The sequence below is a fragment of the Enterobacter sp. MGH 37 genome (assembly GCF_000534515.1).
GTDB lineage: Bacteria > Pseudomonadota > Gammaproteobacteria > Enterobacterales > Enterobacteriaceae > Enterobacter > Enterobacter kobei.
Genome location: NZ_KI973205.1, coordinates 434,733 through 550,075 on the forward strand (window position 1 = coordinate 434,733; position 115,343 = coordinate 550,075).

Here is a 115,343-nt window from a genome sequence, read left to right on the forward strand (position 1 = left end):
GGGTCGTTAGCTCAGTTGGTAGAGCAGTTGACTTTTAATCAATTGGTCGCAGGTTCGAATCCTGCACGACCCACCAATGTAGAAAGGCGCCCTAAAGGCGCCTTTTTGCTATCTGCAATTCTATAAATGCTCCACACCTCTATTCCCGGTGACTTTTCACTCCAGATTCGCTATCTTGTTTAGTATACAAAACACAATTGCCATGCGTTTTGCTATGTCAGGCAAAAGAAAGGCAATATTGTTAAGCCCGTAAAACGAGAAGCCATAATGAGTGTGATGTTTGATCCCGAAGCCGCCATCTATCCGTTTCCGCCAAAACCTGTTCCGCTAAGCCAGGACGAAAAACAGTTCTACCGCGAGAAGATCAAACGTCTTCTGAAAGAGCGAGACGCGGTGATGGTGGCGCATTACTACACCGACCCGGAAATCCAGCAACTGGCGGAAGAGACCGGGGGCTGCATCTCTGACTCTCTGGAGATGGCGCGCTTTGGCGCAAAACATCCTGCTTCCACGCTGCTTGTTGCTGGCGTGCGTTTTATGGGCGAAACGGCGAAAATTCTCAGCCCGGAAAAAACCATTTTGATGCCGACGCTGAATGCCGAGTGTTCGCTCGATCTTGGCTGCCCGATTGACGCGTTCACCGCCTTCTGCGACGCCCATCCTGACCGTACCGTGGTGGTTTATGCCAACACCTCCGCGGCGGTAAAAGCGCGGGCAGACTGGGTCGTGACTTCCAGCATCGCCGTTGAGCTGATTGAGCATCTGGACAGCCTGGGTGAGAAAATTATCTGGGGACCTGACCGACATCTCGGCAATTATGTTCAGAAGCAGACAGGCGCTGACGTCCTCTGCTGGCAGGGGGCCTGTATTGTGCACGACGAATTCAAAACCCAGGCGCTGGCACGCATGAAGGCGCTTTATCCTGACGCCGCCATTCTTGTTCACCCTGAATCACCCCAGTCCATTGTCGACATGGCGGATGCCGTGGGTTCAACCAGCCAGCTTATCAACGCGGCCAGAACGCTGCCGCACAAGCAGCTCATCGTGGCGACCGATCGCGGTATCTTTTATAAGATGCAGCAGGCCGTGCCGGAGAAAGAGCTCCTTGAAGCCCCAACGGCAGGCGAGGGCGCGACGTGTCGCAGCTGCGCGCATTGCCCGTGGATGGCGATGAACGGTCTGAAAGCGATTGCCGAAGGGCTGGAGACGGGCGGCGCCGCGCATGAAATTCATGTCGATGCTGCGCTGCGCGAAGGTGCGTTAATTCCGCTTAACCGCATGCTGGATTTTGCGGCTACACTACGTACTTAATTCAAAACGTTCCGGGGAAAAGATGGATTTTTTTAGCACGCAGAACATTCTGGTTCATATACCGATTGGTGCAGGTGGCTATGACCTGTCATGGATTGAGGCCGTCGGCACGCTGGCGGGTTTACTCTGCATCTGGCTGGCAAGCCTGGAGAAAATCAGCAATTACGCGTTCGGGCTGATTAACGTTACGCTGTTTGCGATTATCTTCTTCCAGATCCAGCTGTACGCCAGCCTGCTTTTGCAGTTGTTCTTCTTCGCCGCCAATATTTACGGCTGGTACGCATGGTCGCGGCAGAACAGCCAGCAGGAGGCTGAGCTACAGATCCGCTGGCTACCCCTGCCGAAAGCCATTGCCTGGTTTGTCGCTTGCGTGGTTGCTATTGGTTTCATGACCGTTTATATCAACCCGGTGTTTGCCTTCCTGACCCGCGTGGCCGTTTCGGCTATGTCCGGTATCGGCCTGAGCGTAACGATGCCAGAACTTCAGCCGGATGCTTTCCCGTTCTGGGATTCCTGCATGATGGTGCTGTCAATTGCGGCGATGATCCTGATGACCCGTAAATACGTTGAGAACTGGCTGCTGTGGGTCATCATCAACGTTATCAGCGTGGTCGTTTTCGCGCTGCAGGGCGTCTATGCGATGTCGCTGGAATATCTGCTGCTGACCTTCATTGCCCTGAATGGCAGCCGTATGTGGATTAAGAGCGCGCGTGAGCGAGGCTCTCACGCGCTTTCCCGCTAATGGTGATGATGGTGTGAATGGTCGGGCTGCGCCTCGTTAAGGTGGCAGTCCGGCCCGTTACAGGCCTGATACTCCATCTGGACGGTGGCGTGGCCAATCTCGTAATGATGTTCCAGGAAGTGATGAATGCGTTCCAGTAATGCATCGTGATCGTGAGGTGGGATCACCTGAACGTGTAGCGTCATCACCGGTTTTTCACCTACCTGCCAGACATGCACATGATGAACATTGCGCACTTCCGGGACAGAACGGCGCAGGTTACGCTTCAGCTCGTCAATGTCCATGGATGCGGGTGCCCCTTCAAGGAGTTCATTGACGCTCTCCTTCAGCAGACTCCAGGCGCTACGTAAAACCAGACACGATACCAGCACGGAGAGAATCGGGTCGACTGGCGTCCAGCCGGTATAGAGGATCACCAGCGCGGCGACTATCGCCCCGACTGAGCCGAGCAAATCCCCCAGCACATGCAGGGCAGCAGCGCGCACGTTGAGGTTCTTTTCCCCGCTGCCGCGATGCAAAATCCAGAATGCCAGAATATTTGCCAGCAGCCCCGCGACGGCAATCACCATCATTGTCGTTCCGGCTATTGGCTGCGGGTGCCTGAAGCGTTGGATGGCTTCCCAGACGATAAGAATAGTAATGACCACCAGCGCGATGGCGTTAACAAACGCGGCAAGCGTAGTCAGCCTCAACCAGCCGAAGGTATGGCGTGCGTTCGGAGGACGACGAGCAAATTGCACTGCTAGCAGAGCGAAGAGTAGCGCTGCGGCATCGGTCAGCATGTGCCCGGCATCAGCCAGCAACGCCAGCGAGCCGGAGACCAGACCGCCAATGACCTCGATAACCATAAACGTGGCCGTAACGCCGAAGGCCAGCATGAGTCGTTTTACGTTGTCATTTCCGGGAGAAGATGCGTGTGAGTGGGTGTGCGCCATGTCTGCTTTCCTGTTTCGTTATTTTTTAGTGTAGCGTTTTTAACAGGTTACTCCAAAAAGAAAGGAGAGCCTGGGCTCTCCTTTCGCATTTAAAGCACTGACGACTTACTGGGTTGTGCCATCGGTTTTGGTATTGGCATCGTTACCCACTTTGTCGTTAGGGTCGGGACATTTGCCGTCCTTACACATTGAGTTCTTATGAACTTCATCTGAACTCATATTGTCGTGATTCATGGTGCCGGAATCACTGCCGTTCGGATGCAGCATGGTGCCGCCGGTATTGGTGTTGCCGGTATTGATCTGGCTGTTATCGACATTATTTGGGGCGATATTTTGTTTCGCATCAGGGGCGACCTGGCCTGCTTCTGCTGCCGCATTGGCATCACCGTTGCTGTCTGAGGTGCCCGTTTCAGCAGCCAGGACGCTGCCGCTTGCCAGGGTGAGAGTGGCGGTCAGGAAGAGGGTTGCCAGTTTTGTCATTTTCATCATGGTGCTCCTGTTCTTGTCGTTACGCTGGATAACTTTCTCCAACAGTGCATCTTTTTAGAGGCGAAAGATTCCGCCTTACGGACTTACGTCAGTAGGGAATCGCGTTTAGGCGTATAAAATTGGTTGTTACAGTTAAAAAGCTTAGGTTAGATCTCATTTTTCGCTATTTTGTGGCGATTTTTAGGCGAATTCCAGGAATTATCTGCGTGAAGTGTAAAACCGTGTTTACACTTCCTGGTCGACAAGATAGATTGAAAGGATTGCTTTCATTACTAAAGATATGGCAGAGCTGGAAAGAAAATGAATTATCAGAACGACGATTTACGCATTAAAGAGATCAATGAGTTATTACCTCCTGTAGCGCTCCTTGAGAAATTCCCCGCCACTGAAAATGCCGCAAACACGGTTTCTCATGCTCGCAAAGCGATCCATAAGATCCTGAAAGGTAATGACGATCGTCTTCTGGTGGTGATTGGTCCATGCTCTATCCACGATCCTGCTGCGGCAAAAGAGTATGCGGCAAGGCTGCTTCAGCTGCGCGAAGAGCTGAAGGATGAGCTGGAAATCGTCATGCGCGTCTATTTTGAAAAACCGCGTACGACCGTTGGCTGGAAAGGGCTCATTAACGATCCGCACATGGATAACAGCTTCCAGATCAACGACGGTCTGCGTATTGCGCGCAAGCTGCTGCTGGAGATCAACGACAGTGGCCTGCCTGCTGCCGGTGAGTTCCTGGACATGATCACGCCACAATACCTGGCTGATTTGATGAGCTGGGGCGCAATTGGTGCCCGTACCACGGAATCTCAGGTTCACCGCGAACTGGCATCCGGTCTCTCTTGTCCGGTTGGTTTTAAAAACGGCACCGACGGCACCATTAAGGTGGCTATCGACGCCATTAACGCAGCGGGTGCACCGCACTGCTTCCTGTCTGTGACCAAATGGGGTCATTCCGCCATCGTGAACACCAGCGGTAACGGGGATTGCCATATTATTCTGCGTGGCGGCAAAGAGCCAAACTACAGTGCAAAACATGTGGCCGACGTGAAGGTCGGGCTGGAAAAAGCCGGGCTGCCACCGCAGGTGATGATCGATTTCAGCCATGCCAACTCCAGCAAGCAGTTTAAAAAGCAGATGGACGTCGGGGCTGATGTCTGTCAGCAGATTGCCGGCGGTGAGAAGGCGGTGATTGGCGTGATGATTGAAAGCCATCTGGTCGAAGGTAACCAGAACCTGGAAGGCAGCGAGCCGCTGGTGTACGGCAAGAGCGTCACGGATGCCTGCATCGGCTGGGACGATACCGACACCCTCCTGCGTCAGCTGGCGAACGCGGTGAAAGCACGTCGCGGTTAAGTCCTGAGGCAGAAATAAAAAAGCGCGGAAGGTTCCGCGCTTTTTTTATGTCTGGCGAAAATTACTTCGCTTTACCCTGGTTCGCGACAGCCGCGGCTTTCGCTGCGATTTCATCCGCGTTACCCAGATAGTAGTGTTTGATTGGTTTGAAGTTTTCGTCGAACTCATACACCAGCGGTACGCCAGTTGGGATGTTCAGTTCAAGAATTTCGTCTTCACCCATGTTGTCCAGGTATTTCACCAGCGCACGCAGGGAGTTACCGTGAGCGGCGATGATCACGCGCTCACCGCTTTTCAGGCGTGGCAGAATGGTTTCGTTCCAGTAAGGCACAACGCGGTCGATGGTCAGCGCCAGGCTTTCGGTGGTTGGCAGCTCAGCGTCAGTCAGTTTCGCGTAACGCGGGTCGTGGCCCGGGTAGCGCTCGTCATCTTTGGTCAGCTCTGGTGGGGTTACCGCGAAGCCGCGACGCCACTGTTTAACCTGCTCGTCACCGTATTTCTCAGCGGTTTCGGCTTTGTTGAGACCCTGCAGCGCACCGTAGTGACGCTCGTTCAGTTTCCAGGATTTCTCAACCGGCAGCCAGGCCTGATCCAGTTCGTCGAGCACGTTCCACAGCGTGTGGATGGCGCGTTTCAGCACAGAGGTGTAAGCAAAATCAAAGCTGAAGCCTTCTTCCTTCAGCAGTTTACCTGCTGCTTTTGCTTCGCTTACGCCTTTCTCAGACAGATCAACGTCGTACCAACCGGTAAAGCGGTTTTCGTTGTTCCACTGGCTTTCGCCGTGACGCACCAGGACCAGCTTAGTAATAGCCATCTCTTACTCCTCAAGCATTTTTAGAATGATAACAATTCTCATTATATTGCTGTGGCCAGGCCAGCAGCAACGCTTAACCCTAACCATAGCGAAAATAGTCTCCGAGTGTAAGATGCTTGTGAATCCAGGGTTATGATTTTGTCTGCGATCGGCGCTATTTTCAGCAAGGGGAGCAGAAAAAAGCCCTCTATGTGAGGGCCTGTCGTTAAGCGCGCGGAATGAAATGATACTCGGTGACGCTCACGTACTCTTCACCCGGGCGCAGAACGCAATCTGGCTGCGGCCATTCCGGATGATTCGGGCTGTCAGGCAGGAACTCGCTCTCCAGTGCCAGACCCTGCCAGTCGCTGTATTCATTGTGTTCGCGTGCCGTTGTGCCGCCAAGATAGTTACCTGAGTAGAACTGCAGGGCAGGGGCGGTGGTATAAACGGTCATCTGCAGCTTCTCATCAGCAGACCAGACCTGCGCGGCGGGCTGGCTGAGATCGCCTTTGGCCTGCAACAGGAAAGCGTGGTCGTAGCCTTTCACCTTGCGCTGATCGTCATCACTCAGGAAATCCTGTGCGATAGCTTTCGCATTGCGGAAGTCGAAGCTGGTGTCGTTCACCTGCTTCAGGCCCTTATACGGTATGCCCATTTCGTCAACCGGCAGGTACGCGTCCGCAAGGATTTGCAGCTTGTGGTTGCGCACGTCGCACTGGTTGCCGTCCAGATTAAAGTAGGCATGGTTAGTCAGGTTAACCGGACACGGCTTGTCGACCGTGGCACGGTATTCGATGGCGATTCGGTTGTCGTCGGTTAGCGTGAAGCGTGCTGAGGCGATAAGGTTGCCCGGGAAGCCCTGATCGCCATCAGGTGAATCCAGCGAGAACAGCACTTCGCTGTCATTTTGACGGACAATTTTCCAGCGGCGTTTATCAAACCCTTCCGGTCCGCCGTGAAGCTGGTTCTCACCCTGACTTGGAAGGAGAGGGTACGCCACGCCGTCGAGTTCGAAACGGCTTTTAGCGATGCGGTTGGCATAGCGGCCGACGGACGCTCCCAGAAAAGCCGATTGGTTAACATACTGCTCAGGCGATGCACAGCCGAGCATCGTTTCACGCACGCTGCCGTCCGGCATCGGTACGCGGGCGGAGAGCAGGGTTGCACCCCAGTCCATCAGCGTAACCACCATCCCTGCGCGGTTGCGCAGGGTTAACAGGCGATACGGCAGACCATCCGGTGCGAGGGTAGGTGTTTCGTTTAGCACTGTCCGGCTCCTTGTGATGCTTTACATACATAGAAGGTTTCTTTAATACCTGTTTTTGCTTCGTACTGCTTCGTCACGGCATCCTGTACAGCAGGGACCAGCTCTTCCGGCACCAGCGCAACGATGCAGCCCCCGAAGCCACCGCCGGTCATGCGCACACCGCCTTTATCGCCGATGGTCGCTTTGACGATCTCAACCAGGGTATCAATTTGCGGGACGGTGATTTCAAAGTCATCGCGCATGGAGGCATGCGATTCAGCCATCAGTTCTCCCATGCGTTTCAGGTCGCCTTTCGCCAGCGCGGACGCGGCTTCAACGGTACGGGCGTTCTCCGTCAGCACGTGACGAACGCGTCTGGCGACAACCGGATCCAGCTCATGCGCAACCTTATTGAATTCATCAAGCGTCACGTCGCGCAGGGCGGGCTGCTGGAAGAAGCGTGCACCGGTTTCACACTGCTCGCGGCGGGTGTTGTACTCGCTGCCCACCAGCGTGCGCTTAAAATTACTGTTGATAATCACAACAGCCGCGCCTTTGGGCAGCGGAACGGCTTTGGTGCCAAGCGAGCGGCAGTCGATCAGCAGCGCGTGCTCTTTTTTGCCCAGCGCGGAGATCAGCTGGTCCATAATGCCGCAGTTACAGCCCACGAACTGGTTTTCTGCTTCCTGACCGTTAAGGGCGATTTGCGCCCCGTCCAGCGGCAGATGATAAAGCTGCTGGAACACGGTCCCCACGGCGACTTCCAGAGAGGCAGAGGAGCTTAAGCCCGCGCCCTGTGGCACGTTGCCGCTGATCACTAAATCCGCACCGCCAAAGTTCTTGTTACGCTTCTGCAGATGCTTCACCACGCCGCGCACATAGTTAGACCACTGCTGGCTGTCGTGCGTCACAATGGGGGCATCAAGGGAAAACTCGTCGGTTTCGTTACCGTAATCCGCCGCTATTACGCGGACGTTACGGTCGTCGCGCTTTGCGCAACTAATAACCGTCTGGTAATCAATGGCACACGGCAGCACAAAACCGTCGTTGTAGTCAGTATGTTCACCGATCAGATTGACGCGGCCAGGCGCCTGAATAACATGGGTGGCAGGGTAGCCAAATTTCTCAGCAAACAGGGATTGTGTTTTATCTTTCAGACTCATTTTTTAGACTCCTGATTCGCGATAGTGGACGTCACTCACGGCACGCAGACGTTCGGCTGCCTGTTCCGCCGTCAGGTCACGCTGGGTTTCCGCCAGCATTTCATAGCCCACCATGAACTTACGTACCGTCGCAGAGCGAAGCAGTGGCGGATAGAAATGGGCATGCAGCTGCCAGTGTTGGTTCTCTTCACCGTTAAACGGTGCGCCGTGCCAGCCCATGGAATACGGGAAAGAGCACTGGAACAGGTTGTCGTAACGGCTGGTCAGTTTCTTCAGCGCCAGCGCAAGGTCGTCGCGCTGTGCGTCGCTGAGATCGGTCATACGCTGTATGTGCGCTTTCGGCAACAGCAGCGTTTCAAACGGCCAGGCGGCCCAGTAAGGTACGACGGCGAGCCAGTGTTCGGTTTCCACCACGGTACGGCTGCCATCGGCCAGCTCACGCTGGGTGTAATCAACCAGCATGGGTGAGCCGTTTTCCTCGAAATAGGCTTTTTGCAGGCGGTCTTCGCGTTCGGCTTCGTTAGGCAGGAAGCTGTTCGCCCAGATCTGGCCGTGCGGATGCGGGTTGGAGCAGCCCATCGCCGCACCTTTGTTTTCAAATACCTGCACCCACGGGTAAGTCTGCCCCAGCTCAGCGGTTTGCGCCTGCCAGGTGCCGATCACCTCTTTCAGTGCCTCAACGCTCAGCTCCGGCAGCGTTTTGCTGTGATCGGGCGAGAAGCAGATCACGCGGCTGGTACCCCGCGCGCTTTCACAGCGCATCAGCGGGTCATGGCTCGCGGGCGCGTCCGGCGTGTCGGTCATTAGCGCAGCAAAATCGTTGGTGAAGACGAAGGTGCCTTTGTAGTCCGGGTTTTTATCTCCGGTGACGCGCGTGTTGCCCGGACACAGGAAGCAATCCGGGTCATGCTGCGGTAGCGTTTGTTTCGCAGGCGTCTCTTGCGCCCCCTGCCAGGGGCGCTTGGCGCGATGCGGAGACACCAAAATCCATTGTCCGCTTAACGGGTTAAAACGACGATGCGGATGATCGACGGGATTAAACGAAGTCATGAAGGATCCTTAGTCCGGATAGCCTTGCGGGTGGCGTGACTGCCAGTGCCAGGTATCCTGTGCCATTTCATCAAGCGTGCGGGTCACACGCCAGTTAAGCTCTTTGTCGGCTTTGGTGGCATCCGCCCAGTAAGCGGGCAGGTCACCATCACGACGCGGTGCGAAGTGGTAGTTCACTGGCTTACCGCAGGCTTTGCTGAAGGCGTTAACCACGTCCAGCACGCTGCTGCCGACCCCGGCGCCGAGGTTGTAAATATGCACGCCCGGTTTATCTGCCAGCTGTTGCATGGCCGCAACGTGACCGTCGGCCAGATCCATCACGTGGATATAGTCGCGCACGCCGGTGCCGTCCTGGGTTGGGTAGTCGTTACCAAAAATCGCCAGCGACTCACGACGGCCTACCGCCACCTGGGCGATATACGGCATCAGGTTGTTCGGGATGCCCTGCGGATCTTCACCCATATCGCCAGACGGATGGGCGCCGACCGGGTTGAAGTAGCGCAGCAAGGCGATGCTCCATTCCGGCTGCGCTTTTTGCAGATCGGTCAGGATCTGTTCCACCATCAGCTTGCTTTTGCCGTACGGGCTTTGTGGCGTGCCTGTCGGGAAACTTTCAACGTAGGGGATTTTTGGCTGATCGCCATAGACGGTGGCGGAGGAGCTGAAGATAAAGTTTTTAACGTTCGCCGCACGCATGGCGGAGATGAGACGCAGGGTACCGTTGACGTTGTTGTCGTAATACTCAAGCGGCTTCGCAACGGATTCACCGACGGCTTTCAGACCGGCGAAGTGGATCACCGCTTCAATGGCGTGGTCGTGAAGGATTTCGGTCATCAGCGCTTCGTTGCGGATGTCGCCTTCCACGAAAGTGGGTTGTTTCCCGCCAAGACGTTCAATCACCGGCAGCACGCTGCGCTTACTATTGCACAGGTTGTCGAGGATGATCACATCGTGACCATTTTGCAGCAGTTGCACACAGGTATGACTTCCTATGTAACCGCTACCACCTGTTACCAGAACTCGCATGATTCGCTCCATTAGGCTTATGGTATGTAATAACCATAGCATAACAGAGACGCTAAAAGTGTGACATGGGATAAAATAGTGGAATCGTTTACACTCGTTTTCAAACTCGCTTTTCCAATCACTCAGACCATTCTAGATCAAAGAGATAGTGTTGTAATGATGCAAGTTATCTGAAAAGAGGAGGGCGGGGCCCTCCACGGTTAGTCGATGTGGCTGAGAAGGTAGCGATAGCGCTCGCCGTCCGGAATGAACTCAAGACGATGGGTGATACAGGAAGGGGCATCCTCGGCATGGTGTGAAACAAACAGCAGTTGGGTTTCACCCTCGGCAATGAGAATATCCACAAAGCGACGAATCAGCTGGCGGTTTAGCGGATCCAGACCCTGCAGGGGCTCATCCAGAATTAACAGTGTCGGGTGTTTTACCAGCGCGCGAACGATCAATGCCAGGCGCTGCTGCCCCCATGACAAACTGTGAAACGGCGCGTCAGCCACCCGGCTATCCATCCCCAGAATATCCAGCCACTGCTGGGCCAGCTTGTGCTGCTTGTCCGACACCGCCTGATAAATTCCGATGGAGTCAAAATACCCGGAGAGGATCACGTTACGTACCGTGGTACTGACCCGGTAATCCAGATGTAGGCTGCTGCTGACGTAGCCGATATGTTTTTTAATATCCCAGATGGTTTCACCGCTGCCGCGACGACGGCCAAACAACGTGAGATCGTTGCTATAGCCCTGCGGATGGTCGCCGGTGATGAGGCTCAGCAGCGTGGATTTTCCCGCGCCATTCGGGCCGACAATCTGCCAGTGCTCGCCCGGATTCACCGTCCAGCTAAGATGGTTAAGGATCGGGCGGTCGTCATAAGAGACGATACCATCACGCAGCACGATGCGTGGCTGGTGAGGATCGAGCGCGTGGCGGGCTGACGGGGCATCGGGTTCCGGAAGGGTGATGCCGTCGAGCTGTTCACTGTGCGCGAGCTGGGCGATCAGCGCCTGCTTAAGCAGCGCCGACTTTTCGCCCGTCTCGGTCAGATGGCAGTCGGCCAGCACACCGGCATGCTGGACAAAATCCGGAATCTCATCAAAGCGGTTAAGTACCAGCACAAGGGTATATCCCTGCTGATTAAGCGAGCCCAGCAGATGCGCCAGCTGCGCCCGGGACTGGACGTCAAGGCCGTCGAACGGTTCGTCGAGGATCAGCAGCTCAGGCTCGCTCATCAGCGCCTGGCAAAGCAGGGTTTTCCGCGTTTCGCCGGTAGAAAGATATTTGAAGCGTCGGTTGAGCAGGGCGGTAATGCCGAACTGTTCAGCCAGGCGCTGACAGCGGGCAGGATCTTTCACCTCATCCTGGATAATTTCCGCCGTTGTACGGCCGGTATCTTCTTCTCCAGGACTGAGTAAATCGGTATTGTTGCGCTGCCATTCGTCGCTCACCAGCTTTTGCAGTTGTTCAAAAGAGAGGCGCGTCAGGCGCGTAACGTCGCTCTGGTATTCCCCTTTGAGGAGGGTGAGCTCCCCCGCCAGCGCACGGGCCAGCGCGGATTTACCGCTGCCGTTAGTGCCAACAAACGCCCAGCTTTCACCCGCGCGTATTGTCAAATCAGCAATCGCCAGCGTCCGGGTATCGCTAAGACGAAACGTACCTTGCGAAATATGCAATAATGCCATGATTTATCCCATTTTTTGCAGCAACAGATGTCAGGGATACTCACTGTCAGCGCGGTTGTCAATGCGCTCAGCACAATGTGGCGATAATCACCCGGTCTGCGTTGAAATATGCGGTGACGACAGCACCTTCTTCTAAGCCGTCCGCCTCGCTGCAAGGTACCGTCGCGCAGAGTGATTGTCCGTCCGCCAGCGTCATAAGCACTTCGCATTGCGCCTTACCGCGTTCAATATGGCTGATTGCGCCCGATAGCTGGTTATCCGCTGCCTGTGCCGTGTCGGGGTTACGCGTGATATTGACCCATGGCGCTTTCAGTAACACCAGCACCTCTTTACCTTCATCCAGGCCAAGGCGCTCTGCACTCTGCGCGGTGATTGCGGCTTTCAGACGCGTTGTTCCATCGGCAAGCAGGATCTCAACATGCTGTTGTATCTGAAGATTATCGCGCGCCGTCACCGTACCAAACCACTGGTTGCGGGCGCTGGTTTGTAACGAGAAGCGGGAAATGGCGGCCAGCAAACTGTCCAGTGGAACGCTATCGTCATCACTCAGTACATCAAACGCTTTTTGCTGGATCTGGCCCAGAAGATCGTAAAGCTGAATCAGGCGCTGGCCGTAGCGCGTCACCCTGGCGCCGCCACCGCCCTTACCGCCCGTGGCTCTGTCCACCAGCGGGTGTTCGCTCAGGGTGTTCATTTCATTGATGGCATCCCAGGCGCTTTTATAGCTGATCCCGGCATTCTTTGCCCCCTGGCTAATCGAGCCCGTTTGTTCTATTTGTTTAAGCAGGGCTATACGTCTGGGGTCGGCAAAAAGCTTTTGCTGTAGTCGGAGAGTAAGAAGAATTTCGGCCTGCATAACAGTGTCCTGGCAAAAAGGATATTGTGACCCAAATGGTGCGGGGCGCAAAGGCTACCGCACAAAAGGGGATGTTTTTCTTACTTTTCAGGGTAGAATAAGCCCTTCACAATATCTGGAGAAAACCATGTTAGAGTTGTTGAAAAGTCTGGTATTCGCCGTGATCATGGTGCCAGTAGTGATGGCCATCATCCTCGGTGCCATCTACGGCCTGGGTGAAGTGTTCAACCTCTTTTCGAACATTGGTCACAAAGACCAGGCTAAAAAGCAGCATTGATTCCCTTCAAAACGCCCGGCTAGCCCGGGCGTTTTGCTCTCAAGCTTTTCTCATTTTCTCCGATAGTATTAAGAATCAGTCCAGCTTACCCCTTGAGCGGTACGATATAGCGCTGGGATCTCCATGAAGATATCGTTATATTATCGCCTATATAACGCTATATACAGGAGCTACAAATGGCACGTTCATGGGTACGTCTTTTCGCAGGGGCAACGCTGACGCTTTCACTTGCCGGGCAGGCGCTGGCGGACGACGGAAAAATTACGGTTTTTGCGGCGGCGTCACTGACCAACGCGCTGCAGGATATTGCGGCGGCATATAAAAAAGAGAAGAACGTCGATGTTGTCTCCTCTTTCGCCTCTTCATCTACGCTGGCGCGCCAGATAGAAGCGGGGGCACCGGCGGATCTGTTCATTTCAGCCGATCAGAAATGGATGGATTACGCGGCGGAGAAGAAATCAATTGATCCGGCAACCCGCGAAACGCTGCTGGGGAATAGCCTGGTTGTGGTGGCACCAAAAGCCAGCGCGCAGGCGGATATTACCATTAACAAAGAGACCAACTGGATGAGCCTGCTTAACGGTGGCCGTCTGGCGGTGGGCGATCCGGAGCATGTTCCGGCGGGGATCTACGCCAAAGAAGCGCTGCAAAAACTGGGCGCGTGGGAGACATTGTCGCCGAAACTGGCGCCGGCGGAAGATGTACGCGGTGCGCTGGCGCTGGTGGAACGCAACGAAGCCCCGCTGGGGATTGTATATGGCTCTGATGCCGTTGCCAGCAAGGGTGTGAAAGTGGTTGCAACGTTCCCGGAAGACTCCCACAAGAAAGTGGAATATCCTGTCGCGATTGTTGATGGACATAAAAACGCGACCGTGACGGCCTTTCGCGATTACCTGAAGGGGCCAGAAGCGTCCGCAATCTTTAAACGTTATGGATTTACGACTCACTGATGATATTGACCGATCCTGAATGGCAGGCTGTTCTGCTGAGCCTTAAAGTCTCTTCCCTGGCGGTTGCGCTGAGTTTGCCCTTTGGGATCTTCTTTGCCTGGTTACTGGTGCGCTGCCGGTTTCCCGGCAAAGCGCTGCTCGACAGCGTACTTCATCTCCCGCTCGTTTTACCCCCCGTGGTGGTCGGCTATCTGTTGCTGATTTCGATGGGGCGACGCGGTTTTATCGGCGAGAAGCTCTACGACTGGTTTGGGCTGACGTTCGCCTTTAGCTGGCGCGGTGCGGTACTGGCCGTGGCGGTGATGTCATTTCCGCTGATGGTGAGGGCGATCCGCCTCGCGCTGGAAGGGGTGGACATGAAGCTCGAACAGGCGGCCCGCACGCTGGGTGCCGGGCGCTGGCGCGTCTTTTTCACCATCACGCTCCCGCTTACGCTGCCGGGGATTATAGTTGGCACGGTACTGGCGTTTGCCCGTTCGCTGGGCGAGTTCGGCGCGACCATCACGTTTGTATCGAACATTCCCGGCGAGACGCGAACGATTCCGTCAGCCATGTACACCCTGATTCAAACACCCGGCGGAGAAGGCGCGGCGGCGCGACTGTGCATCATTTCAATCGTCCTGGCCCTGGCTTCGCTGCTGGTGTCTGAATGGCTGGCGCGGCTGAGTCGCGAACGGATGGGGAAATAAGGATGCTGGAACTGAATTTCACCCAGACGCTGGGGAACCACACGCTGACGCTTAACGAGACGCTGCCTGCAAGCGGCATCACCGCCATTTTTGGCGTCTCCGGTGCGGGAAAAACCTCTCTGATTAATGCGATTAGCGGCCTGACACGCCCGCAGTCAGGGCGAATTGTTCTGAATGACCGCGTTCTGAATGACGTGGAGAACAAAATATACCTCTCGCCGGATAAACGTCGCATCGGCTATGTTTTCCAGGACGCGCGCTTGTTCCCGCACTACAGCGTGCGCGGCAACCTGCGCTACGGTATGGCCAAAAGTATGGCCGGGCAGTTTGATAAGCTGGTGACGCTGTTAGGTATTGAGCCTCTGCTCGACAGGCTGCCTTCCTCGCTTTCCGGTGGAGAAAAACAGCGTGTGGCGATTGGCCGTGCCTTGCTGACCGCACCCGAGCTGCTGTTGCTCGACGAACCGCTGGCTTCGCTGGATATTCCGCGTAAACGTGAACTGCTGCCCTACCTGCAGCGCCTGACCCGCGAGATTAACATTCCCATGCTCTACGTCAGCCACTCGCTGGATGAGATCCTCCATCTGGCCGACAAAGTGCTGGTACTGGAAGAGGGCAGCGTAAAGGCCTTTGGCAACCTGGAAGAGGTATGGGGAAGCAGCGTGATGCATCCCTGGCTTCCAAAGGAGCAGCAGAGCAGTATCCTGAAAGTGAGCGTGCTGGAACACCACCCGCATTATGCGATGACCGCGCTGGCGCTGGGCGACCAGCATCTGTGGGTGAGCAAGGTCGACAAGCCGTTACAGTCCGCGCTGCGTATTCGCATTCAGGCATCGGACGTCTCGCTGGTGCTGCAACCGCCGCTGCAAACCAGCATTCGTAATATTCTGCGCGCCAAAGTGGCGGAGTGTTTTGATGATAACGGTCAGGTGGAAGTGAAGCTTGAGGTGGGAAGCAGGACGCTCTGGGCGCGCATCAGCCCGTGGGCCAGGGACGAGTTAGGTATCAAGCCCGGCCTGTGGCTTTACGCGCAAATCAAGAGCGTCTCGATCACTGCCTGATTACAGCAGGTGGGTATAAATATACTGCGCGATGCTATCGGTGGTGTTATCGCCAATCACCACGTTAGCGCGCGCTTTCACCGCGTCATCGGCGTTGCCCATCGCCACGCCGGTACCGGCAGCCTCCAGCATACTGATGTCGTTATAGTTATCGCCAAAGGCAATCACGTTACGCATCGACCCTCCCTGAGATTCTACGTACTGCGTCAGGCGCTTGCCCTTGCTGTTGCCTTTACGGGCAATATCTACCTGATCGTGCCAGGACCATTCACATTCCAGACCCAGGGTCTGTTCAACCTGTTTCGCGAAGGTATTCAGCTTGGTGGTGTCTTCATCCGTCAGGGCGAATTTCCAGATAGCGTCAACATCCTGAGCGGCCTGGCGCAGGGAGGACACCTGGGTAAAGACCGGACGCTGCGCTTCCGGCAGCGAAAGTGCCCAGTTACTGGTGCGCACCACATGGCCGGTAGGGCGCTCGTACAGCATCGCGTTGTCCACATACATCAGGCCATGAATGGCATGCTCATCCAGCAGATCAATCAGTTGCAGCGCCTGAGGAACCGGTAGCGGGTCGGAGGCTAAAACCTTTTTTGCCTGATAATCATACAAATAAGTGCCATTACAACAAATTGCAGGTGTATCTAACGCCAGTGCCTGATAAAAAGGATGAATGGCAACGTGATGTCGACCCGTTACGATAAGGAGTTGATACCCGGCTTCCTGGGCTCGTTTAAGCGCTTCAAGGGAGGAGGGGAGCAGGGTTTTCTGAGGGGTCAGTAATGTTCCGTCTAAATCCAGGGCAATCACACGCGAGGTCATTTGTTCTTCCGGGTTAATGTTGAATTTTAGGTCTCAGGCGATGTTACACCGAGAGTAAATCGCTGCAAAATTCCTGGCTAAAATTCAGCATTCACCGTTAAAAATAATCACTTTCACGCGCAGTGAGGAAAGGAGTATTCATGAAACAAACCGTTTATACCGCCAGTCCTGAAAGTCAGCAGATCCACGTCTGGCGTTTGAATGCAGAAGGTTCGCTCACGCTGGTTCAGGTTGTTGATGTTCCGGGGCAAGTACAGCCAATGGTCGTCAGCCCGGATAAACGTTTTCTCTATGTTGGCGTACGTCCTGAGTTCCGGGTGCTGGCCTACCGCATCACGCCGGACGACGGTGCGCTGACCTACACTGCCGAAGCGCCGCTGCCGGGCAGCCCGACCCACATCTCGACCGATCGTAAAGGGCGTTTCATCTTTAGCGGCTCTTACAATGCGGGCTGCGTCAGCGTGACCCGCCTTGACGACGGCATTCCGGTCGACACAGTCGACGTGGTGGAAGGACTGGAAGGGTGTCACTCGGCGAATATCTCTCCGGACAACCGCACGCTGTGGGTGCCTGCACTGAAGCAGGATCGCATCTGCCTGTTTACCCTGAGCGACGATGGTCACCTGGTGGCGCAAAACCCGGCTGAAGTGACTACCGTTGAGGGCGCAGGCCCACGCCATATGGTCTTCCACCCGAACCAGCAGTATGCCTATGTGGTAAACGAACTGAACAGTTCGGTAGACGTGTGGGAGCTGAAAGATCCAAACGGTCAGATCGAATGCGTGCAGACGCTGGATATGATGCCGTCTGACTTCTCTGACACCCGCTGGGCGGCGGATATCCACATTACGCCTGACGGCCGTCATCTGTATGCCTGCGACCGTACCTCCAGCCTGATTACCGTCTTCAGCGTCTCCGAAGATGGCAGCGTGCTGGCCATTGAAGGTTTCCAGCCAACGGAAACTCAGCCGCGCGGCTTTAATATCGATCACAGCGGTAAATACCTGATTGCGGCAGGGCAGAAATCCCACCATATCGCGCTGTATGAAATCAAAGGCGTACAGGGTCTGCTGGAAGAAAAAGGACGCTACGCCGTAGGCCAGGGTCCGATGTGGGTCCTGGTCAACGCTCACTAATTGGCCTGAAACAAAAAACCTCGCGAATGCGAGGTTTTTTTATGCCCGGTGGTAGCCGGGTAGAGCACATCAAAACGTAACCAACCTGATTATCATAATGTTGACTTAAGACGATGTAAAATCATCACCAATGAAGAAAAGACGTTCTCAAGCGGTGGTGCGCAAAAATAATTAATATAATCAATGTCATATTTGGTTTTTCTTTATGGATTCCTAAACTCTTCATAACTGTTTTTATATACAGTAATGGTTTGATATCATTCTGTTCGTTGGTTTGATGTGCTGCAGTTCCGCAATTCAGGATCCTTTTTAAGTCCTGGCTGTCGGGTGGTGCCGACAGTGCCTAAACTGCGGAGCACATCAAAACATAGCCAACACACCTCTGGTGACAGGCAGCGGAAAGGTAAGGCAGAGGAGAAGTGCTCTATACCAAAGGAGTGGCGTATGAGCGGTGTGGAATGGGCAATTCTTTTCCTGCAACTCATGGTTGCGATTATGCAACTATTGGATGCGTATCTTAAGTTTGGTGCCTGACGCATTCAGTCGCAGTAAAAAGGGGGATTAAAATCCCCCTTTTACTCTCATCTTACTGCTTCGGCTCTGCAACCACCTTGCTACCCAGACCGCGGTTGTTGTATTCCCACATGCGGTTGAAGTTTGCGTCGTTCAGATTGCGCTGCACGTTCCCTTTATCATCCACCGCACCGGTATTGCCGGAGAACGGACGCTTGGAGATCGCGGCATCAGCCCACGGCTTCGCCATGTTAAAGCCTTCGTTGATCACGCTGTCGCGGATCACGACCTGACCGTTAGTGGCAGAGTCCACATCCAGGGAGCGACCCAGCTGTGCCACGCCGTCGCCGGCAGCGTTAAAGCGGCTGTTAACGGCCAGGAAGCCGTAGAACAGGTTAGACTGTGTTGCTGGCGCAAACACGTAACCTTCCTGCTGAGTGCGCGAGTTCACCACGCGGAAATCGGTGTTTTCAAATACCACCGCACCACGACCGGACACCAGATCCACGTCACCTTCAATGTAGCTGTTGGTTACCAGCGTACGGGTCAGGCGGTTGTTCTGCAGCGTGTTCTTAACATCGCTGTTGGTCACGAAGAAGGTATTCTGACGGCCCAGAATGTTGACGTTGTTAATCTGCACCTTATCGCCATCACTACGCAGCGCGACGGCCTGGTGAGTACCGGCATCGACGCTGTCGCCGAGGGTATTTTGAATGGTCAGGTTTTGCAGCTGCAGACCATTATTTTGGGACCAGAATACCGCCGAGCACATCAGGCCAACGGTAGCGGAACGCTTGCTCTGGCAGTTATCAAACATGTACCACGCCGGTTTACCTGGCATATATTTACCGGCCGGGTTCACCAGGCGACGCCAGGTGGTGCTGTCGATTTCGGAATCAATCGCCAGGCCAATTTTCACGTCGATTGCTTTTTCGCCCAGACCGTAAAGGGTGATGCTGCCTGGTGCGGCCGGAACATACACGGTGCCTTCGTATTCGCCCGGCAGGATCGCGATGTACTGGCGAGATGCGCTGTGTTTGGTAATGGCCGCGTCAACCGCTGCCTGAATGGACGTGTGCGTTACGCCCTGGGCGCCAGCCGGGCCAACCACGAAGTCAGGCTGTTTCGGCAGGTTAATAGAAGACGGTGTCCACGGCGCAGCGTTAGGATCCATCGCTGAGAAGTAGTGGGCACGGTCGAAGTTCTTCGCTTCATCAGCGGACAAAATCGGGCGGGACGCGGTGCCCGGTGCTACCTGCTCAGAAGGCAGCTGATCCGGTGGTGTTGAACTGCATGCGGATAAGGTCACGCCAAAGGCGAGCGCTAACGCCAGACGGGAAATCCTGGAAATGTTCAAGGTGGAGCTCCTGGGTATGCAAGTCTTAAACGGGATAGACGAAATAGCCTGCTTTTTTATACTAAGTTGAGCGAAACGGGAAGATAAAAAGGGTAAAAGTTGCATTTTTTACCCCCGGGAGGCGGGAAAGTCATCACAAATAAATAACATTTTCTACCAGAACGGTTGACAGCAGACGGCGGATGAAAATAAATGTCTATACAACCTATGACAAGTGGAATGCCCATGCAGCTTCATCCTGACGATGTAATATGGCGAAATGCGCGACTGGCAACGATGGTTCCCGATGCCTCCGCACCCTATGGTCTGAAAGCGCAACATGCCCTGGTCGTGCGCGGTCAAACCATCCTGGCCGTGATGCCTGAATCTGACATTCCTTCCGGTCACCGTCACTGCGTCGATCTCCAGGGGCGTCTGGTGACGCCGGGGCTGATTGATTGCCATACCCATCTGGTGTTTGGCGGCGACCGCGCGGCAGAGTGGGAGCAGCGCCTGAACGGTGTCTCTTATCAAACCATCAGCGCGCAGGGCGGCGGGATTAACGCCACCGTGACGGCGACACGCAACAGTTCGCCGGAAACCCTGTTGAAGCTGGCGCAGCAGCGGCTAGAGCGTCTCATGAATGAAGGCGTGACGACCATAGAAATTAAATCGGGATACGGACTTAACGCGGATGCCGAAGAGAAAATGTTGCTGGTTGCTCGCCAGCTTAGTCTGAGTAATCTGGTCGAGATTAGCCCGACGCTTCTGGCGGCACATGCCGTCCCTGCGGAATACCGACAGGATCCGGATGCGTATCTCACGCTGGTCTGCGAGCAGATCATGCCCACGCTGTGGCAAAAAGCGTTATTTGAAGCGGTAGATGTGTTTTGTGAAAACGTCGGCTTTACCCCGTCGCAAACCGAGCGCCTTTTCCAGGCCGCCACCGCGCTGGGTATTCCGGTGAAAGGGCATGTTGAGCAGCTGTCTAATCAGGGCGGTGCGGCGCTGGTCAGCCAGTATAAAGGGCTGTCAGCGGATCATATCGAATATCTCGACGACGCAGGCATTCAGGCGATGGCGCAAAGCGGTACGGTGGCGGTATTGCTTCCCGGCGCGTTCTATTTCCTTCAGGAACGCCAGCGTCCGCCGGTTGAACAGCTCAGAAAACAGGGAGTGCCGATGGCGGTGGCCACCGACTATAACCCCGGCACCAGCCCGTTTGCGAGCCTGCACCTGGCGATGAATATGGCCTGCGTCCAGTTTGGCCTGACCCCTGAAGAGGCCTGGGCTGGCGTCACGCGACACGCCGCGCAGGCGCTGGGTCGCGGCGCAACCCACGGGCAATTGCAGGCGGGGTATGTGGCCGATTTTATCGTCTGGGATGCTGACCATCCGGTTGAGATGGTCTATGAACCGGGTCGCAATCCGTTGTATCAGCGTATTTTCCGTGGGGAGGCAGTATGAGGTTATGGCGGCCCGTAGCCGAAACGGTCTGGCAGGGGCGTGACGACAGCGCCGAGGCCAGCAATGCAAAGCGTATTTTTCAGACGATACAGCAGCAGGCGCAGTTTACGCCGCTTTCCTCTGGCATCGCGCTGATCGGGTTTGAATGCGATGCAGGGGTTAAACGCAATCAGGGCAGGTCTGGCGCCGTACAGGCCCCTGATATCCTGCGCAACGCGCTGGCGAATATGGCCAGCCATCAGGGACACGAACGGCTGGCGGATATGGGGTCCGTATATGTCGAAGGTGATGAACTTGAAGCGGCACAGCGGGTTTTAAGCGATGCGGTGACGGCCTGCCAGCAGTCCGGGATGCGCACGCTGATCTTTGGCGGCGGGCACGAGACCGCCTGGGCGCATGGTCGGGGCATTCTCGATGCCTTCCCGAACGAGCGCGTGGCAGTGATTAATCTTGATGCCCATCTCGATCTGCGCAAGGCCGAGCGTGCAACATCCGGTACCCCGTTTCGTCAACTGGCCCATTACTGCGAGGACCACAGTCGGGCGTTTCGCTACGCCTGCTTTGGCGTCAGCCGGGCAGCCAACACGCAGGCACTCTGGGATGAAGCGGAACGCCTGAACGTCACGCTGGTGGAAGACTGGCATTTCAGACGCGATGCGTTATCTGCGCTGGAAAAGGTGCTGGCGCAGGCCGATCGGGTCTACCTGACTATTGACCTCGACGTTCTGCCGGCGAGCGAAATGCCTGCCGTATCCGCCCCTGCGGCGTTAGGGGTACCGGCGCTGGATCTTCTGCCGGTTATCGAACAAATCTGTCGCAGCGGTAAGCTGCAGGCCGCCGATCTGGTAGAGTTTAACCCGCAGTACGACAGGGACGGACAGGGCGCGAAGCTTGCCGCTCGTCTGGCCTGGCAAATTGCTCACTGGTGGGCATAACCCTATTTAAGGAGTCATGATGTTTTCACGCTCGCCCCTGGCGCAGTCGAGCCCTCCTGCGCCTTTCTACGAAAAGGTGAAGCAGGCTATCAGCGAAAAAATTGCTACCGGTGTCTGGCGCCCTCACGATCGTATTCCGTCCGAGGCCGAACTGGTGGCGCAATTTGGATTTAGCCGGATGACCATCAACCGGGCGCTGCGCGAACTGACCGATGAAGGTCTTCTGGTGCGCCTGCAGGGGGTCGGCACCTTCGTGGCGGAGCCCAAAGGTCAGTCGGCGCTGTTTGAAATCCGCAGTATTGCCGATGAGATACACTCGCGAAATCATCAGCACCGCTGCGAGGTGCTGGTGCTCGAAGAGACCGAGGCGAGCGCCGAGCAGGCCGCCGAGCTGAATGTTAAAGAAGGGAGCCGCATCTTCCACTCCGTGATGGTGCATTTTGAGAACGACATTCCGGTACAGATTGAAGATCGCTGCGTTAACGCAGAGCGGATACCGGAGTATCTGAGCCAGGATTACACCCAAACCACGCCGCATGCGTACCTCTCGCTGGTCGCACCGCTGACGGAAGGGGAACACATTGTGGAGGCTGTGCGCGCCACGCCGCAGGAATGTGAACGGTTGCGCATTAAAGAGCACGATCCGTGCCTGCTGATCCGCCGTCGAACCTGGTCATCATCGCAGATTGTCTCCCATGCCAGGCTGCTTTTCCCGGGTAACCGTTACCGGCTGCAGGGCCACTTTATGTCATAAGTTTTATAAGCGTGATCGCTAACGCAATATAACAAAATTGTATCTTTTTTGTTAAATCTGACCTTGTGTGTGCTTGTCTATACAAGTATATCTAAATGCATCATCTGTCCTTTATGAGGAGCACACAATGTCGTCAGGTAAATACCGCCAGCAGGATGTCCGCGCCGCGCGCGGCACCACGCTTACTGCCAAAAGCTGGCTCACCGAAGCCCCGCTGCGCATGTTGATGAATAACCTCGACCCTGAGGTGGCGGAGAACCCCCACGAGCTGGTGGTCTACGGCGGTATAGGCCGCGCCGCGCGTAACTGGGAATGCTATGACGCAATTGTAAAATCCCTGACTCATCTCGAACACGACGAAACCCTGCTGGTACAGTCCGGCAAGCCGGTCGGCGTATTCAAAACCCATAAAAACGCGCCACGCGTGCTGATCGCCAACTCTAACCTGGTGCCGCACTGGGCGACGTGGGAACACTTCAACGAGCTGGATGCCAAAGGGCTGGCGATGTATGGTCAGATGACCGCCGGGAGCTGGATCTACATTGGCAGCCAGGGGATTGTGCAAGGCACTTACGAAACCTTCGTGGAAGCCGGCCGCCAGCACTATAACGGCTCGCTGAAAGGCCGCTGGGTATTGACTGCCGGTCTCGGCGGTATGGGCGGCGCGCAGCCACTTGCCGCCACGCTTGCTGGCGCCTGCTCGCTTAACATTGAGTGCCAGCAGAGCCGCATTGATTTCCGTCTGCGTACCCGCTACGTCGACGAGCAGGCTGATAACCTCGACGATGCGCTGGCGCGCATCAAAAAATACACCTCGGAAGGCAAAGCGGTGTCGATCGCCCTGTGCGGCAACGCGGCAGAGATTCTGCCTGAACTTGTCGCCCGCGGCGTTCGCCCGGATCTCGTCACCGACCAGACCAGCGCCCATGACCCGCTGCACGGTTACCTGCCAAACGGCTGGACGTGGGAAGAATATCAGCAAAAAGCGGAAACCGACCCGGAAGGCACGGTTCTCGCCGCGAAACGTTCGATGGCTGAACACGTCTCCGCGATGCTGGCCTTCAGCAAGATGGGCATTCCGACCTTCGATTACGGCAATAACATCCGCCAGATGGCGAAAGAGATGGGCGTGACGAACGCCTTCGACTTCCCGGGCTTCGTGCCTGCCTATATTCGCCCGCTGTTCTGTCGCGGCATTGGGCCGTTCCGCTGGGTTGCCCTGTCCGGTGACCCGGAGGATATCTACAAAACCGATGCCAAAGTGAAAGAGATCGTCGCGGATGACGAACATCTCCACCACTGGCTGGACATGGCGCGCGAGCGCATTAACTTCCAGGGCCTGCCGGCGCGTATCTGCTGGGTCGGTCTGGAGTGGCGGCAAAAACTGGGTCTGGCCTTCAATGAAATGGTGCGCAGCGGCGAAGTCTCCGCACCGATTGTCATTGGTCGCGACCACCTTGATTCCGGCTCCGTTGCCAGCCCTAACCGTGAAACGGAAGCCATGCGCGACGGCTCGGATGCCGTTTCAGACTGGCCGCTGCTGAATGCCCTGCTCAATACCGCCAGCGGCGCGACCTGGGTCTCGCTGCACCACGGCGGTGGCGTGGGAATGGGCTTCTCCCAGCACTCGGGGATGGTTATCGTTTGTGACGGTACCGATGAAGCCGCCGCGCGTATCGCTCGCGTGCTGCACAACGACCCGGCCACCGGCGTGATGCGTCACGCGGACGCGGGTTACGAGATTGCTATTGACTGTGCCAAAGAGCAGGGGCTAAACCTGCCGATGATCCCTGCCACACAAGGAAATCATGAATGAACGTTTTAACACTTACGCCCGGTTCCCTGACGCTTAAACAGCTGCGAAACGTCTGGCGTCAGCCGGTTACGCTCTCGCTTGATGAAAGTGCCCACGCCGCCATTAACGACAGCGTTGCCTGCGTGGAGGCCATTGTTGCCGAAGGGCGCACGGCTTACGGGATCAACACCGGCTTTGGTCTGCTGGCACAAACGCGCATTGCAACGCACGATCTGGAAAACTTACAGCGTTCACTGGTGCTGTCTCACGCGGCGGGGGTCGGCCAGCCGCTGGATGACGAGATTGTCCGTCTGATGATGGTGCTTAAAATCAACAGCCTGGCGCGCGGTTTCTCCGGCATTCGCCTGAGCGTGATCCAGGCGCTGATGGCGCTGGTTAATGCCGACGTCTATCCGTGGATCCCGGCGAAAGGTTCCGTCGGCGCCTCCGGCGATCTTGCGCCGCTGGCGCATATGTCGCTGCTTCTGTTGGGGGAAGGGCAGGCACGCTGGCAGGGCGAATGGCTTCCTGCCAAAGAGGCGCTGAAAAAAGCCGGTTTAGCCCCGATCACCCTGGCGGCGAAGGAGGGGCTGGCGCTGCTGAACGGCACGCAGGCGTCGACCGCCTTCGCGCTGCGCGGCCTGTTTGAAGCGGAGGATCTGTTTGCCTCGGCGGTGGTGTGCGGCGCGCTCACTACTGAAGCCGTGCTGGGTTCGCGTCGCCCGTTCGACGCTCGTATCCACGAGGTGCGCGGCCAGCGCGGCCAGATTGATGCCGCCGCCATGTATCGCCACGTGCTCACCGACACCAGCGAAATTGCGGATTCACACCACAACTGTGAAAAAGTGCAGGATCCGTACTCTCTGCGCTGCCAGCCGCAGGTGATGGGCGCGTGCCTGACGCAGCTGCGCCAGGCCGCAGAGGTACTGCTGATAGAGGCCAACGCGGTATCCGATAACCCGCTGGTCTTCGCCCAGGAAAACGAGGTGGTCTCCGGCGGTAACTTCCACGCCGAGCCGGTGGCGATGGCGGCGGATAATATCGCCCTGGCCATTGCCGAAATTGGCGCGTTGTCAGAACGCCGTATCGCGCTGATGATGGATAAACATATGTCGCAGCTGCCACCGTTCCTGGTGCGTAACGGCGGGGTCAACTCGGGCTATATGATTGCCCAGGTGACGGCTGCCGCGCTGGCGAGTGAAAACAAAGCGCTGTCGCACCCGCACAGCGTCGACAGCCTGCCAACCTCGGCGAACCAGGAGGACCACGTCTCGATGGCCCCGGCTGCCGGACGTCGTCTCTGGGAGATGGCCGCCAACACCCGCGGCGTGCTGGCGGTGGAATGGCTGGCGGCAAGTCAGGGTATTGATTTGCGTGAAGGGCTGAAATCCAGCCCGCTGCTGGAGCAGGCGCGTCAGGCGCTGCGTGAGCACGTATCGCATTACGATGACGACCGCTTCTTTGCGCCGGACATTGATAAAGCGATACAGCTTCTGGAAGAGGGACGGCTGGTAGGGCTGCTACCTTCCGTGCTGTGATTCGTACCCGGTGGCGCTGCGCTTACCGGGCCTACGAGTGCAAAATGTAGGCCGGGTAAGGCGTAGCCGCCACCCGGCTTTTTTTACGAATACATCGCCGTAATCGACGCGCTACCAAGCGAATGGAAATGCACGTTAAAGCCTACCATCGCGCCACTCGCGCCTTCATCGACCTCAATCTTGTCCACATCCAGCGCATGCACCGTGAAGATATAGCGGTGGGTTTTCCCTTTTGGTGGCGCCGCGCCGCCGTAGCCCGCTTCACCAAAGTCAGTGCGCGTCTGAATAGCGCCTTCCGGCAGGGCGACCAGGCCGGAGCCGGAACCCTGCGGCAGCACGCGCGTGTCGGCAGGCAGGTTTGCTACGATCCAGTGCCACCATCCGGAGCCGGTTGGCGCATCCGGGTCGTAACAGGTCACGACAAAGCTTTTCGTGCCAGCCGGAACCTCATCCCACGCCAGGTGCGGGGAGATATTATCGCCCTGATACCCCATGCCGTTGAAAACGTGGCGTTCCGGCAGCTTTTCGCCGTCGCGCAGATCTTTGCTGATGATTTTCATACGGTTTACCCTCGTTAATCACTCGTTCTCGAAGTGTAACGCATAGGGCTAAATCGTGAAATGCGCGGGTATGTTGACCGCGTCGACTACCGCAGCGGTGAGCTTACGCAGCTGCTCAGCAGTGATGATATACGGCGGCATCAGGTAGATCAGCTTGCCGAAAGGCCGCACCCAGACGCCCTGCTCAACGAAGAAGCGCTGCAGCGCCGCCATATTCACCGGATGCGTGGTTTCAATTACCCCGATGGCGCCCAGCACGCGCACGTCCGCCACAAAATGGGCACCCGAGGCGGCGCTCAGCTCGTCTTTCAGCTGCGCTTCAATCGCCGCGACCTGCGTCTGCCACTCGCCGCTCTCCAGTATGGCGAGGCTTTCACTTGCGACGGCGCAGGCCAGAGGGTTGCCCATAAACGTCGGACCGTGCATAAAGCAGCCCGCGTCGCCGTCGCTGATGGTGTCGGCAACATGACGGGTCGTGAGGGTGGCCGAGAGTGTCATGGTGCCGCCAGTCAGCGCTTTGCCCAGGCATAAAATATCCGGGGCGATACCCGCATGCTCGCAGGCAAACAGCTTCCCGGTGCGGCCAAAGCCGGTGGCGATTTCATCGGCAATCAGCAGAATGCCCTCGCGGTCGCACATCTTGCGAATACGCTTCAGCCATTCCGGATGATACATCCTCATTCCGCCTGCGCCCTGCACAATCGGCTCCAGGATCACGGCGGCGATATCATGACGATGTGCCGCCATGAGTCGCGCGAAGCCAACCATATCCATCTCGTTCCACTCGCCGTCGAAGCGGCTTTGCGGGGCAGGCGCGAACAGGTTTTCCGGCAGATAACCTTTCCACAGGCTGTGCATGGAGTTATCCGGGTCGCAGACCGACATCGCCCCGAAGGTATCACCATGATAGCCGTTGCGGAACGTGAGGAAGCGCTGGCGCGTTTCGCCTCTGGCGTGCCAGTACTGCAGCGCCATTTTCATCGCCACTTCCACCGCCACGGAGCCGGAATCGGCCAGGAAGACACACTCCAGCGATTCAGGGGTCATTGCCACCAGGCGACGGCACAAATCCACCGCAGGTTGATGGGTGATCCCGCCAAACATGACGTGCGACATCTGGTCAATCTGGGCCTTCATCGCCGTGTTCAGGCGCGGGTGGTTATACCCGTGAATGGCCGCCCACCAGGAGGACATCCCGTCGACGAGCTGTTCACCGCTGGCAAGGTGCAGCTCGCAGCCGCGGGCCGAGGCCACCGGATAGACGGGAAGAGGGCGGATGGTGGAGGTGTAAGGGTGCCAGATATGCTGCTTGTCGAAGGCGAGATCGTCCTGGGTCATAATCGACTTGTAAACCATTTTGAAAAGTTTTAGGTTTACGAGTATAAACCGAACCGAAAATTAACAAAACCCTTTGGAGAAGCCCGATGGCTCACCACGCACGCTGGACGATGTCGCAAGTTACTGAATTATTCAATAAACCTTTCCTTGAGCTGATGTTTGAAGCCCAACAGGTGCATCGTCAGCACTTCGATCCGCGCCATGTTCAGGTCAGCACGCTGCTGTCGATCAAGACCGGCGCCTGTCCTGAAGACTGCAAATATTGCCCACAGAGCGCACGCTATAAAACCGGTCTTGAATCCGAACGCCTGATGGAAGTAGAGCAGGTGCTCGATTCCGCGCGTAAGGCGAAAAACGCCGGCTCGACACGCTTCTGCATGGGGGCGGCGTGGAAGAACCCGCACGATCGCGATATGCCGTATCTGGAGCAGATGGTGAAAGGGGTGAAGGAGATGGGCCTCGAAGCCTGTATGACGCTCGGAACGCTGAACGAAGAACAGGCGCAGCGCCTCTCGGCGGCAGGACTGGATTACTACAACCATAACCTCGATACCTCGCCGGAGTTTTACGGCAACATCATCACCACGCGCACCTATCAGGAGCGTCTGGATACGCTGGACAAAGTGCGTGACGCGGGGATCAAAGTCTGTTCCGGCGGTATTGTGGGCTTAGGTGAAACGGTGAAAGATCGTGCGGGTCTGCTGCTGCAGCTGGCGAACCTGCCAACGCCGCCGGAAAGTGTCCCGATTAACATGCTGGTGAAGGTCAAAGGCACGCCGCTGGCGGATAACGAGGACGTGGACGCGTTTGATTTTATTCGCACTATCGCGGTGGCGCGCATCATGATGCCGACCTCTTATGTACGCCTTTCTGCGGGCCGTGAGCAGATGAACGAGCAGACCCAGGCAATGTGCTTTATGGCCGGGGCCAACTCCATCTTCTACGGCTGCAAGCTGCTGACCACGCCGAACCCGGAGGAAGACAAAGATGTTCAGCTGTTCCGCAAGCTGGGGCTGAACCCGCATCAGACCGAGGTGCTGACGGGGGATAACGAGCAACAGCAGCAGCTGGAGCAGCAGATTTTCAATGCCGACACCGACCAGTTCTACAACGCGGCAGCAGTATGACCTGGCAGGCACGTATCCAGTCGGCGCTCGACGAGCGTCGAGCGACTGATGCGTTTCGCGTACGCAAGGTGGTCGAAAACGGCGCAGGCCGTTTTCTGACCCGCGACAGTCGGCGTTACCGTAACTTCTCCAGTAACGATTATCTCGGTCTTAGCCAGCATCCGGCTATCGTTCGCGCCTGGCAGCAGGGGGCAGAGCGGTTTGGCGTGGGCAGCGGTGGATCGGGGCACGTTAGCGGCTACACCCCGGCACATCAGGCGCTGGAGGAGGGGCTTGCCGACTGGCTGGGCTACCCGCGCGCGCTGTTGTTTATTTCGGGTTTTGCCGCCAATCAGGCGGTGATTACCGCCCTGATGGGGAAGGACGACCGCATTGTCGCCGACCGCTTAAGCCATGCCTCGCTGCTGGAAGCGGCAAGTTTGAGTCCGGCTCAGCTGCGCCGCTTTGCCCATAACGATGCGGGGCAACTCGCTGCGCTGCTGGATAAACCGTGCGAGGGGCAACAGCTGGTGGTCACGGAAGGGGTATTCAGCATGGACGGCGACAGCGCACCGCTTGCCGTACTGCACGAGGCCGCCAGACAGCAACATGCCTGGCTGCTGGTCGACGATGCCCACGGTATCGGCGTGACGGGTGATGAAGGGCGGGGAAGTGTTCACCAGCAAGGCGTCAGGCCGGAGCTGCTGATAGTCACTTTCGGCAAAGGTTTTGGCGTGAGTGGCGCCGCCGTACTGTGCAGCGAGTCCGTTGCAGACTATCTGCTGCAGTTTGCCCGGCACCTGATCTACAGCACCAGCATGCCACCGGCGCAGGCCGTGGCGTTGTCTGCGTCCCTGGCCGTCATTCGTAGCGCAGAAGGGGAGGAACGTCGCCAGCGGCTGGCAGAGCATATCTGCCGCTTCCGTCAGGGACTGGCGGCGCTTCCTTTCCGCAGTACTGATTCGCAAAGTGCCATCCAGCCGGTGATCGTAGGGGAAAACGCGCAGGCGCTCTCCCTGGCACAAACGCTGCGCGATCGGGAGATGTGGGTCACGGCTATTCGTCCACCCACCGTACCGCCGGGCACGGCGCGTCTGCGGCTCACGCTGACGGCGGCGCACGAGACCGAGGATATTGCTGCACTTCTGGAGGCGCTGCATGTTGCCAGTCAATAAGCAGGCCATTGCGGCGGCGTTCGGCCGGGCCGCGCGCAGCTATTCACAGCACGATGAACTGCAGCGCCAGAGCGCACAGGGGCTGATGACGTTGCTCGGCGAGAGGCGCTTTACCCAGGTACTTGACGCCGGGTGCGGCCCCGGCGGGAATAGCCGACTCTGGCGCGAGGAGGGAAGTCACGTGACGGCCATCGACCTGTCTCCCGCTATGCTGGATGAGGCGCGCCAGCAGCAGGCTGCGCATCGTTATCTGGTGGCGGACATCGAGGCGATTCCGCTGGCGGACGCGCAATTCGATCTGGTCTGGAGCCATCTGGCGGTGCAGTGGTGCAGCAGCCTGCCGCAGGCGTTGAGCGAGCTTTATCGCGTCGCCTGCCCGGGCGGCAAGGTGGCGTTTACCACGCTACTGGAAAGCTCGTTACCGGAGCTCAATCAGGCATGGCAGGCGGTGGATGAACAGCCGCACGCCAACCGCTTTTTGTCATATGAGCAGGTTATGCAGGCCCTGGCAGGCTGGCGCTATCGCAGTACGGTGCAGACCATCACTCTCGATTTTACCGATGCTTTAAGCGCGATGCGCTCGCTGAAGGGCATTGGCGCCACGCATCTGCATGCCGGGCGCGAGAAAAAACCGCTGACCCGGGGCCAGCTGCAGCGCCTTGAGCTGGCCTGGCCGCAGCAGCGGGGCCAGTTCCCGCTCTCTTATCAACTTTTTCATGGGATTATTGAACGTGACTGAACGTTATTTTGTCACCGGGACGGATACGGAAGTGGGCAAGACGGTTGCCAGCGCTGCCCTTTTGCAGGCGGCGCGAAAGCTTTGGAAAAACACCGCCGGGTATAAGCCTGTGGCTTCCGGCAGCGAGATGACGGCGGAGGGGTTACGTAACACCGACGCGCTGGCGCTTCAGCGTAACAGCACGCTCAAACTCGCCTATTCAGCGGTGAACCCGTATACCTTTGCCGAGCCGACTTCGCCGCACATTATCAGCGCCGATGAAGGCCGTCCGATTGATTTTACCGTGCTCTCTGCCGGGTTACGAACCCTGGAAAGCCAGGCCGACTGGGTGCTGGTGGAAGGTGCAGGCGGGTGGTTTACGCCGCTCTCTCAGGACCAGACGTTTGCTGACTGGGTGCAGGCCGAGCAACTCCCGGTCATACTCGTTGTCGGCGTCAAGCTCGGGTGTATTAACCACGCCATGTTGACGGCGCAGGCCGTTCAGCAGGCAGGGCTGCGTCTCGCGGGCTGGATAGCCAACGACGTGGTCACGCCGGGCAAGCGACACCATGAGTATCTGACGACCCTCAAACGGGTGCTCCCCGCGCCATTCCTGGGGGAGATCCCCTGGCTTGCGGACGATGCCGAACAGGCCGAAACCGGTCAGTATCTTGACCTCAGCGTCTTGCTTCCAGCGACATCCAGTGGGCAATAAGCTCATCGTTGAGTTCGTTAACGTGGCCCTGTGCCACGTTACGTCCGCGGTAGAGCATGCAAAACCGATCCGCAACCCGGCGGATAAACGACAGCTGCTGTTCTGCCAGCAGCACCGTCATCCCAAGCTCCCGGTTTAGCCGTACCAGCAGTTGTGCAAGCTTATGGGCAAAGCCCTGGCCGGCACCGTGCATAGGTTCATCCAGAATCAACATACGCGGGCGATTGACCAGCGCATTTGCCAGAGCAAGCTGATACTGCGCCTCTGGCGAAAGGGCGTTGCCTCGCGTCTGACGCAGCGCGTAAAGTTCGGGAAAGAGCTCGTACACTTCACTTTTCGCTGCCGGGTCGGATTTATCCATCGCCCGCATGGCAATGTGCAAATTTTCCTCAATCGTCAGCTGAGAAAAAATCCGCCTGTCCTGCGGGACATAGCCAATCCCCGGTCCGGAACGTTGTTCGGCCGTCTGGCTGAGTAAATCACGCGGCGGCGCACCCGCTTCATGCCAGATGATGGTGCCGCTATCCACGGGCACTTTCCCGGCAATGCAATTCATTAGGGTGGTTTTTCCCATCCCTGGCAGGCCAACAACGCCGGTACACATCCCTTGCGGAAAATCTAAATCCACGTTCCATAGCGTATGTTGGCTTCCGTAAAACTGATTCACTGCACGCAGACTCAACATCTTTCTCTCCTTAAAAATGTGTCGGTGACGCTCGGTTTTTGATTGTGCAAAACCCCTGCCAGAAACCGTGAAGTGATTAAAAAAGCGGCTTTTTTAAGAATGTTCCACCACTAAGTGGGGTAAGGAAACCCGGAATTGCACATCGACGGTGCTGGCGGTGTTGAGTCGTGGTGCAGGGGAAAATGGCGGAAATGTGAGCAAGATCCCATCAGGTGGTTATGAATGACGCAACTGTTTATCGACAAAAAATAGCGATAAAAATTTTTTGTTGCCGTCTCGTGGGAAAATCCGGGAATTTGCCGAGCGGCACTCTGCACGGGCTGGAAGCAGTTATCCACTATTCCTGTGGATAACCATGTGCATTAGAGTTAGAAAACACGCGATAAGCGAGAGAAGACGCGGCTTTCGCCCAAATTGACGCGAAACGCGGCTTTAGAAAATATCGTTTAAAATTTAATTGCTTAGATAAAAGCAATTACCGTAATGAAAGTGTCACGCGCGGCCATAAAACTCTCATTACCTGGCTTGACAAATGTTAAAAAAGAAAAAGTTCTGGGGATAACCCACGTTGACTGGTTTTTTATCTCGTCAGAGTCGAAATTTTATCCATTAACGCGCTAATCCTTAAGCCGCTATGCTAAATATCCTGACATGCTACTGGTTTTTCATCCAGTGTTTTTTACTGGCATTCCTGGCAACAACGAGTAAAATTACTCACCTGCCGCTTATAACGTCATCAGGTCGTCGCCCATGAGTAAACCGTTCAAACTGAATTCTGCTTTCCGTCCATCTGGCGATCAGCCTGAGGCGATCCGTCGTCTGGAAGAGGGGCTGGAAGATGGGCTTGCGCACCAGACGCTGCTGGGGGTAACCGGTTCCGGTAAAACGTTCACCATCGCCAACGTGATCGCGGATCTGCAGCGCCCTACGATGGTGCTTGCCCCCAACAAAACCCTCGCGGCACAGCTTTACGGCGAGATGAAAGAGTTCTTCCCGGAGAACGCCGTTGAGTATTTCGTCTCCTACTACGATTACTACCAGCCGGAAGCCTATGTGCCGAGCTCTGACACCTTCATCGAGAAAGATGCCTCAGTGAACGAACACATCGAGCAGATGCGACTGTCGGCGACCAAGGCGCTGCTGGAGCGTCGCGATGTGGTTGTGGTGGCGTCGGTTTCGGCGATTTACGGCCTGGGCGACCCGGACCTCTATCTGAAGATGATGCTCCACCTGACGCAGGGGATGATCATCGATCAGCGTGCGATTTTGCGCCGTCTGGCGGAGTTGCAGTACACCCGTAACGACCAGGCATTTCAGCGTGGAACGTTCCGCGTGCGCGGGGAGGTGATCGACATCTTCCCGGCGGAATCGGACGATATGGCGCTGCGCGTTGAGTTGTTTGATGAAGAGGTTGAACGTTTATCGTTGTTTGACCCGCTAACCGGTCACGTTGAGTCGGTGATCCAGCGTTTTACCATCTACCCTAAAACGCACTACGTGACGCCGCGCGAGCGTATCGTGCAGGCGATGGAAGAGATCAAAGTGGAGCTTGCTGAACGCCGTAAGGTGCTTCTGGCGAACAATAAGCTGCTGGAAGAGCAGCGCCTGAGCCAGCGAACCCAGTTCGATCTGGAGATGATGAACGAGCTCGGCTACTGCTCCGGTATTGAAAACTACTCCCGTTTCCTCTCAGGTCGTGGGCCGGGTGAGCCGCCGCCGACGCTGTTTGACTACCTCCCGGCCGACGGCTTGCTGGTGATAGACGAATCCCACGTCACCATTCCGCAGATAGGCGGGATGTACCGCGGTGACCGCGCGCGTAAAGAGACGCTGGTGGAGTACGGGTTCCGTCTGCCGTCGGCACTGGATAACCGTCCGATGAAGTTTGAAGAGTTTGAGGCGCTGGCGCCGCAGACTATCTACGTGTCGGCCACGCCGGGCAACTACGAGCTGGAGAAATCGGGCGATGAGGTGATTGATCAGGTGGTTCGTCCGACCGGGCTGCTGGATCCGATTATCGAAGTGCGTCCGGTGGCGACCCAGGTGGACGATCTGCTCTCTGAGATCCGCAAGCGTGCCGCCATCAACGAGCGTGTGCTGGTGACCACGCTCACCAAGCGTATGGCGGAAGACCTGACGGAGTATCTGGAAGAGCACGGCGAGAAGGTGCGTTATCTGCACTCGGATATCGATACCGTGGAGCGTATGGAGATCATCCGCGATCTGCGTCTGGGTGAGTTTGACGTGCTGGTAGGGATCAACCTGTTGCGAGAGGGGCTGGATATGCCGGAAGTCTCGCTGGTGGCGATTCTGGACGCGGATAAAGAGGGCTTCCTGCGTTCCGAGCGCTCGCTGATCCAGACCATTGGCCGCGCCGCGCGTAATGTCAATGGCAAAGCGATTCTCTACGGCGATAAAATTACCCCGTCGATGGCGAAAGCGATTGGCGAAACGGAACGCCGCCGTGAGAAACAGCAGCGCTATAACGAAGAGCACGGCATTACTCCGCAGGGGCTGAACAAGAAAGTGGTGGATATTCTGGCGCTCGGTCAGAACATTGCGAAGACCAAAGCGAAAGGCCGCGGCAAGGCCCGTTCCGTGGTGGAAGAAGATACCGTCGTACTGACGCCGAAAGCGCTGCAGCAGAAGATCCATGAGCTGGAGGCGCAGATGATGCAGCACGCCCAGAACCTAGAGTTCGAAGAGGCGGCGCAGATCCGCGATCAGCTTCATCAGCTGCGGGATTTGTTTATCGCGGCATCGTGAGTCGGTGATGTGTTTTCTCCCTCTCCCTGTGGGAGAGGGCCGGGGTGAGGGCAACAGGCCGCATAAAACGAACCTAACCCAGCGCCTGAATCGCCTTCTCCAGCGCTTCGCGCAGCAGATGGCGGTCGTGGCGGTATTTAATATCGCTGGCCTCCAGCGGCTCCTGAATCACCACCCGCTCGCCGATACCGGAGACATCCACCTTAGGCCCAACCACCACGCCGTCGATGATTTTCTTGCCGACGTACTGCTCCATCAGGCTCAGTTTATCTGCCAGCGACAGGCTTGCCGCCGCCGGGCTCAGTTCACGCCCCAGATTACCGATGTAAACCATCGGAGCAGGGGTGCGACGCAGTGCCTGCGCCAGCTCTTTGACCAGCAGGATCGGCATCAGGCTGGTATAAAAACTGCCCGGGCCAATCAGGATTAAATCCGCTTCGCCAATCGCTTCGACGGCTTCACGCGTCGCTGGTACGCTCGGGTAGGTCATCAGCTCTTTTGGCGGCAGCAGAAGCTGGTCGATATTCACTTCGCCGTACACTTCGTGATCGTCAGCATCAATGGCCATTAAATCCACCGGCTGTTCTGACATCGGGATCAGGAACGCATCCACTTTCAGCAGATTTCGTATCAAATTGATGGCTTCAAGCGGGCGCACGCTCAGGTGATCCAGCGCCTTAAGCATTAAATTTCCAAGGTTATGCCCGGAAAGTTCCCCGTTGCCGCCAAAACGGTACTCAAACATCGCAGATGCGACGCTCGGTTCGGTAATCAGCTGGTTGAGACAGTTGCGCATATCCCCCCAGGCGATGCCGCCTTCGGCACGTCTGATCCGCCCGGTTGAGCCGCCATTATCGGTGGTTGTCACTATCCCTGTCAGCCTTGAGCCCAGTGACGACAAAGAGGACATCACCCGGCCCAGGCCGTGGCCTCCGCCTAGAGCGACCACTCGGTCAAGATCCGCAAAAGTGCGATTACGCATACCCGTTCCTTATCACGTTTGATCTGCGTAACACTAACTGAACTACCCCTAAAAGACGATGCCTCATACGAAGCAAAATGACGTATATCAATGCGAAAAGAGGGTTTTTAGGTATTCTGTAGCGAAAATGCACGATTGAGTCGCTATATACATAATTATATAGCGAAAGGCGATGATGGCGAAGTGAGAATTTCCGCGCTACTATCGCCATAACCACGTTTTCGAATTTGAAAACATACACTCTAGCCTTTGTGCCTGTGTCGAAAGATATGGCGCTCTGGCCGTGGCGGATCTGCCACCAGGGTACAGAAAGAAATGACTGTGCCTCCCGTATCTGGAAAGGTGTACATGGCTTCACAACTGACTGATGCTTTCGCGCGTAAGTTTTATTACTTACGTCTGTCGATTACCGATGTGTGCAACTTCCGTTGCACCTACTGCCTGCCCGACGGTTACAAACCGGGCAGCGTCACCAATAACGGCTTTCTCTCCGTGGATGAGGTGCGCCGCGTTACGCGCGCGTTCTCCGGGCTTGGCACCGAAAAGGTCAGGCTGACCGGAGGCGAACCTTCTCTGCGCCGTGATTTCCCCGACATCATTGCCGCCGTGCGTGAAAACGAACATATCCGCCAGATTGCGGTGACCACCAACGGTTACCGGATGGCGCGTGATGTGGCGACCTGGCGCGACGCGGGCTTAACCGCCATCAACGTCAGCGTGGACAGCCTCGATGCCCGCCAGTTTCACGCCATTACCGGCCAGGACAAGTTCCGCCAGGTGATGGACGGCATCGACGCGGCATTTACGGCCGGGTTCGAGAAAGTCAAAGTCAATACGGTGCTGATGCGTGATGTGAACCATCATCAGCTCGATACCTTCCTGGCGTGGATAAAATCTCGCCCCATCCAGCTGCGTTTTATCGAGCTGATGGAAACCGGTGAGGGCAGTGACCTGTTCCGCCGCCATCACATTTCCGGCATGGTGTTGCGCGACGAGCTGCTCAAACGCGGCTGGATCCACCAGATCCGCCAGCGCAGCGACGGCCCGGCGCAGGTCTTCTGCCACCCGGATTACGAGGGTGAGATTGGCCTTATCATGCCCTATGAGAAAGACTTCTGCGCCAGCTGTAACCGTCTGCGCGTCTCCTCCGTGGGCAAGCTCCATCTCTGCCTGTTCGGCGACGGTGGCGTAGATCTGCGCGATCTGCTGGAAGACGATGCTCAACAGGCCGCGCTTGAAGCGCGCATTTCTGAAGCGCTGACGCACAAAAAACAGACCCACTTCCTGCATCAGGGCAACACCGGCATTACTCAGAACCTGTCTTATATTGGCGGGTGATCAGGCTTAAGAAGGAATCAGAAGATGAGTCAGGTAAGCGCAGAATTTATCCCGACACGCATTGCTATTCTTACCGTTTCCGACCGCCGTGGCGAAGAGGATGATACGTCCGGCCACTGGCTGCGCGAGGCGGCCCATGATGCGGGGCATCACATCGTCGATAAAGCGATTGTGAAAGAGAACCGCTACGCCATTCGCGCGCAGGTTTCGCAGTGGATTGCCAGCGATGAAGTGCAGGTGGTATTGATCACCGGCGGCACCGGTTTTACCGCAGGTGATCAGGCGCCTGAGGCGCTGATCCCGCTGTTTGACCGCGAAGTGGAAGGCTTCGGCGAAGTATTCCGCATGCTCTCCTTTGAGGAGATTGGTACCTCCACGCTGCAGTCGCGCGCCGTCGCCGGGGTGGCCAACAACACCCTGATTTTCGCCATGCCGGGCTCGACCAAAGCCTGCCGTACCGCATGGGAAAACATCATCGCCCCGCAGCTGGATGCCCGTACCCGTCCGTGTAATTTCCATCCCCATTTAAAGAAATAATCTATGTCACAACTGACCCACATTAACGCCGCCGGCGAAGCGCATATGGTGGATGTCTCCGCCAAAGAGGAAACGGTGCGCGAGGCGCGCGCGGAAGCGTTCGTTACCATGCAGCCGGAAACGCTGGCGATGATTATCGACGGCAGCCACCACAAGGGTGACGTCTTTGCCACCGCCCGCATCGCCGGTATTCAGGCCGCCAAGCGCACCTGGGACCTCATTCCCCTTTGCCATCCGCTGATGCTTAGCAAGGTGGAAGTGAACCTGCAGGCGCAGCCGGAGCATAATCGGGTGCGCATTGAGTCCCTGTGCCGCTTAACCGGGAAGACCGGCGTTGAGATGGAAGCCCTGACGGCAGCCTCCGTTGCCGCGCTGACCATCTACGACATGTGTAAAGCGGTGCAGAAAGATATGGTGATTGGCCCGGTTCGCCTGCTGGCAAAAAGCGGCGGCAAAACCGGTGATTTTAAGGTGGACAGCCATGATTAAGGTGCTCTTTTTTGCCCAGGTGCGCGAGCTGGTGAATACCGACAGCCTGACGCTGGAGGGCTCTTTTGAAAATGTCGCCGCCCTGCGTGCGCATCTGGCCGCACAGGGCGAACGCTGGGCGCTGGCGCTGGACGAAAGTAAGCTGCTGGCCGCCGTGAACCAGACGCTGGTTGAGTTCAGCCATCCGCTAACCGCAGGGGATGAAGTGGCCTTTTTTCCGCCGGTCACAGGGGGTTAAGATGGCTGAGACCCGAATTCTGGTGAGCCCGGCGCGTTTTAACGTGGGGACAGAATATGACTGGCTGGCCGAGCGTGACGAAGACGGCGCGGTCGTGACGTTCACCGGCAAGGTGCGTAACCACAACCTCGGTGACAGCGTAAACGCGCTGACGCTGGAGCACTACCCGGGCATGACGGAGAAATCGCTGGCGGCCATTGTGGAAGAAGCGCGTGGCCGCTGGCCGCTCGGGCGCGTCACGGTGATCCACCGCATCGGCGAGATGTGGCCAGGCGAAGAGATTGTCTTCGTGGGCGTGACCAGCGCACACCGCGGCAGCGCGTTTGCGGCAGGGGAGTTCATGATGGATTACCTCAAAACTAAAGCGCCGTTCTGGAAGCGGGAAGCGACGCCGGAAGGGGAGCGCTGGGTGGAATCCCGCGATAGCGATAAACAAGCCGCCAGCCGTTGGTAGTCGGTTGACGTGGATGTGTTAATCTTAACGTGTGTGTCTACTTAATCTTAATCAGGAGTGAATCATGGACCGATTTCCGCGTTCCGATTCAATAGTACAGCAGACCCGTAGCGGCCTGCAGACGTATATGGCTCAGGTGTACGGCTGGATGACAGTTGGCCTGCTGCTTACCGCGTTTATCGCGTGGTATGCGGCGAACACGCCTGAACTGATGATGTTTATCTTCTCCAGCAAAATCACCTTCTTTGGGCTGATTATCGCGCAGCTGGCGCTGGTGTTTGTCCTCTCCGGGCTGGTGCAAAAGCTCAGTGCGGGGATGGCGACCACGCTGTTTATGCTCTATTCGGCGCTAACGGGGCTGACGCTTTCCAGTATTTTCATCGTCTACACCTATTCCTCCATTGCCAGCACGTTTGTGGTAACCGGCGGGATGTTCGGCGCGATGAGCCTTTACGGCTACACCACCAAACGTGACCTGAGCGGTTTCGGCAGCATGCTGTTTATGGGGCTGATCGGGATTGTGCTGGCGTCGCTGGTGAACCTGTGGCTGAAGAGTGAAGCGCTGATGTGGGCCGTGACCTACATCGGTGTGGTGGTCTTCGTTGGGCTGACGGCGTATGACACCCAGAAGCTGAAAAACATCGGCGAGCAGATCGACGTGCGCGACAGTTCAAACCTGCGCAAATACTCGATTCTGGGCGCGCTGACGCTCTATCTGGACTTCATCAACCTGTTCCTGATGTTGCTGCGTATTTTCGGCAACCGTCGTTAAGGTTGTTTTGCCGGGTGGCGGCTTCGCCTTACCCGGCCTACGAAACGCGAACCGTAGGTCGGGTAAGGCGAAGCCGCCACCCGACTTATTCACTTCGCTAACATCCTCTCATTCTTCGCCCGTAGTTTCTTCGCCCGACTCTCCAGCACCAGATAACAGACCGTGGCCAGCGCCAGCGGCAGGAAGTAATAGAGCATGCGGTAGGCGAGCAGGGCGGCAATAATCGCTCCCTGAGAAACATGCTCTCCGGCCAGAAGCGCAATGAACACCGCCTCCAGCACCCCAATCCCCGCCGGGATATGCACAATAACCCCGGCGATACTGCTCACCAGCAGCACGCCCAGCACGAAGAAGTAATTCACGTCCTCGCCAATCAACAGCCAGATAATTGCTCCCATCGCCATCCAGTTAGCGCTGGATACCGCCATCTGCAGCATGGCAAACTTCCACGACGGCAATACCAGTTTCTGCCCTCTGAGGGTCATATGACGGCGTTTAGCAAACGCGCAGGCCCACAGATAAAAAGCGATAATCAGCAGCAGCACGATGCCGAGAATACGCAGCGTGGCTTCATCGATGTACCAGTGCGCGGGCAGCTGGACCACGCCGATGGTGAAAATCACCCCGCCGAGCAGAATATAGCCCAGCCAGTTAGTGGTGATGCTCAGGGAAAAAATGCGGGTTATAGTCCCGCCCGGCAGCCCGAGACGCGAGTAGAGGCGATAGCGCATGCCAATCCCCCCGACCCAGGTACTCAGCGTCAGGTTGAAGGCGTAGCAAATAAACGACACCAGCATCACCTGGCGTTTAGCCAGCTTGTGGCCGCAGTATGCCCGGCCCAGCAGATCGTAGCAGCCGTACATCAGGTAGCTCACGATCACCAGCCCTGTCGCGCCCAGCAGCACCATCCGGTTGTAGTTGCGGATAACTTTCCACACCTCCTCCCAGTCAACTTTTTGGGCGTAAACCACCAGCAGCACGGCGACCGCAATAAAGAACACCCAGGTGAGAATTTTTTTCGCCAGCCGCCAGCGCGGATGTGATTTCGACATCAGGGTTTGCCTCCATCTTCCGCTTCAACGCGGTCCTGGGTTTCCATTTCGGGTTGTACCGGCGGGTCCACCTGCGCCAGCTTCGGCGTATGCGCTGGCAGCCAGCCGACCATCGCCGGGAAATGGCGAAGGAAGTGGAACACCACTACGCTGATGCCCAGGTTCCACCAGGTGCGTTTCGGCACCATAGACTCATCCACGCGCACGCAGTCGTTAACAATCAGGGCCTGCAAATTATCCCGCAGGGTCTGATTAAACTGGCGATCGTGGATGATCAGGTTAGCTTCGAGATTCAGCGATAAGCTCAGCGGATCCAGATTGCTGGAGCCGACGGTGGCCCAGTGATCGTCCATCAGCGCGACTTTGCCATGTAGCGGTCGACGGCGATATTCGTAGATCTGAACGCCGCCTTTGACCAGATAGTTATACAGCAGCCGCGCGCCAACTTTGACTATCGGCATATCCGGCTCGCCCTGCACAATCAGCTTCACCCGTACGCCGCGCCGGGCCGCATTACGCATGGCATGCAGCAGGCGATAGCCCGGGAAAAAGTAGGCGTTAGCAATGATCACTTCGCGCTTCGCGTTGGCGAGCATCTTCAGGTAATGGCGTTCAATATCGTCCCGGTGCTCGCCGTTATCGCGCCAGACGAAAAGGGCCTGCGCTTCGCCGGGCTTGCGGTTCTCCTCCGGGCGATGGCGGCGTTTCCACCAGCGGCGAACGGCCTCTTTCCCCGGCAGGTTCTCCAGTTCGAATAATACGATGTCCTGTACTACCGGGCCCTCAATGCGAATGGCGTAATCCTGTTTTGCTTCCGGGCCGTAGTCGGACATATGTTCAGCGGAGTAGTTAATGCCGCCGACAAACGCCACCGCCTCATCCACCACCACAATTTTGCGGTGCATCCGCCGGAAAAGGTTGGTACGCATGCCAAACAGGCGCGGGCCGGGATCGTAGTAGCGGAACACCACGCCCGCAGCGGTCAGTTCATTCACGAACCCGTCGCTGAGGTCCGGTGAGCCATAGCCGTCCAGCAGCGCTTCAATTTTGACGCCGCGCCGGGCGGCACGCAGCAGTACGCTGTGTAACTGTTTGCCCACGTCGTCCTCGAACCAGATAAAGGTTTCGAGGATCACTCTCTGCTTAGCGTTATCAATCGCCTTAAAGACGGCCGGGTAATACTCGTCGCCGTTGACCAGCAGCGAGATCCGGTTGCCTTCCTGCCAGGAACATTTCATAAGTGGATCTCCGCGCTGAGCGGGGCATGGTCGGACAGATGTCGCCAGTTAAGTAAGGCCAGCGCCGTCGGGCTGCTGGCATGGGCATTTTTCACGTAGATACGGTCCAGGCGCAGCAGGGGGAAGCGCACCGGAAACGTCCGTGCCGGGCGACCATGGGCCCGGGTAAAAATCTCCTCCAGCCCTGCATTGACTTTCAGAGGATGGTTCGCGCGCTGCCGCCAGTCGTTAAAATCACCGGCCACGACCACGGGTTCACCGTCGGGAAGCGCATTGGTCCAGTCAGCCAGCATCTGTAGCTGCGCCTGACGGTGGGCTTCGCGCAGGCCAAGATGCACGCAACCGACATGAATGGGCACCGTGAGTGCCGGTGGCGCGATGCGGCAGTATAGCAGCCCGCGCTTTTCGCTCTCACCCACGGAAACGTCCCGGTTCTCATAATGTTCGATAGGAAAACGTGACAGCACCGCGTTCCCGTGATGGCCTTCCGGATAGACCGCGTTGCGCCCGTAGGCGTAATCACTCCACATCGTGTCGGCCAGAAATTCATAGTGCGGCGTATCGGGCCAGTTCTCGAAATGCATGGGATGCACCTCGTGCGCGCCCATCACCTCCTGCAGGCAGACAATGTCCGCGCTGACGGTGCGAACCGCGTCGCGCAGCTCCGGTAAAATGAAGCGGCGATTAAATGCTGTGAAGCCTTTATGAATGTTTATCGTCAGCACTTTAAGCGAGAAATGCTGCATTTTTTGAGTCATAAGCCCCTTCCTGAGTGACTATCCCAATGAAAATAAAGTGTAGTCGGCGTCACAAAAAGATGCGGCGTTACGGAATTTTCCGTAAAGTGCGGTAGTCTGATTAAGCAGATAAAATCCTTCAGGAGAGAAGCCATGAAGTGGCAACAACGTGTTCGTGTCGCAACGGGGTTAAGTTGCTGGCAGATAATGTTGCATTTACTGGTCGTGGCCGTACTGGTGATGGGCTGGATGAGCGGCACGCTGGTGCGTGTTGGCCTGGGGCTATGCGTCCTCTATGGCGTCACCGTGCTGTCGATGCTGTTCTTACAGCGCCACCATGAAGCGCGCTGGCGCGAGGTGGGTGATGTGCTCGAAGAGCTCACCACCACCTGGTACTTTGGTGCCGCGATGATTGTGCTTTGGCTGCTGTCACGCGTGCTGCAAAACAACCTGCTGCTGGCCCTGGCGGGTCTCGCAATCCTTGCAGGGCCTGCGGTGGTCTCATTGCTCACCAAAGAGAAAAAGCTACGCAATGTTGCGTCTAAACATCGCGTACGCCACTGACCCCGTCGTGGCCGCTATGACCAGTAGCGGCCACAAACTCCCCCAGACAATATCCAGACTCGCATCCTTCAGATAGATCTGCTTGGTAATGTCCGTGAAGTGGCGTATCGGGTTTATCCATGTGATGTCCTGCAGCCACACCGGCATGTTCTCGACAGGGGAAACGTACCCGGAGAGCAAAATCGCTGGCATCATAAAGACAAACACGCCGATAAACGCCTGCTGCTGCGTCGAGCACAGCGCCGAAATTAACAGCCCAAACCCCACCAGCGACAGCCCGTAAATCACCATCGTGAAGTAAAACAGCGCCAGCGAACCGGCAAACGGGATTTGATAGGCCCAAATTCCCACGCCCAGCACGATAGTGGCCTGAAATGTCGCGACAATCAGCGCCGGCACCGCTTTGCCAACAAAGATTTGCCAGGTCGCGAGCGGGGAAACCAGCAGCTGATCCAGCGTACCTTGCTCCCGCTCGCGGGCGACGGACAGGGAGGTGACGATCATCACCCCGATGGTGGTGATCATGGCGATCAGCGACGGCACCACAAACCATTTGTAGTCCAGATTCGGGTTGTACCAGTTACGCACCACCAGCTCGCTGTTGTTGGGCTTTGGTTTGCCGTCCATCAGCTCCTGCTGATAATTCTTCACCACCTGCTGCAGATAGTTGGCCGCAATCTGGGCGCTGTTAGAGTTGCGCCCGTCGAGGATAAGCTGCATCGGCGCGGTCTGGAAGGTATCCAGGTTACGGGAAAAATCTGCCGGGAAGCGCACCAGCAGCAGGGCTTTTTGCGTATCGATGGTCGGCTGGATTTCCTGCGGGCTTTTCAGCAGCAGGATATGGGTAAACGCTTTTGCACGGGCAAAGCGCTGCGTCAGCTCGACGGAATGTTTACCGTTGTCTTCGTTGTAAATGGCGATGGTGGCGTTGGTCACCTCAAGCGTCGCGGCAAAGGGGAACAGCAACACCTGGATCAGCACCGGCAAAACCAGAATGGCGCGGGTTTGCGGCTCGCGCAGCAGGGATTGCAGCTCTTTTCGTATTAACGTCCATAGTCGGTGAAACATGTTCGCTCCTTAATCCAGACGCCGTTTGGTTTTCAACCACGTCAATCCGATAAACATCACCGCTGACGCCATTAAAAACAGCGTGTTGATAATCAGCACCACCGGAATATTCCCCGCCAGGAACAGGCTTTGCAGCGTGCTCACGAAATAACGCGCCGGAATGATGTAGGTCACGGCGCGGATCACCGCTGGCATACTGTCTATCTGGAAAATAAACCCGGACAGCATAATCGACGGTAAAAAGGCGGCGTTGAGCGCCACCTGCGCGGCGTTAAACTGGTTGCGGGTGATGGTGGAGATGAGCAGCCCCATCCCCAGCGTGCTGAGTAAAAACAGGCTGGTGATAAAAAACAGCACCACCAGCGAGCCGCGGTACGGCACGCCGAGGATAAAGACGGCGACAAGCATACAGAGCAGCATCGCCAGCATGCCGAGGAAATAGTAGGGGATGAGCTTACACAGCAGCAGCTCGACGCGCGTCACTTCTGTGGACAGTAGCGCCTCCATGGTGCCACGCTCCCACTCGCGGGCGATCACCAGCGAGGTCAGGATCGCGCCAATCACCGTCATGATAATCGTCACCGCGCCCGGAATGATAAAGTGCTGGCTGATGGCGGCAGGGTTAAACCAGTAGCGTGTTTGCACGTCGATGAGCGGTTCAAACGTCTCCCCCCGGTCTTCGGCACGCTGCATCTGCCATAGCTGCCAGATCCCCTCCACGTAGCCCTGCACGAAGTTGGCGGTGTTCGGCTCGCTGCCGTCGGTAATCACCTGGATCGGCGCGTCGGCATTCGCCCGCGCCATATTGGCGGCGAAATCCACCGGGATGACCACCAGCCCGCGAATTTTCCCGGCCTGCATCTTCTGGATCAGCGCCTGCCGGTTATCGCTGATGGTGGCGTCAATGTACGGCGAGCCGGTCATGGCGTGGGTGAAGTCCAGCGCCTCTTCGCTCTGCTGCTCCAGCAAAATGCCGACCCGCAGCTTGCTGGAGTCGAGGTTGATGCCGTAGCCAAAGATAAACAGCAGCAGCAGGGGGATCACCACCGCAATCAGCCAGCTACTCGGGTCACGCACGATCTGCCGCGTCTCTTTTATGCATAACGCGCGCACCCGGCGCCAGGAAAGGGCGTTACTGCGCATGGGCATTCTCCTTATCCCAGTCGTGGATGAGGGTGATAAACGCCTGCTCCATGGTCGGGTCCGGCACGGCATCGTCGGCGGCCTGGTTTTTCAGGTCGTCCGGGGTGCCGTGGGCAATCAGCTTGCCGCGATAGACCAGCCCGATGCGGTCGCAGTATTCCGCCTCATCCATAAAATGGGTGGTCACCATCACCGTCACCCCTTTCTCCACCATGCTGTTGATATGCAGCCAGAACTCGCGGCGGGTGAGGGGATCCACCCCGGAGGTCGGCTCATCGAGGAAAAGAATATCGGGCTCGTGCATCAGCGAGCAGGCCAGCGCGAGGCGCTGCTTAAAGCCGAGGGGCAGTTCGTCGGTGGCGTGGGAGGCAATATTCGTTAACCCGAAGGCATCGCTCATGCGGCGGATTTTCTCGTTCTGCGCGCGCCCGCGCAGGCCGTACACGCCGGAGAAAAAGCGCAGATTCTGCTCGACGGTCAGGTTGCCATACAACGAGAATTTCTGTGCCATATAGCCCAGATGCTGGCGCGCCTTGCCGGAGCTGACTTTGAGATCCATATCCAGCACCAGCGCCTTGCCGGACGTCGGCACCAGCAGGCCACACATCATTTTAAAGGTGGTGGATTTCCCCGCGCCGTTCGGCCCGAGCAGGCCAAAAATCTCGCCGCGTTTTACCGCAAAGTTGACGTTATCGGTGGCGGCGAAATCGCCGAACTTTTTGGTCAGGGATTTGGCTTCAATCACCGTCTCGCCCGGCGTACCTTCAACCGTGTGGAGGATCGCGCCGAGAGGCGATTCCAATGTCCCCGCGCCGCCCAGCAGGTCGATGAACGCATCTTCAAAGCGCGGCGCCGTCTCTGCCATTTCAATTTCAGGCATGCCAGGCGCGCGGCGAATATCCTCGACGGTGGCCTCCTTTTTGAGGATTACGCGCACGGACCGACCCTGAATCATCCCGTCGCTCACCTGCGGCAGTTTCAGCACTCTCTGCAGCAGCCTGCGGTTGGACTCCTGCGGGCTGTGGAGGAGGAAACTGCGTCCGGCCATGCTCTGCGTCAACGTCGTTGGCTCGCCCTGATAAAGCAGCTCGCCTTCGTTCATCAGCAGCACGTCCCGGCACTGTTCCGCTTCGTCGAGGTAGGAGGTGCTCCAGAGGATCAGCATCCCGTCGCCTGCCAGCTCGTGCACCATCTGCCACAGCTCACGGCGGGAGATGGGGTCCACGCCGACGCCGGGCTCGTCCAGCAGCAGGACCTTTGGTTCGCCGACGAGCGTACAGGCCAGCCCCAGCTTTTGCTTCATCCCGCCGGAGAGCTTGCCCGCCAGCCGGTCGGTGAACGGGCCGAGGGAGGTGAACTCAAGCAGGCGGGCGAAGGTTTTCTGCCGGGTTTCGCCGGTCACGCTGCGCAGGTCGGCATACAGGTTCAGGTTTTCCATCACCGTCAGATCTTCATACAGACCAAACTTCTGCGGCATATAGCCGAGCATGGCGTGGAGCGCGCCGTCGTCTTTGATGGGGTCAAGGCCAAGCACGCTGGCTGTGCCTTCATCCGGCTTTAGCAAACCGGCCAGCATCCGCATCAGCGTGGTTTTGCCTGCGCCGTCCGGGCCGACCAGGCCGGTCACATAGCCTTTCTGAATGGTGCAGTTCAGCGGGGCGACCGCCGGTTTGTCCATCCCTGCGAAGCGTTTGACCAGATTGTTGAGCTGGATAACCGCGTCATTCATGTCGTTCCCCGTTGTTCACTTTTACGGTAACAGGCATGCCCTGACGCAGCGCGTCGTCCGCATCGGTGACGATGATGCGCAGACGGTACACCAGGTCGGTACGCAGGTCCGGCGTTTCAACGGTTTTCGGGGTGAATTCGGCGGTGGGGGAGACAAAGCCGACTTTGCCGTGATACGGCTTATCCGGACGACCATCGGTATAGAGCAGCAGCTCGCGGCCCGGCTGCATCTGGCCGAGATTTGGCTCGTCAATGTAGGCGCGCACCCAGACCGGGCGGGTCAGGGAGAGCGTTAATACGGTGCTGCCCGCGCTGAGCATGCTGCCCGGCTCCACGGCACGGGTCATCAGCGTACCGTCAGACGGGGCGATGAGGGTTGTATCATGCAGATCCAGCTCTGCCTGGGCCAGCTGCGCCTGCGCCTGTTCAAGGCTGGCTTTGGCCTGGGCAATGTCCTGCGGGCGGTTACCGGTGGTGTACTGGCTTAATTTATCCTGCGCGGATTTCAGCGTCGCCTGCGCCTGGTCGCGGGATGAACGCGCATTCTCCAGATCGTTGGCTGAAATGGTGCGGCTTTTCCACAGCCCCTGCTGACGGTTATAGAAATTCTGCGCGTAGTCGTAGGCAGCTTTCGCCTGCTTAACGGCAGCGGCGGCCTGGGCGATCTCTTCGTCACGATAACCCGCCAGCATCAGGTCATATTGCGCCTGGGCAACGGAAACGCCCGCTTTGGCCTGCATCAGGGCGTTCTCGTAGGGGGCTTTATCCAGCATGCCCAGCGTCTGCCCGCGTTTAATGGCATCACCTTCGTCAACGCTCAGCGAGGCGAGACGGCCACCCACGCGGAAGCTCATATTCACGGTACGAATATCCACATTACCATACAGCGTCAGGCCCCGGTCCTGATGGCTCTGATACCACAGCCAGCCACCGACGCCCGCGGCAAGCAAAACAACAACCACCAGAATGATGGCGACAGGTTTTTTCATGACTTCAGGCTCCTTTGCGTTAAGCCTTGCAGGATCAGATCGAGATGACAGGTGATGACCTGGCTAATCTGCGCGGCTTTATCCTCATCGAATTGTGTCCAGCCGGTGCGTAACAGGATGGTTTCCCGCCCCAGACGAAAGGCAAGGATTTCACCCAGCAGGGCATGGGTATGCAAAATGGTCACGGTATCGCTGGCGTCCCGCCCGGTATAGGCGGCGATCAGCCGGGTCAGGTGGGTATGCATCGGAGCAATGACCTGATCGTGTACCAGCTGATAGGCAGTTGTAGGGGAGAGCTGCTCGCGGGAGATAAACTTACTCAGGTTGAGCGTATCGTCGTGCGTCAGCAGGCGGATCATATTATGGCAGGCATTCAGGATAAGCCGCCGGATAGCGTCACGATCCGGCGTCGGCTGGCTCAACAGCTCGCTGGCTTCTTCAACGTGCGGACGAAAATGTGTGCCGATAAAATCGGCAATCCACTGGGCGCAGGCGAGGTACAAATCCTCTTTTGAGCCAAAATAGTAGGTGATCGCCGCAATGTTTTGCCCGGCCTGGGCGGCGATATCTCGCGTGGTCGCGTGCAGGCCATACTCGCCAAACTGCGCCAGCGCGGCAGCAATCAGCTGGCTTTTGGCCTGTTCACCTTTGGTTGTTGTTGGGGTCGTATTCATGGCGGTATTAAAAATTAATCAATCGATTGATTAAGATTATGCCTGATTCACGCTAACGTCGAGGGAACGCGGAGGGATATTTTATGCGCCACGTCACAAAAGCTGCTACACTCCGCCCCTTCGCGACATTGTGGTTTTTGTCCTTCCCCTTTTCGTTATATCTCCCTGAAAACTACACCTGTGATGGTCGGGGCGGTTCGGAGTTTTTATGTCTTTTGATTCCCTTGGCCTGAACCCGGAAATTCTGCGTGCCATCGCAGAGCAGGGCTACGTTGAGCCAACCCCCATCCAGCAGCAGGCGATCCCCGCCGTTCTTCAGGGGCGTGACCTGATGGCCAGCGCCCAGACCGGCACCGGTAAAACCGCGGGCTTTACGCTGCCGCTGTTAGAGCTGCTGGTAAAAAACCAGCCGCACGCCAAAGGCCGTCGTCCGGTTCGTGCGCTGATCCTGACCCCAACCCGTGAGCTGGCGGCGCAGATTGGTGAGAACGTGCGTGACTACAGCCGCTATCTCAACATTCGCTCGCTGGTCGTTTTCGGTGGCGTCAGCATTAACCCGCAGATGATGAAGCTGCGCGGCGGCGTGGACGTGCTGGTGGCAACGCCGGGCCGTCTGCTGGATCTCGAACACCAGAACGCGGTGAAGCTCGATCAGATTGAAATTCTGGTGCTGGATGAAGCTGACCGCATGCTGGATATGGGCTTTATCCACGACATCCGTCGCGTGCTGGCCAAGCTGCCTGCGCGTCGTCAGAACCTGCTGTTCTCTGCCACCTTCTCCGACGAGATCAAGGCGCTGGCAGAAAAGCTGCTGCATAACCCGCTGGAAGTGGAAGTGGCGCGTCGCAACACCGCCTCTGAGCAGGTGACGCAGCACGTTCACTTTGTTGATAAAAAGCGTAAGCGGGAGCTGCTCTCCCAGATGATCGGCCAGGGTAACTGGCAGCAGGTGCTGGTCTTTACCCGCACCAAGCACGGTGCGAACCACCTGGCGGAACAGCTCAATAAAGACGGTATCCGCAGTGCCGCCATCCACGGTAACAAGAGCCAGGGTGCGCGTACCCGTGCGCTGGCGGACTTCAAATCTGGCGACATCCGCGTGCTGGTGGCAACCGACATCGCCGCGCGTGGTCTGGACATTGAAGAGCTGCCGCACGTAGTAAACTACGAGCTGCCAAACGTCCCGGAAGATTACGTTCACCGTATCGGTCGTACCGGCCGCGCGGCGGCAACCGGTGAAGCGCTGTCACTGGTCTGCGTCGATGAACACAAGCTGCTGCGCGACATCGAACGTCTGCTGAAGAAAGAGATCCCACGCATCGAAACCCCGGGCTACGAAGTGGATCCATCCATCAAGGCGGAGCCGATTCAGAACGGTCGCCAGGGTGGCGGTCGTGGTCAGGGCGGCGGTGGTCGCGGTCAGCAGCCGCGTCGTGCTGAAGGCGGCGCGCCGAAATCATCCGGCAAGCCCCCGCGTCGCAACAACGACAGCAAACCGGCCGGCGAAAGTCCGTGGCGCAGCGGCGAAGGGAAACCGGCAGGGGAAGGGCAGCGTCGACGCCGCCCGCGTAAACCTGCTAACCCGCAGTAATCTGGAAGCCCGGTCGTAAAGCCGGGCTTTTCTTTTTGCGGCAGCGAAGAGAAAGTGCCACAATAGTGGCTGTTTATACAGTATTTCAGGTTTTTCGATGGCTTTAACCGCGGCGCTGAAAGCGCAAATTGGCGCATGGTACAAGGCGCTACAACAGCAGATCCCCGACTTTATCCCCCGAGCGCCGCAGCGGCAGATGATTGCTGACGTGGCAAAAACGCTTGCCGGGGACGACGGGCGACATCTGGCGATTGAAGCGCCGACCGGCGTCGGGAAAACCCTGTCATATCTCATTCCCGGTATTGCCATCGCGCGAGAAGAGGACAAAACGCTGGTGGTCAGCACCGCCAACGTGGCCCTGCAGGATCAGATTTTCAGCAAAGATTTGCCGCTGCTGCGCAAAATCATCCCCGACCTGCGCTTTACCGCCGCCTTTGGGCGCGGGCGCTACGTGTGCCCACGTAACCTGGCGGCGCTCGCCAGCAGCGAGCCGAATCAACAGGATCTGCTCGCGTTTCTTGATGACGAGCTGACGCCGAACAATAAGGCCGAGCAGGAGCAGTGTGCAAAACTCAAAGCCGAACTCGACGGCTATAAGTGGGACGGCCTTCGGGATCACACCAGCCAGGCCATCAGCGACGACTTATGGCGCAGGCTCAGCACTGACAAAGCCAGCTGTCTGAACCGCAACTGCCACTACTACCGCGAGTGCCCGTTCTTTGTCGCCCGGCGCGAAATTCAGGAGGCGGAGGTGGTTGTCGCCAACCACGCGCTGGTGATGGCCGCGCTGGAGAGTGAGGCGGTGCTACCGGAGCCCAAAAATCTGCTGCTGGTGCTCGACGAAGGCCATCATCTGCCCGACGTGGCTCGGGACGCGCTGGAGATGAGCGCCGAGATCACCGCGCCCTGGTTCCGCCTGCAGCTGGATCTGTTCTGCAAGCTGGTGGCAACCTGCATGGAGCAGTTCCGCCCGAAAACCACGCCGCCGCTGGCGGTGCCGGAACGGCTAAGCGAGCATTGTGAAGAGGTTTACGGCCTGATCTCCTCGCTCAATAACATCCTCAACCTTTATCTTCCCGCAGCCCAGGAGGCGGAACATCGCTTTGCGATGGGCGAACTGCCAGAAGAGGTGATGGAAATTTGTCAGCAGCTGGCAAAGCACCTTGAAAAGCTGCGCGGGCTGGCGGAGATGTTCTTAAACGATCTGAGCGAGAAAACCGGCACGCATGACGTGGTGCGTCTGCACCGTATTCTGCTACAGATGAACCGCGCGCTGGGCATGTTCGAAGCGCAGAGCAAACTCTGGCGGCTGGCCTCAATGGCGCAGGCATCAGGCGCGCCGGTCACCAAATGGGCCACCCGCGACGTGCGGGACGGGCAGGTGCATCTCTACTTCCACTGCGTGGGCATCCGCGTGGCCGATCAGCTGGAAAAGCTGATCTGGCGCAGCGTGCCGCACGTGGTGGTGACCTCTGCCACGCTGCGTTCTCTGAACAGTTTTTCTCGTTTGCAGGAGATGAGCGGGCTTAAAGAAAAAGCGGGTGACCGCTTTGTGGCGCTGGACTCGCCGTTTAACCACTGCGAGCAGGGCAAGCTGGTCATTCCGCGCATGACGTTTGAGCCGCTGATCGACAACGAAGAACAGCACATTGCGGAAATGGCGGCCTATTTCCGCGAACAGGTCGAGAGTAAAAAATACCCTGGCATGCTGGTGTTATTTGCCAGTGGACGCGCCATGCAGCGTTTTCTGGAACACGTCACCGATCTGCGTTTACTCCTGCTGGTGCAGGGTGACCAGCCGCGTTACAGGCTGGTGGAAACCCACCGTAAACGCATTGATAACGGCGAGCGTAGCGTGCTGGTGGGATTGCAGTCTTTCGCGGAAGGTCTTGACCTGAAAGGCGACTACCTGACGCAGGTCCACATTCATAAAATTGCCTTCCCCCCCATCGACAGCCCGGTGGTGATCACCGAGGGCGAATGGCTGAAAAGCCTTAACCGCTATCCGTTTGAGGTGCAGAGTTTGCCTGCGGCATCGTTTAACCTGATTCAGCAGGTGGGGCGTTTGATTCGAAGCCACGGCTGCTGGGGCGAAGTGGTGATCTACGATAAACGTCTGCTGACCAAAAATTATGGACAGCGGCTGCTCAACGCGCTTCCGGTCTTCCCGATTGAACAGCCGTCGGTACCGGAGATAAAAAAACGCCCGGCAAAACAGGCTGCCGGGCGTCGAAAAAGCATCCGTGCTAAGGGGCGCGGTCCTACTGGTAAGTGAAGGTCACCTGAACGACGCTGCTGAACGTGCCTGCGGTAACAGGCATAGCGGTGGCGTAATAGCGTGCGGCCAGCGGGAAGGTAGCGGTATGGTCGTTCTGGTCAATCAGCGCGTTAAAGCTGGCCTGCGGTGCGATGAGTATATGGTCCTGGCTGTCCGCCAGCTCCAGCGCCAGCCCCTTCGCGCTGCCCGTGTTGGCAAACTTGGTTGGGTGGGTAGCATCCGCCTGACCGTAAAAGAAGGCGGTCGCCAGGGCGAGGGATTTAGGACAATGTGTCACCTTCAGGCTGAAGGTTTTCCACGCGCCGGTATCCCCCACGTCGTGGAATTCACTGGAAGCCGCCTGGCCTAAATCAACGGTTAAATCCTTGCTGGCGCTGTCCACGAGGCAGGTGTTGGCATAAATGTTACCGACCATTTGCAGCTGAATATCGTCAGCCCGGGCCAGACAGGTGAGCGTGCTGGCCAGCGCGGCCAGCACAAAGAGACGTTTCTTCATTTTCATCACTTATAGGCCAGAGTAATGGTGGCGACGGCGTTCGCCGGGCCAGGGGTGACTTCATCTGCCACCTGCAAATAGTTCAGCTTGACCGGGATATCCATCGTCTGGTTGGCATAGGCCAGGGTTTCAGTTTGGGTGTAGGTATCGAACGTTGCCAGCTCGTTGTCGATCGCCATTTCAATCCCGACACCCGTTGCCATGCCATCCTCCGGCGTGAGCTTAAGCACCCCCTGATAACCGGGTACGTAGCCGTCGCTGCTGGTGACCTTAAATTCAGGCTGAACGGTGGAGTTACAGTTCACCGTGATGTTGAACTCCTTCGCGGGCATCGCCAGCGTGCCGACCATGTTGAAATCGCTGACCGGGAAATCGCCCATGTTGACGGTCAGGCTTTTTGGCAGTACGGAGCAGGTGACGTTTTCAAGGTTTACGTTACCGGCATAGCTAACATTGTTGGGTGAACCGATGCCTTCGTGACCAAAAACGCCAATGCCAAAAACGGTCTGGCTTTGATTTAGCGTACCGGATTCTACCGCGGTATCCGTTTTTACCAGCTCCAGCGTGACGTTAAAATCGAACGTCTGGTTGCCGTCAGTTGAGACATAGCCAATAGGCGTGCCGCGGGAGTCGCAGGTGACCCCGCCCGCACCGCTGATGCGCTGACCTTTGTCATTCATCAGCGCAATACCAACCCCCTTCACGCCGGATTCATAGACCCCGGAAAGGCCGGGAATTTCCGTGCCGTAGCCGTAGTAGCAGGAGACGATCTCCAGACCCTTATCTGCAGCATTATCACAGTGGCCCGCGACGTGTACCGTCTGTTCGGTGCCGGGGATGGTCGCGCCGACGGGAAGCGTGGTGGAGACGGAAACCGTGGACAGGTTAATGGTCTTTGGCATATCCGGCGACGTACAGGTGGCTTTTGCATGCGGCATAAACAGCGATGCGGTTGCCAGTATGAGTAAGAAAAAGCATTGTTTTACAAGCTGCATAGGTGAACCTGCTCGGTTGATTACTGACACTGCGCGGCAGCGTTAATAATGTCTGTTTTCTCTTTTTCATCCGTGAGCGTGTATTCCGCAACGCAGTGGTCGCTGGCTTCCTGTCCCCATGAGACGGAGAGCTTGCCGCGATCGGGCATTCCGGAAAGATAGGTTTGGCCATCAGTGCCGACGATAAATTCGCTGTCCTTATCCTCGGTGGTGACCGTTGCGCCGAAGGGCAGCGGCTTCCCGTTGTGCGTCAGCGTCATCAGGACGCGATGACCCACGCGGGTATTGAAGCTTGCCCGCACCACCGCACCGCGGGTTGGCGTGACGATCTGCGAAGCGTGCGTCACGTCAGCCTCGTCAGGCAGCGTTTCGGTATCCAGCGAAATCGTGTTGTGGCGATAGGCGGTAACAAACGGCACCACGGTATAGCCGCGGAAGTCAGTTTCCACGCCCGTCTGGTTGGCGATGTGCGTGCCGCTGGCTCCGGGCGCTTTCACCAGCGCGATGGTCTCGCCCAGCGGCTGGCTCAGCGTCAGGCCGTTAGCGTGGGCTATCATGCCCCCCTGCAGACCGACGTTGGTGGTCCGCTGGTATTTGTCCTGGCTGAAACCGCCACTCACTTCCCCGTAGGTGGCTTTATAATCGGCGTTCAGACTGGTAGAGGTACCGTTCTCTGATGAGTCATAGCCTTCCTGCACGTTCCAGTTAAGGTTGTTCTCCTCCAGCGCCGTCCCGTTCAGGCCCAGCGTGTGCGTGGTGCCGTCTTTATTGTTATTCATGTTGTAGGAGGCCCAGGTGTTGCTCATCCAGCGATCCAGCGGTACCGACACGCTCAGCGCGAACAGGTTATCGTTACTGACCGAATCGCCTTCGTCATCACGGCTGTTGGTGTTTTTGTTGAGGCTATAGCTCATGCTGTAGGTGATTCCCTTCCAGCTGTTGTTATAGCTGACGCTCATCGAGGTCATATCCTGACCCTGGTTCCAGTAGGTCTCTTTGACCAGGCTCAGCGTAAACGATCCCCAGCCTTCGCCGAGGGTTTGATCGATGGTGGCCTCGGTACGCGCGCGGCGCTGCTGCGGTGCTGACCAGTCATCGGCGCGGGTATAGGACTCCATGGTGTCTTCGAGGGTGTAAAACCCTTTACTGTTGTAGCGATAGCCAGCCAGAGCGAAGTTTGTGCCCGTACCCGCGAAATCTTTGCTGTAGCGCAGACGCCAGGATTGCCCCTTGCTGGCCTGCTGTTTTTTGAGCAGCGCTTTGGCGCGCGTCACGTCGACAGAAAACGCGCCAAGATCGCCAAAGTTTTTACCGGTGCCCAGCGCCTGTGACTGATAATGGCTGCTTTGCTGCACGCCACCGTAGGCGGTGAATCCGTACGGCAGGCCATAAATGACACTCCCCTGAGCGAAGGGCGTTTTTTCCACGTCTTTGTCATAAGAGCGGTAGCGCCCGGCAGTGACGCTGTATTTCAGATGCTTTTCGCGCTGGAGGACCGGTACGGAGGCGTAGGGCACCACAAAGTGACGTTCGCTGCCGTCCGTCTCTTTCACGGTGACCTGGAGATCGCCGCTGCTGCCGGTGGGATACAGGTCATTAATTTCAAATGCACCCGGCGCAACGGTATTTTGATAAATCACGTAGCCGTTCTGACGTACCACCACCAGCGCATTACTGTGGGCCGTGCCGCGGATGATCGGGGCATAGCCTTTTTCGCTGTCCGGCAGCATATCGTTGTCGGAGTTCAGCTGCGCGCCGGTATATGGAACGCTGTCAAATACGTCTGCCGGGGAGCTGCTTTGGCCTACGGTCAGGTCGCTTTTTAACGCCACGATATCGCGCTGGGCATAGGTGTAGACCGAGTTAAAGGATTGCTCTTCTTCGTGACCGCTGGTGCTGCGACTCCAGGTGGAGTAGTTGCGCAGGCGCCACGCGCCGACGTTCAGGCCCGGACGCAGGTTAACGTACTGGCTGCTGTTGTCCTGCATGCCCTGCTGACGGGCGTGGCTCTGGCTGGCGCTGGCGCTGTAGTTGAGGATGCCCGCCGTGATCCCCTCATCAAATTCTGTTGGGTCAATATAGCCACGGGGAACCTGACCGAGCGCGGACTGCGGAATGCTCAACAGAAGCTGCTGGTTGCTGACGCGAAATGTCGCCGTCGCCGCCGGTATGGCGTGCAAATCCGCGCATGCGCCCTTCACGGCAAGCTGAGGATAGTCGTCAGTTTTAATACCCAGGCTTTTTAAATCGGACAGAGTAAAGCAGGGCTGAAGGGAATTTTCTCCATTATCCTGCTTTTGCAATATAAAGGTCACGTCGCGGGTATCAATTTTATTATTATTGATAAAGATCGTGACCTGATATTTCCCTGGCGCCTGTCCCGGGCCTTTTTCATAAATGGAGAGATCGGTTTTTCCCTGCTGTGGATTATCCACATCCAACAATGCTGGATTAAAATAATCATCCGCCCGCGTTTGCTGCGAAAAACCCACGGCCGCTAACCCGCATAGCAGGGTCAGCAGCGTAAGCATCCGATAAACGGAAGGCAATTGCCTTCTTGGGGTTGAAGAATAGGTAATCATAAGGTGCGTTATTGGGTACGGTATTAATGCACGGATGCAGAGAGCGTTTTGCTGATGCTGCCGTAATCAGTAATAATTGACCAGGACACGGTTGAACCGCCGGTATGTGCAGGCAACGCAAAATGGGTTTCGGTTTTTGGTACGGCCCAGGTCGCTTTATCGACCTTATGACCGTTAAGGGTGACCGACTGGAAATTCATATAAAACGGCGTCGGGTTGTTAACCACTAAATCATTGCCCTCGCGGTGCCACTCAAGCTGATCCGCGACCGCTTCCGGTTTACCCTTGACGGAGGCCGGGCGGTACATCAGCTTAATGCGCGTGTTAACCGCAATTTGCAGGGTATTGACCCCAGCCACCTTTTTTGAGGAGGGGATGGCTTTTATATTCAGCCAAAACATCGACTCGCGATCTTCAGGCAAATTTCCGCCGGTACGTACGACGCGCAGAACGTTTTCCTGCTTCGCATCAAGACGAAACAGTGGCGGCGTAATCAGAAAGGGAGCTTTGGCCAGGTCTTTACCGCCAGAATCCGCCCAGGATTGCACCAGATAATCCGTTGCATCTGGGTTTGAAATACCGATAGAGGATTCCTTTTTGCCTCCCTGGTAGACCAGGCGCGTGCCGTTAATAATAACGCCTGCATGTGCCGTTGCAGCTACCAGTAAAAGGGTGCTGAGTAAATAACCGTGACGCATAGTTTTTTCTCAAAATAAGGCGGGACTATCTCTTTTTTGCAAAAGGAAATAGTCCCTGGTGAGCAATATCAGTTATAAATAACCGTGAATGTTGAAACAGAGTTTGCCGGACCCGCGGTAATAGTCGCACCGGTTTGAATATATCGCGCGGCAAACTGCAGATCGTATACTGCGGTGCCGGAGGCCAGCGGATACTCTTTTGACGGAGTATATAAACTGACGGGCTGTTCAGAAGAGTCGATCAGCTGAATGGCTACGCCGGTTGCGGCATCTGCATCGGGGGTTAACGCCAGGGTGCTGTTGTTATTGGCATCCGGGGTTCCACCGAAGTTGATTGCCGCCGCCGTAACGGTTTCCGGGCAGTTTTTTAACTCAATATCAAACTTCGTGGCGGTGCTGGTGGAGCCGGCACCGGTAAAGACCGTCTTGGAGACTTTGCCTAATGTCACGTTCAACGGGTTACTTAAACCATTCACAACCTGACAGGCGGAATCGATGATTTCGCCCGTAAAGTTGATCTGTCCTTCACCGTCTGTTGCTGCAAAAGCGGATGCCGAGCAGCCAATCACCGACGCGATAAAAAGACCTAACGCAATCTTGTTCATAATAGTTCCTGGTGTGTGGGTAAAAACGTGCCTAAGGTTTTTGCCCGTTGTCCTCAATGATTTCCGTTCGTTATTTAATCAAAGAATGGATGGATAAGAATCTTCTATAGGCATCACAAATAATTGAATCAGTGCTTGCATAATTTTTTTCTTCGGTAAAACAGATGGCTCTGGCGGTGGGGATAAAAAGCTACCGGGCAGGTTTCATCGGGGATATAGTGTTAACAAGGTGACGTTTTCAGGAGAGATACCGTGGATTATCGTAAAATTATCAAAGAGGTAGGGCGTGGAAAAAACCATGCCCGCGACCTGGATCATGAGACAGCGCGTGCGCTTTACACCCGTATGCTCAACGGTGAGGTTCCCGATCTCGAACTCGGCGGCATTCTTATCGCCCTGCGCATTAAAGGAGAAGGTGAAGCGGAGATGCGCGGCTTTTATGAGGCGATGCAGGCGCAAACGCTGCGTCTGACGCCACCTGTGGCAAAACCGATGCCGATCGTCATTCCCAGCTATAACGGCGCGCGCAAGCAGGCCAACCTGACGCCGCTGCTGGCTATTCTGTTACATAAGCTGGGTTTTCCGGTGGTGGTGCATGGGGTGAGTGAAGATCCGACCCGCGTGCTGACAGAAACGATTTTTGAACTGCTGGGGATCGAACCCACTCTCCACGCCGGGCAGGCGCAGGCGAAGCTCGATAGCCATCAGCCGGTCTATATTCCCGTTAAGGCGCTCTGCCCGCCGCTGGAAAAGCAGCTCGCAATGCGCTGGCGAATGGGCGTGCGTAACAGCGCGCATACGCTGGCGAAGCTGGCCACGCCGTTTGCCGAAAATGCCGCGCTGCGCCTTTCCAGCGTTTCGCACCCGGAATACGTGGGGCGCGTGGGGAAATTCTTTGAAGAGATTGGCGGCAACGCGTTGCTGATGCATGGGACGGAAGGCGAGGTGTACGCTAATCCGCAGCGCTGCCCGCAAATAATGCTGATCGACGCGGCTGGGACGCGTATCGCGCTTGAACGTGGGGAAGAGAACAGCGGCGTTATTCTGCCGGAGGCGAAAGATCCCTACATCACCGCGAAGTGGATTGAACAGTGCCTTGCCGGAAATGTGCCGGTGCCGCAGTCCATCAAGTTACAGATGGCCTGCTGCCTGCTGGCGACCGGGGAAGTTGACACGGTCGAGGCTGGCATGAAACGGGTTGAGGCGGCATTTTAGGCAAAAAAAAGCCCGTCCAGTGGCGGACGGGCAAGCAAGGGTAACAAACAACAGGGTCAATGAGGGTTGGAGCAGCTCACCAGAGGGTTTGGTGAGGGTACAGCATTCATTCAGGCGATTATTTGTAGATAACCGCAGTACCGCTCAGCTTGTTGTTGGTGTTAGCGGAGGTGATGGTGTATCCGCTTGCACCGGCAGCAGCCGCTTTCTCAGCCAGTTTGGCTTCCAGACCGTCCAGCGTGGTCGCGCCTTCTGCACTCACCACACCGATTTTATTCATGCTCTGCGCCTGAGTAGATGAAACAGGCTCTACAGCGAATGCGCCAAAAGACAGAGCGGACAGGGCAACAGCAGCAACAGCATATTTGATGGTTTTCATAATTAATCTCTCGCAGGTTATTCTGTTAAGGGGACGATGTTCCGTCGATGTGATAAGTATCACGTTTTTTCTGCAGAGATAAAATCGAAGAGAATTGACGTGGTTAATCAAAAAAATTGAATGACAAATAACTTATTGATTATTAATAAATTCAAATTACGGCTTTACACTTCTTGTTGATACGCTTTACAGAAGAAAGTTGAATGGCACATTTTGCTACGCGGTTCGCTAAAAAGCGTGAGCGTAAAGGTAAGCATTCGGGCGGTTAACTTAGGTAAAGGAAAGTCAGCGTAACTGGCTGTCTTTCGATCCTCTGCGATTATATCCCGAATGTGAAGCGTTTTTTGAATCTTTATCCTGCTGGCAGGTTATACATAACCTTACCCCGGGAATGGCTTTTTGCCGCGCCTCAGGAATGGGCTCTCCGCACTCTTCGCATTCCGTTAAACTTTCGCCGCGCGGAATTTCGCCGCGAGCGCGCGCAACTGCATCTTCAATCGTACTGTTGATCTGTTCGTTCACGGCATCATCATTTGCCCAACCGGAAGCCATCTTGCCCTCCTGATATCGGTTTAAGCCATAGCGTTAATATGGGGTTAAAAAATGCACAATCAAGGTGAGAGGGGAGACAAACTGCATCTGGCAGGCAGATGCAGTCGGGTGAAAGGAAACACGTTATTTATAGATAGTCGCTGTGCCGTACATATGGTTATCTCCACCTGCGGAGTTCACCACGAAGCCTTTAGCGCCTTCCTGGCGAGCTTTTTCAGCCAGTTTATCCTGAAGATCGTCAAGGTTGCTTGCGCGGCTTACCGAGACGGTACCTGCCGGGCGCAACTGGCTGGTGTCCGTGCTTTGGGTCAGGGACTGAACGGCCATAGCGGAGAAAGAGGCGCTCGCCAGGGTACCGGCGAGAAGAGCAAGGGTCAGATACTTTTTCATAATCACATCCTCATGAGGAAACAACAGGTGATTCCCTTTAAGTTTAGAAGCCTGACGAGTGTGATTTAGCGCAAATATTTGATGATGATCTGCTTATTTTTTGAACGATAAAAGCTGACAATCCGCTGACAGATCATAGACATAAAGGTGTTTGATTTATGGCGGTTTTTTAAGGGTTGCAGAGAAAGATTTACCGTAGAGCCAGCACAAGGTATCTTACGCCGCTGTTTAAAGGAGAATGCCATGACTTCCCAAAAGCCGGGATTGCACCCACGAAATCGCCATCGCAGCCGCTACGACATGAACGCACTGTGCCAGAGTTGTCCGGCGCTGCAGGACTATATTGTCGAGACCCCCGCGGGTGAACCGTCGGTTAACTTTGCCGATCCGCTGGCGGTGAAAACCCTGAACAAGGCGCTGCTGGCGCATTTTTACGGTGTGGCGCACTGGGATATCCCGGAAGGCTTTCTCTGTCCTCCTGTTCCGGGCCGTGCTGATTACGTTCATCACCTTGCCGATCTTCTCGCCGACGATCGTGACGGCGCGATCCCCCAGCAGGCTTCCGTCCTGGATATTGGTACCGGGGCAAACCTGATTTACCCCCTGATTGGCGTGCATGAGTACCACTGGCGCTTTACCGGGAGCGAAATCGGTGCCGAGGCGTTTGCCAGCGCGCAGGCGATAATCAGCGCTAACGCTGGCCTGAGTCGTTCCATTCGTTTGCGTCGCCAGAAGGAGGCGACGTCAATCTTCAATGGCATCATCCACAAAAACGAAAGCTATGACGCCACGATGTGTAATCCGCCATTCCATGATTCGGCGGCAGCGGCCCGTGCAGGCAGCGAGCGCAAACGCCGCAACCTGGGTCAGGCCGAAGATGCCGTGCTGAACTTTGGTGGACAGCAGCAGGAGCTGTGGTGCGAGGGCGGTGAAGTCGCCTTCATCCTGCGGATGATTGCCGAAAGCAAACAGTTTGGTCGCCAGGTGAAATGGTTCACCACGCTGGTTTCCCGCGGAGATAACCTGCCGCCACTCTACCGGGCCCTCACCGAAGCAGGCGCGGTGAAAGTGGTGAAAAAAGAGATGGCGCAGGGCCAGAAGCAGAGCCGCTTTATTGCCTGGTCGTTTATGGATGACAACAAACGCCGCAAATAAGGTGTCCCGCAGGCCGGGTCAGGCGAAGCCCGCCACCCGGCAACACGGCTACAATGTCGGCTCCTGCGGAGGTGGCATTGATGCCGGTGAAGGCAACACCTGATACGTCTGCACCGGCATCCGCACGTTTGCCAGATCAAAGTGTTTTTTCACCATGCTGTCGAGCGCAAAGCGCACCGTCCACTGCTTCAGCGGCTGGGTGGTGAACGACACGCGAAGCGTAAATGCCGTATTCGTCAGCCCGACGATCCCGGCAAATGACGGCTCGCCAATTACCAGGCCGCGAATATCCTCCATCTGCATTAACTCTTCAACGGCGTCCCGCAGCGCCTGCTTCGCTTTGTCCGCATCCTCATGACGATCCACATCGTAGTTCGCCACAACGGAGCCAATGCCGCGCACAAAGTTGGCGAAGGTGGTGATCGATGACCACGGAATAATGTGGTATGCCCCGGTATCCTGACGCACGCCCACCGAACGAATCGACATCCGCTCGACCGTGCCGGTCAGCGGCCCGATGGTTACCAGATCGCCGGTGTTCATTCCGTTCTCAAACTGGATAAAAATGCCGGTAATAATATCCTTCACCAGCGTTTGTGACCCGAAGGAGATCGCCAGTCCCAGCGCACCGGCACCTGCCAGCAGCGGAGCGATGTTTACGCCGATTTCCGACAGCACAATCATGATGGTGATGGTACTGATGATCACCGCCAGCGCATTGCGGAAAAGGGTCAACAGCGTGCGCGCACGGGCGCTGGGGAGCGGTCTGCCGTGAATATCGGACACCAGACGGTTCTCGATAAGGCTCGCCAGCAGCGTCCACCCAACGGCGGAGAAAAACAGAATCAGTGCGATACGAATTAAAATATCAACGGTCTTCTCACCTGCGCCGTTATGCAGCCAGTTCCAGAAATCAAACAGGTTCCACGCATTCAGCAGCAGCATAATCGCCACGCAGACGGTCAGAATGCGCGCCACTTTGAGGGAGACTGACATCCAGCCGTTCACGCGTTTTTGCAGTTCCGGATAATTACGCTGTACGTGCGGGGACAGGGTGATGGTTTTCGAAATCCAGCGCGACAACAGCCCCGACACAAATGCCGCGATGCCGATAATCGCCAGGCTTTTGAACGTCGCCCCCATCATAAATTTGAGGCTATTACCCGGGTCGAACAGTGAGAAGAAGCACAGCACGATGAAATAAGCGCTTGCCAGCCAGTGCCACACCAGCGCGAAGGCGCGAATGAAGAGGCTAAAGAACGACAAAGAACGATCGGCCAGATGCAGCAGACTCTCCGTGATCGCCTTTTTATTGTGGAAGATGAGGTACAGCGACCAGACGGTAATACAGAGCATGATTAACACGTTCGCCAGCGCGCCAAACTGCACGTTCACCTGGTTGGAGATGATCGGCACCGCAACCAGCAGGCCGTAGCCAATCAGGCCGCTGAGCACGCTGAGCCGCACGGCCCAGTATTTCGCGCTGTCATCACTGATATTAAACGGGCGGAGTTCAGGCACGCGCGGGCAAAAGATGACGCGCAGTACCGCTTTAAAAAATTCGATGAGCGCAAACGCGTTCAGAAAGAGCGCCTGCTGGAAGGCAATGGTTTTGTTGCCCGTATTGAGACGGTCCGCCAGCACCTGACCTACAAACAGCGTCAACGCCAGCAGCAGTAAATCAATAATAAAGGCTCCGGCGATCATGGCGGGGAGGTGCAGCCAGCTGTTTTTATGCTGGTTCTTTTTTCGGCCCCAGTAGCCCATCTTGCGGTAAAGCGGCCAGGCACAGAGGCGTACCAGCCAGTAAAAAAGAAATACCGCGCCCGCCAGCATCAAAAACTGGGTGGCGGCGGCGCTAAAGGTTTGCGGGTTAAATGCCTTATGGGGCGATCCCATCAGGTTGCGAAAGAGCTGGGCAAAGCGTGTGGAGAGCGCTTCACCAAAGCGTCGGCTCACGTCGGTGACGTTTTCCAGCACGGTTTTTTGTTCCTCTACCTGCGGCGGGGTGAGGGTAGGAACGGTCTCCTTTGGCGGCGTGGCGGCGGCTTTACGCAGCTGATCGATTAACTCTTTTCGGGAGGCATCGTTTTCAAGCACGTCGGCAAGTGCGCCGTAAGCCGCTTTTTTTTGTTCAACATCCGGTTCCGGGGGCGGCGTACTTTGCTGGGACGCGGTCATTCCGGTGGTCACGCCGGGGATCGCCACGGCGAGGGATGGCGCACTAAACAGGCTTATCAACAGCAGCAGGAACCACGGCACGGCGTCCTCCGACAAAATATCGTGCAAAATGATAAGTATAGAGGGCGCGGGGAGGAGGGGAGTTTTTGGGAACAATCTGGCGTAAAAAAGCCGGGCAAGCCCGGCTCAGCGTGAAGCGTAAGATCAGGAGACGTGCTGCAGGAACTCCTGCAAACGCTGGCTCGGCGGATTAGCAATCAGTTCCTGCGGGTTACCGTCTTCCGCGATACGACCTTTATCGATAAAGATCAGGCGGGACGCGACTTTCTCCGCAAAGCCGATTTCGTGGGTCACGATAACCATCGTCATCCCTTCCTCTGCCAGGTCCTGCATGACTTTCAGCACTTCGTGGCGCAGCTCCGGGTCGAGTGCGGACGTTGGCTCATCAAACAGCATCATCTTCGGCTTCACTGCCAGCGCGCGGGCAATCGCGACGCGCTGCTGTTGACCACCGGAGAGCTCGGAAGGGTAGTGGTGCGCACGTTCTGCCAGACCCACTTTTGCCAGCAGATCTTTTGCCAGCGCTTCCGCCGCCGCTTTGCTGGCACCGCGCACGCGCAGCGGGCCGAACATCACGTTTTCCAGCGCCGTCAGGTGCGGGAACAGGTAGAACTGCTGGAACACCATGCCCGCTTCCTGGCGAATCAGGCGCTCGTCCACTTTCGGGTCATTGACCTTCAGACCGTCGACAATCAGATCGCCGCTGGTGACCTCTTCCAGTTTGTTGATACAGCGCAGCAGAGTGGATTTACCGGAACCGGACGGTCCGATAATGACCACCACTTCACCCTGCGTAATATTCAGATCAATATTGTGCAGCACCTGGGTTGGGCCAAAGTGCTTGGAAACGTTTTTAAATTCAATCACAGGATTTTCATCCTTCTTTCAAGACGACGCAGAACGAAGCTCAGAACCAGAGTAATGATCAGGTAGACAACGGCTACCGCACTCCAGATTTCCAGCGCGCGGAAGTTGCCAGCAATGATCTCCTGCCCCTGACGGGTCAGCTCAGCCACGCCGATAACGATGAACAGCGACGTATCTTTAATACTGATGATCCACTGGTTACCCAGCGGTGGCAGCATGCGACGCAGCGCCAGCGGAAGAATGACGTGGCGGATCGTTTCGCGACGCGAAAGGCCCAGCGCCAGACCCGCTTCACTGAAACCTTTATGAATCGACAGCACCGCACCGCGGGTGATTTCCGCAATGTAGGCGCCCGAGTTGATCATAATGGTCACGACGGCTGCGCTGAACGGATCGATACGCAGGTCGGTGAAGGCCATTGGCAGGGCGAAGTAGATGAACATGACCTGCACGACAATCGGGGTGCCGCGGATCACTTCGATGAAAACCAGTGCGATGTGGTTTGCAATCCAGCCGCCGTAGGTGCGGGCGAAACCGGCGACAAGACCGATAATCAACCCGCCCACCAGACCCAGGACCGAAATCCACAGGGTCATTTTAGCGCCTTCAAGCAAGAGTGGAATGGCAGGCCAGATGGCGCTCCAGTCAAACTGCATGATGTATTCCTGTATACCGTGGTGAAAAACGAAAAATGTAGGCCCGGTAAACGTCAGCGCCACCGGGCGTTACAAACCTGATTTCAGGTGAAATTATTTAGGCTCAGTACCGAACCATTTTTTGTAGATTTCGTTATACGTGCCGTTCTCTTTCAGCGTTTTCAGCGCGCCGTTCACTTTCGTACGCAGATCGTCGCTGCCTTTCGGGAATGCGATACCGTACTGCTGTGCTTCCAGAGAGTCGCCTACCGCTTTGAACTTGCCGTTACCTGCGGTTTTGATGAAGTACAGGATGTTCGGTGTGTCGTGCAGAACAGCGTCAGCACGGTTGGTGCCGAGTTCCATGTACGCGTTGTCGATGTTCGGGAACTGACGCAGGTCTTTGGTTTTAATGTTCGCTTTTGCGTAATCCACGGAACCGGTACCGCCCTTCACTGCGACAACTTTACCGTCGAGGTCTTTCACGCTTTTGACGTCATTGTTATCGGCTTTGACCATGACCAGCAGACCACTTTTGTAGTAACCGTCAGAGAAGTCGATCGCTTTTTTACGCTCTTCGGTGATGGTGATACCCGCCAGGGCCAGATCAACGTTTTTGGTTTGCAGTGCCGGGATGATGCCGCTGAAGTCCATTGGCTTCAGGGTGTAATCCAGTTTGAGTTCTTTTGCGATAGCGGCCCACAAATCAACATCGAAACCAACGTATTTATCACCCTGTTTGAATTCAAACGGAACGAACGCCGTGTCGGTCGCCACAACCAGTTTGTCGGCAGCCTGAGAGGACACCGCAAAAGCCAGGGTAAGTGCAGCCAGTGAAACTTTTAATACAGACTTCATAGCATTTCCTTTTATATCCACGGGGCGATCCCCTGAGAGAACGACAGGCACAATGAAAAAATCGTGCCAACTTTACAAGCTGTTGTTTTGCAAAGGGGATGGAGTCATGCATTGCACAAAAAACGGGGCAATGATGTTGTGTTGCACCATGATGGAGCACCATTTTGGTGCGCGTCGTTTGGCTCAACTGACGGGGAGATATTTAGCGTAAATTCTGACGAAAAAACAATCTTCCATTAACGGTTGTGTGAGGTGATTATTACAATTTCTTCACTTTTGCACCGTATCAGGCCAAAAGTGTGCACCATAGATGTGCAAAACCCTCACCGGAAGGCGAGGGTTCGATAGAAAAATCGTATGGATTACTCGATGTTAGATTCGATAAACCACAGGAACTGATCCAGATCGCGGGAGGCGGCGGTGAAGATATCTGCCGTATCCTCATCTTTGGCTTCGCTAATCGCTTTGCGCACGTCATTGGCCACAATCGCGTAACGGTCTGCCAGCTCTTTCAGGTGATCCTGCACGGTATGGATATCCAGCGGGTAGCTTTTCAGTGGCGTTTTACTGTTAATCACCTGCGTGGTACCCAGCGCAACACCACCCAACTGTACGGCACGTTCAGCCATCGTATCGAGGTGTGTCACCAGTGCTGTGCGGAAGCCATCCAGCATTTCATGAACGGCAATAAAGTTTGCACCGCGCATATTCCAGTGGGCCTGTTTGGTGATCAGCGAAAGATCGATGAACTGGATCACCTGGCGATTCAGCAACTCAATGGTCGCTTTTTTGTCGCTATCCGATACATCGTTACGGGTATAAAGCAGATTAGACGCTTTCGTTTTCACCAGTTTAGCGGTACTCATAATCTCATATCCTCTTGATGTTAATGTCCCAGGTAATTACGGAACTAAGTATAGCACCGGATTTTTTCTCTGCGGTCTGGCTGTGCCTATCGGTTTAATAGCAAGAAGGAGGTTGATAATATAATTTACTGATATAAATAGATTATTTCAGAATTGATACAGATCAATCTTAATTGAGGACAGAGAAAACAGGCCTGGCAGGATATTTCGATAATATGACAAAGTATGTAAGAAATTATAACGCCTGACGATCTGGCCTTTATTCTGCATGGCCAGAAAGCCATGCAGAATATATGGCATCAGTTGATGTCGATTTTCTCAACTTTGGGTTCCGGGCGCATGGTGAGCGTTGACCCCATTGAGGCTGCAATAATAGAGCAGAGTGCCAGCGTCTGGGTAAACGTCAGCGTTTCGCCAAGGAATACCATTCCGGAGATTGCCGCCAGGGCAGGCTCCATGCTCATCAGGGTGCCAAAAATGCGTGTCGGCAGACGCGTCAGGGCGATCATCTCCAGAGAATAGGGGAGCGCCGTTGAGAGCACTGCGACCGCCAGCCCAATGGGCATAACTGACCATTGCCAGATAGACGCCGTGGCCTGCGCCATACCGATCGGCACAAAAACGATAGCCGCAATCACGGAACCCAGGGCGACCGTTGCCGGGCCATGTTCTTCGCCAGCGCGCTGCCCGGTGAGGATATAAACGGCCCAGCAGGCACCGGCTCCGAGAGCCAGCGCGGCACCCGTAAGATCAATCTCAGTGACATTCTGGCCGAGCGGCAACAGGAACCATAAGCCCAGCACCGCTAATACGACCCAGATAAAATCCACCGGACGACGGGAAGAGAAAAGTGCCACCGCCAGCGGACCGGTAAACTCCAGCGCGACGGCGATCCCGAGGGGGATGGTCTGGATGGAGAGGTAGAACATATAGTTCATCGCCCCAAGGGACAGACCATAAAACAGCAGGGGGAGACGTTGCTCTTTTTTGAAGCGCAGACGCCAGGGTTTGAAAATGGCAACCAGTATCGCCGTGCCCAGCACGATACGCAGGGCCGTCACCCCGGGTGCCCCTACCAGTGGAAAGAGCGATTTTGCCAGTGAGGCACCGCTTTGAATGGACAACATGGCAATGAGTATGACTGCTACCGGCAACCAGACCGACGACGTGCGGGATAACCCAGGCATCCTTTCTCCTGTCAGCTTCTGTCAAATGAAGTAAAGGTTGCAGTGTAAAGGAAATATACAGCGACGGTTGAGACTCTGTTGAAAAAAAAGCCCCATGAAATCCGTAAAATGGTTAACTACTGCTGGATTAATCATCTTAAAGATTAGGAATAATCTGGATGAATGTAACAGCACAGACGCGCAATATGGGCGTTTTGTAGGAAAAATCGCATGTGATTTGAAAGAGTTAGCTGAGGTTGGAAACGTTCTGTTACAGGAAAGACCTCGTTAGACATCACGAATCACAAAGAGTTTCGCAAAATTTTTTGATATATTTAAAACTTACGGACTTACTTGAAGCACATTTGAGGTGGTTATGAAAAAAATTGCATGTCTTTCAGCACTGGCCGCTGTACTGGCTGTTTCCGCAGGTACCGCTGTAGCGGCTACTTCTACTGTAACCGGTGGTTACGCTCAGAGCGATATGCAGGGCGTAATGAACAAAACTAACGGTTTCAACCTGAAGTATCGTTACGAGCAGGATAACAACCCGCTGGGCGTGATCGGTTCTTTCACCTACACCGAGAAAGATCGTACTGAAAACGGCGCGTACAACAAAGGCCAGTACTACGGTATCACTGCTGGTCCAGCTTACCGTCTGAATGACTGGGCAAGCATCTACGGTGTTGTAGGTGTTGGCTACGGTAAATTCCAGCAGACCGAAAACCAGGGTCTGAACCGCACTGCAAGCACCAGCGACTACGGCTTCTCCTATGGCGCAGGCCTGCAGTTCAACCCAATCCAGGACGTTGCTCTGGACTTCTCCTATGAGCAGAGCCGTATCCGCAACGTTGACGTTGGCACCTGGATCGCGGGCGTAGGTTACCGCTTCTAATCACTCCGGTGATCGAATAAAAAATCCGCCCAATGTGGCGGATTTTTTTTGTTTGTTCCCTCTCCCCGTGGGAGAGGGTCAGGGTGAGGGCATCAGTCTGACGGCAGAAATCACTTACTCTTAATATCAAAAATATCCGTACCCAGATGGTTATAGTCAACTTTCTGTAACTTGAAGTTGGTAACGTACACTGGGGGCGCTTTCTTGTTGGAGATAAACGGATACGCATTTTTTATCTCTTCGGCTTTAATCCCCGTCCACTGAGAGAAGAACTGCAGGAAATCATTCGCCGAACGGCGCGCTTTAATCACGCGATGCGTTTTATCATCACTCGACAGCACCATAAACGGTACCTGGAAGTTCTGCTGGAACTTGTCGTCATGGGCCAGGTATTGCACTTCTTTGCCACGCTCTTTAAACGCCAGCCCGTGATCCGAGAAATAGACCACAGAGAAACTGTCGCCCGTATTGCGCAACTGATCGTACAGCTTGCTGAGCAGATCGTCGGTTTGCGTCATGGTATAGAGATAACAAGAGGTCTCTTTGGACTGCACGAAATCCGCGTATTTCCCGTCAGTGCGATCGCAGGCCTGCGGGTGTGAGCCCATCAGGTGAAGGACAATCAGCTGAGGCTGGGTGCGTGGTGTGGCAAACACCTGCGCCGTCATTTTCAGCAACGCTTCGTCTTTCGTATTTTTGTCGGCCTCAAAGTCACCGCTCTTCAGGAACTGCACTTCGTCAGCACGCTTCGCGATACTGGCGATGGCCGTATCGTATTCGCCAATTTGCCCCTGATTAGAGAACCACCATGTCTGGAAACCTGCGCGGTTTGCCAGGGTAACAAAGTTATCCTGGTACTGGGGTTTGCCCTCTACCACACGGTTTAGCGTCAGACCCAGCGATTTCTGCGTCGAGCCACTGGCCGCGACATAATCAGTAAACAGGGTGCCATTGACCGAGCTGGCAAACGGCGTGTTATTCCAGTGTCCGCCGAATGCGCCCATTGCGTCGCGACGGGCACTCTCGCCGATCACTACCACGTAGGTATGGTATTTCGGCTTCACCGCCAGCACGTTCCAGGTGTCTTTCTTATTGGAAAGTTCAGCCATGCGGGCCTGCTCGTCGAGCACTTCTCTGTTATTCACGACAACGTCTTTCACGAAGCGGAAAACCGGATAGCCTACGTTAATGAGCCTTAACTTACCGTCCCAGGGAATATTCTGGATGGGGGCGACGAACGCCACGGCAATACTGAATACCAGACAAAGAATTTCGATCTTGCCCCAGGACTTTTTCTCAACTGACTGACGGCGGAGGGCAATAACCCCCAGCGCGAAGATAAAGAGCCCTACCACGTAGCTATACCACGGGAAGATGGTCAGGATCTCCGTCGACTCTTCCATATTGGTCGAGTGCAGCGCGAGCAGGGTATTAAAGTTTGGCGAGCCATAAGCCTGGCCAAACGGGAAATAGAGGGCAGCGACCAGCGAACAGATTCCAATCAGCGTTTTTTGCACGCGCGGAGCGGCCCGCCACAGCACATGCAGAATGCAGGTGAACGCCACCGCATACAGCAGGCTGAAGGGATAGCCGAGTGCAAAGTTAATCAGCAATGACTGCAAAAAATAAAACGCCGTCCACGGGCTTAAGGCCCGGCTACGGGTAACGACAGAATCTATCAGGGTTAAATTCATAGGTCACTATCATGGATAAAAACGCCATGTGCTCACCCTGGCGTCAAGGGTCATAACCTGCCTGACAGTGCGTAGAAAGGGAATGAGGGTCCGCTTCAGCGAGCCGCAAATAGTGCAGGGCTGCAAGAAGATAGTGCGAGCGCAAAATAATAGCAACAGTTGCTCAACAGATGTTTTGCGAAGAGGATTGCAAATCCGTAAAAAAGATCGGGAATAGGGCGGCCGGAAGCCAGTTTACAGCAGGAATGTGACGCAGAGATGAAGCGGCGTACCGCAACGCCGCTTAGTGGGAAGGTTTGTCGTCCTGATGCGGTTTGTTGTTAAACATATCGCACAGCATGTTCAACAGCATCAAGCGCACTTTAAAGGGAGAGTGGGTAAACACGGTCATACACCTCTTGAATTCGTTCATAAGACCTCCTGATTTTTGATCCCTTCGATCCGTGAAGGGTGACTGCATTACATACAGATATAGCACAGGCTATATTGTATAGCTATGGCTATTTCGTTAATTTTTTGTGCTTGCAGAGGGATGGTTTACAATGTGCGCTCTCGATACCGGGCGCTGGAAGCGTCACCCCACTGAGGAAGTACAATGAACCGTCGCGCAGGTAAGCCAACAATCAGAAAAACGACGCAGCTGGTGAATGTTGAAGAACATGTCGAAGGGTTTCGCCAGGTCCGTGAAGCGCACCGTCGTGAACTGATTGATGACTATGTTGAGCTGATTTCCGATCTGATCCGTGAAGTCGGGGAAGCGCGGCAGGTCGATATGGCCGCCAGACTGGGGGTATCACAGCCGACAGTGGCTAAAATGTTAAAACGTCTGGCTTCGGTGGGCTTAATTGAAATGATCCCCTGGCGCGGTGTATTTCTGACGCCGGAAGGGGAGAAGCTTGCGCAGGAGAGCCGCGAGCGTCACCAGTTGGTCGAGAACTTTTTACTGGTACTGGGCGTTAGCCCGGAGATTGCCCGCCGGGATGCGGAAGGAATGGAGCACCACGTAAGTGAAGAGACGCTGGTGAAGTTTCGTGAATTTACCCTTAAATACGGTCCCTCCGCTGAATGAAAATCCCCGGACTGCATGCCCTGGCACGCGATCGTTTCTTCCATCTCTTATTAATCATTGGCGCAGGGTTAAGCCTCTTTGTGCCGTTTGCGCCCCGCGCCTGGGTTGCCGCCATTGACTGGCGCACCATCATTACCCTGAGTGGGTTAATGATGCTGACCAAAGGGGTTGAGCTGAGCGGCTATTTTGACGTGCTGGGCCGTAAAATGGTGCGCCGTTTTGCCACCGAGCGCAGGCTGGCGCTGTTTATGGTCTTCTCCGCTGCGGTGCTGTCGACGTTTCTGACTAACGATGTGGCACTGTTTATCATCGTGCCCCTCACGCTGACGCTACGCAGGCTTTGCGAGATCCCGGTCAGCCGGCTGATCATCTTTGAAGCGCTGGCCGTGAACGCCGGTTCTCTGTTGACCCCTATCGGCAACCCGCAAAATATCCTGCTCTGGGGGCGGTCCGGCCTGTCGTTTGCCGCCTTTACCTGGCAGATGGCCCCGCTGGCACTGGTGATGATGCTGTCGCTACTGGCGGTATGCTGGTTTGCTTTTCCGGATAAAAAACTGCAGTACCATAGCGGAACCGCGGGCCCGCAGTGGCAGCCGCGTCTGGTCTGGAGCTGCCTCGGGTTGTACATCGTCTTTCTCATCGCGCTGGAACTGAAGGTTGAGCTGGCGGGTGTACTGCTGGTCGCCGCAGGCTTTGTCGTGCTGGCACGCCGGGTGCTGGTGAGCGTGGACTGGACGCTGCTGCTGGTCTTTATGGCGATGTTTATTGATGTGCATCTTCTTATCCAGCTTCCGGTGCTGCAAAACGTGTTGCACAGCGTCAGCACGCTGTCTCAGCCGGGTCTGTGGCTGACGGCCATTGGCCTGTCGCAGTTTATCAGCAACGTGCCTTCCACCATTCTGCTGCTCAACTATGTTCCGCCTGACACCCTTCTGGCCTGGGCGGTGAACATTGGCGGGTTTGGGCTGCTGCCCGGCTCGCTGGCAAACCTCATCGCCCTGCGTATGGCCAGCGATCGTCGTATCTGGTGGCGCTTCCATCTCTGGTCCCTCCCCATGCTGGTGTGGGCTGCGGCGATCGGTTTCGGATTATTCCTTCTCATATAGTGCGCAATTTGTCAGTTTTTCCTGGCAAACGTATAGCAACGTCCTAGCTTTAGTGAACGGCATAGTGTGATGCCGCTCACTGACAGGACCGTTGCTGAACTATGGCTGAAGATCAAAAAACGCCTGCTGACGAGCAGGAAAACAACAATAATGAACGTAAGCGACCGGGCAAAAAACCGTTAATTATCCTCGGCATTGTCGTGGTAGTGATGGTTGTCGTGGCGCTGGTCTGGTGGTTTTTAACCCGTAACGAAGAGACAACTGACGACGCCTTTACCGATGGCGATGTGGTGACGATTGCCCCCAAAACGGCGGGCTATGTCACCGGGCTGCACGTGCGCGATAACCAGCGCGTTAAAAAAGGCGATCTGCTGGTGGTTATCGATCCACGCGATACCACCGCCCAGCGCGATCAGGCTCAGGCTCAGCTTGGACTGGCTATCGCGCAGCTCCATCAGGCCCAGGCGCAGCTGGCGCTCTCAAAAGTGCAGTATCCTGCCCAGCGTGACGAAGCGAAAGCGCAGGTACTGAAAGCGCAGGCCGATCTGGCGAACGCGCAGGCGGAGTACCGTCGTCAACGCGGCGTCGACCCGCGGGCGACCACGCAACAAAGTATTGATTCTGCGAACGCACAGCTGCGCAGCGCACAGGCTGCACTGGCCAGCGCCCAGGCGCAGCTGGAAGTGGCGGAGCAGGTTCAACTGCAAATTCGCCAGCAGGAAACCAACGTTGAAGCGCGTGAGCGTCAGGTCGAGCAGGCGAAAGCGCAGCTCGAAACGGCCAATCTGAATCTCTCCTACACCGAAGTCCGCGCCCCGTTCGACGGCTTTGTCACCAAACGCAACGTGCAGCCCGGGACGCTGGTGCAGGCGGGCACCGCGCTGTTCTCACTGGTTTCCCCTAACGTATGGGTGGTGGCGAACTTTAAAGAGTCCCAGCTTGAACGCATGAAGCCCGGCGATAAGGTCACCGTCTCCGTGGATGCGTGGCCGGATATGGAACTTGAGGGCCACGTCGACAGTATTCAGCAGGGCAGTGGCTCACGCTTCTCCGCTTTCCCGGCAGAAAATGCCACCGGCAACTTCGTCAAAATTGTGCAGCGCGTGCCGGTGAAAATCGTGATTGATAAGGGACTCGACCCGAATAAACCGCTGCCGCTGGGGCTGTCGGTGGCGCCGAAGGTGACAGTGGAATGACGGATCATAGCCACGACAGCTGGAAACCCGCCAGTAACCCGTGGGCGGTGGCGATTGTTGTCACCCTGGCGGTGTTTATGGAAATTCTGGACACCACCATCGTTAACGTGGCGCTGCCGCACGTCGCTGGTTCGCTCTCCTCCAGCTATGACGAATCGACCTGGGTTTTAACCAGCTATCTGGTGGCGAACGGCATCGTGCTGCCCATCTCGGCGTTTCTGAGCCGGGTGTTTGGCCGCAAGCAGTTCTTCTTAATCTGCATTGTGATGTTCACCGTCTGCTCGTTCCTGTGCGGGATCGCCACCGAGCTGTGGCAGATCATCCTGTTCCGCGTGATGCAGGGTTTCTTTGGCGGCGGGTTGCAGCCTACCCAGCAGTCGGTGCTGCTCGACTACTTCAAGCCGGAGGACCGGGGCAAAGCGTTTGGTCTCTCCTCTATTGCGATTATCGTTGCGCCGGTGCTCGGCCCCACGCTCGGCGGCTGGATCACCGACAACTACTCCTGGCGCTGGGTGTTCTTTATCAACATCCCGGTGGGGATCGTCACGGTACTGGCGATCTATCAGCTGCTGGAAGATCCGCCGTGGGAAAGTAAATCGAAAGAGAAGCTAACCATCGACTGGACGGGGATCGGGCTGATCGCCTTAGGGCTCGGTTGTTTGCAGGTGATGCTGGACCGGGGAGAGGATGAAGACTGGTTCTACTCAAACTTTATCCGCACTTTCGCCGTGCTGACGCTGATCGGCATCATCGGCGCGATCTACTGGCTGGTGTATGCCAGAAAGCCGGTGGTGGATCTCTACTGCCTGAAAGACCGCAACTTCGCGATCTCCAGCCTGTTAATGGCTGGGATGGCGATGATTTTATACGGCAGCTCGGTGGTGATCCCGCAGCTGGCGCAGCAGGATCTGGGCTATACCGCCACCTGGTCCGGGCTGGTGCTGTCGCCCGGCGCGGTGCTGATTGTACTCACCATCCCGCTGGTGCTGAAGCTCATGCCGGTGGTGCAGACGCGCTGGATTATCGCCTTTGGCTTTACCTGCCTGGCGGTGTCGTTCTTCTGGTCGCGCACGCTGACGCCGGATATCGACTTCGAGACCCTGGTGCTGTTCCGCAGCGCTCAGTCGATTGGGCTGGGGTTCCTGTTTGTGCCGCTCACCACGATTGCCTTCATCTCGATACCGAGACGGCTCAACGCCGACGCGGCGGCGCTGTTTACCATGTTCCGCAACGTGGCGGGCTCGATTGGGATTTCGCTCTCGACGGCGGCCATTACCGAGCGCTCGCAGGCCCATAGCGCGCATCTGGCGTATCACGCTTCGCCGTTTAACGAGCAGTTTCAGCAGGCGATACGCGAAAGCGCCCAGGCGATCCAGAACTTCACGACTCAGGTGGGTGACCCAACCGGCATTGCCACCGGGCGGATGTACCAGACCATGATCGAACAGTCGCGCTTCCTGGCCTACATCGACGTCTTCACCCTGCTGAGCGTGGTGGCCTTGTTACTGATTCCGTTTTGTTTGTTGCTCTCGCCGGTTAAGAGCGAGGGGAGTGCAGGAGCACATTGATGATACACAGACGTTTACACCCCCTGATGATAATGCTGCTGCTGGCTGGCTGTGCCGTGGGACCGGATTACCAGCCACCCGCGCCGCCGGCCGTCACGCACTGGAACGATAAGGGCGACAGCGGCGTGAAATCGCAAACTATCTCCGCTGCGACCAACCCGCGCTGGTGGAAAACCTTCGGCTCGCCGCAGCTCGATAGCCTCGTTGAACGGGCTATTGCCGGAAACCTGACCCTGCAGCAAACGGTGCTACGCATTGCCGGGGCACGTGAACAGATTAATCAGGCAGGCGGAGCATTTTTCCCGTCGGTTAATGGCAATCTACAGGCGACGCGCCAACAGCTCGGGCTGGAAGGCGAGCTGAAATCCCACGGCGTGTATGACCAGCTGGATAATGTCGATCCAGCCCTGCGGGGCGCGTTAGGCCCGCTGACGCAGCCGATCAACCTCTACCAGGGCAGTTTCGACGCCCAGTGGGAAATTGACCTGTGGGGCAAGGTGCGCCGTCAGGTGGAAGCCGCGGAAGCCCAGCAGAAGGCGGCTATCGAGCAGCGTAACGACGCGCTGGTGTCGCTGGAAGCGGAAGTGGCGCGGGCGTGGCTACAGCTGCGCGGCGCGCAGAGCATTATCGCCACCCTGAACACCCAGATTGAGAGCGCGCAGCAGACGCTGGATCTCACCGAAAGCCGCCAGCGCGGCGGGCTCTCGCCACAGATGGACGTAGAAAATGCCCGGGCGCAGCTGGGAAATCTGGAAGCGCAACTGCCGCAATATCAGGCGCAGGCGCGGCAGGCGATGAACGGCCTGGCAATCCTCCTCGGCAAGCCGCCGGGCGCTTTGGATGCCGAACTCCAGTCAGCGCAGCCAATGCCTGCGCTGCCGGATATCGTGCAAACGGGCATTCCGTCCACGCTGGCGCGCCGTCGTCCGGACGTGCGTGAGGCGGAGGCGAATCTTCATGCCGCCACGGCGCAAATCGGCGTCTCGGTGGCCGAGCTGTTCCCGAGCTTTACCCTCTCCGGGCAGTTTGGCCTGCGTAACAGCGAAACCAACTGGCTGACCGACTGGAGCAGCCATTTCTACAGCTTCGGCCCGCAGGTTTCTATTCCAATTTTCCAGGGCGGACGACTGGTCTCCAGCGTGAAGGTGGCGCGCGCGCAGCAGGGGGCAGCGGTGCTGGACTATCGGCAGACGGTGCTCACCGCGCTCGGCGATGTTGAAAACGCGCTGGTCAGCTACCGCACCGACCAGCAGCGTGAAGCCGGCCTCGCAAAAACGATCGACGCCCTGCAAAACGCCTTTGACTTAGCCAGCGACAGCTACCGACAGGGCATCGCCAGCTTTATCGACGTACTGGATGCCCAGCGTCAGCTCGCCCAGGCTCAGCAGCAGCGCGCTCAGGCGCAGGTGCAAAGCGCGCTCGATCTGGTGGCGCTCTACAAGGCGCTTGGCGGCGGCTGGGAGCCGTATCAGCAGGTACAGCTCCCGGATTACAGCGTCTTTGGCGACGCCCCGCGCGGATAAATTCAGAGGATTGAGCAAGAAACGGACAGGAACGCCACATTCGCGATGACAGAGGGGCGGGTATAACTAACTGGCACCCATTCGACATGTGAGGAATGACTTATGCGTTATCAAAAACTGGGCAACACCGGTCTGTTTGTTTCTGAACTCTGCCTCGGGACCATGACCTTCGGCGGAGAAGGCGGCATGTGGGGCAAGATTGGCCAGCTGCAGCAGAGCGAAGCCGAACAGCTGGTGGGCCGCGCGCTGGATGCCGGGATCAACTTTATCGACACCGCCGACGTTTACTCGGAAGGGCGCTCGGAGGAGATCACCGGCCAGGCGCTGAAGAACCTGAAAGTTCCGCGGGAGAACGTGGTGGTCGCAACGAAAGTGTTCGGTGAAACCGGCACCGCGGGCGTGAACTCGCGCGGCAGCTCGCGATATCACATCATCGGCAGCGTGAAGGAGAGTCTGCGCCGCCTGCAGCTGGATCATATCGATCTCTACCAGCTGCACGGCTTTGACCCTGCCACCCCCATTGAAGAGACGCTCCGTGCGCTGGATACCCTGGTACAGCACGGCCACGTGCGCTATATCGGCGTCTCGAACTGGGCAGCGTGGCAGATCGCCAAAGCGCTTGGCATCTCCGAGCGTCTGGGGCTGGCACGCTTCGCGTCGTTGCAGGCGTATTACACCATCGCCGGGCGCGATCTTGAGCGCGAGCTGGTGCCGATGATGCAGAGCGAAGGCGTCGGGCTGATGGTCTGGAGCCCACTGGCGGGTGGTCTGCTGAGCGGGAAATACGATCGCAACGGGCAGAGCGAATCGGGCGGGCGCCGTCTGGAGTTTGACTTCCCGCCGGTCAATAAAGATCGCGCCTTCGACTGCGTGGATGTAATGCGCACGATTGCCGAAAGCAAAGGCGTCTCCGTCGCGCAGATCGCGCTGGCGTGGCTGCTTCATCAGAAAGCGGTAACTAGCGTGATCGTGGGCGCGAAACGCGTCGATCAGTTGAATGACAATATCGCCGCAACCGGGATCCGCTTAAGCGAAGACGAGCTTAAAAAGCTTGATGCCGTCAGCGCGTTGCCGGGGGAATACCCGGGCTGGATGCTTGAGCGCCAGGGGGAATATCGTCGTAACCAGTTAGTGCAGCTTTAACCGTCCTCTCCCCGGTGGCGCTTCGGTATGAACCGGAAACATGGGTAACACTTTAGACCGGATACATGGGTAACAGTTATAACTGGCATAGAAGAGGAGACTCGCTATGCCCTGGACTGAGACCCGACCTATGCAACGCCTTGATTTTATCCGTGCCAGCCATGCAGGTACGGACTCCTTCTCCGCGCTTTGCCGTCTTTTTGGCATCAGCCGTAAAACCGGCTATAAATGGCTTCAGCGTTTTGACCCTTCTGATCTGTCATCTCTCTCTGACCGGTCGCGCGCGCCACGCTCCCACTCCCGGACGGTTCCTGATGATATCGCCGGACACCTGACTGCCCTGCGTCAAAAACACCCTGACTGGGGGCCAAAAAAACTGCGGATGTGGTTGCTCAATCATCACGTCGATTTTACCGTACCTGCCGCCAGCACTATCGGCGATATCCTCAAGCGCGAAGGCCTGGTTCCGGATAAAAAACGAAAACGCAGAACACCAGGCAATCGCCAGCCCCTGACCATCATCAGTGAGAACAATCAGGTCTGGAGCGCTGATTTTAAAGGCAAGTTCAGGCTGCTCAGCAGAGAGTACTGCCATCCTTTCACCCTGACCGATAATCACAGCCGGTATCTGCTCAGCTGCCGGGGAACACACCGTGAGAGTGAACCCTTTGTCAGAGAGTGCCTGACGGATGCGTTCCTGGAATATGGTCTGCCGGAAGTGCTTAGAACCGATAACGGCCAGCCCTTCGCGGGAACAGGAATAGCCGGATTAAGTCGTCTTGCCGTCTGGCTAATCAAGCTGGGCATCAGGCCGGAGCGTATCAGAAAGGGGCATCCGGAAGAAAATGGCCGCCATGAGCGAATGCACCGCTCCCTGAAAAGTGCGGTGAAACAGGGCAACACCTTCATGACGATGGAAGAACAACAGCGGTGGTTCAGTGACTACCGGAAAGAATTTAACTACGAAAGGCCGCATGAAGCACTGGCGGGTGCAACGCCCGGAACGGTATGGCAACCCTCAAACCGACACTGGGATGGCCGTCTTCCTGAATATGCTTATCCGGAAGGAGGTACAGTCTACAGGGTGAAATCGAGGGGGACCCTCTATATGGGAAAAAAGGGTACGGTGTTCCTGAGTGAAGCACTGACTGGGGAGTACATCATGCTGGAAGAGCAAGATGATGGCCTTGAGGCCATCATCTTTAATGGAATAACACTTGCGTACTACGACCGAAAAACCCAGAGTGTGCTCCGGATAGACTAAAAGTGTTACCTATGTTCCCGGTCTGATCTGTCACCTATGTATCCGGTCATACACTTCGCTTACCGGGGCTGCTTTCCGTAGGCATTATTTCAATCCATCTCACAAAAAACGATCCTCCCCTTTGATCCCCTTTTCATCTTCGCCTATATGACTAGTCATGAAATTTAAAATGACTAGTCATATAGGGAGAGAGCATGAATACATCGCTGCCAGCCAATTTTTTATGGGGCAACTCGGTCTCCAGCATGCAGACGGAAGGGGCATGGAACGAGGGCGGAAAGGGCATGTCGGTCTACGACATTCGTGAAGCCGGGGAAAATATCTCCGACTGGAAAGTGGCGACCGACTCCTACCACCGCTACAGGGAAGATTTCGACCTGATGCAGGATCTGGGCATGAACTGCTACCGCTTTCAGATCTCATGGAGCCGTGTCTGCCCGCAGGGTGATGGCGCGTTCAACGACGAGGGGATCGCGTTTTACGACCGCTTTATTGACGATCTTATCGCGCGCGGCATCGAGCCGATGATCTGCCTCTATCACTTCGATATGCCGTTGGCGCTGGCGCAGGAGTACAACGGGTTTAACGATCGCCGCGTGATGGAGGCCTTTATCCGCTACGGCAAGAAGATGATCGACTGCTTTGGCGACCGGGTGAAGTACTGGCTGACCTTCAACGAGCAGAACATTTTCCATATGCCGGAAGCCTTCCGCATTTCCGGTTACCTGAAAGGGGAGCAAACCCTTCGCGAGCTCTATGAGTTACAGCACCATGCGATGGTGGCGCATATGTCGCTGACCGAGTATCTGCACCAGACCAAACCGGGCCAGCTGATGGGCGGCATGCTGGCGCACCAGCTGATTTACCCGGCGACCTGCAAACCGCGCGATATCTTCTGCGCCCAGCAGTACGATGAATTCCTCAACCAGAACCTGCTGCGCGTTTTTGCGGGTCAGGGTTACAGCCCGGCGGTGATGGCGGTGGTGGAGCAGGAAGGCTTTGGCGATATCTACCGCGACGAAGATTTAGCGCTGCTGGCGCGCACCAAAAACGACTATATGGCCTTCAGCTATTACGCCAGCAAAACGCTGGACAGCGATGCCATCCCGGAAGGCACGCCGGTCAACTATTACCTGCTACACGGTGAGAAAAATAACCCGTACCTGAAAGCCACCGAGTGGAACTGGCAAATCGACCCTATGGGCTTTCGCACCATCATCACCCGCTACGCCAACGACTGGCGGATGCCGGTCTTCCCGATTGAAAACGGTATTGGCGTGATTGAGTCCTGGGACGGCGTCAACCCGATTGAGGACACCTACCGCATCGACTACCACCGGGCGCATATCGACGCAATGAAAGCGGCGATGTTCGAAGATGGCGCAGAGGTCATCGGCTACCTCGGCTGGGGGTTAATCGACATTCTCAGCTCCCAGGGCGACATGCGTAAGCGCTACGGCGTGGTCTACGTCAACCGAGAAAACCACGACCTGAAAGACCTGAAGCGCGTGCCGAAGAAAAGCTACGCCTGGCTGAAACAGGTCATTCATACCAACGGACGCGAGATGTAAGCCGTACGCTGCCGGGCCGTTTTTGTGACTGATTGATGGGAACTATCCGCTATGTCTGAAACAAAAATCACACCGCATATGCAGTCCTTTGTCGATAAATTTGTTGAGTTCTCGGCGCGCCTGGCAAACCAGGTGCACCTGCGCTCCCTGCGCGATGCCTTCGCCACGGTGATGCCGATTTTCATCCTCGCCGGTCTGGCGGTGCTGGTGAACAACGTGGTGTTCCCGTGGATTTTTGACGGCGACACGCTCACGCAGTTTAAGGTCTGGGGGGAGGCGATAATCAACGGCACGCTGAATATCGCCGCGCTGCTGCTGGCCCCGATGATTGCCTGGTCGCTGGCGCGCAATAAAGATTTCGACAATCCGGTCTCGGCAGTGGTTATCGCTGTCAGCAGTTTTATCATCATGATGCCGATGCGCCTGCAGTTGACGCCTGTCGGCAGCGAGACCACGGTGAACGTCACTCAGGTACTGACGTTCGCCAATATCGGCTCTACCGGGATTTTTGCCGGAGTGCTGATCGGGCTACTCTCAACGGAGCTGTTTATTGCCATTTCGCGGCTCAAGGCGCTACACATTTCGCTGGGGGAAAATGTGCCTCCGGCGGTGAGTAAATCCTTTACCGCGCTGATCCCAACCATTCTGACATTGTCAGTATTTGCCGTGCTGGCAGCACTGCTGGCAAACGTGCTGCACACGGACCTGATCCATCTCATCACGACCTTTATCCAGCAGCCGCTGCGGCTGATCAACACCAGCCTGCCAGGAACGATTTTTATCTACAGCTTCGGTAACTTCCTGTTCACGCTCGGGATTCATCAGTCGGTGGTCAACAGCGTGGTACTGGAACCGTTCCTGCTGATCAACACCAACGAGAACATGCTGGCCTTTGCCAATGGCCAGCCCATCCCGCATATCATCAACAACATCTTCGTGCCGACGTTTGGCATGGTGGGCGGGACGGGCAGCACCATTTCGCTGCTGATCGCCATCTTTATCTTCTCCCGGCAGAAGTCGGCGAAGCAGGTGGCGCGCCTGTCGCTGGCGCCCGGTTTATTCAACATCAACGAGCCGGTGATTTTTGGCCTGCCGATTGTCTTTAACCTGCCGCTGATGATCCCGTTTGTGCTGTTGCCCGCGATTGGCATTTACGTTGCCTGGCTCTGCACTACGCTGGGGTTAATGTCGCGCTGCGTGGTGATGATCCCGTGGACCACGCCGCCGATTCTGAGCGCCTGGCTGGCCACGGCAGGGGACTGGCGGGCGGTGGTGGTGCAGTTGGCAATCATTGTTTTTGGTGTATTCTTCTACCTGCCTTTCCTCAAGATTGCCGAGCGAGTGGCGTTGAAAAACAGCGGGATAGAAAACTAACTGAAAGGAAGGACGATGGCGGCGAAGTACATCACCATAGCGCGGGAAATTAAAAAACGCATTATCAGCCAGCAGTACGCCGCCAATGAACCACTTCCGGACCAGTTTGCGCTGGCGGCGGAGTTCAGCACCAGCCGGATGACCATCCAGCAGGCGATGCGCCAGCTGATTGTCGAAGGTCTGGTTTATACCCGTCAGGGGCAGGGCACCTTTATCCGCAAAAACTTCCTTCAGCTTTCCCAGTGGGATCTCTCCGGCAGCGACTATTTTGGTGCCACCAAAACCTGGGAACATCTGGGTACGGTCACGAGCCAGGTGGTGCATTTTGAACTGCGCTTCCCGAACGAGAAAGAGCAGGCGTCGCTGATGATTAATGCCGATGCGCCGGTCTATGATTTTATTCGCCTGCGTTTATTAAACGGTGAACCGATGTCGCTGGATTCAACGGTAATGCCGATGACCCTGGTGCCCGGCCTGACGAAAAGCCATCTTGACGGTTCGGTGTTTCAGTATGTTCAGGAGACGCTGGGGCTGAAAATTATGGGGTCATACAGGGTGGTGCGGGCGCTAAAACCCAACGCGCTGGACAGGCAACATCTGGTCTGCGAGGAAACCGATCCGGTGCTGGAGGTGGAGCAGGTCATTTATCTGGAAGATGGCACGCCGCTGGAATATGCCCACTGCCACTATCGGTACGACCACGGCGGGATAGTTATCGTGAATAACGGGTAAAAAAAAGCGGGCATCGAAGCCCGCTTTTTTAATGCTCGTTATTAGTTCAAACGCACCGGCATACCGGAGCGGTTCTGCACGGCCTGGTCAACGATGGTCGTTTCCACGTCAGGCTGAGAGGTCACCGCCTGCACCGCGCTGTTCAGCGTAACAGGGACGACTTCGTTGTTGTTGATCTGGTCTTCGCTGGTAGACAGCGGGTTGTGCACTTCAATGTAACGGCTACCGTCTGGCTCAGTGGTGGCTTTTACCGGTTCGTTAATGAACTGCACGCGCGTACCGACCGGCACGTTTTCGAACAGGAACTTGATGTCGTCGTTACGCAGACGCACGCAGCCGTGGCTTACGCGCAGGCCGATACCGAAGTTGGCGTTGGTGCCGTGAATGGCGTACAGACGGCCAATGTACAGCGCGTACAGACCCATCGGGTTATCCGGGCCGGCTGGCACAACGGCTGGCAGCGGTTCGCCGGCAGCGATGTATTCTGCGTGCATTTTGGCGGTAGGGGTCCAGGTTGGGCCCGCTTTCTTACGCTCAACTTTGGTGGTCCAGTTCATTGGGGTATCTTTACCCAGCTGGCCGATACCGATTGGCAGCACGATAACGGTGTTGGTGCCTTTCGGGTAGTAATACAGACGCATTTCGGCGCTGTTAATGACGATACCTTCATGAACGGTATCCGGCAGGATCAGCTGCTGAGGAATATTCAGTACGGTACCCGCTTTTGGCAGATACGGGTCAACGCCCGGGTTTGCTTCCAGCATGTTAGACAGGCCCAGCTGGTACTGTGCGGCGAAATACTCCAGCGGCTGAGAGTTACCTTCTGGTACCGTCACCACCTGGTTTTCGCCCACCAGACGGCTTCCGTCTGTCGGCAGGGGATACGTCACCGCAGACGCGGTCTTACAAAAACCTACTACGGCTAACGCCGCCGCAAAAAGCGTTGTTAATTTCATGTTCATGTTGTGCGAGGTATCTAAGCCATTCAGGCGATGAGTTGATAAGTCTGAATCTATGATGGGAGCGCATTATATGTGCATTCCCGCTCGCAGGGAATTCAGATGTGTACGAAATCACATTTTTTTCGATTTTGTTAAAGTTTAGTGGATTGCCGCAACACGGGATCTCAATTCGGAATTGTGGCATAATGCCGTGTTTATCACACTTTTCGCAGGAATCTCCCCGTGTTAGTTACCAGCAACGTCACTATGCAGTTTGGCAGTAAGCCGCTGTTCGAAAACATTTCCGTCAAATTTGGCGGCGGCAACCGTTACGGCCTGATTGGTGCCAACGGTAGCGGAAAATCCACCTTTATGAAGATCCTCGGCGGCGACCTGGAGCCGACGCTTGGCAACGTGTCGCTCGATCCGAACGAGCGCATCGGTAAGCTGCGTCAGGATCAGTTCGCCTTCGAAGAGTTCACCGTGCTGGACACCGTGATCATGGGGCACGCGGAGCTGTGGGAAGTGAAGCAGGAGCGCGATCGCATTTACGCCCTGGCTGAAATGAGCGAAGAGGACGGCTACAAAGTGGCCGAACTGGAAACGCATTACGGCGAGATGGATGGCTATTCAGCTGAAGCGCGTGCGGGCGAGCTGCTGCTGGGCGTGGGCATTCCTGTTGAACAGCATTACGGCCCGATGAGTGAAGTCGCGCCAGGCTGGAAGCTGCGTGTCCTGCTGGCGCAGGCGCTGTTCTCTAACCCGGACATCCTGCTTCTCGACGAACCAACGAACAACCTGGACATCGACACCATCCGCTGGCTGGAGCAGACGCTGAACGACCGCGACAGCACCATGATCATCATTTCGCACGACCGTCACTTCCTGAACATGGTCTGTACGCACATGGCGGATCTGGACTACGGCGAGCTGCGCGTGTATCCGGGCAACTACGACGAATACATGACGGCTGCGACCCAGGCGCGTGAACGCCTGCTGGCCGACAACGCTAAGAAGAAAGCGCAGATTGCGGACCTGCAATCCTTCGTCAGCCGCTTCAGCGCGAACGCCTCTAAGTCTCGTCAGGCGACGTCCCGCGCCCGTCAGATCGACAAAATCAAGCTGGAAGAAGTCAAAGCCTCCAGCCGTCAGAACCCGTTCATCCGCTTCGAGCAGGACAAGAAACTGTTCCGTAACGCGCTGGAAGTGGAAGCCCTTACCAAAGGCTTCGATGAAGGTCCGCTGTTTAAAAACTTCAACCTGCTGCTGGAAGTGGGCGAGAAGATTGCCATTCTGGGGGCCAACGGCGTGGGTAAATCCACCATGCTGAAAACCCTGGTTGGTGAACTGCAGCCGGACAACGGCACCGTGAAGTGGTCAGAAAACGCGCAGATTGGTTACTACGCGCAGGACCATGAATACGAGTTCGAAAACGACCTGACCGTGTTTGACTGGATGAGCCAGTGGAAGCAGGAAGGCGACGACGAGCAGGCGGTGCGTAGCATTCTGGGTCGTCTGCTGTTCAGTCAGGACGACATCAAAAAGCCGGCGAAAGTGCTGTCCGGTGGTGAAAAGGGCCGCATGCTGTTCGGCAAGCTGATGATGGAAAAACCCAATATCCTGGTAATGGACGAACCGACTAACCACCTGGATATGGAATCTATCGAATCGCTGAACATGGCGCTGGAGATGTATCAGGGCACGCTGATCTTCGTTTCTCACGACCGTGAATTCGTCAGCTCGCTGGCGACCCGCGTGATCGAAATTACGCCAGAGCGCGTGGTGGACTTCACCGGTAACTACGAAGATTACCTGCGCAGCAAAGGTATCGAGAGTTAAAAAAAGCCGGGTGGCGGCTTCGCCTTACCCGGCCTACGTTCCATTCCCTCTCCCTGTGGGAGAGGGTCAGGGTGAGGGCATCAGGCCGCACTACACCACCCAATCACACCTTTCTTCACCATTCACCAGCAGCTTACGTTTTTCCCCCGCCGGTAACGACACCTTCAGCGCGTTCCATGCCGGACGATAATCACCGCGTGCACTGATGTTCAGGTTGACGGTTGCCCCGTCACACACCATTTCCCACGCCACCCACAGCGCATTGCCGTTCTGGTAGCCCCAGGACTCGCCGTCATCTTCAAACAGCAGGCCGGACGTGGTGCCGACGCCTTTCACCGGGAACAGCTTCAGCTCGCGGGTATCGTCCTTTTCGGCGCTCACGTGACGGATGCGCTCGCTGAGCGGCAGACCGGCACCGGCGCGCACCAGCAGCGGCAGTTTCTCCAGCGGCGCGTCGAGGACGATAGCTTGCCCACCGGCGAACCATTCGTGAGTGTAGAAATCGTACCAGCCGGTTTCGTTATCCGGCAGCCAGACGTGGCGTTTACGCTCCCCGGCCTCGACGACGCTGGCGACAAGGAGGTCGCGACCCAGCAGGAAGTCATCGCACTCTTCGAAGGTCCGCGCGTCGTGCTCGTGGTCGAGGAAGGTCGGGCGCAGCATCGGTTCGTCGTCGGCGTGCGCCTGCCAGAGCAGGGTGTAGAGATAGGGCAGCAGACGGTAGCGCAGCTCAATCGCACCGCGAATAGCGGGGGTGACGCCCGGGTACATCCACGGCTCGTTGACCGTGTGGTCATCGTTCCACGAGTGAATGGTAAAGCGCGGATGCATCACGCCGTTTTGCACCCAGCGCACGAACAGCTCGGCGTCTGGCTTGTCGCCGGAGAAACCGCCGACGTCGTGGCCGACGTTGAACAGCCCGGAGAGGCTCATGCCCAGCCCCATGCGGATGTTATAGCGCAGGGTATCCCAGTGAGTGCGGTTATCGCCGCTCCAGGTCTGGACGTAGCGCTGCATCCCGGCGCAGCCGGAGCGGGAAATGAGATACGGACGTTTTTCCGGCGCGAAACGCTGCTGCGCTTCCAGCGAGGCGCGCATCATCAGCAGCGGCATCACCGGGCGAATGTGTTTGATGGCAATCTCTTTGCCGAAGCCAAAACAGCGTGCTTCCCCGTCCCATACTTCATATTCGTTGTTATCGTTCCAGGTCGAGTCTATCCCCATCTCCAGCAGCTGCGTGGTCACGCCGTTCTGCCACCACTGCACCGTTTGCGGGTTGGTGAAATCGAGATGTGATCCTTCGTCATCCCAGAAGCTGGAACGTTCAGGTGCATCAGTTTCTGAGTCGCGAATGAACAGGCCACGTTCCGCCACTTCGTTATAGCGGGGATGATCCTGCAGCAGACACGGCTTGATGTTGGCGGCCAGCTTTAACCCGGCATCGTGGAACGCCCGGCTCATCACCTTCGGCTGCGGCACTTTGTCATGGTTCCAGTTAAAGACGTAGCGCTTGCCGTTAATGGAGGTATAGCCGGAGGAGAGCTGGAACGAGTCGCATGGAATCGCGTGTTCTTCACACAGGCGGATAAAGTTCATCAGCTGGTTTTGCGCGTCCGGCGCGTCGGTATAGTGCATGGTCGAGCCGCTGTAGCCCAGGCTCCATTTCGGTCCGAACAGCGTTTTCCCGGTCAGGCGCACGAAGGCTTTGGTGACGTCCAGTACGCGCTTGCCGGTAAAGATGTAGTAATCGATATCGCCCGCTTCCGCCTGCCAGCGCCGATAGGCGGTGTGGTAGTTGTCGATCTCGTTGCCCAGATCCAGCCAGCAGCTGCTCAGGTTATCGTAGAACAGGCCGTAGCTCACGTCGTCGCGACGGGTGAGGGTGAACGGAATGTGCTTGTACAGCGGGTCGGTGCTGGCGGCGTTGTAGCCCATCGCATCCAGGTTGCGCATCTCGTAGCGTTTACCGTTGCGCTGTAGATCGCCCGCTTTCTCGCCCAGCCCGTAGAAACGTTCGTCCTTGCGACGGCTCAGATAGTGCGCCACGCCGTCACCGTGGGCGTTCAGCAGGTACGCACTGGTCGGACGGTCATTGACCAGCGGCTGCCATTCGCCCGCGTCATTGCGGTAGTGCCACTCCAGCCACAGGGGCTGGTGGATGGTCACCCGAAGCTGCTCCGTCGCCACCGTCACGGTATTTTCCTGCCGCGTCAGCGTCCAGGCCGGGCAGGTAAAGCCACTGACATCGTCACGACGGCGACCTTCCCACGGCACGTCTTGCGCCGGGGCGATGCTCCAGGTGCGGTCCAGCGCCAGTTCACCTTTGCGTTTGATCAGCACGCGGAACAGGTTCTCTTCCAGCACATACAGGCACAGGCGGTGCTGGTTATCCACCAGCAGTTCCAGATGGTTTGCCGACTGCGTATCAACGGTCCAGTTTTTCAGGGTTTTCATATGCAATACATCCACTATCAGGCGCGCTTGGCGCGACGTTCAGCAATAAATGCTACCAGGAAGACAGCGCCAATCAGGTCAAAGAAGCCCATGGCAATAAAGAGCGGGTTAAAGCCGATTTTGTCGGCGGTCACACCGATTAACAGCGAGAACAGGAAGCTGGCGATCCACGCCGCCGAGCCGCGCATGCCGTTGACGGTCGCCATCTGGCCCTTATCAAACGACTCCACGACCAGGGCGCTGAGCATGCAGGAGATAATCTGGTGCCCAAAGCCGCCGATGGAGATCAGCACGATGGTGATATACGGGTCGCGGGTAATGGCGACAATGCCCAGAGAAATCATCAGAAACGCGCCGGTGACGGAGCTGGCGACGACCGAGTTAACGCGGGAGCAGCCGAACAGGCGGGTGTACAATCGCGTCAGGTAGCCACTTGCCACGCTGCCGAGGTCAGCGGCGAGGAACGGCAGCCAGGCGAACATCGCAATCTGCTTCAGGTCCATGCCGTGTTCTTTGGCGAGATACAGCGGCACCCAGAAGCTCAACACCGCCCAGGCCGGTTCCGCCATAAAGGCCGGGATGGCGATACCGTAGAAACGTTTGTTTTTCGAGACGGTTTTCAGCGCGGTCAGGAACGGCAGTTTGACCGCAGGCGGTTCGTTATCCTGCTTGATAAATGCCAGCTCATCCTTGCTCAGGTTCGGGTGCTGCTCCGGGTTGTGGTAGAACGCCCACCAGAGGATCACCCACAGCAGCGCCAGCACGCCGGTAAACATAAACGCACCCTGCCAGCCAAACGACGCGTGAGCAAAGTAGATAATTGGCGGGGCCAGCATCGCACCGATGGAGAAGCCCACGCCCGCCCAACCGGCGGCAACAGGACGTTCCGATTTCGGGAACCATTCACCGATGGTTTTGGCGTTCGCCGGGGTTGCGGCGGCCTCAGAGGCCCCCATAAAGAAGCGCAGGATAGCCAGGTGCAGCCAGCTTCCGGCCCCCGCGTGGAAGATACACATCAGCGCCCAGATCCCGGCGCAGACCATAAAGCCAATCTTCAGGCCGATGACGTCAATCAGCCAGCCGCACAGGGGCTGGAAAATGGTGTAGGCGATCTGGAATGCGCCGGGGATCCAGGAGTATTGCTCGGTGGTGATCCCGAGGCTCTCTTTCAGTTCCGGCGCGAGGATCCCCAATGAGTTTCGGGTGATGTAGTTAACGGTGACGCCCAGTAAAAACAGCACCAGCACGTACCAGCGCAGGTTCTTGATGACGCGACGGGTTTTGCTTGTCGCAACGGTGTTATTGATGTCCTGACTCATTTTACTCTCCACAAGACGGACGCTAAGGGGACGGAGGTTCAGGTGTCACACAGATTGTTATGCCTTTGATTTCTATCCGTTTAGAATGCTTAAGTTGCTATACAACTAGTATGGAAGTTGTGTGACAAGTTCACCTTAAGGGAGAAAATGAGTGGGCAATAGTGGATTTTGTGCAAAGTTTCTCATAACGGGCGCAAACCCTCTGGCATGATGGTCGTTATGCCCGCTATTACCTGACAGATACGCTATGAAAATTTTTTCATTTCGCAAATGGAGCCAGATCACAAAATGGACAAAAGGCTAAAAATCACCGAAATCGCCGCCCGTACGCAACTCTCTATCAGTACCGTTTCCCGCGTGCTGGCGGGCAAAGCGAACACCAGCGAAAAAGCGCGTGCAAAGGTGCTGGCGTGCGCACGGGAGCTGGGGGTGATGGATGGCATGGCGGCGGGGCGTCTGCTGCTTAACAGCCTGGTGGTTTTTGCTCCCCAGCGAGCCTTTGACGAGCGGTCCGACATCTTTTACTACCGCGTGATCCAGAGCGTCAGCAAAGGGCTGGCTTCGCACGAGGTTCGGCTACGCTACTGTGCGCTGGAGGAGAACGACAGCGACGCACAGCTTTTTCTGGCACGCATGAACGAGCCGGATACCCAGGCAGCCATTCTGCTCGGTATTGACGATCCGCATATCCACGATCTGGCGGTGGACGTGGGGAAACCCTGCATGCTGATTAACTGCCGTGACCGCCACATGCGTCTGCCTGCCGTAGCGCCGGACCATCGCGCCATTGGCGAGCGGGCGGCGGAATACCTGTTCGAAATGGGACACCGCGACGTGATGAACGTGCTGTGCCTGCGCCGTTACACCATGGAGCTGCGCCTGGCAGGGATCCGCGACGCGTGGCACGCCCATAACCTGACGTTCAGCGACAAGCGCGATCTGCTGGTGGTGCCGAGCTTTAGCGCGCGCGAAACGGAACAGCTGGTTAGCGAGTGGCTTAACCAGCAGAAGGGAAAAGATCTGCCCACCGCGTTTTTGGTCGGCGGCGACTTTATGGCGGCGGGCACCATCAGCGCTTTGCAGAAACAGGGATTGCGGGTACCGCAGGACGTTTCCGTCATGAGCATCGACGGCTTTAATCTGGCGGCGATTCAGGATGTGCCCCTGACGGCAGTGCATGTCCCGCGTGATGAACTGGGAACGGAAGCGGTGCATATGCTCCAGCAGCGGCTGATGCGCCCTGACGCGCCGGTGGGAACCTTGCTGCTGAACGGCACGCTGACCGTGCGGGAATCGGTACGGCGGATACGTCAGGGGAAACGACGCACCGCCGTTGAGCGGGAAGGGCTGTACGACAGTTAAACCATACCCAGCGCGCGCTTGCCGTGGATGTTGAGATCGTTCACGGTAAAGCGGTCCTGCCAGCTTTTTTCATAATCTTCACGCGGGAAATCTCCCGGTGACGCACCGGTTTCCAGCGCTTCCTTCACCTTTTTCGCGTAGGCGAGGTTCTTCTCGCACATCGGCGCGGCAGGGATGTACATCACGTTGCCCCAGCCCTGCTGATTTTCCACCGGAGCGACGGAGTGGATCACATCGCAGTGCCACCACACGGAATCCCCTGCGTCCAGCGCCGGTATGCTGGTTAATGCTTCGATGAGCAGCGGGTGCCATTTTTCCGAAATCGGCAGCACGCGGCCCGGCGCGACGCCGCAGAGTTCGTCTTCCGGCACGTCTTCCAGCAGCGGACGCAGCAGAATGTAAGCCATCGCTTCCGGGATGGGCACCACGTGCAGCAGTCCCTGGCCGGGGATCATGTCCGACAGCGCCGTCCAGCCCTGGAAAGTACGGAACACCGAACACTTGGTGGTGTTATCCACGGTGTACTCTTCCACTTCGGTGCGGTGCGCGGCGTTCCACGGATCGTACTTATCAATATTGCCGTCAAACACGCGGGCAAACACCTGCTGATAGGCAGGCAGCAGCCAGCGCTCCAGCGCGCCGGAATCGGTGTGCGCGCCCAGCCCTTTAGAGGTGGTGCCCGGTGGGCGGCGGCGAATACGATCCGGATAAATCACGCTGACATCCGGATCGAACCACTGCTTGCCGTTGCTCTCGAATGTCCATAAACGGTTCAGGAACGACTGCACCTGCGCCATCTCTTCGCTCTGACGCGCCTGCATTTGCGCCTGCGACCAGTAGATCGGGTAAATCTCCGGACGAGAGGCGGTTAAGGTGCCGAAGAAGTTATCGCCCGGCCCTTTATACACCTCGTCAAACTTATTGAGATCGAGATAGTCGAGCATCGACTGATCCCACGCCAGCGCCTGTTCGCGCGGAAAATGACCTTTGATCACCGCGCAGCCCCGACGCTTAACCGCCTCGCGCTGTTCAGCGGTGATTGTGCCGTTTTTCACATCCGCGAACGGGATCGTCGGCCAGACGGGTTGGCCTTTATTCTTGAGGGCGTTGATCTCTGCCACGCGGGTGGCAATGTTGTCGCTGAGCTTGTCGAACACCGCCTGAACATCACCGATCTGGGCGCGTAGCTCGCGCTTCATCTGACGAATTGCCGCTTTGTGGTCCGCTGGCAAAGTTTCACTGGTAAAGGTCATAACTACCTCGCATCTTTCATTCGAAAGTAAAAATATCTACAAGTGATACTTTAAGTTAAAAATAAGTTAATGCAAGTTTAAAAACTTGACGCAAGCCACAGGACGGAAAAAGAGTGAGAGGCCGGAGCGGGGCTCCGGCGGGAGAGAGATTAGGCGTCGAACGGGGAATGGTTATCGAGCACGGCCTGAATGACGTTCAGCGCGCCCTGATGGTTGTTGTCGTCGGTGCTGTAGCGGGCGATCTGTTTGATGCTTTCTGCCGCGTTGTTCATCGCAAATGAGTATTTCACCAGCTTCAGCATCTCCGCGTCATTGCCGCTGTCGCCAATGGCCACGCACTGCTGCGGGGAGAGCTCCCAGCGCTTCAGCAGGCGGCTGATGCCGTTGGCTTTATGCAGGCCAGGAATGATCAAGTCCACAAACCCAAAACCGCTGGTGACCGGTTTCATAATGCCGTCGAGAGAAACATGCAGCGCGTCGATCAGGTTCGGGATATCGCTGTCGGGCAGGTTCAGTGAGAACTTGAACAGCACATCGTCAATCTCGTGATAATCGCTGACGCGCGTTAAGCGATGGTAGTGCTTAGACATCAGCGCCACAAATTCGTCCGGGGCTTTATCGCTGACGTAAGCGCTCTCCAGTCCGCAGGCCACGAAGTTCAGCGCGTTATCTTTCAGCAGTTCGCCAATGACGATCTGCGACTCATGGCGAGTCAGTTCGCCGTGGAAAACGTGTTCCCCGTGATCGAACACCAGCGCGCCGTTTTCCGCCACGAAGGAGATTCGATCTTTTAGCTCAGGGAAGAAGGAGATGAGCTGATAATACTGATTGCCGCTGGCGACAACGAATTCAATGCCGCGGGTGTTAAGCTGCTCAAACTGTGCCTGGAAGCGGTCACGATCGTACTGCTTGGCATCATCAAGGAAAGTTCCGTCCATATCGGTGACGATAACTTTTACGGTCATACTGTGCTCCTGGGTCACTGCGTTTTGAAACATTCTAATAACAAGGTGACGGGGAGCACAAATTTAATTTCGAATGAAAGTCAGAAAGCCGGGTGGCGGCTTCGCCTTACCCGGCCTACGGGGGAGACAATGTAGGCCCGGTAAGCGCAGCGCCACCGGGCGTTTTTTTACAGCGTATGCTCGGTACGCGCAATAATATCGTCCTGTGCATCCGGCGACAGGGCGGTGAAGAACGCCGAGTAGCCCGCCACGCGTACCACTAAATCGCGGTACTGGTCAGGGTGTTTCTTCGCTTCCAGCAGCGTTTCGCGCGAGACGATGTTGTACTGAATATGCCAGCCTTTATGCACCTCGAAGAAAGTGCGCAGCAGCACCATCAGCTTCTGGCGATCGCTGTCGTTTTCCAGCGTCGACGGGTTCAGCTTCTGGTTCAGCAGCACGCCGCCCAGAATCGCCTCGGTAGGGAGTTTACCCACGGAGCCGATGACCGCCGTCGGGCCGAGGTGGTCGGTACCGGACGCCGGGCTTGCCCCTTCCGCCAGCGGGGTATGCGCCTTACGTCCGTCCGGAGTCGCCATCGTTGCCGCACCAAACGGCACGTTTGCGGAGATGGAGGAGGTGCCCGCGTAGTAGTTACCGCCAATCGGACCACGACCATAGCGCGGGTTGTGGTACTGCTTCAGCTCTTCAATGTAGGTCTGGTAAGCACGCGTCAGCAGCATATCCACGCTGTCGTCGTCGTTACCGTACTTTGGCGCGCCGTTGATCAGACGCTGACGCAGCTGCTCGTGGGTCAGCCCGTCGAAATCATCCGCCAGCGCCGCCGCCAGCTGCTGTTGACCGATGACGCCCTGTTCAAACACCAGCTTCTTCACCGCCGCCAGACTGTTGCCGAGGTTGGCGATACCCACCTGCAGGCCGGAAACCCAGTCATACTTCGCGCCGCCCTGCTTGATGCTTTTCGCGCGTTCGATGCAGTCGTCCACCAGCGCCGAGCAGAGAATATCGTGCACGTTCTCTTCCAGCATGGTGTCCACCACGTACTCAATTTCGATGGATTTGCGGGTGTAGTAGCGAATCTGCGTATCCCACGCCGCCATCACCTCCTCGAAGTTATCGAAGTTACCGGCAGAGAGCGCTTTATCCTGCGGCAGGAATACCTTACCGCTGGTGGCGTCGCGGCCGCCTTCCAGCGCGGCGAGCATCACGCGGGCAAAGTTGATAAAGCTCATGCCGGTGCAGCGATAGCCCCACTTGCCGCCCACGGCGGTTTCGATACAGCCGATGGCCGCGTAGTCATAGGCGTCATCACGTTCAACGCCGAGCTTGATAAATTCCGGGATAACGATTTCATCGTTGTTGAACGCCGGCATCCCGAAGCCGCAGCGGATCACCTGTACGCAGGCGTCAAGGAAGTCGTTGCTCATGCCTGCGTGGTAACGCACGCTCAGGTTCGGCTGAGTGGAGCGCAGGCGACCGCAGGATTCCAGAATCGCGTAGGAGAGCGGGTTGACCGCGTCCATTGGCTCACCGTTGACCAGCTTCTGGCCGCCGATGGTGACGTTCTGGTACAGCGGGCTACCGGCAGAGGCCTTAGAGTGCGAGCCGGAACGGATCTTGTTCACTTCCAGCAGCTTCAGCCAGCAGCTGTGCAGCAGCTCAATGGCGTGTTCGCGGTCGAGACTCTGGTTCAGCTCCACGTCGCGGCGGTAGAACGGATAGAGATACTGGTCCATACGGGCAAACGACACGGAGTGACCGTTAGACTCAATCTGCAGGATCAGCTGAATGAAATAGCACAGCTGCAACGCCTGCCAGAAGGTTTTTGGCGGCTCGTGGGCAATCACGTCGCAGTTTTCCGCCATCGCCAGCAGCTCGTCGCGGCGGCTTTCGCGGGTTTCCGTGGCCGCCATTTCGCGTGCCAGAGCGGCAAAACGTTTGATGTGCAGGCTCACCGCGTCCAGCACGATATCGATCGCTTTCAGGAACTGGTCGCCGTGCAGATCGTCCAGCACCGTCAGGTTGATACGCGAGCGGCGCTCGGCGACTTTAGCGCGCAGGCCGTCGAGACCTTTCTCCAGCACCAGCGGGAAGTTCACCGCCAGGTGCGCGTCGCCGGAGGTCATGTTGCCTTCGGCTTTGATAATACCGGTTTCCAGCAGGCCTTTTTGCTCGTCGGTGAACATGCCGTAGCAGCGATCCTGCACCGTCTGGCCGCGCCACCACGGGCAGATCGCATGCAGGACGCGCTTGTTCTCTTCGCTCACCGCAAAGCCCGCGCCCGGACGGTCCGCCAGATCGTCGATCTCTTTTTCAATCCAGGAGACGGTGTATTCCGGGAAGATGGGTGCGGCGCGAACTTCGCTTGCCTGGTTACCGATAATCAGCTCGTCGTGTTTGATCCAGATGGTACGCTCAGCCAGATGATGCGCCAGCGCCAGGGCGCGACGCACCGGGATCGGCTTGTCCATGTGCTGCTGGTACATTTCGGTGTAATGCTGCGCGCGCTCGGTACAGACCGGCGGCTTAACGATATGGACCAGCGCGGTTTTGTGCGCCTTGATGCGCTCGCTGAGGGTGTTGAGATTTAACGTCGTCATAGGTTTATCCTCGTAAGGTCGCGGTTAACCCTTTCTGGCAGGCGTACTGCTGCGCGAAGTCCAGCAGGGCAGGGTTATCCAGCGGTTTGTCAGGGGCAGAGTAGGGTTGGCCAAGCAGGGTGTATTTGTTCATGCCCAGCGTGTGATACGGCAGAAAATGAATATCATCGACGCCAAGTTCATCGGCGGCGAAGTTGGTAATGGCGGTCACGGACGCTTCATCGGCATTGAACCCCTGAATCAGCGGTACGCGAATGGTGATTTTTTTCCCGGCAGCGGCAAGGCGCTTCAGGTTATCGAGGATCCGTTTGGCCGAGCCGTCCGTCCACTGTTTGAACACCTCAGGATCGACGTGTTTCAAGTCGGCGAGGAACAGATCGACGTACGGTAATGAAGGCTCGATATAGTGCCACGGCACGTGAAGACAGGTTTCAACGGCGGTGTGGATCCCCTGTTCGTGGCTGGCTTTAAACAGCGCGTGCGCCAGCTCCGGGTTCATAAACGGCTCGCCGCCGGAAAGCGTAATACCGCCGCCGCTGCGGTCGTAAAAGGGCTTATCGCGCAGCACGGTCGCCATGATCTCGCCCACCTGCTGTTCTTCACCGCATACGGTCAGCGCCTGCGTCGGGCAGCAGTCGGTGAGGGCGTTGAGCGTCTCTTCACGCAATTTTTCACGGTGGATGACGAGACCATTCAGCGCGCGTTCGATACAGCCCGGCGCCGCCTGCTGACACAGGTCGCAGCCGTCAAGGCACAGGCGCGCATCAAACAGCACGTCCCGGCTACGGGAGCGGCTTTCCGGGTTCTGGCACCAGCGACAGCCCAGCGAGCAGCCTTTCAGGAACACCACGGTACGAATACCGGGGCCATCGTGGGTGGAGTAACGCTGAATATTGAAGATCATGTTTTTACCCTCATGTTGCATATGAAGATTAAATTACTTTCGAATGAAAGTTATCTTGATGCAGGTCAACTCCTGAGCAGGTTTTCCTGTGATAGGTTAAGTGCAGACTAATTTTGAGGGTGACATCATGGAACTTTATCTCGACACATCTGACGTAGCGGCAGTCAAAAAGCTGGCGCGTATCTTCCCGCTGGCGGGCGTGACCACCAACCCAAGCATTGTGGCGGCAGGTAAAACGCCGCTGGATGAGCTTCTGCCCGCGCTGCACGACGCGATGGGCGGTAAAGGCCGTCTGTTCGCGCAGGTGATGGCGACGACCGCTGAAGGTATGGTGGAAGACGCGCGTAAGCTGCGCGCGATGATTAACGACCTGGTGGTGAAAGTGCCGGTAACTGCCGAAGGGCTGGCAGCCATCAAGATGCTGAAAGCGGAAGGCATTCCGACGCTGGGTACGGCGGTTTACGGCGCGGCCCAGGGTATGCTCTGCGCGCTGGCAGGAGCCGAGTATGTCGCGCCATACGTGAACCGCGTGGACGCACAGGGCGGGGACGGTATCCAGACCGTAGTTGAGCTGCAACAGCTGCTGACGCTGCACGCCCCGCAATCAAAAGTGCTGGCCGCGAGCTTTAAAACCCCACGTCAGGCGCTGGACTGCCTGCTGGCAGGATGCGAGTCCATCACGCTGCCGCTGGACGTGGCGCAGCAGTTTATTACCTCTCCTGCGGTAGACGCAGCGATTGTGAAGTTTGAGCAGGACTGGCAGGGGGCGTTTGGTCGGACGTCGATTTGACGGGTGCGGCCTGATGCCCTCACCCCAACCCTCTCTCACAGGGAGAGGGAGCAAACACTAAAACGGCAACCTGAAGGTTGCCGTTTGCTTTAACCTCCACAAACCTCACACCCCGGATTACGCATCAGCTTCATCTCGCGGAACTGGCTGGTCATCGCGTCATACATCACGATTTTTCCTGCGGCAGGCGTACCGTAATGCGCCAGCACTTTAATCGCTTCCATCGCCTGCAGCGACCCAATCACGCCGACGAGCGGCGCCATCACGCCCGCCTCAACGCAGGTTAGCGCATTCTCACCAAACAGACGGCTCAGGCAGCGGTAGCAGGGGGCCCCCTCCGCATAGGTGAAGACGCTGATCTGCCCCTCCATGCGGATCGCCGCACCGGAGACCAGCGGGGTTTTGTGGGCAAAACAGCCTGCATTAAGCTGGTTACGAACGGCGACGTTATCGGTGCAGTCGAGCACCAGATCGTGCTGCGCAATCTGCGCAAATAACGCCTCGTCATCCAGCATCGCGTCAAGCAGGGTGAACTGAACGTTGGGGTTGATGCGCGCCAGGGCAGCCCGGGCGGATTCCACTTTTGGCTCGCCAATGGTCGCGTCGCTGTGCAGCGTCTGGCGCTGCAGGTTAGACACCGATACGGTATCAAAATCCAGCAGCGTCATCCTGCCCACGCCCGCCGCGGCCAGGTATTGCGCGGCGGCGCAGCCGAGCCCGCCGAGGCCAACAACCAGCACGCTGGCCGCCTTGAGTGCTTCCTGTCCCTCGAAATCAAACCCGCGCAGGACAATCTGGCGGTTGTAGCGCATCATCTCCTGGTCGCTCAGTTCCACCGTCATGTCAGCCTCCGAACAGGTGGTTGAAGCGCTCTACCTCAACCCATTCACCCGCTTCCACGTTGCCGCGCTCGCGCTCCAGCACGATAAAGCAGTTGCCCAGGCTGAAGGAGCTGAAAATGTGCGAACCCTGGTGCCCGGTCGTGCTGACTTCCAGCTTACCCTGCGCGTTATGCGCCAGAATGCCGCGCTGGAAATCAAGCCGACCCGGCGATTTTTTCAGGCGCGTCGCGGCGCGCACGCGCAGGCGTTCCGGCAGCGGGCTGGCGGTGTTGCCGGAAAGCTTCGCCAGCAGCGGGATCACCAGCTGGTAAAAGGTGAGTGCCGCTGAGACCGGATTACCCGGCAGACCGCAGAACCAGCTGTGCGGAAGCTTGCCAAACGCGAACGGTTTGCCCGGTTTGATTGCCAGCTTCCAGAAGGCGATTTCGCCCAGCTCTTCAAGAAGGGTTTTGGTGTAATCCGCTTCCCCCACGGAGACGCCGCCGGAGCTGATGACCACATCGGCGGATTTATCCGCCTCAATAAATGCCGCGCGCAGTTTTTCCGGATCGTCAGGAATGATGCCGAGATTAATCACTTCGCAGCCCAGCTGCTCCAGCATCAGGTGGACTGCCAGCCGGTTGGTGTCGTAAATCTGACCGTCCTGCAGCGGCTGGCCCGGAAGCTGCAGCTCGTCACCGGTGGAGAACACCGCGACGCGCACTTTCCGGATAACGTCAATGTCCGCGATGCCGAGCGAGGCCAGCACCGGAAGCTCCGCCACCGTCAGCTTCTGCCCGGCGGCAAAGACCGTTGCGCCAAGGGTAATGTCCTCGCCGGTACGGCGGATGTTCTGGCCCGCTTTGACGCTGGCGGTAAAACGCACGCCGTCGTCCGTCTGTTCGGTTTCTTCCTGCATCACCACGGCATCGCAGCCTGGCGGAACCGGCGCGCCGGTCATGATGCGCACGCAGGTGCCCACAGGCCATTCACCGCTAAACGGCTGACCGGCAAAGGCTTTACCCGCCACCGGCAGGGCGTTGCCCGTCTGGAGGTCCGCCAGGCGTACCGCATAACCGTCCATCGCGGAATTATCGAACCCCGGCACGTTAAGCGGAGAGACGATATCGCGCGCGGCGATTCGGCCAAAACAGCGCACGAGGGGCAGCGTTTCGACGTCTTGCAGCGGCGAAAGTCGGTCAAGCATCTGCGTGAGTGCCGTCTCAAGCGGCATCAGTCCGGCGGTAAAATCCATGGTGGGCTCCTGAGGAGTAACAACGAAAGCGTCCATTATGGCAGAAAAGTGCGGCTAACTGTATGACCCGATGGGTGTACGCTTTACATCACAGTTGCGTCTTTCTATATTCAAAAATCATCTGAAGTTTCATCGACGATAATGATATTTATAGAAAAAGCCGCGAATCAGGCTAACGGGTGATGTGAATGGTTAATGCGGTAATCGCAATTCATGGTGGCGCAGGGGCAATCACCCGTGCACAGCTCAGTCCTGAGCAGGAAAAGCGTTATATTGACGCGCTGTACGCCATTGTTGAAACAGGTCAAAAAATGCTGGAAGCGGGCGAGAGCGCGCTGGATGTGGTCACCGAGGCGGTGCGTCTGCTGGAGGAGTGTCCGCTCTTTAATGCAGGCATCGGTTCAGTCTTTACCCGGGATGAAACCCACGAGCTGGATGCCTGCGTGATGGACGGCGTCACCCTTAAGGCAGGCGCCGTGGCGGGAGTGAGTCGTCTGCGTAATCCGGTGCTGGCAGCGCGTCTGGTAATGGAAGAGAGCCCGCACGTGCTGCTGACGGGCGCCGGGGCGGAGGCGTTTGCCTTCGGTCACGGAATGGAACCGGTCTCGCCCGATCTGTTTTCCACGGACGCGCGTTTTCAACAGCTGCTGGAAGCCCGTTCGGCGGGCATGACGCAGCTTGACCATACTGCGCCGCTGGATGAAACCACCAAAATGGGCACGGTTGGCGCGGTGGCGCTTGATAAAGCCGGTAACCTCGCGGCGGCGACCTCCACGGGCGGCATGACCAACAAGCTGCCCGGACGCGTCGGCGACAGCCCGTTGCCGGGCGCTGGCTGCTATGCCAACAACGCCACGGCCGCCGTCTCCTGTACGGGCACCGGCGAAGTCTTTATTCGCGCACTCGCGGCCTACGACATCACCGCCCTGATGGACTACGGCGGTTTAAGCCTGAGCGAGGCCTGCGAGCGTGTGGTAATGGAAAAATTGCCTGCTCTGGGCGGCGTTGGCGGCCTAATTGCCGTGGACCGTGAGGGCAACGTGGCCCTGCCGTTTAACAGCGAAGGGATGTATCGCGCCTGGGGTTACGCCGGTGATGAACCGAGCACGGGCATCTATCGTGAATAAGGGGGCCGCGCGTGCCGCACAGTGAAGAGCTGGACAACGGCGAAGTACTGGCTGTCCATCAGCTGAATATTGCGTTTCAGGAAGAGCGGCAGTTCATCCCCGCAGTAGAAAATTTATCGTTCTCGCTCAGACGCGGCGAGACGCTGGCGATTGTTGGCGAATCCGGTTCCGGTAAATCGGTCACCGCGCTGGCGCTGATGCATCTGCTGGAACAGACGGGCGGGCAAATCAGCAGCGAGAAGATGCTCCTGCGCCGCCGTAATCGTCAGGTCATTGATTTAAACGAGCTGAGCGGCGCGCAGATGCAGGGCGTGCGCGGGGCAGATATTGCGATAATCTTTCAGGAGCCGATGACTTCGCTTAACCCGGTTTTCCCGGTAGGGGAACAGATTGCCGAGTCCATCCGGCTGCATCAGGGGCTAAGCGGCGATGAGGCGCTCAACGAAGCCAGAAGGATGCTGGAGCTGGTGCGCATTCCCGAGGCGCAGGCCATTCTGGGACGTTACCCGCATCAGCTTTCCGGCGGTATGCGCCAGCGGGTGATGATTGCCATGGCGCTCTCCTGCCGTCCGGCGGTACTGATTGCGGATGAACCGACAACGGCGCTGGACGTGACGATTCAGGCGCAGATCCTGCAGCTTATCAAAGTGCTGCAGCAAGAGATGGAGATGGGGGTAATATTTATCACCCACGATATGGGCGTGGTGGCTGACATCGCCGACCGGGTGCTGGTGATGCACAAGGGCAATGCGGTGGAAACCGGCACGGTCGAACAGATTTTTCATGCCCCTGTGCATCCTTATACTAAAGCGCTGCTGGCGGCGGTGCCGCGTCTTGGCGCGATGAACGGCAGCGACCTGCCGCGTCGTTTTCCGCTGATTTCCCTTGAAGCGACAGGGCAGCAGGAGGATGAACGCGAGCAGGATACCGTGGTGCCGGGCAAACCCATTCTTGAAGTGCGCGACCTGGTGACCCGTTTTCCGCTGCGCAGCGGGATTTTCAATCGCCTGAAGCGCGAAGTCCACGCGGTCGAAAACGTTAGTTTCGATTTATGGCCGGGCGAAACGCTGGCGCTGGTGGGAGAGTCCAGCTGCGGGAAATCCACCACCGGACGCGCGCTGCTCCGGCTGGTGGAGACGCAGGAAGGGACAATCACCTTTAACGGCGAACGAATCGACACCCTGCCAGACAACAAATTACAGGCGGTACGCCGGGATATTCAGTTTATTTTCCAGGATCCGTATGCCTCCCTCGACCCGCGCCATACGGTGGGATACTCCATTATGGAGCCGCTGCGGGTGCATAATCTGCTCGACGGCGAAGCAGCGCAGCGTCGCGTGGCCTGGCTGCTGGAGCGCGTCGGCCTCAAGCCGGAACATGCCTGGCGTTATCCGCATGAGTTTTCCGGCGGGCAGCGGCAGCGTATCTGCATTGCCCGTGCGCTGGCGCTGAACCCGAAAGTGGTGATTGCGGATGAATCCGTTTCGGCGCTGGATGTCTCAATCCGGGCGCAAATCATCAACTTATTGCTCGATTTACAGCGGGATATGGGCATCGCTTTCCTGTTTATCTCGCACGATATGGCGGTGGTCGAGCGCATCAGCCATCGCGTGGCGGTGATGTTCATGGGGCAAATCGTGGAGATAGGTCCGCGAAGGGCAGTGTTTGAGAACCCGCAACATCCTTACACTCGCAAGCTTATCGCGGCGGTACCGGTTGCTGACCCCGCGCATCGTCACGGCCAGCGCGTGCTGCTGCAGGATGAAATGCCGAGCAATATTCGCAAACGCGGCGAGGCCGTGGAGCGCGTCACGCTGCGTGAGGTTGGTCCGGGCCACTTCGTGGCTCCGCCGCGCCAGGACAATGCCTTCTCACGGTTATAACTTACAACAGGCAGGAGAACACAATGGTTACTTTTGTAGCGCGTAGATGGTTGTTAGCCGCGAGCGTGACGGCAGCCCTGGCCGCTGCCCCCGCGTTCGCTGCCAAAGATGTGGTGGTTGCTGTCGGCTCCAACTTCACCACGCTGGATCCGTATGACGCCAACGATACGCTTTCCCAGGCGGTGGCGAAATCGTTCTATCAGGGGCTGTTCGGCCTGGATAACGAGATGAAGCTCAAAAATGTTCTGGCGCAGGGGTATACCGTCTCCGACGACGGTCTGGTCTATACCATCAAGCTTCGTTCCGGCGTGAAGTTCCAGGACGGTACCGATTTCAATGCGGAGGCGGTAAAGGTCAACCTTGACCGTGCCAGCAACCCGGAAAACAGCCTGAAGCGCTATAACCTTTATAAAAACATCGCCAGCACCGAGGCGGTGGATCCGACGACGGTCAAAATCACGCTGAAAGCGCCATTCTCGGCGTTTATCAATATACTGGCGCACCCGGCAACGGCGATGATCTCGCCTGCCGCGTTGAAAAAGTACGGCAAGGAGATTGGCTTCCACCCGGTCGGTACCGGCCCGTACGAGCTGCTCACCTGGAACCAGACCGATTTTGTGAAGGTGAAGAAATTCCCAGGGTACTGGCAGAAAGGGCTGCCGAAGCTGGACACCATCACCTGGCGTCCGGTGGTGGATAACAATACCCGCGCAGCAATGCTGCAAACGGGTGAGGCGCAGTTTGCTTTCCCCATCCCGTATGAGCAGGCCGCCATTCTGCAGAAAAACAGCAAGCTGGAGCTGGTGGCCAGTCCGTCGATCATGCAGCGCTATATCAGCATGAACGTCACGCAGAAGCCGTTTGATAACCCAAAGGTACGTGAAGCCATCAACTATGCGATTAACCGTCAGGCGCTGGTGAAGGTCGCTTTTGCGGGCTATGCCACCCCGGCGACCGGCGTGCTGCCTCCGGCCATTGCCTATGCGCAAAGCTATCAGCCGTGGCCGTACGATCCGGCTAAAGCGCGCGAGCTGCTCAAAGAGGCGGGCTTCCCGAACGGTTTCAGCACCACGCTGTGGTCGTCGCATAATCACAGTACCGCCCAGAAGGTGCTGCAGTTCACCCAGCAGCAGCTGGCGCAGGTGGGCATCAAGGTGCAGGTCACCGCGATGGATGCCGGTCAGCGGGCCGCCGAGGTCGAGGGGAAAGGGCAGAAAGAGAGCGGCGTGCGGATGTTCTATACCGGCTGGTCGGCGTCGACCGGTGAAGCCGACTGGGCGCTTGCACCGCTGTTTGCTTCGCAAAACTGGCCGCCAACCCTGTTTAACACCGCGTTTTACAGCAATCCGCAGGTGGACAACGATCTGGCCGATGCCCTGAAAACCACTAAACCGGAAGAGAAAGCGCGCCTCTACAAAGACGCCCAGGACCTTATCTGGAAAGAGTCGCCGTGGGTACCGCTGGTGGTGGAGAAACTGGTTTCAGCCCATAACAGAGCGCTGACCGGGTTCTACATCATGCCGGATACGGGCTTTAGCTTTGACGATGCGGATTTAAAATAACACTCATGCTGAATTATGTTTGTAAACGCTTGCTTGGGCTTATCCCGACGCTGCTGATTGTGGCGATACTGGTATTTTTGTTTGTGCATATGCTGCCGGGCGATCCGGCGCGGCTGGTTGCCGGGCCGGAAGCAGATGCCGCCGTCATTGAGCTGGTGCGCAAGCAGCTGGGCCTCGATCAGCCCCTGTATATGCAGTTTCTTCATTACATTTGCAACGTTCTGCAGGGCGATTTTGGCATCTCGATGGTGTCGCGTCGTCCGGTAGCGGAGGAAATCGCCAGCCGCTTTATGCCCACGTTCTGGCTAACGATTGCCAGTATGAGCTGGGCAGTGGTGTTTGGGCTGGGCGCCGGGATTGTTGCGGCGGTCTGGCGCAACCGCTGGCCGGATAAGCTCGGTATGGCGCTGGCGGTCACCGGTATCTCTTTTCCGGCGTTCGCGCTGGGGATGCTGCTGATGCAAATCTTCTCCGTTGAGCTGGGCTGGCTGCCGACCGTTGGGGCCGATACCTGTAAGCATTACATTCTGCCCTCTATGACGCTGGGGGCTGCCGTCTCGGCGGTAATGGCCCGCTTTACCCGCGCCTCCTTCGTTGACGTGCTGAGTGAAGATTATATTCGCACCGCGCGGGCGAAAGGGGTCAGCGAGAAGTGGGTCATTCTTAAGCACGGATTTCGTAATGCGATGATCCCGGTGGTGACGATGATGGGGCTGCAGTTTGGCTTTCTGCTGGGCGGCTCTATCGTCGTGGAAAAGGTTTTCAACTGGCCGGGGCTGGGGCGTCTGCTGGTCGATTCGGTCGAGATGCGCGACTACCCGGTAATTCAGGCGGAAGTCCTGCTTTTCTCCCTGGAGTTTATTCTTATCAACTTAGTGGTGGATGTGCTCTACGCCGCCATTAACCCGGCCATCAGGTATAAGTAAAATGCGATTGTTGAACTGGCGACGTCAGGCCGTTTTAAACGCTATGCCGGGGCTGAAACCGGAGCATATCCGCACGCCGTGGTCGGAATTCTGGCGGCGTTTTCGCCGTCAGCCGGTCGCCATGACGGCGGGGCTGTTTGTGCTGCTGCTGATTGCGGTGGCGATCGTTGCACCCTGGGTGGCGCCGTTTGATGCGGAAAACTATTTTGACTACGACCGCCTGAACGATGGGCCGTCCATGCTCCACTGGTTCGGCGTGGATTCCCTTGGACGCGATATCTTCAGCCGCGTGCTGGTGGGGGCACAAATCTCGCTTGCCGCCGGGGTGTTTGCGGTACTGATCGGCGCGGCAATCGGTACCGTGCTGGGTCTCGTCGCCGGATATTACGAAGGCTGGTGGGACCGCATCATCATGCGAATCTGCGACGTGCTGTTTGCCTTCCCGGGTATTCTGCTGGCCATTGCCGTGGTGGCCATTATGGGCAGCGGCATGGCGAACGTGATTATTGCCGTTGCGGTATTTTCGATTCCCGCCTTTGCCCGCCTTGTGCGCGGCAACACGCTGGTGCTGAAACAGCAGACGTTTATCGAGTCCGCCCGCAGCATGGGGGCCAGCGATGCCACCATTCTGTTCAGCCATATTCTGCCGGGAACGGTGTCGTCTATTGTGGTCTATTTCACCATGCGCATCGGCGTGTCGATTATTTCTGCGGCCAGCCTGTCGTTTCTGGGGTTAGGCGCACAGCCACCGACGCCGGAGTGGGGCGCGATGCTGAACGAGGCGAGGGCAGATATGGTGATTGCCCCGCACGTGGCGATCTTCCCGAGTCTGGCGATTTTCCTGACCGTGCTGGCGTTTAACCTGCTGGGGGACGGGCTGCGCGACGCGCTGGATCCGAGGATTAAGGGGTAGGGCAGTGGAATGTGCCGGGTGGCGGCTACGCCTTACCCGGCCTGGAAATGAGGTGCAGTACGATTAAACCCGGCTACCCCAGAGGTCATATTCGTCCGCGTTTTCAACCTTCACGCGAATAATATCACCCGGCTTAACGCGAGTTTCGCCGTTCAGGTACACCGCGCCGTCGATTTCAGGGGCATCCGCCATGCTGCGGCCAATTGCGCCTTCTTCGTCCACTTCGTCAATGATAACCATGATCTCTCGGCCCACTTTCTCCTGCAGACGTTCAGCAGAGATCTGCTGTTGCAGCTGCATAAAGCGGTTCCAGCGCTCTTCTTTCACCTCTTCCGGCACCTGATCCGCCAGTTCGTTGGCGGTTGCGCCTTCAACCGGGCTGTACTTGAAGCAGCCTACGCGGTCCAGACGCGCTTCTTTCAGGAAATCGAGCAGCATCTGGAAATCTTCTTCGGTTTCACCTGGGAAGCCGACGATGAAGGTTGAGCGCAGGGTCAGATCCGGGCAGATTTCGCGCCACTGTTTAATGCGTGCCAGCTGACGGTCAACGGAGCCAGGACGCTTCATCAGCTTCAGGATACGCGGACTGGCGTGCTGCAGCGGGATGTCGAGATACGGCAGGATTTTGCCTTCCGCCATCAGCGGAATGACGTCGTCAACGTGCGGATATGGGTAGACGTAATGCAGACGCGTCCAGATCCCCAGCTTCGCGAGCTGCTCGCACAGGCCCACCATGCTGGTTTTCACCGGCTCGCCGTTGTGGAAACCGGAACGGTGCTTCACGTCTACGCCGTAAGCAGAGGTATCCTGGGAAATCACCAGCAGTTCTTTCACGCCAGCATCGGCCAGACGTTTAGCTTCCGCCAGCACGTCGCCAATCGGACGGCTCACCAGATCGCCACGCATGGACGGGATGATGCAGAAGGTGCAGCGATGGTTGCAGCCTTCGGAAATTTTCAGGTAAGCGTAGTGACGCGGCGTCAGCTTCACGCCCTGTTCCGGCACCAGGCTCAGGAACGGATTGTGCTTTGGTTTTGGCACGTAGTGATGAACATGTTCCAGCACCTGCTCGTAACTGTGCGGGCCGGTGATCTCCAGTACCTTCGGATGCACTTCACGGATCTGGTCCTCTTTCGCGCCCAGACAGCCGGTCACAATGACTTTGCCGTTTTCCGTCAGGGCTTCACCGATGGCTTCTAGGGACTCCTGAACCGCGCTGTCGATAAACCCGCAGGTGTTCACAATCACCATATCGGCGTTGTCGTAGCTTGGCACCACGTCATAGCCTTCGGTACGAAGTTCGGTAAGGATGCGTTCGGAATCCACCAGGTTTTTCGGGCAGCCGAGGGCGACGAAGCCGATTTTCGGCGGGTGCGTAACATTGCTCATAGGTTAAAAATTGTTCGATTTTTGGAATGGTCAGGCAGGGATTCTACAGAGGTTGGGGGGAAATTTGTACTGAAGAATTGCGGTTAGCGCGGCTTTTTGGTCCTAACCGATTTTTCTGGTTATTACTGTTACAAATCAACCGAGTGGATTCAGGTCAGAATGTACGTGTAGTTGAGCCGGATTACTATTGGCTACTGGAGCGAGGCAGCATGTTCCTACTTGTGTATAGGGTACTTGAACGTTCTTAATAACTGTCTGTATTTGCAATAAGGCCGCGAAAGCGACCTTTTTTTGCTGGTTGCCCGGAATGCGTTCCCTTGCAAGGCGTGGAGATCTTGCATCCTGATTGATTTAAGTTAAGTCACTTTTTGGATATTATGCTTTCTATATCAGTATGATTCATGAGGGATTATGACCAGAGCACTGGTAAGGCTTGGAGACAAGACTACGAGCGGCGGGGAGGTGATTTCAGCTTCATCGACGATTATCGAAGAAAGAAATATTGCCCTGAATGGCGATATGGCATGGTGCCCACTAGAAACCTGCAACGGGCCATTTCAGATCAATGGGACCGCGTACCACTTTGCGGAAGACAAAGCCTGTGTAGCCACTGGCGATCGGGTACTTTGTAACTGTAAAAACAATCAGGTGCTGGGTAGCACAACACTTTGGGTGGAAGACAGCCCCGGCGACCATTTCGAAGAGCACCGTAAACGGGCTGCGGAATGGCCCATTACCAAAATGGCAGCTGCGGCAGCAGCAATTACCGCTATCCCTGTATTTGCTAAATCAGTACTTCGCGGTACTGGCAATACTGATGCAAGAATAGCGGAAGAACCACAAGCCAACATTGGCGAAATGAGTTTCTATCAGTCCAGACCATCGCAGCCAGCCCCCGAGCCAGAACAGCACGCACAGGCCGCAAAGAAGAAAACTCCACCGCCGCCAGAGCCACCGAAGAAAAAATCACTGTTTGATAAAGTGACAGGTTTCTTTTTTGGTGAAGCGGAAGCAATGCCACTTCCCCCGCCTCCGGTTGTTATGGGCGGTTCAGCACAAGCAGGAATGGCAGCAGCAGCGGGAGGGGCTACAGCAAAAGCGAATCAGGACGCAGCGAAAGCCCTTACGCATACGATGAAACACCTTTCCGGCCCTGAAGTCTGGAGCGGTTCGCTTGCGATGAATTTGCCGTTTGTTGTTATGGGGGCGATCGTCCAGTCAAAACTCAAGGGTGAAAAGAGCGATCTGCTAACGCCTGAAAAGTTATTGGAAGTCGCACACAGAAAGGGAACTGAATCGCCACGGATAATCTAGACACTTCCGAGCCGTTGATAATACTGGTTTTCATATTCTGTCGGTGACATCTGTTCGCTAGAACCATGCCGACGCTTACTGTTATAAAACATTTCGATGTAATCAAAAATATCACTGCGGGCTTCTTCCCGCGTTCCGTAGATCTTTTTCTTTATCCGTTCACGTTTCAACAACTGGAAAAAACTTTCTGCAACCGCATTATCATGGCAGTTACCGCGACGGCTCATGCTACCCTCCAGGCCGTGTGATTTCAGGAACGACTGCCACTCATGGCTTGTGTACTGACTGCCCTGATCCGAATGAACCAGCACCTGTTTTTCGGGATTACGCCGCCATACAGCCATCAGCAGTGCGTTCAGGACAATGTCCTTTGTCATCCGGGATTGCATGGACCAGCCGATAATTTTGCGTGAGAACAGATCAACAACAACGGCAAGATACAGCCAGCCTTCGTGGGTCCTGATGTAGGTTATGTCCGTTACCCAACGCTCATCAGGAGCATCCGGATTGAACTGTCGCTGGAGCCTGTTGGGTGACACGATACTGGCCTCGCCTTTACGTGCCCGCGGGCTTCGGTATCCGACCTGAGCCTTTATTCCGACACGTTTCATCAGTCTCCAGACTCTGTTTACTCCGCACTGTTGCCCGCTGTCACGCAGATCCAGATGGATTTTGCGATAACCATAGACGCATCCCGATTCCAGCCAGAACTGTTTAATCTGTCCTGTCAGTCTCAGGTCTGCCTGATGGCGTTGTGAATGCGGCTGCTGAAGCCAGGCGTAAAAACCACTGGGATGAACATCCAGCACCCGACAGAGCAGGCGAACAGGCCAGCAACAGGAGTTGTCACGGATAAAGGCGTACCTCAGTCGGACAGCTTTGCGAAGTACGCCGCGGCTTTTTTTAATATGTCCCGTTCGTCGGTAACCCGTTTCAGCTCTTTCTGGAGACGGCGGATCTCGGCCTGAGCATCTGACTGTTCTTTATTAGTGGAAGAATCCGGACCGTACTTCTTTATCCAGGCATAAAGGCTGTGGGTGGTGATATCGAGACGTGTTGCAACGCTGGCAACAGAATAACCGCGATCAACAACCTGTTTGACTGCTTCAGTTTTAAACTCTTCAGGATAACGCTTACCGCTCATGGGCACCTCTCTTTAAGTCATCTTAAATGACTCTGAGGTGTCTGTTAAACGCGTGGCGATTCAAACCGTACTAACACGTGTACTCTACAACTGGATCACTGACGATGAAACCGGGCGATTAAAAGCCGTTGGCTATCATACCAGTACTGAAAGTGGGCGTGATCAGGTTCGTGTCCGGATGCTCGAAAAGCAGATGGATGGTAGCTATGAATTTTGGGGTGACGAGCGAATCGATAAGCCTCTGATCACATGGACACCAGCGAGTACGCCGGGATCGCAAGATAGCTGGAATACTGGGAACAACAGCCCGCAAGCGGGTACTGTAACGATTCCGGGGCTTGAACATCCCGAAATTCAGGGCGTAACTATCACCACAACACCAGTACCGGAAGAGAAGGATTTTCGGGATTACATTCTGGTGTTTCCGGGGAACATACACCCGCCGATCTACATCTACCTCAGCAAGCCCCCAGTTGAACTACTGGAAGTTGAATTGTACAAGGATTTCACAGGGCGTTCTCGACAAGGCAAGTATGAGGCTGATCATATGCCGTCAAGAGCCGCAGTTGAACAATTCTTAATGGATGAGTATCCTGGACTTGATCAAAAACTGATCAGGAAAATGGCAGATCGGGTAGCTGCAATTGTTGTGCCAAAAGAAGTTCACCAGAAAATCAGTCAAACTTACGGTGGACGTAACAAACCAGAGCAAATTGCAAGGGATGCGAAGAATTTGAGGAGTGCCTTGGATCGGAATTTTGATGCAATAAAACCGGCCCTTAAAGATTATGGGGCTACTGAAGAACAAGTTGAATCCGCCAGAGCTAAAATGCACAAGCTGAATACAGAGCAAGGATTGTACTAATGACAGTAAATGTTACAGCATTGATCCGTAGTTTAGGTAAATCTTATAAAGATTTGGTTGATTCTGGATTGATAACCTATAAAAGCGATCCCAAAGGAGCATCAGGTTCACCAACAATTAGCCTTGATATGGCGAAAGAGGGCGTGTTTTTAGCGTTCAAACGTGATGGTCGTTTACTTAAAGAAATTACATTAAGCATACAACATGATACTTTGAGTGATTGGACATTCCCTAACGAGTTACCAACGCCTCTTAAGAAAAGCATGTCTCGCAATTGGATTCATGAAAACTTTGGTGAACCAGAAAACAGCATTCCGCCGAGAGTAATCATGAAGCAGGAAATCGGCAGGATTGAGCGATTCACTGTTGAAGATTTCCACATCCCAATCACAATGCAAATCCGCTATGACATGGCAGATATGGTTGTTGCTGTTACTTTCTTGCCAACCTCGGAACTTCGTTGGTGATCTACCGTACGCGGCCTTATGTAGGCCGCTTTTTCGTCCTCGCTAAAAGTACTCACCTTAAGATCACAAAATAATCAAATCCTAGGCATCCCGATTTTTGACAAAAAATTAAAGGGATCGTTTACTGAGATAAAAGTACAGTCAGTTTTTTTCTGCACGATTTGAAATCTCGTTCGTATAATCAGATTCAACCCTGCCCCCGCAGGGATGGCAACAGCAAGGGCCGCGACTACAGCAGGGATCGCCAATGATGCAGCAATTGAGGCCGGATACGCAGCAGTGCAGAAAATTGGAGGAAATCTTTCGACGGCTGGTCGCTGGATAGCCCCGAGTCCTCCAACCGTTTTTCTGTTTGGCATGTTCTACTCGCCAAAGCTCAACAGTGGCGAACAGGACAACATTAATAAAATGCGCCTTGAGCAGGCCGCACGGAATAAAGAAGATGTTCCGACCCGTGTTCGCTTTCGCTGGGAGGCTGACCAGTTCGGCATTATGAGGCCGAAAGGCTTCCATGTCAGCGCCGGAGGCGGACAGGACCGAGTGCCAGTGCGCATGCTTCAGAAGAACACCACCACCGGGAACTATGAGTTCTGGGAGGATGGCGCAGATAAGCCGATAGTCGTTTGGACTCCTGACTATCCGGGATATTCTTCCCCGACCAATACCGGCAGCCAGGACAACGTCTATATTCCTCCGAATGTACTGGTTTACCCGGAAAGTGAAATCAACAGCCTGTGGTCAACAGTTACCCCAGCACCGGGAGAATGTTCATTCCGGGATTATATTCTGGTGCATCCAGCAGGGACCTTCGATCCGATTTATGTCTATCTGAATGCGGATCACAAATACCACACTGCACCAAAAGGGACCCCTCCATTACCAGCATTCCCTGATGCGAAAAGAGCACCACGTAAGACAGCTATTCAAGGTGGCGGACAACTTCGGGCAAGATGGAAAGATGCCAAAGGTAAAATTTATGAATGGGATTCTCAACATGGCACAGTCGAAGTTTATGACCGTTCGGGCCGCAACCATTTAGGAGAGTTCAATCACATAACAGGTGAGCAAACCAAGCCAGCAGATCCAACCAGAAAGGTAGAAAAGTGATGGTAATCTATTCTGTGGAAGTCTTTGATAAACAAAGCGAAGAATTGGTTTTAGAGGTTGAGATCCCTAAGAGCAAACTGAAAGGAGTTGCTGCTATTATGGGGTGGGGGTCGGATGACGAAGAGGCATTTGTCAAAGGCATCGCAGGGTTCAATGTTAGCCAAACACAGGCATTGGATTTAGAAAATTTACTCGGCGAAAAATTCTATTCTAAAGACGTTATCGTGCAAATCGCTGGCGGAGAAATATCTTGAAGCGGTCATTTCGTGGCTACACAGAAAGTGAATTCTTGGAGTTTGTTCGTTCAGTCTAAAATGTTGCGGATACTTCAAAATGTGAAGATATCAAAAACATACTGGAGTTTAAGCGCCTGACCCAACATCCTGACGGCTCTGACATCATTTTTTATCCCCGAGATGACCGCGAAGATAGTCCTAAAGGAGTTGTTCAAGAGGTCTAAGGATGACGCAAAGCCAATGTTAAACCGGGCTTTCTTGAGAAATGAGCCTTTGACACTAAGCATTAAATGTTGATTAAAAGCGCCGGGTTTTTATCACGGCGTTTTTGCGTCAGGGTCAGAACTACCGGGGTTTAGAGCCAAGGCAGCAACGTATTATTTTCGCCCTTTAGGCAGCCGAGGGAGACGAAGCCGATTTCGGCGGATGCGTAACATTGCTCATAGGTTAAAAATTCATCAATTATGGAGTTATCAGGGCGGGATTTTACAGCGTATCGCGTGGGATTTATACACTCTTTGCAAGCGGGATGTACCGGGCAGAGGTTGTAACATTGTAAATAATGTTAATCAGTTAAGAATAATTGATCTCAGGCATTAAACTGTACAAAAAATGAACTTATTCTGACTGTGCAACATGGCTTACAGAGGAGGAAATAGCATGTCCGTTGACAGACTGAAACGCGATCTGCTTAACAAGCTGATCAACGCCCGAATCGACCTGGCCGCTTATCTGCAGCTCAGGAAGGCCAAAGGCTATATGTCAGTCAGCGAAAGCGAACATCTGCGTGATAATCTGTTTGAACTTTGCAATTTCATGCGTGAAAAAGCACCGATCCTGAGGGCGGAATACGATGAATGCGAGTTAATGGCGCTGCGTCGTGCCGCTGAGGTGCTCTCCATTGCTGGGGTATGTTTGATGAACGGACGCCACGACTGCCCGAATTTTATCGCTGTAAACGCGGAGAAGCTTGAAAACTGCCTGACAACGCTCTCTCTATGCATCATGTGTCTGTCCGAGCATGAGAAGCTTGAACAACACTGAGCCCGGGGGAGGCAACTCCCCCTTCTGATTAAGCTTTTGTAAAAGTGGTAACGCGCCCGGAGGTACTGGCTAATCTTTATGCCATCTGCCGAAAAAGGAGCGCGTCATGCCACGGTCCTCGTTGATTTTCCTTCCTGCGTTGTGCTTTTCCTTTTCACTTCTTGCGGCGCCAGAGGCGGTGAAGGTCGAGGTGCTGCAAAACCGACTCGATCGCCCCTGGTCGATGGCGTTCCTGCCGGACAATAAAGGGCTTCTGGTCACCCTCAAGGGCGGGCAGCTCAAACACTGGCAGGCCGGAAAAGGGCTTTCCGATCCCATTGTCGGCGTTCCGAAGGTCTGGGCGAACGGTCAGGGAGGATTGCTGGACGTGGTGCTGGCGCCGGATTTTGCAACGTCGCGCCGCGTCTGGCTGAGTTACGCCGAAGCAGGGCATGACGGCAAAGCCGGAACGACGGTGGGTTATGGCCGCTTAAGCGACGATCTTTCCCGCATCGAGGCATTCCAGGTCGTGTTTCGCCAGATGCCGAAACTCTCTACCGGTAACCATTTTGGCGGACGGCTGGTGTTTGACGGCAAAGGCTACCTCTTTATCGGACTCGGCGAGAACAACCAGCGCCCGACGGCGCAGGACCTGGACAAGCTGCAGGGGAAAGTGGTGCGCCTGACCGAGGACGGTAAAGTGCCTGCGGATAACCCCTTTGTGAACACCGCCGGCGCACGGCCGGAAATCTGGTCTTATGGCATTCGCAACCCGCAGGGAATGGCGATGAATCCGTGGAGCGACACGCTCTGGCTGAACGAACATGGCCCGCGCGGCGGGGATGAAATCAACATCCCGGAGAAAGGCAAAAATTACGGCTGGCCGCTGGCGACACACGGCATTAATTACAGTGGCCTGAAAATCCCCGAAGCTAAAGGTGAACACGTCGAGGGAACCGAGAAGCCTCTGTTTGTCTGGAAAGTCTCGCCCGCGGTCAGCGGCATGGCGTTCTACAACAGCGACGTTTTCCCGCAGTGGAAAAACAAACTGTTTATTGGGGCGCTGAAGGAGAAAGACGTTATCGTCCTGAGCGTGGACGGAAACAAGGTCACGGAGGACGGGCGCATCCTGGGCGATCGGGATCAACGTATTCGCGATGTGCGGGTGGGGCCGGACGGGTATCTGTATGTGCTCACCGATGAA

General features: G+C 56.3%; 107 protein-coding genes, 1 tRNA gene and 1 riboswitch (1 of these 109 only partly in view). Of the genes, 58 read left to right on the forward strand and 50 right to left on the reverse strand.

All coding sequences use genetic code 11. The annotated features are described in order from the left end of the window. The 3 genes from L383_RS21585 (at position 1) to pnuC (ending at position 2,053) form a co-directional block, all read left to right on the forward strand. Positions 1–76, forward strand: a tRNA-Lys gene (locus L383_RS21585). Between the two features lie 191 nt (positions 77–267). Further along, the gene (gene nadA / locus L383_RS21580) at positions 268–1,311 is read left to right on the forward strand and encodes a quinolinate synthase NadA (protein ID WP_023332429.1); all 1,044 of its coding nucleotides are present in this window, start codon (positions 268–270) and stop codon (positions 1,309–1,311) included. Positions 1,312–1,333: 22 nt separating this feature from the next. Then, positions 1,334–2,053, forward strand: a complete 720-nt coding sequence (gene pnuC, locus L383_RS21575) for a nicotinamide riboside transporter PnuC (RefSeq protein ID WP_023332430.1) — start codon at positions 1,334–1,336, stop codon at positions 2,051–2,053. On the opposite strand, the gene zitB is transcribed toward pnuC, so the two are convergent. Next, entirely contained in the window at positions 2,050–2,988 is a 939-nt protein-coding gene (zitB, locus tag L383_RS21570) for a CDF family zinc transporter ZitB (protein ID WP_023332431.1), read from the reverse strand. The two genes, pnuC and zitB, sit on opposite strands and share 4 nt — an antisense overlap. 105 nt (positions 2,989–3,093) lie before the next feature. Next, positions 3,094–3,474, reverse strand: a complete 381-nt coding sequence (locus L383_RS21565) for a protein YbgS (protein ID WP_014883051.1) — start codon at positions 3,472–3,474, stop codon at positions 3,094–3,096. 303 nt (positions 3,475–3,777) lie between these two features. On the opposite strand from L383_RS21565, the gene aroG reads away from it, so the two are divergent. Beyond that, positions 3,778–4,830 (forward strand): 3-deoxy-7-phosphoheptulonate synthase AroG, encoded by a 1,053-nt coding sequence (aroG, locus tag L383_RS21560; RefSeq protein WP_014883052.1) that lies wholly within the window; start codon positions 3,778–3,780, stop codon positions 4,828–4,830. Positions 4,831–4,891: 61 nt separating this feature from the next. On the opposite strand, the gene gpmA is transcribed toward aroG, so the two are convergent. The 7 genes from gpmA to modE form a co-directional block, all read right to left on the reverse strand. Continuing rightward, positions 4,892–5,644, reverse strand: a complete 753-nt coding sequence (gene gpmA / locus L383_RS21555) for a 2,3-diphosphoglycerate-dependent phosphoglycerate mutase (protein WP_008501111.1) — start codon at positions 5,642–5,644, stop codon at positions 4,892–4,894. A gap of 205 nt (positions 5,645–5,849) precedes the next feature. Then, the gene (gene galM, locus L383_RS21550) at positions 5,850–6,893 is read right to left on the reverse strand and encodes a galactose-1-epimerase (protein WP_023332432.1); all 1,044 of its coding nucleotides are present in this window, start codon (positions 6,891–6,893) and stop codon (positions 5,850–5,852) included. After that, on the reverse strand, positions 6,887–8,035 hold the full coding sequence (gene galK, locus L383_RS21545; protein WP_014883054.1) for a galactokinase: 1,149 nt from the start codon (positions 8,033–8,035) through the stop codon (positions 6,887–6,889). The genes galM and galK overlap by 7 nt, the downstream gene beginning before the upstream one ends. A 3-nt stretch (positions 8,036–8,038) precedes the next feature. Beyond that, complete coding sequence (galT, locus tag L383_RS21540) at positions 8,039–9,085, reverse strand: galactose-1-phosphate uridylyltransferase (RefSeq protein WP_023332433.1); 1,047 nt, start codon at positions 9,083–9,085, stop codon at positions 8,039–8,041. A 9-nt stretch (positions 9,086–9,094) separates the two neighbouring features. Next, the gene (gene galE / locus L383_RS21535) at positions 9,095–10,111 is read right to left on the reverse strand and encodes a UDP-glucose 4-epimerase GalE (RefSeq protein ID WP_023332434.1); all 1,017 of its coding nucleotides are present in this window, start codon (positions 10,109–10,111) and stop codon (positions 9,095–9,097) included. 200 nt (positions 10,112–10,311) lie between these two features. Further along, positions 10,312–11,784: a molybdate ABC transporter ATP-binding protein ModF gene (modF, locus tag L383_RS21530; RefSeq protein WP_023332435.1), complete on the reverse strand. Its 1,473-nt coding sequence runs from the start codon at positions 11,782–11,784 to the stop codon at positions 10,312–10,314. A 67-nt stretch (positions 11,785–11,851) separates the two neighbouring features. Continuing rightward, on the reverse strand, positions 11,852–12,640 hold the full coding sequence (modE, locus tag L383_RS21525) for a molybdenum-dependent transcriptional regulator (RefSeq protein WP_023332436.1): 789 nt from the start codon (positions 12,638–12,640) through the stop codon (positions 11,852–11,854). Positions 12,641–12,767: 127 nt separating this feature from the next. Between modE and L383_RS21520 the strand changes: the two genes are divergently transcribed. The 4 genes from L383_RS21520 to modC all read left to right on the forward strand — a co-directional run bounded on the left by L383_RS21520 (position 12,768) and on the right by modC (position 15,617). Next, the gene (locus L383_RS21520) at positions 12,768–12,917 is read left to right on the forward strand and encodes an AcrZ family multidrug efflux pump-associated protein (RefSeq protein ID WP_014883059.1); all 150 of its coding nucleotides are present in this window, start codon (positions 12,768–12,770) and stop codon (positions 12,915–12,917) included. Positions 12,918–13,093: 176 nt separating this feature from the next. Next, on the forward strand, positions 13,094–13,867 hold the full coding sequence (gene modA, locus L383_RS21515; RefSeq protein WP_014883060.1) for a molybdate ABC transporter substrate-binding protein: 774 nt from the start codon (positions 13,094–13,096) through the stop codon (positions 13,865–13,867). Then, a complete protein-coding gene (gene modB, locus L383_RS21510; protein ID WP_023332437.1) occupies positions 13,867–14,556 on the forward strand; it encodes a molybdate ABC transporter permease subunit in 690 nt (229 codons plus the stop codon). Before modA ends, modB begins: the two co-directional genes overlap by 1 nt. Before the next feature lie 2 nt (positions 14,557–14,558). Next, positions 14,559–15,617 carry a molybdenum ABC transporter ATP-binding protein ModC gene (gene modC / locus L383_RS21505; RefSeq protein ID WP_014883062.1) on the forward strand — a complete coding sequence of 353 codons (1,059 nt, stop codon included), beginning with the start codon at positions 14,559–14,561 and terminating at the stop codon, positions 15,615–15,617. Here modC and L383_RS21500 read toward each other — a convergent pair whose 3' ends face one another. Then, positions 15,618–16,436: a pyridoxal phosphatase gene (locus L383_RS21500; RefSeq protein ID WP_023332438.1), complete on the reverse strand. Its 819-nt coding sequence runs from the start codon at positions 16,434–16,436 to the stop codon at positions 15,618–15,620. A 140-nt stretch (positions 16,437–16,576) separates the two neighbouring features. Between L383_RS21500 and pgl the strand changes: the two genes are divergently transcribed. Together pgl and tisB are read left to right on the forward strand one after the other, a co-directional pair. Next, complete coding sequence (gene pgl, locus L383_RS21495; RefSeq protein WP_023332439.1) at positions 16,577–17,572, forward strand: 6-phosphogluconolactonase; 996 nt, start codon at positions 16,577–16,579, stop codon at positions 17,570–17,572. A 444-nt stretch (positions 17,573–18,016) separates the two neighbouring features. Beyond that, positions 18,017–18,106, forward strand: a complete 90-nt coding sequence (gene tisB, locus L383_RS24675; RefSeq protein WP_023332440.1) for a type I toxin-antitoxin system toxin TisB — start codon at positions 18,017–18,019, stop codon at positions 18,104–18,106. Positions 18,107–18,158: 52 nt separating this feature from the next. On the opposite strand, the gene L383_RS21490 is transcribed toward tisB, so the two are convergent. After that, positions 18,159–19,442 carry a putative acyl-CoA thioester hydrolase gene (locus L383_RS21490; protein WP_014883065.1) on the reverse strand — a complete coding sequence of 428 codons (1,284 nt, stop codon included), beginning with the start codon at positions 19,440–19,442 and terminating at the stop codon, positions 18,159–18,161. A gap of 225 nt (positions 19,443–19,667) precedes the next feature. Here L383_RS21490 and hutI point away from each other — a divergent pair, with 225 nt between their 5' ends. From hutI to hutH, 5 genes are all read left to right on the forward strand, one after another. Beyond that, complete coding sequence (gene hutI / locus L383_RS21485) at positions 19,668–20,888, forward strand: imidazolonepropionase (protein ID WP_023332441.1); 1,221 nt, start codon at positions 19,668–19,670, stop codon at positions 20,886–20,888. Further along, a complete protein-coding gene (hutG, locus tag L383_RS21480) occupies positions 20,885–21,823 on the forward strand; it encodes a formimidoylglutamase (RefSeq protein ID WP_023332442.1) in 939 nt (312 codons plus the stop codon). Before hutI ends, hutG begins: the two co-directional genes overlap by 4 nt. A 19-nt stretch (positions 21,824–21,842) precedes the next feature. Next, positions 21,843–22,577: a histidine utilization repressor gene (locus L383_RS21475; protein WP_014883068.1), complete on the forward strand. Its 735-nt coding sequence runs from the start codon at positions 21,843–21,845 to the stop codon at positions 22,575–22,577. Positions 22,578–22,704: 127 nt separating this feature from the next. Then, positions 22,705–24,393 carry a urocanate hydratase gene (hutU, locus tag L383_RS21470; RefSeq protein WP_014883069.1) on the forward strand — a complete coding sequence of 563 codons (1,689 nt, stop codon included), beginning with the start codon at positions 22,705–22,707 and terminating at the stop codon, positions 24,391–24,393. Continuing rightward, positions 24,390–25,910: a histidine ammonia-lyase gene (gene hutH, locus L383_RS21465; protein WP_023332443.1), complete on the forward strand. Its 1,521-nt coding sequence runs from the start codon at positions 24,390–24,392 to the stop codon at positions 25,908–25,910. Before hutU ends, hutH begins: the two co-directional genes overlap by 4 nt. 83 nt (positions 25,911–25,993) lie before the next feature. Here the strand turns inward: hutH and L383_RS21460 are convergent, their stop codons facing one another. Further along, positions 25,994–26,470, reverse strand: a complete 477-nt coding sequence (locus L383_RS21460; RefSeq protein ID WP_023332444.1) for a kinase inhibitor — start codon at positions 26,468–26,470, stop codon at positions 25,994–25,996. Positions 26,471–26,518: 48 nt separating this feature from the next. Continuing rightward, positions 26,519–27,826 (reverse strand): adenosylmethionine--8-amino-7-oxononanoate transaminase, encoded by a 1,308-nt coding sequence (gene bioA / locus L383_RS21455; RefSeq protein WP_023332445.1) that lies wholly within the window; start codon positions 27,824–27,826, stop codon positions 26,519–26,521. 68 nt (positions 27,827–27,894) lie between these two features. On the opposite strand from bioA, the gene bioB reads away from it, so the two are divergent. Genes bioB through bioD form a run of 4 tightly spaced genes read left to right on the forward strand, consistent with a single transcriptional unit; the run spans position 27,895 to position 31,522 of the window. Continuing rightward, entirely contained in the window at positions 27,895–28,935 is a 1,041-nt protein-coding gene (bioB, locus tag L383_RS21450) for a biotin synthase BioB (RefSeq protein WP_008501133.1), read from the forward strand. Then, the gene (gene bioF / locus L383_RS21445) at positions 28,932–30,089 is read left to right on the forward strand and encodes an 8-amino-7-oxononanoate synthase (RefSeq protein ID WP_023332446.1); all 1,158 of its coding nucleotides are present in this window, start codon (positions 28,932–28,934) and stop codon (positions 30,087–30,089) included. Before bioB ends, bioF begins: the two co-directional genes overlap by 4 nt. Then, on the forward strand, positions 30,073–30,828 hold the full coding sequence (bioC, locus tag L383_RS21440) for a malonyl-ACP O-methyltransferase BioC (RefSeq protein WP_023332447.1): 756 nt from the start codon (positions 30,073–30,075) through the stop codon (positions 30,826–30,828). The genes bioF and bioC overlap by 17 nt, the downstream gene beginning before the upstream one ends. Continuing rightward, positions 30,821–31,522 (forward strand): dethiobiotin synthase, encoded by a 702-nt coding sequence (gene bioD, locus L383_RS21435; RefSeq protein ID WP_032628780.1) that lies wholly within the window; start codon positions 30,821–30,823, stop codon positions 31,520–31,522. Before bioC ends, bioD begins: the two co-directional genes overlap by 8 nt. Here the strand turns inward: bioD and L383_RS21430 are convergent. After that, entirely contained in the window at positions 31,485–32,207 is a 723-nt protein-coding gene (locus tag L383_RS21430) for an ABC transporter ATP-binding protein (protein WP_023332449.1), read from the reverse strand. The two genes, bioD and L383_RS21430, sit on opposite strands and share 38 nt — an antisense overlap. A gap of 750 nt (positions 32,208–32,957) precedes the next feature. On the opposite strand from L383_RS21430, the gene uvrB reads away from it, so the two are divergent. Further along, positions 32,958–34,973 carry an excinuclease ABC subunit UvrB gene (gene uvrB, locus L383_RS21425; RefSeq protein ID WP_014883077.1) on the forward strand — a complete coding sequence of 672 codons (2,016 nt, stop codon included), beginning with the start codon at positions 32,958–32,960 and terminating at the stop codon, positions 34,971–34,973. A gap of 73 nt (positions 34,974–35,046) precedes the next feature. On the opposite strand, the gene yvcK is transcribed toward uvrB, so the two are convergent. Further along, positions 35,047–35,955, reverse strand: a complete 909-nt coding sequence (gene yvcK / locus L383_RS21420) for a uridine diphosphate-N-acetylglucosamine-binding protein YvcK (protein ID WP_014883078.1) — start codon at positions 35,953–35,955, stop codon at positions 35,047–35,049. A 226-nt stretch (positions 35,956–36,181) separates the two neighbouring features. Further along, positions 36,182–36,316, forward strand: a riboswitch (molybdenum cofactor riboswitch). Between yvcK and moaA the strand changes: the two genes are divergently transcribed. The 6 genes from moaA to L383_RS21390 all read left to right on the forward strand — a co-directional run bounded on the left by moaA (position 36,304) and on the right by L383_RS21390 (position 39,783). Then, complete coding sequence (moaA, locus tag L383_RS21415; RefSeq protein WP_023332450.1) at positions 36,304–37,293, forward strand: GTP 3',8-cyclase MoaA; 990 nt, start codon at positions 36,304–36,306, stop codon at positions 37,291–37,293. It overlaps the preceding riboswitch by 13 nt. Positions 37,294–37,317: 24 nt before the next feature. Further along, positions 37,318–37,830 (forward strand): molybdenum cofactor biosynthesis protein B, encoded by a 513-nt coding sequence (gene moaB / locus L383_RS21410; protein WP_023292963.1) that lies wholly within the window; start codon positions 37,318–37,320, stop codon positions 37,828–37,830. 3 nt (positions 37,831–37,833) lie between these two features. Then, positions 37,834–38,319, forward strand: a complete 486-nt coding sequence (moaC, locus tag L383_RS21405) for a cyclic pyranopterin monophosphate synthase MoaC (RefSeq protein ID WP_023332451.1) — start codon at positions 37,834–37,836, stop codon at positions 38,317–38,319. After that, the gene (gene moaD, locus L383_RS21400; RefSeq protein WP_014883082.1) at positions 38,312–38,557 is read left to right on the forward strand and encodes a molybdopterin synthase sulfur carrier subunit; all 246 of its coding nucleotides are present in this window, start codon (positions 38,312–38,314) and stop codon (positions 38,555–38,557) included. The genes moaC and moaD overlap by 8 nt, the downstream gene beginning before the upstream one ends. 1 nt (position 38,558) lies before the next feature. Further along, positions 38,559–39,011, forward strand: coding sequence for a molybdopterin synthase catalytic subunit MoaE (gene moaE / locus L383_RS21395; RefSeq protein WP_023332452.1), 453 nt, complete (start codon positions 38,559–38,561; stop codon positions 39,009–39,011). A 64-nt stretch (positions 39,012–39,075) separates the two neighbouring features. Further along, complete coding sequence (locus L383_RS21390) at positions 39,076–39,783, forward strand: Bax inhibitor-1/YccA family protein (RefSeq protein ID WP_014883084.1); 708 nt, start codon at positions 39,076–39,078, stop codon at positions 39,781–39,783. Between the two features lie 89 nt (positions 39,784–39,872). Here the strand turns inward: L383_RS21390 and L383_RS21385 are convergent, their stop codons facing one another. From L383_RS21385 to L383_RS21375, 3 genes are read right to left on the reverse strand one after another with little or no spacing between them, the layout of a single operon-like run. Next, positions 39,873–40,835 (reverse strand): lysylphosphatidylglycerol synthase transmembrane domain-containing protein, encoded by a 963-nt coding sequence (locus tag L383_RS21385; RefSeq protein WP_014883085.1) that lies wholly within the window; start codon positions 40,833–40,835, stop codon positions 39,873–39,875. Continuing rightward, complete coding sequence (clsB, locus tag L383_RS21380) at positions 40,835–42,073, reverse strand: cardiolipin synthase ClsB (protein ID WP_023332453.1); 1,239 nt, start codon at positions 42,071–42,073, stop codon at positions 40,835–40,837. Before clsB ends, L383_RS21385 begins: the two co-directional genes overlap by 1 nt. Beyond that, on the reverse strand, positions 42,070–42,831 hold the full coding sequence (locus tag L383_RS21375) for an endonuclease/exonuclease/phosphatase family protein (RefSeq protein WP_023332454.1): 762 nt from the start codon (positions 42,829–42,831) through the stop codon (positions 42,070–42,072). The genes clsB and L383_RS21375 overlap by 4 nt, the downstream gene beginning before the upstream one ends. Positions 42,832–42,963: 132 nt before the next feature. On the opposite strand from L383_RS21375, the gene L383_RS21370 reads away from it, so the two are divergent. Further along, positions 42,964–43,374 (forward strand): YbhQ family protein, encoded by a 411-nt coding sequence (locus L383_RS21370; protein WP_014883088.1) that lies wholly within the window; start codon positions 42,964–42,966, stop codon positions 43,372–43,374. Here L383_RS21370 and L383_RS21365 read toward each other — a convergent pair. The 5 genes from L383_RS21365 to cecR are packed head-to-tail and all read right to left on the reverse strand — an operon-like array spanning position 43,336 to position 48,976. Beyond that, a complete protein-coding gene (locus L383_RS21365) occupies positions 43,336–44,442 on the reverse strand; it encodes an ABC transporter permease (RefSeq protein WP_023332455.1) in 1,107 nt (368 codons plus the stop codon). The genes L383_RS21370 and L383_RS21365 overlap by 39 nt on opposite strands. A 9-nt stretch (positions 44,443–44,451) precedes the next feature. Further along, positions 44,452–45,585, reverse strand: coding sequence for an ABC transporter permease (locus L383_RS21360; protein ID WP_023332456.1), 1,134 nt, complete (start codon positions 45,583–45,585; stop codon positions 44,452–44,454). Beyond that, a complete protein-coding gene (locus tag L383_RS21355) occupies positions 45,575–47,314 on the reverse strand; it encodes an ATP-binding cassette domain-containing protein (RefSeq protein WP_023332457.1) in 1,740 nt (579 codons plus the stop codon). The genes L383_RS21360 and L383_RS21355 overlap by 11 nt, the downstream gene beginning before the upstream one ends. Then, positions 47,307–48,302, reverse strand: a complete 996-nt coding sequence (gene hlyD / locus L383_RS21350) for a secretion protein HlyD (protein ID WP_023332458.1) — start codon at positions 48,300–48,302, stop codon at positions 47,307–47,309. Before hlyD ends, L383_RS21355 begins: the two co-directional genes overlap by 8 nt. After that, entirely contained in the window at positions 48,299–48,976 is a 678-nt protein-coding gene (gene cecR / locus L383_RS21345; protein ID WP_023332459.1) for a transcriptional regulator CecR, read from the reverse strand. Before cecR ends, hlyD begins: the two co-directional genes overlap by 4 nt. A 208-nt stretch (positions 48,977–49,184) precedes the next feature. Between cecR and rhlE the strand changes: the two genes are divergently transcribed. Together rhlE and dinG are read left to right on the forward strand one after the other, a co-directional pair. Beyond that, complete coding sequence (gene rhlE / locus L383_RS21340; RefSeq protein ID WP_023332460.1) at positions 49,185–50,567, forward strand: ATP-dependent RNA helicase RhlE; 1,383 nt, start codon at positions 49,185–49,187, stop codon at positions 50,565–50,567. Positions 50,568–50,664: 97 nt separating this feature from the next. Then, on the forward strand, positions 50,665–52,842 hold the full coding sequence (gene dinG, locus L383_RS21335) for an ATP-dependent DNA helicase DinG (protein ID WP_023332461.1): 2,178 nt from the start codon (positions 50,665–50,667) through the stop codon (positions 52,840–52,842). Here dinG and L383_RS21330 read toward each other — a convergent pair. The 5 genes from L383_RS21330 to L383_RS21310 all read right to left on the reverse strand — a co-directional run bounded on the left by L383_RS21330 (position 52,829) and on the right by L383_RS21310 (position 58,221). Next, positions 52,829–53,347, reverse strand: coding sequence for a fimbrial protein (locus L383_RS21330; RefSeq protein ID WP_023332462.1), 519 nt, complete (start codon positions 53,345–53,347; stop codon positions 52,829–52,831). The genes dinG and L383_RS21330 overlap by 14 nt on opposite strands. Continuing rightward, the gene (locus L383_RS21325; RefSeq protein WP_023332463.1) at positions 53,347–54,336 is read right to left on the reverse strand and encodes a fimbrial protein; all 990 of its coding nucleotides are present in this window, start codon (positions 54,334–54,336) and stop codon (positions 53,347–53,349) included. Before L383_RS21325 ends, L383_RS21330 begins: the two co-directional genes overlap by 1 nt. 20 nt (positions 54,337–54,356) lie before the next feature. Beyond that, positions 54,357–56,867 carry a fimbria/pilus outer membrane usher protein gene (locus L383_RS21320; RefSeq protein ID WP_047345016.1) on the reverse strand — a complete coding sequence of 837 codons (2,511 nt, stop codon included), beginning with the start codon at positions 56,865–56,867 and terminating at the stop codon, positions 54,357–54,359. A 74-nt stretch (positions 56,868–56,941) separates the two neighbouring features. After that, positions 56,942–57,616 (reverse strand): fimbrial biogenesis chaperone, encoded by a 675-nt coding sequence (locus L383_RS21315; protein WP_023332465.1) that lies wholly within the window; start codon positions 57,614–57,616, stop codon positions 56,942–56,944. A 68-nt stretch (positions 57,617–57,684) separates the two neighbouring features. Further along, positions 57,685–58,221, reverse strand: a complete 537-nt coding sequence (locus L383_RS21310; RefSeq protein WP_023332466.1) for a fimbrial protein — start codon at positions 58,219–58,221, stop codon at positions 57,685–57,687. 252 nt (positions 58,222–58,473) lie between these two features. On the opposite strand from L383_RS21310, the gene ybiB reads away from it, so the two are divergent. Further along, positions 58,474–59,436 (forward strand): DNA-binding protein YbiB, encoded by a 963-nt coding sequence (gene ybiB, locus L383_RS21305; protein ID WP_023332467.1) that lies wholly within the window; start codon positions 58,474–58,476, stop codon positions 59,434–59,436. Between the two features lie 118 nt (positions 59,437–59,554). On the opposite strand, the gene ybiJ is transcribed toward ybiB, so the two are convergent. The 3 genes from ybiJ to mcbA form a co-directional block, all read right to left on the reverse strand. Then, positions 59,555–59,815: a DUF1471 family protein YbiJ gene (ybiJ, locus tag L383_RS21300; RefSeq protein WP_014883102.1), complete on the reverse strand. Its 261-nt coding sequence runs from the start codon at positions 59,813–59,815 to the stop codon at positions 59,555–59,557. Positions 59,816–60,100: 285 nt separating this feature from the next. After that, positions 60,101–60,367, reverse strand: coding sequence for a DksA/TraR family C4-type zinc finger protein (locus L383_RS21295; protein ID WP_014883103.1), 267 nt, complete (start codon positions 60,365–60,367; stop codon positions 60,101–60,103). A 123-nt stretch (positions 60,368–60,490) separates the two neighbouring features. Next, on the reverse strand, positions 60,491–60,757 hold the full coding sequence (mcbA, locus tag L383_RS21290; protein WP_014883104.1) for a DUF1471 family periplasmic protein McbA: 267 nt from the start codon (positions 60,755–60,757) through the stop codon (positions 60,491–60,493). A 243-nt stretch (positions 60,758–61,000) separates the two neighbouring features. On the opposite strand from mcbA, the gene rlmF reads away from it, so the two are divergent. Then, complete coding sequence (rlmF, locus tag L383_RS21285; protein WP_023332468.1) at positions 61,001–61,912, forward strand: 23S rRNA (adenine(1618)-N(6))-methyltransferase RlmF; 912 nt, start codon at positions 61,001–61,003, stop codon at positions 61,910–61,912. A 48-nt stretch (positions 61,913–61,960) separates the two neighbouring features. Here rlmF and ybiO read toward each other — a convergent pair whose 3' ends face one another. The 6 genes from ybiO to rhtA form a co-directional block, all read right to left on the reverse strand. Then, complete coding sequence (gene ybiO / locus L383_RS21280; RefSeq protein ID WP_023332469.1) at positions 61,961–64,174, reverse strand: mechanosensitive channel protein; 2,214 nt, start codon at positions 64,172–64,174, stop codon at positions 61,961–61,963. Between the two features lie 123 nt (positions 64,175–64,297). Further along, on the reverse strand, positions 64,298–65,020 hold the full coding sequence (gene glnQ / locus L383_RS21275) for a glutamine ABC transporter ATP-binding protein GlnQ (protein WP_014883107.1): 723 nt from the start codon (positions 65,018–65,020) through the stop codon (positions 64,298–64,300). After that, on the reverse strand, positions 65,017–65,676 hold the full coding sequence (gene glnP / locus L383_RS21270; protein WP_003858462.1) for a glutamine ABC transporter permease GlnP: 660 nt from the start codon (positions 65,674–65,676) through the stop codon (positions 65,017–65,019). The genes glnQ and glnP overlap by 4 nt, the downstream gene beginning before the upstream one ends. A 93-nt stretch (positions 65,677–65,769) precedes the next feature. Then, complete coding sequence (gene glnH / locus L383_RS21265; RefSeq protein ID WP_014883108.1) at positions 65,770–66,513, reverse strand: glutamine ABC transporter substrate-binding protein GlnH; 744 nt, start codon at positions 66,511–66,513, stop codon at positions 65,770–65,772. Between the two features lie 362 nt (positions 66,514–66,875). Continuing rightward, complete coding sequence (dps, locus tag L383_RS21260) at positions 66,876–67,379, reverse strand: DNA starvation/stationary phase protection protein Dps (RefSeq protein ID WP_008501171.1); 504 nt, start codon at positions 67,377–67,379, stop codon at positions 66,876–66,878. A 299-nt stretch (positions 67,380–67,678) separates the two neighbouring features. Next, positions 67,679–68,566, reverse strand: a complete 888-nt coding sequence (gene rhtA, locus L383_RS21255; protein ID WP_014883109.1) for a threonine/homoserine exporter RhtA — start codon at positions 68,564–68,566, stop codon at positions 67,679–67,681. 355 nt (positions 68,567–68,921) lie between these two features. Here rhtA and ompX point away from each other — a divergent pair, with 355 nt between their 5' ends. Beyond that, positions 68,922–69,440: an outer membrane protein OmpX gene (gene ompX, locus L383_RS21250; RefSeq protein ID WP_014883110.1), complete on the forward strand. Its 519-nt coding sequence runs from the start codon at positions 68,922–68,924 to the stop codon at positions 69,438–69,440. A gap of 110 nt (positions 69,441–69,550) precedes the next feature. Here ompX and L383_RS21245 read toward each other — a convergent pair whose 3' ends face one another. Beyond that, the gene (locus tag L383_RS21245) at positions 69,551–71,134 is read right to left on the reverse strand and encodes a phosphoethanolamine transferase (RefSeq protein ID WP_014883111.1); all 1,584 of its coding nucleotides are present in this window, start codon (positions 71,132–71,134) and stop codon (positions 69,551–69,553) included. Between the two features lie 283 nt (positions 71,135–71,417). Continuing rightward, positions 71,418–71,546 carry a manganase accumulation protein MntS gene (gene mntS, locus L383_RS21240; protein ID WP_014831181.1) on the reverse strand — a complete coding sequence of 43 codons (129 nt, stop codon included), beginning with the start codon at positions 71,544–71,546 and terminating at the stop codon, positions 71,418–71,420. A 183-nt stretch (positions 71,547–71,729) separates the two neighbouring features. Here mntS and mntR point away from each other — a divergent pair, with 183 nt between their 5' ends. The 10 genes from mntR (at position 71,730) to L383_RS21190 (ending at position 83,680) form a co-directional block, all read left to right on the forward strand. Beyond that, positions 71,730–72,203, forward strand: coding sequence for a manganese-binding transcriptional regulator MntR (mntR, locus tag L383_RS21235; protein ID WP_014169260.1), 474 nt, complete (start codon positions 71,730–71,732; stop codon positions 72,201–72,203). Continuing rightward, positions 72,200–73,309, forward strand: a complete 1,110-nt coding sequence (locus L383_RS21230; protein WP_023332471.1) for an anion transporter — start codon at positions 72,200–72,202, stop codon at positions 73,307–73,309. The genes mntR and L383_RS21230 overlap by 4 nt, the downstream gene beginning before the upstream one ends. A gap of 101 nt (positions 73,310–73,410) precedes the next feature. Beyond that, positions 73,411–74,505 carry an HlyD family secretion protein gene (locus L383_RS21225; RefSeq protein WP_014883112.1) on the forward strand — a complete coding sequence of 365 codons (1,095 nt, stop codon included), beginning with the start codon at positions 73,411–73,413 and terminating at the stop codon, positions 74,503–74,505. After that, positions 74,502–76,073 carry a DHA2 family efflux MFS transporter permease subunit gene (locus L383_RS21220; RefSeq protein ID WP_023332472.1) on the forward strand — a complete coding sequence of 524 codons (1,572 nt, stop codon included), beginning with the start codon at positions 74,502–74,504 and terminating at the stop codon, positions 76,071–76,073. The genes L383_RS21225 and L383_RS21220 overlap by 4 nt, the downstream gene beginning before the upstream one ends. After that, the gene (locus tag L383_RS21215; protein ID WP_023332473.1) at positions 76,073–77,596 is read left to right on the forward strand and encodes an efflux transporter outer membrane subunit; all 1,524 of its coding nucleotides are present in this window, start codon (positions 76,073–76,075) and stop codon (positions 77,594–77,596) included. The genes L383_RS21220 and L383_RS21215 overlap by 1 nt, the downstream gene beginning before the upstream one ends. A 102-nt stretch (positions 77,597–77,698) precedes the next feature. Further along, a complete protein-coding gene (locus tag L383_RS21210; RefSeq protein WP_023332474.1) occupies positions 77,699–78,739 on the forward strand; it encodes an aldo/keto reductase in 1,041 nt (346 codons plus the stop codon). A gap of 106 nt (positions 78,740–78,845) precedes the next feature. After that, entirely contained in the window at positions 78,846–80,003 is a 1,158-nt protein-coding gene (locus tag L383_RS21205; protein WP_023330980.1) for a DDE-type integrase/transposase/recombinase, read from the forward strand. Between the two features lie 194 nt (positions 80,004–80,197). After that, positions 80,198–81,574, forward strand: coding sequence for a glycoside hydrolase family 1 protein (locus tag L383_RS21200; protein ID WP_014883116.1), 1,377 nt, complete (start codon positions 80,198–80,200; stop codon positions 81,572–81,574). A gap of 51 nt (positions 81,575–81,625) precedes the next feature. Next, positions 81,626–82,948, forward strand: coding sequence for a PTS sugar transporter subunit IIC (locus L383_RS21195; protein ID WP_014883117.1), 1,323 nt, complete (start codon positions 81,626–81,628; stop codon positions 82,946–82,948). Positions 82,949–82,963: 15 nt separating this feature from the next. Beyond that, positions 82,964–83,680 carry a GntR family transcriptional regulator gene (locus tag L383_RS21190; protein WP_014883118.1) on the forward strand — a complete coding sequence of 239 codons (717 nt, stop codon included), beginning with the start codon at positions 82,964–82,966 and terminating at the stop codon, positions 83,678–83,680. A 41-nt stretch (positions 83,681–83,721) separates the two neighbouring features. Here the strand turns inward: L383_RS21190 and ldtB are convergent, their stop codons facing one another. After that, entirely contained in the window at positions 83,722–84,642 is a 921-nt protein-coding gene (gene ldtB / locus L383_RS21185) for a L,D-transpeptidase (RefSeq protein WP_014883119.1), read from the reverse strand. 222 nt (positions 84,643–84,864) lie between these two features. On the opposite strand from ldtB, the gene L383_RS21180 reads away from it, so the two are divergent. After that, positions 84,865–86,460: an ABC-F family ATPase gene (locus L383_RS21180; RefSeq protein WP_014883120.1), complete on the forward strand. Its 1,596-nt coding sequence runs from the start codon at positions 84,865–84,867 to the stop codon at positions 86,458–86,460. A gap of 90 nt (positions 86,461–86,550) precedes the next feature. Here L383_RS21180 and L383_RS21175 read toward each other — a convergent pair whose 3' ends face one another. Both L383_RS21175 and L383_RS21170 read right to left on the reverse strand, forming a co-directional pair. Beyond that, on the reverse strand, positions 86,551–88,914 hold the full coding sequence (locus L383_RS21175; protein WP_023332475.1) for a glycoside hydrolase family 31 protein: 2,364 nt from the start codon (positions 88,912–88,914) through the stop codon (positions 86,551–86,553). A 17-nt stretch (positions 88,915–88,931) separates the two neighbouring features. After that, a complete protein-coding gene (locus L383_RS21170) occupies positions 88,932–90,233 on the reverse strand; it encodes an MFS transporter (protein WP_023332476.1) in 1,302 nt (433 codons plus the stop codon). A 288-nt stretch (positions 90,234–90,521) separates the two neighbouring features. Here L383_RS21170 and L383_RS21165 point away from each other — a divergent pair, with 288 nt between their 5' ends. Further along, complete coding sequence (locus tag L383_RS21165; protein ID WP_023332477.1) at positions 90,522–91,595, forward strand: LacI family DNA-binding transcriptional regulator; 1,074 nt, start codon at positions 90,522–90,524, stop codon at positions 91,593–91,595. Here the strand turns inward: L383_RS21165 and L383_RS21160 are convergent. From L383_RS21160 to L383_RS21145, 4 genes are all read right to left on the reverse strand, one after another. Further along, positions 91,592–92,848: a DUF1479 domain-containing protein gene (locus tag L383_RS21160; RefSeq protein ID WP_023332478.1), complete on the reverse strand. Its 1,257-nt coding sequence runs from the start codon at positions 92,846–92,848 to the stop codon at positions 91,592–91,594. The two genes, L383_RS21165 and L383_RS21160, sit on opposite strands and share 4 nt — an antisense overlap. A gap of 149 nt (positions 92,849–92,997) precedes the next feature. Next, a complete protein-coding gene (locus tag L383_RS21155) occupies positions 92,998–93,813 on the reverse strand; it encodes a Cof-type HAD-IIB family hydrolase (RefSeq protein WP_023332479.1) in 816 nt (271 codons plus the stop codon). Between the two features lie 167 nt (positions 93,814–93,980). Then, complete coding sequence (locus L383_RS21150; RefSeq protein ID WP_023332480.1) at positions 93,981–96,413, reverse strand: formate C-acetyltransferase/glycerol dehydratase family glycyl radical enzyme; 2,433 nt, start codon at positions 96,411–96,413, stop codon at positions 93,981–93,983. 4 nt (positions 96,414–96,417) lie between these two features. Next, on the reverse strand, positions 96,418–97,317 hold the full coding sequence (locus L383_RS21145) for a glycyl-radical enzyme activating protein (RefSeq protein WP_014883127.1): 900 nt from the start codon (positions 97,315–97,317) through the stop codon (positions 96,418–96,420). Positions 97,318–97,444: 127 nt separating this feature from the next. Here L383_RS21145 and fsa point away from each other — a divergent pair, with 127 nt between their 5' ends. Next, entirely contained in the window at positions 97,445–98,107 is a 663-nt protein-coding gene (gene fsa / locus L383_RS21140; RefSeq protein ID WP_014883128.1) for a fructose-6-phosphate aldolase, read from the forward strand. A gap of 89 nt (positions 98,108–98,196) precedes the next feature. On the opposite strand, the gene moeB is transcribed toward fsa, so the two are convergent. Next, complete coding sequence (gene moeB / locus L383_RS21135) at positions 98,197–98,949, reverse strand: molybdopterin-synthase adenylyltransferase MoeB (protein ID WP_023332481.1); 753 nt, start codon at positions 98,947–98,949, stop codon at positions 98,197–98,199. Between the two features lies 1 nt (position 98,950). Further along, complete coding sequence (gene moeA / locus L383_RS21130) at positions 98,951–100,183, reverse strand: molybdopterin molybdotransferase MoeA (RefSeq protein WP_023332482.1); 1,233 nt, start codon at positions 100,181–100,183, stop codon at positions 98,951–98,953. A 188-nt stretch (positions 100,184–100,371) separates the two neighbouring features. On the opposite strand from moeA, the gene iaaA reads away from it, so the two are divergent. The 5 genes from iaaA to gsiD are packed head-to-tail and all read left to right on the forward strand — an operon-like array spanning position 100,372 to position 106,594. Next, on the forward strand, positions 100,372–101,310 hold the full coding sequence (iaaA, locus tag L383_RS21125) for a beta-aspartyl-peptidase (protein WP_023332483.1): 939 nt from the start codon (positions 100,372–100,374) through the stop codon (positions 101,308–101,310). An 11-nt stretch (positions 101,311–101,321) separates the two neighbouring features. Beyond that, entirely contained in the window at positions 101,322–103,193 is a 1,872-nt protein-coding gene (gene gsiA, locus L383_RS21120; protein ID WP_023332484.1) for a glutathione ABC transporter ATP-binding protein GsiA, read from the forward strand. Between the two features lie 23 nt (positions 103,194–103,216). Continuing rightward, positions 103,217–104,755 (forward strand): glutathione ABC transporter substrate-binding protein GsiB, encoded by a 1,539-nt coding sequence (gene gsiB / locus L383_RS21115; protein WP_023332485.1) that lies wholly within the window; start codon positions 103,217–103,219, stop codon positions 104,753–104,755. A 5-nt stretch (positions 104,756–104,760) separates the two neighbouring features. Then, positions 104,761–105,681: a glutathione ABC transporter permease GsiC gene (gsiC, locus tag L383_RS21110; protein WP_023332486.1), complete on the forward strand. Its 921-nt coding sequence runs from the start codon at positions 104,761–104,763 to the stop codon at positions 105,679–105,681. 1 nt (position 105,682) lies between these two features. Continuing rightward, positions 105,683–106,594 carry a glutathione ABC transporter permease GsiD gene (gsiD, locus tag L383_RS21105; protein ID WP_014883135.1) on the forward strand — a complete coding sequence of 304 codons (912 nt, stop codon included), beginning with the start codon at positions 105,683–105,685 and terminating at the stop codon, positions 106,592–106,594. A gap of 63 nt (positions 106,595–106,657) precedes the next feature. Here the strand turns inward: gsiD and rimO are convergent, their stop codons facing one another. After that, positions 106,658–107,983: a 30S ribosomal protein S12 methylthiotransferase RimO gene (gene rimO, locus L383_RS21100; protein ID WP_023332487.1), complete on the reverse strand. Its 1,326-nt coding sequence runs from the start codon at positions 107,981–107,983 to the stop codon at positions 106,658–106,660. Positions 107,984–108,394: 411 nt separating this feature from the next. Between rimO and L383_RS26250 the strand changes: the two genes are divergently transcribed. Beyond that, complete coding sequence (locus L383_RS26250) at positions 108,395–109,297, forward strand: PAAR domain-containing protein (RefSeq protein ID WP_023332488.1); 903 nt, start codon at positions 108,395–108,397, stop codon at positions 109,295–109,297. On the opposite strand, the gene L383_RS0123625 is transcribed toward L383_RS26250, so the two are convergent. Beyond that, positions 109,294–110,441 (reverse strand): IS3 family transposase gene (locus L383_RS0123625; protein ID WP_085949497.1). Its coding sequence is split into 2 segments (ribosomal slippage): positions 109,294–110,204 and positions 110,204–110,441, totalling 1,149 coding nucleotides; the frame shifts between segments, so codons are not numbered across the junction. The two genes, L383_RS26250 and L383_RS0123625, sit on opposite strands and share 4 nt — an antisense overlap. A 37-nt stretch (positions 110,442–110,478) precedes the next feature. Between L383_RS0123625 and L383_RS21090 the strand changes: the two genes are divergently transcribed. From L383_RS21090 to L383_RS21065, 7 genes are all read left to right on the forward strand, one after another. Further along, positions 110,479–111,306 carry an S-type pyocin domain-containing protein gene (locus L383_RS21090; RefSeq protein WP_255344240.1) on the forward strand — a complete coding sequence of 276 codons (828 nt, stop codon included), beginning with the start codon at positions 110,479–110,481 and terminating at the stop codon, positions 111,304–111,306. Further along, positions 111,306–111,773 (forward strand): DUF6392 family protein, encoded by a 468-nt coding sequence (locus tag L383_RS21085; protein WP_023332490.1) that lies wholly within the window; start codon positions 111,306–111,308, stop codon positions 111,771–111,773. Before L383_RS21090 ends, L383_RS21085 begins: the two co-directional genes overlap by 1 nt. Before the next feature lie 207 nt (positions 111,774–111,980). Then, on the forward strand, positions 111,981–112,880 hold the full coding sequence (locus L383_RS21080) for a colicin E3/pyocin S6 family cytotoxin (RefSeq protein WP_023332491.1): 900 nt from the start codon (positions 111,981–111,983) through the stop codon (positions 112,878–112,880). Beyond that, positions 112,877–113,134 carry a DUF7683 domain-containing protein gene (locus tag L383_RS21075; RefSeq protein ID WP_127312437.1) on the forward strand — a complete coding sequence of 86 codons (258 nt, stop codon included), beginning with the start codon at positions 112,877–112,879 and terminating at the stop codon, positions 113,132–113,134. Before L383_RS21080 ends, L383_RS21075 begins: the two co-directional genes overlap by 4 nt. Before the next feature lie 89 nt (positions 113,135–113,223). Further along, complete coding sequence (locus L383_RS26515; RefSeq protein WP_369796275.1) at positions 113,224–113,340, forward strand: bacteriocin immunity protein; 117 nt, start codon at positions 113,224–113,226, stop codon at positions 113,338–113,340. Between the two features lie 436 nt (positions 113,341–113,776). Further along, positions 113,777–114,160 carry a biofilm formation regulator BssR gene (gene bssR / locus L383_RS21070; protein WP_023332493.1) on the forward strand — a complete coding sequence of 128 codons (384 nt, stop codon included), beginning with the start codon at positions 113,777–113,779 and terminating at the stop codon, positions 114,158–114,160. Positions 114,161–114,266: 106 nt separating this feature from the next. Continuing rightward, positions 114,267–115,343: the 5' portion of a PQQ-dependent sugar dehydrogenase gene (locus tag L383_RS21065; protein ID WP_023332494.1), read on the forward strand. It continues 42 nt past the right edge of the window; the window shows 1,077 of its 1,119 coding nt (coding positions 1–1,077); it begins with the start codon at positions 114,267–114,269; its stop codon lies beyond the right edge, outside the window.

Bases quoted from the DNA above. Each gene is read 5' to 3' on its own strand.
- nadA (WP_023332429.1), top strand. From the start codon at position 268: ATGAGTGTGATGTTTGATCCCGAAGCCGCCATCTATCCGTTTCCGCCA.
- pnuC (WP_023332430.1), top strand. From the start codon at position 1,334: ATGGATTTTTTTAGCACGCAGAACATTCTGGTTCATATACCGATTGGT.
- zitB (WP_023332431.1), bottom strand. From the start codon at position 2,988: ATGGCGCACACCCACTCACACGCATCTTCTCCCGGAAATGACAACGTA.
- L383_RS21565 (WP_014883051.1), bottom strand. From the start codon at position 3,474: ATGAAAATGACAAAACTGGCAACCCTCTTCCTGACCGCCACTCTCACC.
- aroG (WP_014883052.1), top strand. From the start codon at position 3,778: ATGAATTATCAGAACGACGATTTACGCATTAAAGAGATCAATGAGTTA.
- gpmA (WP_008501111.1), bottom strand. From the start codon at position 5,644: ATGGCTATTACTAAGCTGGTCCTGGTGCGTCACGGCGAAAGCCAGTGG.
- galK (WP_014883054.1), bottom strand. From the start codon at position 8,035: ATGAGTCTGAAAGATAAAACACAATCCCTGTTTGCTGAGAAATTTGGC.
- galT (WP_023332433.1), bottom strand. From the start codon at position 9,085: ATGACTTCGTTTAATCCCGTCGATCATCCGCATCGTCGTTTTAACCCG.
- galE (WP_023332434.1), bottom strand. From the start codon at position 10,111: ATGCGAGTTCTGGTAACAGGTGGTAGCGGTTACATAGGAAGTCATACC.
- modF (WP_023332435.1), bottom strand. From the start codon at position 11,784: ATGGCATTATTGCATATTTCGCAAGGTACGTTTCGTCTTAGCGATACC.
- modE (WP_023332436.1), bottom strand. From the start codon at position 12,640: ATGCAGGCCGAAATTCTTCTTACTCTCCGACTACAGCAAAAGCTTTTT.
- L383_RS21520 (WP_014883059.1), top strand. From the start codon at position 12,768: ATGTTAGAGTTGTTGAAAAGTCTGGTATTCGCCGTGATCATGGTGCCA.
- modA (WP_014883060.1), top strand. From the start codon at position 13,094: ATGGCACGTTCATGGGTACGTCTTTTCGCAGGGGCAACGCTGACGCTT.
- modB (WP_023332437.1), top strand. From the start codon at position 13,867: ATGATATTGACCGATCCTGAATGGCAGGCTGTTCTGCTGAGCCTTAAA.
- modC (WP_014883062.1), top strand. From the start codon at position 14,559: ATGCTGGAACTGAATTTCACCCAGACGCTGGGGAACCACACGCTGACG.
- L383_RS21500 (WP_023332438.1), bottom strand. From the start codon at position 16,436: ATGACCTCGCGTGTGATTGCCCTGGATTTAGACGGAACATTACTGACC.
- pgl (WP_023332439.1), top strand. From the start codon at position 16,577: ATGAAACAAACCGTTTATACCGCCAGTCCTGAAAGTCAGCAGATCCAC.
- tisB (WP_023332440.1), top strand. From the start codon at position 18,017: ATGAGCGGTGTGGAATGGGCAATTCTTTTCCTGCAACTCATGGTTGCG.
- hutI (WP_023332441.1), top strand. From the start codon at position 19,668: ATGCAGCTTCATCCTGACGATGTAATATGGCGAAATGCGCGACTGGCA.
- hutG (WP_023332442.1), top strand. From the start codon at position 20,885: ATGAGGTTATGGCGGCCCGTAGCCGAAACGGTCTGGCAGGGGCGTGAC.
- L383_RS21475 (WP_014883068.1), top strand. From the start codon at position 21,843: ATGTTTTCACGCTCGCCCCTGGCGCAGTCGAGCCCTCCTGCGCCTTTC.
- hutU (WP_014883069.1), top strand. From the start codon at position 22,705: ATGTCGTCAGGTAAATACCGCCAGCAGGATGTCCGCGCCGCGCGCGGC.
- hutH (WP_023332443.1), top strand. From the start codon at position 24,390: ATGAACGTTTTAACACTTACGCCCGGTTCCCTGACGCTTAAACAGCTG.
- L383_RS21460 (WP_023332444.1), bottom strand. From the start codon at position 26,470: ATGAAAATCATCAGCAAAGATCTGCGCGACGGCGAAAAGCTGCCGGAA.
- bioA (WP_023332445.1), bottom strand. From the start codon at position 27,826: ATGGTTTACAAGTCGATTATGACCCAGGACGATCTCGCCTTCGACAAG.
- bioB (WP_008501133.1), top strand. From the start codon at position 27,895: ATGGCTCACCACGCACGCTGGACGATGTCGCAAGTTACTGAATTATTC.
- bioF (WP_023332446.1), top strand. From the start codon at position 28,932: ATGACCTGGCAGGCACGTATCCAGTCGGCGCTCGACGAGCGTCGAGCG.
- bioC (WP_023332447.1), top strand. From the start codon at position 30,073: ATGTTGCCAGTCAATAAGCAGGCCATTGCGGCGGCGTTCGGCCGGGCC.
- L383_RS21430 (WP_023332449.1), bottom strand. From the start codon at position 32,207: ATGTTGAGTCTGCGTGCAGTGAATCAGTTTTACGGAAGCCAACATACG.
- uvrB (WP_014883077.1), top strand. From the start codon at position 32,958: ATGAGTAAACCGTTCAAACTGAATTCTGCTTTCCGTCCATCTGGCGAT.
- yvcK (WP_014883078.1), bottom strand. From the start codon at position 35,955: ATGCGTAATCGCACTTTTGCGGATCTTGACCGAGTGGTCGCTCTAGGC.
- moaA (WP_023332450.1), top strand. From the start codon at position 36,304: ATGGCTTCACAACTGACTGATGCTTTCGCGCGTAAGTTTTATTACTTA.
- moaB (WP_023292963.1), top strand. From the start codon at position 37,318: ATGAGTCAGGTAAGCGCAGAATTTATCCCGACACGCATTGCTATTCTT.
- moaC (WP_023332451.1), top strand. From the start codon at position 37,834: ATGTCACAACTGACCCACATTAACGCCGCCGGCGAAGCGCATATGGTG.
- moaD (WP_014883082.1), top strand. From the start codon at position 38,312: ATGATTAAGGTGCTCTTTTTTGCCCAGGTGCGCGAGCTGGTGAATACC.
- moaE (WP_023332452.1), top strand. From the start codon at position 38,559: ATGGCTGAGACCCGAATTCTGGTGAGCCCGGCGCGTTTTAACGTGGGG.
- L383_RS21390 (WP_014883084.1), top strand. From the start codon at position 39,076: ATGGACCGATTTCCGCGTTCCGATTCAATAGTACAGCAGACCCGTAGC.
- L383_RS21385 (WP_014883085.1), bottom strand. From the start codon at position 40,835: ATGTCGAAATCACATCCGCGCTGGCGGCTGGCGAAAAAAATTCTCACC.
- clsB (WP_023332453.1), bottom strand. From the start codon at position 42,073: ATGAAATGTTCCTGGCAGGAAGGCAACCGGATCTCGCTGCTGGTCAAC.
- L383_RS21375 (WP_023332454.1), bottom strand. From the start codon at position 42,831: ATGACTCAAAAAATGCAGCATTTCTCGCTTAAAGTGCTGACGATAAAC.
- L383_RS21370 (WP_014883088.1), top strand. From the start codon at position 42,964: ATGAAGTGGCAACAACGTGTTCGTGTCGCAACGGGGTTAAGTTGCTGG.
- L383_RS21365 (WP_023332455.1), bottom strand. From the start codon at position 44,442: ATGTTTCACCGACTATGGACGTTAATACGAAAAGAGCTGCAATCCCTG.
- L383_RS21360 (WP_023332456.1), bottom strand. From the start codon at position 45,585: ATGCGCAGTAACGCCCTTTCCTGGCGCCGGGTGCGCGCGTTATGCATA.
- L383_RS21355 (WP_023332457.1), bottom strand. From the start codon at position 47,314: ATGAATGACGCGGTTATCCAGCTCAACAATCTGGTCAAACGCTTCGCA.
- hlyD (WP_023332458.1), bottom strand. From the start codon at position 48,302: ATGAAAAAACCTGTCGCCATCATTCTGGTGGTTGTTGTTTTGCTTGCC.
- cecR (WP_023332459.1), bottom strand. From the start codon at position 48,976: ATGAATACGACCCCAACAACAACCAAAGGTGAACAGGCCAAAAGCCAG.
- rhlE (WP_023332460.1), top strand. From the start codon at position 49,185: ATGTCTTTTGATTCCCTTGGCCTGAACCCGGAAATTCTGCGTGCCATC.
- dinG (WP_023332461.1), top strand. From the start codon at position 50,665: ATGGCTTTAACCGCGGCGCTGAAAGCGCAAATTGGCGCATGGTACAAG.
- L383_RS21330 (WP_023332462.1), bottom strand. From the start codon at position 53,347: ATGAAAATGAAGAAACGTCTCTTTGTGCTGGCCGCGCTGGCCAGCACG.
- L383_RS21325 (WP_023332463.1), bottom strand. From the start codon at position 54,336: ATGCAGCTTGTAAAACAATGCTTTTTCTTACTCATACTGGCAACCGCA.
- L383_RS21320 (WP_047345016.1), bottom strand. From the start codon at position 56,867: ATGCTTACGCTGCTGACCCTGCTATGCGGGTTAGCGGCCGTGGGTTTT.
- L383_RS21315 (WP_023332465.1), bottom strand. From the start codon at position 57,616: ATGCGTCACGGTTATTTACTCAGCACCCTTTTACTGGTAGCTGCAACG.
- L383_RS21310 (WP_023332466.1), bottom strand. From the start codon at position 58,221: ATGAACAAGATTGCGTTAGGTCTTTTTATCGCGTCGGTGATTGGCTGC.
- ybiJ (WP_014883102.1), bottom strand. From the start codon at position 59,815: ATGAAAACCATCAAATATGCTGTTGCTGCTGTTGCCCTGTCCGCTCTG.
- L383_RS21295 (WP_014883103.1), bottom strand. From the start codon at position 60,367: ATGGCTTCCGGTTGGGCAAATGATGATGCCGTGAACGAACAGATCAAC.
- mcbA (WP_014883104.1), bottom strand. From the start codon at position 60,757: ATGAAAAAGTATCTGACCCTTGCTCTTCTCGCCGGTACCCTGGCGAGC.
- rlmF (WP_023332468.1), top strand. From the start codon at position 61,001: ATGACTTCCCAAAAGCCGGGATTGCACCCACGAAATCGCCATCGCAGC.
- glnP (WP_003858462.1), bottom strand. From the start codon at position 65,676: ATGCAGTTTGACTGGAGCGCCATCTGGCCTGCCATTCCACTCTTGCTT.
- glnH (WP_014883108.1), bottom strand. From the start codon at position 66,513: ATGAAGTCTGTATTAAAAGTTTCACTGGCTGCACTTACCCTGGCTTTT.
- dps (WP_008501171.1), bottom strand. From the start codon at position 67,379: ATGAGTACCGCTAAACTGGTGAAAACGAAAGCGTCTAATCTGCTTTAT.
- rhtA (WP_014883109.1), bottom strand. From the start codon at position 68,566: ATGCCTGGGTTATCCCGCACGTCGTCGGTCTGGTTGCCGGTAGCAGTC.
- ompX (WP_014883110.1), top strand. From the start codon at position 68,922: ATGAAAAAAATTGCATGTCTTTCAGCACTGGCCGCTGTACTGGCTGTT.
- L383_RS21245 (WP_014883111.1), bottom strand. From the start codon at position 71,134: ATGAATTTAACCCTGATAGATTCTGTCGTTACCCGTAGCCGGGCCTTA.
- mntS (WP_014831181.1), bottom strand. From the start codon at position 71,546: ATGAACGAATTCAAGAGGTGTATGACCGTGTTTACCCACTCTCCCTTT.
- mntR (WP_014169260.1), top strand. From the start codon at position 71,730: ATGAACCGTCGCGCAGGTAAGCCAACAATCAGAAAAACGACGCAGCTG.
- L383_RS21230 (WP_023332471.1), top strand. From the start codon at position 72,200: ATGAAAATCCCCGGACTGCATGCCCTGGCACGCGATCGTTTCTTCCAT.
- L383_RS21225 (WP_014883112.1), top strand. From the start codon at position 73,411: ATGGCTGAAGATCAAAAAACGCCTGCTGACGAGCAGGAAAACAACAAT.
- L383_RS21220 (WP_023332472.1), top strand. From the start codon at position 74,502: ATGACGGATCATAGCCACGACAGCTGGAAACCCGCCAGTAACCCGTGG.
- L383_RS21215 (WP_023332473.1), top strand. From the start codon at position 76,073: ATGATACACAGACGTTTACACCCCCTGATGATAATGCTGCTGCTGGCT.
- L383_RS21210 (WP_023332474.1), top strand. From the start codon at position 77,699: ATGCGTTATCAAAAACTGGGCAACACCGGTCTGTTTGTTTCTGAACTC.
- L383_RS21205 (WP_023330980.1), top strand. From the start codon at position 78,846: ATGCCCTGGACTGAGACCCGACCTATGCAACGCCTTGATTTTATCCGT.
- L383_RS21200 (WP_014883116.1), top strand. From the start codon at position 80,198: ATGAATACATCGCTGCCAGCCAATTTTTTATGGGGCAACTCGGTCTCC.
- L383_RS21195 (WP_014883117.1), top strand. From the start codon at position 81,626: ATGTCTGAAACAAAAATCACACCGCATATGCAGTCCTTTGTCGATAAA.
- L383_RS21190 (WP_014883118.1), top strand. From the start codon at position 82,964: ATGGCGGCGAAGTACATCACCATAGCGCGGGAAATTAAAAAACGCATT.
- ldtB (WP_014883119.1), bottom strand. From the start codon at position 84,642: ATGAACATGAAATTAACAACGCTTTTTGCGGCGGCGTTAGCCGTAGTA.
- L383_RS21175 (WP_023332475.1), bottom strand. From the start codon at position 88,914: ATGAAAACCCTGAAAAACTGGACCGTTGATACGCAGTCGGCAAACCAT.
- L383_RS21170 (WP_023332476.1), bottom strand. From the start codon at position 90,233: ATGAGTCAGGACATCAATAACACCGTTGCGACAAGCAAAACCCGTCGC.
- L383_RS21165 (WP_023332477.1), top strand. From the start codon at position 90,522: ATGGACAAAAGGCTAAAAATCACCGAAATCGCCGCCCGTACGCAACTC.
- L383_RS21160 (WP_023332478.1), bottom strand. From the start codon at position 92,848: ATGACCTTTACCAGTGAAACTTTGCCAGCGGACCACAAAGCGGCAATT.
- L383_RS21155 (WP_023332479.1), bottom strand. From the start codon at position 93,813: ATGACCGTAAAAGTTATCGTCACCGATATGGACGGAACTTTCCTTGAT.
- L383_RS21150 (WP_023332480.1), bottom strand. From the start codon at position 96,413: ATGACGACGTTAAATCTCAACACCCTCAGCGAGCGCATCAAGGCGCAC.
- L383_RS21145 (WP_014883127.1), bottom strand. From the start codon at position 97,317: ATGATCTTCAATATTCAGCGTTACTCCACCCACGATGGCCCCGGTATT.
- fsa (WP_014883128.1), top strand. From the start codon at position 97,445: ATGGAACTTTATCTCGACACATCTGACGTAGCGGCAGTCAAAAAGCTG.
- moeB (WP_023332481.1), bottom strand. From the start codon at position 98,949: ATGACGGTGGAACTGAGCGACCAGGAGATGATGCGCTACAACCGCCAG.
- moeA (WP_023332482.1), bottom strand. From the start codon at position 100,183: ATGGATTTTACCGCCGGACTGATGCCGCTTGAGACGGCACTCACGCAG.
- iaaA (WP_023332483.1), top strand. From the start codon at position 100,372: ATGGTTAATGCGGTAATCGCAATTCATGGTGGCGCAGGGGCAATCACC.
- gsiB (WP_023332485.1), top strand. From the start codon at position 103,217: ATGGTTACTTTTGTAGCGCGTAGATGGTTGTTAGCCGCGAGCGTGACG.
- gsiC (WP_023332486.1), top strand. From the start codon at position 104,761: ATGCTGAATTATGTTTGTAAACGCTTGCTTGGGCTTATCCCGACGCTG.
- gsiD (WP_014883135.1), top strand. From the start codon at position 105,683: ATGCGATTGTTGAACTGGCGACGTCAGGCCGTTTTAAACGCTATGCCG.
- rimO (WP_023332487.1), bottom strand. From the start codon at position 107,983: ATGAGCAATGTTACGCACCCGCCGAAAATCGGCTTCGTCGCCCTCGGC.
- L383_RS26250 (WP_023332488.1), top strand. From the start codon at position 108,395: ATGACCAGAGCACTGGTAAGGCTTGGAGACAAGACTACGAGCGGCGGG.
- L383_RS21085 (WP_023332490.1), top strand. From the start codon at position 111,306: ATGACAGTAAATGTTACAGCATTGATCCGTAGTTTAGGTAAATCTTAT.
- L383_RS21080 (WP_023332491.1), top strand. From the start codon at position 111,981: ATGGCAACAGCAAGGGCCGCGACTACAGCAGGGATCGCCAATGATGCA.
- bssR (WP_023332493.1), top strand. From the start codon at position 113,777: ATGTCCGTTGACAGACTGAAACGCGATCTGCTTAACAAGCTGATCAAC.